Source organism: Shinella fusca, assembly GCF_014203155.1.
Classification (GTDB): domain Bacteria; phylum Pseudomonadota; class Alphaproteobacteria; order Rhizobiales; family Rhizobiaceae; genus Shinella; species Shinella fusca.
Window position 1 is genome coordinate 1 of the sequence record NZ_JACHIK010000009.1, and the last position, 111973, is coordinate 111973.

A 111973-nucleotide genomic window follows, 5' to 3' on the forward strand; every position below is an offset into this window, starting at 1 on the left:
TATCAGCGCCTGCGCGGCAGGGGAAAACCATTCAAGCTCGCAATGGTCGCAACCATTCGAAAACTCATGACAATCCTCAATGCAATCGCCCGATCACAGGCAGCCCTCTCTCAATGACTCCACGGTTGCTTGACCCGAGGATCCACCGCCTCACCCGCGGCATGGATGGTCGGGTCAAGCCCGACCATGACGAAAGAGAGGCATGAGGCAGGGCGCGCCTGTCGAGCCCAACCCCAAAAAACACAGAAGGCCCGCTGGTCTTGCGACCGGCGGGCCTTTTTATTCGGGGGAATTCTCTTTCCGCGTCAGGCGCGCGGCAGGTCGGCGGGGTTGATGCCGAGGGTCTTCAGGTCGCGGTCCTTCGGGCGGCGATGCCCTTCGACAGCCGCGGCGGCTGCGTTGGCAGCGCTCAGTACGGCGAAGGCCCGGCCGAAGAAGCCCTGAGCGAAGGAGTTGCGGAGGGAGGTCATTGGATTGCTCGCTTTCTGTTTTAGCTTACGAGCGGAAGATGATGCTTTCGCCGCCGAAGTACAACGGACGGAATCTCAGCCCAGCCATGCAATGCATGCAGGCCGGGAACGGGGTTCCCGGCCTGCATTTGTTTTCTCAATGACGAAAGGTCTCAGTCCTCGTTCGCCGCAAGCTGCGAAAGGACTTCGCCCTTGCCGCGCGCCCGAAGGATCAGCGGCACGATGATCGCAAGCAGGGCAAGGACGAACAGCAGGGCCGCGATGGGCGACATGACGAGCGCCGTCACGTCGCCCTGGCTGATCGCCAGCGCGCGGCGCAATTGCTGCTCGGCCATCGGCCCGAGGATGAGGCCGACGACCACCGGCGCGATCGGATAGCCGAAGATGCGCATGGCAAAGCCGAGGAGGCCGAAGGCGAGCAGCATGCCGAGCTCGAAGACCGACGGATTGGCGCCGATGGTGCCGAGCGTCGCGAAGACGAGGATGCCGGCATAGAGCCACGGCTTGGGGATGCTCAGCAGCCGCACCCACAGGCCGATCAGCGGCAGGTTCAGTACCAGCAGCATGAAGTTGGCGATGAGGAGGCTGGCGATGAGGCCCCAGACGAGCTGCGGGTTGGAGGCGAACAGCAGCGGGCCGGGCTGGAGGCCGTACTGCTGGAAGCCGGCCAGCATGATCGCCGCCGTCGCCGAGGTCGGAAGGCCGAGCGTCAGCAGCGGCACGAGCGTGCCGGCGGCGGACGCGTTGTTGGCCGCTTCCGGGCCTGCGACCCCCTCGATGGCCCCGTTGCCGAACTCTTCCGGATGCTTCGTCAGGCGCTTTTCCGCGGCATAGGAGAGGAAGGTGCCGATCTCCGCCCCGCCGGCCGGCATCGCGCCGATGGGAAAGCCGATGACGGTGCCGCGAAGCCAGGGCTTCCACGAGCGCGCCCAGTCGGCGGCGTTCATCCAGACGGACCCCTTGACGGCCTCGATCTTGTCCGGCTCGCTATCGCCCTTGGAAGCGATGTAGAGCGACTCGCCGATGGCGAACATGGCGACCGCCAGCGTCGTCACTTCCACGCCGTCGAGCAGATCGGGAATGCCGAAGGAAAGGCGCGTCTGGCCGCTCAGCTGGTCGATGCCGATGATCGCCAGCGTCAGGCCGACGAAGAGCGAGGTGAGGCCGCGCAGCGTCGAATCGCCGAAGGCCGAGGAGACCGTCACGAAGGCAAGCACCATCAGCGCGAAATATTCACGCGGCCCGAAGACGAGCGCGAGCTTGACGATGAAGGGCGCGATGAAGGCCAGCGCGAGCGTGGCGATGAGGCCGGCGACGAACGAGCCGATGGCCGCCGTCGCAAGCGCCGGCCCGCCGCGCCCGGCCCGCGCCATCTTGTTGCCCTCGAGCGCGGTGACGATCGAGGCGCTCTCGCCGGGCGTGTTGAGCAGGATGGAGGCGGTGGAACCGCCGTACATGCCGCCGTAGTAGATGCCGGCGAACATGATGAGCGAGCCCGCCGGATCGAGCTTGTAGGTGACCGGCAGCAGGAGGGCGACCGTCAGGGCCGGGCCGATGCCGGGAAGGACCCCGACCGCCGTGCCGAGCGTCACGCCGATGAGCGCGTAGAGCAGGTTCATCGGCTGGGCCGCGACGGAAAGGCCCTGCAGGAAGAATTCGAATGTGCTCATGATCTGCCGCTCCCTTCAGAAGAACAGGTGTTCGAGCGGTCCGGCGGGCAATGAAAGCTGCAGCAGCTTGGCAAAGATCACCCAGACAATGAAGGAAAGGACGATGCCCACGGGGATCGTCGCCCAGAGCTTGCGCCGGCCGAAGCCGCATGCGGTGAGGGCGAAGAGCATGCCCGTCGCGACGGAGAAGCCGGCCGGCCTCAGGAGCAGCATCTGCGCGGCAAGCCCGGCGACGAGCCAGACGACGGGGCCGATGGCGACGGCCTCGCGCTTGGGGAAATCGCCGCGCCAGGCCTCGAAGCCCGACCAGACGCCGAGGATGACCAGGCCGATGGCAACCCAGTGCGGCACCGTCGCCGGACCGATGGGGGCATAGGTGCTGGTGGTAGCGAGGCGGGCGACATCCCACCAGATCACGGCGGCGGCCGCGATCAGCGCCGGGGCGATGATGAACGCCGCCCTGTCGGGGCGGCGCGTTTTCCTGGAGGACGGGACCTCGCTCATTTGACGAGCCCGATGTCCTTGAGGACGCTTTCCGTCGAGGCGACGTCCTTGTCGAGCTGTTCCTTGAAGGCATCGCCGGCAAGGTAGGTGTTCGTCCAGCCCTTGGTCTTCAGGATGTCCTTCCAGGCGTCGGAATTCGCGGCCTTCTCGATATCGGCGTTGATGGCCGCGACCTGCTCGTCCGTAAGGCCGGGCGCTGCGGCGACCATGCGCCAGTTCTCGACGACGACGTCGAGGCCGCCTTCCTTGATGGTCGGGGCGTCGATGCCCTCGATGCGCTCGGGGCTGGAGAGCGCGATCAGGCGCAGCGTGCCGGCCTTCACCTGGCCTTCGAATTCGCCGTAACCGGAGATGCCGGCCGTCACCTGGTTGCCGAGGATCGCGGCAAGCGCCTCACCGCCGCCCGAATAGGCGACATAGTTGATCTTGGTCGGGTCGACGCCGGCTGCCTTGGCGATGAGACCTACGGCGATGTGGTCGACGCCGCCGGCCGAACCGCCGGCCCAGGAGACGGCGCCCGGATCGGCCTTCAGGGCCTTGACGAGGTCGTCCATATTCTGGATGGGGGAAGCGGCCGGAACGACGATCGCCTCATATTCGCCGGTCAGGCGCGCGATCGGCGTGACGTCCTTGAGCGTCACGGGCGACTGATTGGTGAGGATCGCGCCGACCATGACATAGCCGCCGACGATGAGCGCGTTCGGATTGCCCTTGTTCTGGCTGGCGAACTGCGCAAGACCGATGGTGCCGCCGGCGCCCGGAACGTTCACCACCTGCACGCTGCTGGAGATCTTCTCGTCCTGCAGGACAGTCTGCAGCGAGCGGGCCGTCTGGTCCCAGCCGCCGCCCGGGCCGGCCGGTGCCATGATGGAATAATCGGCAGCGAAGGCCGGAAGCGCCATCGCGCCGGCGATAAGGGATGCCAGGAAGAAATGTTTCAAGTGTCTGTCCTCCGTCAGGCGCGGCTTGTGCGCGCGCATCGTTGCTTATGGCGGGAGGACGGCAGCCGGCTGCGACGCGGATCGCGGGCATGGCGGCGGCTGGATTTCCTCCCGGTCTTTCGTCCGCCTCCACGGACGAGAAGAGCCCTAAGCCAGCACAAGAAGCTGACATCTACCTGACATGGTAGCGCATGGACCGGCGATGTCGAGCGGCCAGGCGCCTATTGCGTGCGCAGGACCTCGTTCCAGCGGGCGATCAGCCGGGCGCGCTTGACCTGGTCGAGATAGACCATGAGGCCCGGGCTCACGGGCACGGGCTTCAGCTGCGCGCCGAGCAGCGCGCTCATCGTGCGCGCCGTGTTGGAGCCGGAGACGTCCGGACTGACGGCGGCGATCTGCAATTCGCGCGAAAGGATCTCCTGCCCCTCCTTCGACATGAAGAAGGCGAGGTAGCGCCGGCCGAGTTCCGGCGAGGCCGCCGCCTGCGGCACGAGGCCGATGCGCGACATGACGACGGTATAGTCCTTCGGCAGGACGATGCCGACATCGGGATGGCGCGAGGCCCAGTCGGCCGCATAGGAGCCGAGGATGTTGTAGCCGAGCACGAAGCGCCCGTCGGCAACGCGCTCGAGGATCGCCGAGCTCGTCGAGTAGAGCTTGACCCCGGCCGCCCCCATCGCCTGGATCACCGTCCAGATGTCGCCGAACTGCTCCTGGTCGCGCGCCATGAAGAGGAAGCCGACGCCGGAGCGCTCGATGTCGTAGGTGCCGATGCGGCCATAGACCTTCTCGCCCTCCTTCTTCAGGTAATCGACGAATTCGGCCCGCGAAGCGGGCGGCTTGCCGCCCTTGAAGCTCGGCTTGTGGTAGACGAAGACGGCCGGCTCGAAGGTCAGCGCATAGGCCGTGTTGCGCCAGTTGGCCCAGGCCGGCCAGCGCTCGCTCATCGGCAGGTCGCTGCGCTGGGCATAGCCGTCGTTGCTGAGCTTGACCTGGAGGTCCATCGCCGAGGAGAAGGCGAAGTCGGCGGTCTTTTCGCCGGCGTCCGTCTCGCGCACGATGCGGTCGTAGACTTCGCCGGTCAGCATTTCGTCGTAGCGCAGCGCGATATCGGGATTGGCCGCCTGGAACCCCCTGATCATCGGCCGGGCGAGCGGCTCGTCGAGCGAGGAATAGACGACGAGCACCGGCGCGTCCCTGTTGCCGTCCAGCGCGGGGAAGAAGGCCGGCTCGGCCTGCGCGGAAAGGGCCGGGGCGAGGAATGCAAGAAGGGTGAGGACAAGACGCATGGCGCGACCTTGCCAAAGCGCGCGCCCGTTCACAAGTGCGCCGGCCGCCGCTAGACTTGTCCGCGGGAGGACGAAACGTGCGCATTCTACTGGTGGAGGACAACGAAGCCCTGGCGGACGGCCTCTCGGCCATCCTGAAAGGCACCGGCCATGCGGTGGACGTGGTGCGCGACGGCGCCTCCGCCGATGCCGCCATCGCATCGGAGAACTTCGACCTCGTCATCCTCGACCTGACGCTGCCGGAAATGGACGGGCTCGACGTGCTGCGCGCCATGCGCGGGCGCGCCTGCAAGGCCGCCGTGCTTATCCTGACGGCGCGCGGGGCGCCGGAAGAGCGCGTGCGCGGCCTCGATCTCGGCGCCGACGACTACATGATCAAGCCCTTCGACATCTCCGAATTCGAGGCGCGCGTGCGCATGCTGCTGCGCCGGCAGGCGGGCCTTCGCTCCTCCGCCGTCACCTTCGGCGGCATCGCGCTCGACCTCAATTCGCGCACCTTTTCCGCCGAGGGCGCGCCGCTCGACATTCCCGCCCGCGAGCTCGGCCTTCTCGAGATCCTCTTCATGCGCGCGGGCAAGGTGGTCGCCAAGGAGGCGATCATGCAATCGCTCGCCGCCTTCGACGACGACCTTTCCGCCAATGCTATCGAGCAATATGTGAGTCGGCTAAGGAAACGGCTCGCGCCGCACGGCCTCACCGTGCGCACCGCCCGCGGCATCGGCTACTATCTCGACAAGGCGAGCGCGGCTTGACCTTCCTCCCGGCCTCATCGCTCCGCCGGCGCCTGCTGCTCTGGCTGCTCGTCTCGACGGCGGTGATCGGCGTCATCGCCCTTGCCGATACCTACCGCGAGGCGGTGAAGACGGCGAACGCGGTCTCCGACCGCGTGCTCGCCGGCTCGGCGCTCGCCATCGCCGAGCGCGTCGTGGTGACGGAGAACGGCGTGCTGGAGGTCGACATTCCCTATGTCGCCCTCGAAATGCTGACCTCGGCGGCGCAGGATCGCGTCTTCTACCGCGTCGACGGGCCGCCCGGCCGCTTCATCACCGGCTACCAGACGCTGCCCACCATCGCCGACATGGGCGGCCGCGCCGTCGGCTTTGCCGATGCGAACTTCCGCGGCGAGCCGATCCGCATCGCCGTCCTGCAGCGCTCGGCCTCCACCGGCATCAACTCCGTCCCCTTCGCGGTGACGGTCGCCGAAACCACCATCGCCCGCCGCCAGTTGACCGAGACCATCCTGCTGCACTCGGCGCTGCGCCTTGCCATGATGATTGCCGGCGCGGCGGCCATCGTGTGGATCGCCGTCACCGTCTCTTTGCGCCCGCTCTACCGCCTCGGCGATGCGATCGCCGAGCGCAACCCGGACGACCTGCACCCGATCGACCAGCATGCGCCGAGCGAAGTGCAGGGCCTCGTCGACACAGTCAATTCCTTCATGGTGCGCCTGCAATCGGCGCTCGACGCGCTGCGCCATTTCTCCGGCAATGCCAGCCACCAGTTGCGCACGCCCCTTGCCATCATCCGCACGCAGCTTGCCCTTGCAAGCCGCGCCGGAACGCTCGAAGAGGCGCAGGAAGCCGCCCGCAAGGGCGATGCCGCCGTCGCCCATGCCGAGCGCATCCTCGCCCAGCTCCTCCTGATGGCGAAGATCGACGCGGCCGGCTCCAGCGAGCCGCAGAAGCCGGCCTCCATCGACATCGCCGCCCTTGCCCAGCAGCTTACCGCCGACCGCGTGCCCGCCGCCGCCGAGGCGGGCATCGACCTCGGCTATGCGGGCGACGGCCCGGCTTTCGCGCGCGCCGAGCCGCTGCTCTTCGGCGAACTGCTGCGCAACCTCGTGGAGAACGCCATCGCCTATGCCGGCCGCGGCGCGGAGGTGACGGTGAGCGTGCGGGAGGCGGCCGGCGCCACCCTCCTCACCGTGGAGGACAACGGCCCCGGCATTCCGCCCGAGCGCCGGAACCTCGTGCGCCAGCGCTTTTCGCGCGGCGAGCATCGCAATGCCCCCGGCATGGGCCTCGGCCTGCCCATCGTCGAGGAGATCGCCGCGCTGTTCGACGCGACGATGACGCTGGCGGACGGTGCGAACGGGCGCGGCCTTGCCGTGACGATCCGCTTTCCGGCCGGATAGCTACGATTTGCGCCAGCCAAAAAGGCCCGGCGCGGCATGCCAGACGGCCTGCACGGCAAACCCCATGAAGAGGAGGCCCGAAGCGCGCACGATGGCAAGCTCGTGGCGGCGGTAGAAGCGGCGCACGAGACCGGCGCCGATGATCGAGACCAGGATGACGTCGGCGATGAGGAAGCCGCAGAAGGAGGCGCCGAGCAGCGTCGGCAGCGCCTTGAACTCCAGCGCGTTCGACGAGCTGGCGAGCAGCGCCGTGAAGGTGGCGAGGGCCACCGGATAGCCCTTGGGATTGGTGAGGCCGAAGATCAGGCCGCGCCGCAGCGGCCGCTCCACCGTCACCATCGCCTCGCCTTCCGTGCGCCGGCGCGCCGTCAGGGCCGACCAGCCGATCCAGGCGAGATAGACGCCGCAGAAGAGGCCGAGGACATCGAAGACCAGCGTGCCGATGGTCTTGGCCCCGACGATCGCCACCAGCGCCAGCGTCGACCAGACGAGGTCGCCGGCAAGGTGGCCGCCGAGGAAGAGGGCGCCGGCCTTGCCCCCCTGTCCCGCGCCGATGCCGAGAAGGGCGAGGAAGGCCGGGCCGGGGATGAGCACATAGAGAAGGGCCGCCAGGAAGGCGCCGAAGAGCATGGAAGCGGTCATGGAAATCCCCGTGGAACGTGGCGGCATTCCAGTCCCGCCCGCAGCGTTCGTCAAGGGGATGGCGAGGGGAATCTGCCGTTTCGCAGGGCAGCCATGCAGAGCCGCCTCGGCTCGGCCGTTGCCCCTGCCGGCAGCGCATAGTAAGGTCCGCTTACGATAAGCCGAAAGCAATCATGTCCCCACGCCCCGATCCCGACGCCCTCGGTTTCGTCCTCACCGACGTTGCCCGAATGTTGCGCGGCGCCTTCGAGCGCCGCATCGCCAATGCCGGCCTCGGCCTGACGCCGGGCGAGGCGCGCACGCTCGTGCGCATCGCCACGCTGGAGGGCGGCCGCCAGCTCGATATCGCCCAGCGCCTCGGCATCGAGCCGATGACGCTCTCCACCTATCTCGACCGCCTGCAGAGCCTCGGCTATGTCGAGCGCCGCCCGGACCCGGCCGACCGCCGCGCCAAGCTGATCTTCACCACGCCCGCCGCCGGCGCGATGATCGCCGGCATCCGCACCGAGCAGGTCGAACTGATGCGGCAGGTGACGAGCGGGATCGCAGAGGAGGACGTGGACCTCATCCGCGACCGGCTGCGGCAGCTCCGCGCCAATCTTTCCGCGCTGGAGGAAGACAGTTCCGCCCTCGCACCTGCCCGGGGAACGGGCCGCTGAAACGAGAAAGGCCCGCTGCCGTTTCGGGCAGCGGGCCTTTCTTTCGTTGGCCCGGTCAGCCGCGCTTGTTGCGGGCGGCGAGCGTGCGCAGGCGCAGCGCGTTCAGCTTGATGAAGCCGGCGGCGTCCTTCTGGTCGTAGGCGCCCTGGTCGTCCTCGAACGTGACGAGCTTGTCGGAATAGAGCGACTTTGCAGATTCGCGGCCGGTGACCATGACGTTGCCCTTGTAGAGCTTCAGCGTCACTTCGCCTTCGACATGCTCCTGGCTCCGGTCGATCGCGGCCTGCAGCATCTCGCGCTCCGGCGAGAACCAGAAGCCGTAATAGATCAGCTCCGCATAGCGCGGCATCAGCTCGTCTTTCAGGTGCGCGGCGCCGCGGTCGAGGGTGATGCTCTCGATGGCGCGGTGCGCGGCGAGCAGGATCGTGCCGCCGGGCGTCTCGTAGACGCCGCGCGACTTCATGCCGACGAAGCGGTTCTCCACGAGATCGAGGCGGCCGATGCCGTTGTCGCGGCCGTAAGTGTTGAGGGTGGCGAGCAGCGTCGCCGGCGACATGCGCACGCCGTTGATGGAGACGGCGTCGCCCCGCTCGAAGCCGACCTTGATGACGGTCGCCTTGTCCGGCGCCGTCTCCGGCGAGATGGTGCGCATATGCACGTATTCGGGCGCCTCGACGGCCGGGTCTTCCAGAACCTTGCCCTCGGAGGAGGAGTGCAGCAGGTTCGCGTCGACCGAGAAGGGCGCCTCGCCCTTCTTGTCCTTGGCGACCGGGATCTGGTGCTGCTCGGCGAATTCGAGCAGGTGCGTGCGGCTCTTGAACGACCAGTCGCGCCAAGGCGCGATGATCTTGATGTCCGGGTTCAGCGCATAGGCCGAAAGCTCGAAGCGGACCTGGTCGTTGCCCTTGCCGGTCGCGCCGTGCGCGATGGCGTCGGCGCCGGTCTTGGCGGCGATCTCGATCAGGTGCTTGGAGATCAGCGGGCGGGCGATGGAGGTGCCGAGCAGGTAGACGCCCTCATAAACCGCATTGGCACGGAACATCGGGAAGACGAAATCGCGCACGAATTCCTCGCGCACGTCCTCGATGAAGATCTCCTTGATGCCGAGCATCTCGGCCTTCTTGCGCGCCGGCTCCAGCTCTTCGCCCTGGCCGAGGTCGGCCGTGAAGGTCACGACTTCCGCGTTAAGTTCGGTCTGCAGCCATTTCAGGATGATCGAGGTGTCGAGGCCGCCCGAATAGGCCAGCACGACTTTCTTCACGTCTTTATGTGATGCCATGATGATGAGGTCCGTTGCATGAAGGGATGCGGCAAGCCCGCGAAAGCCCGGTGTCGCGGCACTTTTAGCGAGATTGGCGCGCGACGCAAGGGCAAGGCCCGCCGCTTGCCGGCGCGGGCGGGGTTTGACCCGGGCCTTGAAGTCCCCATATTCCGCCCGGTAGACCATTGAAGGGGCGATCCCATGACGAAGATTTCGGATATCATCAAGCCGGCCAACGTCGCCGTCATCACGGGCGGCGCCTCCGGCATCGGCCTTGCCGCCGCGAGGCGCTTCGCGGAGGCCGGCATGTGTGTCGCGCTTGCCGACCGCGATGCCGACCGGCTCGGCGAGGCCCGCGCGGAAATCGAGGCCATTTCGGGCGAGGCCAACGTCATGGCGGTGGAAACCGACGTTGCCCACCGCCACGAGCTGGAAGCGCTGCAACGCGCCGTGCTGCAGCGCTTCGGCCGCGTGCATGTGCTGATGAACAATGCCGGCATCCAGCCGGATACCTCCATCTTCAGCGCCGAAGCGAACTGGGACCATATCCTTTCCGTCAACCTGATGGGCGTCATCCACGGCACGCAGGTCTTCGGCCCCGACATGCTGGCCCATGGCGAACCGGGCCTCATCATCAACACCGGCTCCAAGCAGGGCATCACCACGCCGCCCGGCAACCCGGCCTACAACGTCTCCAAGGCCGGCGTGAAGGTCTTCACCGAGGCGCTGGAGCACGAGCTGCGCAACACCGAAGGCGCGAAGGTCTCCGCCCATCTCCTCATCCCCGGCTTCGTCTTCACGGCGCTCACGAGGGGCGAGCGCACCGAAAAGCCGCATGCCGCCTGGACGCCGGCCCAGACCGTCGAATTCATGATGGAGAGCCTGGAGCGCGGCGATTTCTACATCCTCTGCCCCGACAACGACGTACCCCGCGCCCTCGACGAGCGCCGCATGGCCTGGGCGATGGGCGACATCATCGGGAACCGCCCGCCGCTCTCGCGCTGGCACAAGGACTATGCGGAGAAATTCAGGGCCTTCGTGGAGGAGGGCTGACCCATCTCCATCACGGTAACAGCCCATCATAGACTTTGATTGGTAATCTTCCGAAAGCCGGATTAGACGTCTTCCATCTTCTCCGACTTCCGGAAACCGTCGCCATGGACTTCCTGCCCACGCTTGCAACGCTCCTTGCCTTCACGGCCGCCAGCCTGCTGCTGGCCATGACGCCGGGTCCCGACATGACGCTCTCGATCAGCCGGGCGCTGTCGCAGGGCCGCGGGCCGGCGCTCTTTGTGGTGATCGGCACCAGCCTCGGCATCGTCGTCCACACGATGCTCGTCGCCTTCGGCATCTCGGCGCTGATCACCGCCTCGCCGACGGCCTTCCTGATCCTGAAGACGGGCGGGGCCGCCTACCTGCTGTGGCTTGCCGTGCAGGCGATCCGCTACGGTTCGAATTTCACGGTGAAGGCGGCGGCCGGCCCGCGCGGCACCGTACTTGTCAATATCTCGTCCGGCTTCTGGGTGAACCTGCTCAATCCCAAGGTCATCATCTTCTTCATGACCTTCCTGCCGCAGTTCATCTCGGCCGGCGACCCGAACGTCACCGGCAAGCTGATCTTCCTCGGCCTGTTCTTCATCGTCGTCGGCATTCCGGTGAACGTGATCGTCATCCTTGCCGCCGACCGGCTGGCAAGCTGGCTCCAGCAGAACCCGAAGGTGCTGCGCGGCATCGATTATACCTTCGCCGGCGTGTTCTCGGTCTTCGCGATGAAGATCTTCCTCACCCAGTCCCGCTGACCGGCCTCAGCCGATCAGCAAGGCGTCGTCGTCCAGCGTCTGGCCGCGCATCTTGCGGAACATGGCGATGAGGTCTTCGACCTGCAAATTCCTGCGGTTGTCGCCGGCGACGTCCAGCACGATCTCCCCGCCGTGCAGCATGACGGTGCGGTGGCCGTAGTCGAGCGCCTGACGCATCGAGTGCGTCACCATCAGCGTCGTCAGCTTGCGCTCGGAGACGATCTTCTGCGTGAGGGTCATGATGAACTCGGCCATGCCCGGGTCGAGCGCGGCCGTGTGCTCATCGAGCAGCAGCACGTCGGAGCCGGCAAGCGTCGCCATGACGAGCGAGACGGCCTGCCGCTGGCCGCCGGACAGAAGATCCATCCGGTCGCGCATGCGGTTTTCCAGGCCAAGGTTCAACTCGGCGATGCGCTCGCGGAAATGCGCGCGGCGCTGCGGCCCGAGCGCCGCGGCAAGGCCGCGCCGTTCGCCGCGCCTTGCGGCAAGCGCAAGGTTCTCCTCGATGGAGAGCGCGCCGCAGCTTCCCGTCAGCGGATCCTGGAAGACGCGGGCGACGCGGCCGGCGCGGGCGGCGGTGCCCTGGCGCGTCACGTCGGCGGTGCCGATCTTCACCTGGCCTTCGGTCGCGATGACGTCGCCGGCGAGGACGCCGAGCAGCGTCGACTTGCCCGCACCGTTCGAGCCGATGACGGTGACGAACTGGCCTTCCTCGATGGTGAGGCTGACGCCGTTCAGCGCCTGCTTCTGCAGCGGCGTACCCTTGCCGAAGACGACCTTGATATCGGAAACGGAGATCATCAAGCGGCTCCCCCGCGGCGAAGGCGCGGCAGCACGAGCGCCACGGTGACGAGCACCGCCGTCACGAAATTGAGGTCGGAGGCCTGCAGGCCCAGGACGTCGGACGACAGGGCGAGCTGGATGGCGATGCGGTAGAGGATCGAACCGACGACGCAGCCGATCAGCGCGGCGAGGATGCCGCGCGCGCCGAACAGCGTCTCGCCGATGATGACGGCGGCAAGGCCGACGACGATGGTGCCGACGCCCGAGGTGACGTCGGCAAAGCCGTTCGTCTGGGCGAAGAGCGCGCCGCCGAGGGCGACCAGCGCATTGGAAAGCGCGATGCCGAGATAGATCTGCCGGTTGGTGTCGACGCCCTGCGCGCGGGCCATGCGGGCATTCGCCCCGGTCGCACGCATCGAAAGGCCGGCATCGCTCTCAAGGAAGCGCCAGACGACGATGACCGCGACGACGACGAGGACGCCGACGAAGAGCGGACGGACGTAGAAATCCCTGAGGCCGTGGCCGAAGAAGGGGCTGATCATCGTCTCGGCATTGATCAGCGCGACGTTCGGCTTGCCCATGACGCGCAGGTTCACCGAGAAGAGCGCGATCATCGTCAGGATCGAGGCGAGGAGGTTGAGGATGCGGAAACGCACGTTCAGCATCGCCGTGACGAGGCCGGCAAGGGCGCCCGCCACCATGGCGACGGCCGATGCGAGCCAGGGATTGAGCCCCGCGATGATCAGCACGGCCGCGACGGCGGCACCGAGCGGAAAGGATCCGTCCACGGTCAGGTCCGGAAAATCCAGCACGCGGAAGGCAAGGTAAACGCCGATCGAAACGAAGGCGAAGACCAGCCCCAGTTCGACGGCACCCCAGAAGGCAATCAGGCTCACGGCTCTCGGCTTTCTCTTGGCACTACCCGTTCCGCGTTCCCGCGGGATGGGCCTTCTTAACAGATCAACCGCCGCCGGGCGATCCGGCAGCGGTTGATTCCGATTTCGGTTGTCCGGGAGCCCGGATTATTCGATCACGCGGGTCGCGCGGCCGATGACGGCTTCCGGCAGGGTGACGCCCATCTTGGCGGCGGCGGACTTGTTGACGACGAGGTCCGTGCCGGCCGCGACCTTCACGGCGATGTCGCCGGGATTCTCACCCTTGAGGATGCGCACGACGACTTCACCCGTCTGCTTGCCGACGTCATGGTAATTGAAGCCGAGGGCCGCGATGGCGCCGCGCGAGACGGAATCCGTGTCGGCGGTGAAGAGCGGGAGTTTGGCTTCCTCGGCAACGGCGACCGCGCCTTCCAGCGCCGAGATGATCGTGTTGTCCGTCGGGATGTAGATCGCATCGGCGCGGCCGACCAGCGCGCGGGCGGCGCCCTGCACCTCGGCCGACTTGGTGGCGGCGGATTCGACGACCGTGAGGCCCGCCTTCTCGGCTTCCGCCTTCAGGACGGCGAGCAGCGAGACGGAGTTGGCTTCACCCGAATTGTAGAGGAAGCCGATCGTCTTGGCGTTGGGCAGGATTTCCTTGATCAGTGCCAGATGCTCGGCGACCGGCGACATGTCGGAAAGGCCGGTGACGTTGCCGCCGGGCTTGTCCATGTTCGTGACGAGCTGCGCACCGACCGGATCGGAGACGGCCGTGAAGACGACCGGGATATCCTTCGTGGCGGAAACGACGGCCTGGGCGGACGGCGTGGAGATCGGCACGATGACGTTCGGGCCTTCGCCGACGAACTGGCGGGCGATCTGCGCGGCCGTCGCGGGGTTGCCCTGCGCCGATTCGTAGATGAACTTCAGGTTCTCGCCTTCCTTGTAGCCGGCCGCTTCCAGCGCTTCCTTGACGCCGTCGCGGGCGGCATCGAGCGCCGGATGTTCGACGATGGCGGTCACGGCGACCGTGACGTCTTCGGCCTGTGCGGGCAGCGTGATCGCGAGCGTTGCCGCGAAGGCGAGCAGGATATGGCGCATGGATGGGTCTCCCTGAATGATTTTAGGCCGTTTCTAGGCAAAACGGCCGGTCAAATCAATTCTCGCGACCCGCTCGGTCGATCATATTTTCTGATGGGACGTGGGAGCGCAGCCTGCTCCTCAGTCGTCCTCGCCGTGCCCGGCGATCATCATCGCCTCGAAGGCCATGCGCTCGACCTTGCGCATGCGCTCGGATTCCGACTTGAGCTGGCCGCAGGCGGCGAGGATGTCGCGGCCGCGCGGGGTGCGGATCGGCGAGGCGTAGCCGGCCTGGTTGATGAAATCCGCGAAGCGCTCGATCTGCTCCCAGTCCGAACACTGGTAGTTCGTGCCCGGCCAGGGATTGAACGGGATGAGGTTGATCTTCGCCGGAATGCCCTTCAGGAGCTGCACCAGCAGCTTGGCATCCTCCAGGCTGTCGTTAACATCCTTCAGCATCACATATTCGAAGGTGATGCGCCGCGCGTTCGACAGGCTCGGATAGGCCCGGCAGGCCTCCAGCAGGTCCTTCAGCGGATATTTCTTATTGATCGGCACCAGCATGTCGCGCAGCTCGTCGCGCACGGCATGGAGCGAGATCGCCAGCATGACGCCGATCTCCGAGCCGGTGCGGTAGATTTCCGGCACGATGCCGGAGGTCGACAGCGTCACCCGGCGCTTGGAGAGCGAAAGCCCGTCGCCGTCCGTGGCGATCAGCAGCGCCGTCTTCACGCTCTCGAAATTGTAGAGCGGCTCGCCCATGCCCATCATGACGATGTTGGAGACCTTGCGGCCCTCGGCGGGAACGATGGCGCCGGCCGGCGTGTCGCGGTCGGGGAAGTCGCCGAGCCGGTCGCGGGCGAGCAGGAGCTGGGAAAGGATTTCCTCCGCCGTCAGGTTGCGCACCAGCTTCTGCGTGCCGGTATGACAGAAGGAGCAGGTGAGCGTGCAGCCGACCTGGCTGGAGATGCAGAGCGTGCCGCGGCCCTCTTCCGGAATGTAGACGGTCTCGATCTCGACCGGACGACCGGCGCCGCGCGGGGGAAAGCGCAACAGCCACTTGCGCGTGCCGTCGCTCGACACCTGCTCCTCGACGATCTCCGGCCGCGCGACGGTGAAATGCGTCTTCAGCATCTCGCGCATGTCCTTGGAGACGTTCGTCATGTCGTCGAAATCGGAGACGCCGCGCACATAGAGCCAGTGCCAGAGCTGGCTGACGCGCATCTTCACCTGCCGCTCCGGCACGCCCTTTTCGGCCAGCGCGCGGCCCATGTCCTCGCGCGAAAGGCCGATCAGCGACGGCTTTTCGGCGGCCGGGAGATTGCGGACGACCGGCGCCTTGACGGGTTCGGCCGTATTGAGAAAGTCCATGCTTGCCATCGGGTCATTCCTCGGAACGCAGAGAGCGGCGCAGGCTTTTGCGCCGCAAGCGGTCCATGCTCGACTGAAGTTCATCGTGGACCCGAAAGCGCCGGTCATTGCGGCACACGGTCCGGTTGGCGGCCCTTTAGCATTGTTCCGGCGGAAAGTCACCTGCCTTGCCCGCAGCCGGCCCGGGCCAAACGAAAAGGGCCGGCGCAAGGCCGGCCCCCTCGTCGAATGCCGATCAAAAATCAGCGGCAGCTTTCGATCTGCTTCAGCGCGGCCGAGATGCCGGAGAGCGAATAGGAATAGGAGGTCGCCGTGCCGCGGCGCGATTTCGCCTGGACCTGCATGTCCTTGCCGCCCTTCATGGCCGCGACCAGCGCCGGCTCCTCGGCGGCGTTCTCCACCCAGGCCGAGTTGCCCTTGGTGAACATGACGAAGGTGCGGCCGTCGACGACGACGTTGACCTTGGAACTTTCCTGCAGCGGATAGCCCATCATCGCCTGCGGCTCGTAGGAGATGTTCTGGCCGGGGCGCTGCGAGACGAGGAAGAAGACGTCGCCGTGGTCGACGCCGGCCGGGTTCTTTTCCTTCGGCACCGAGAGCACGTAGCAGACCTTGCCGCCGTTCGACTGGTAGGAATAGGCACCCCAGGCATTGAACTGCTGAATGCGCGTCGGCGTCTGTGCCGAGGCAACGCCTGCGGTCGTCAGAACGAGGGCGAGTGCGGTTGCGAGCTTTCTTACGAACATGTTTTCCTGCCGGTTGTCTTGCCAGTGTTTGCCCGGCCGAAGGCGATGCCTTCCACGCCGGTGTCGGCCATGCATGATAACGATTTGGTTCATTTTGACTTAATTCAGGTTACCAAACCGTCAACAGACGCCCATTTTACGAAGGTCTTCCGCGCCGCACCGGGACAAATCTGCGTCGATGTCCGCCACGCCTTTTGCAGGAAAGGCGGGCGTGCCCAGTCCCCAGTTGGTGAGATGAAACCCGTCGATGCCCTTAAAGGCACAAGGAATAGGGCAAGAATTTGACCCGAATCCGGCAGGGCCCGCTCAACCGGCGGGTTGCATGTCCGCTTCGTCCGCAAGCGCCTTGTCGGCGGAGGCGTAATGGTCCTCGCGGATATGGCCGCGGATCGCCGCGAAGGCCGCCGTCAGCACGGCGATATCGTCGGAAAAGCCGACGATCGCGAAGAAATCCGGAATACCGTCGAGCGGCAGCACGAAATAGGCGAGCGCCGCAAGCAGGATGCCGCGCACCTTGGTCGGCGTGCGCGGATCGAGCGCGCAATAGTAGGATGCCACGAGATCGCGGGAGAACGGCACCTGCCGCATCGCGCGCTTGAGAACCGGCCAGAACCGCTTCTTCACGCGCCGGCTCTGGCGCTCCTGTTCGTCCTCGTCCCCCGGCAGAAGGATCTCGCCGATCTTCACGTCATCCATGCATGGCCTCCTTCAGGTGGCGATGCCGGCATAGCCCGGCGGATCATCATATGGGAATGCGCCCATGCGCCTTCAACTCTTCGTGCGCAGGGCCGCGGCCTTGTCCATGGCGGCCGCCAGCTTGAAGTCGAGCTCGGTAAGGCCGCCCGCATCGTGGTTGGTCAGCCGCACGTCGACGCGGTTGTAGACGTTGAACCATTCGGGATGGTGGTTGAACTTCTCTGCGGCCAGCGCCGCCTCCGTCATGAAGCCGAAGGCTTCGCGGAAGGACTTGAACCTGTAGCTCTTCTCGATGGCGACGCCGTCGCCCGACCGCGTCCAGCCGTCGAGGCCGACCAGCGCCTCGCCGATCGCCTCTTCGCCCAGCTTTTCCTGTTTCATGGCCTCTCCTTGTCTCCGAATGAAAACGGCGCCCGAAGGCGCCGTGTTCCGTTTTCCCGGCCAGCCTCAGACGAAGAACTGGCCGCCATTCGCCGAGATGGTCGAGCCGGTGATGAAGCCGGCGTCGTCCGAGGCGAGGAAGACGACGATGCGGGCGATCTCGTCCGGCTCGCCGAGGCGTCCGACCGGGATCAGCGGGATGATCCGCTCGTTCAGCACCTTTTCCGGGATGGCGCGCACCATTTCCGTGCCGATATAGCCGGGGCAGATGGCGTTGACCGTGATGCCCTTGGCCGCGCCCTCCTGGGCGAGCGCCTTGGTGAAGCCGAGGTCGCCGGCCTTGGCGGCGGAATAGTTCGCCTGGCCCATCTGGCCCTTCTGGCCGTTGATCGACGAGATGTTGATGACGCGGCCGAAGCTGCGGTCGCGCATGCCCGACCAGACCGGATGCGTCATGTTGAAGAGGCCGGTGAGGTTAGTGTTGATCACCGCGCCCCACTGGTCAGGCGTCATCTTGTGGAACATCGCGTCGCGGGTGATGCCCGCATTGTTGACGAGGATGTCCACCGGCCCGAGATCGGCTTCCACCCGGCCGATCCCCTCGACGCAGGATTCGTAGCTCGACACGTCCCACTTGTAGACCGGAATGCCGGTCTCCGCCTTGAAGGCGTTCGCGGCATCGTCGTTGCCGGCATAGTTCGCAGCTACCTTGTATCCGGCGGCCTCCAGCGCAACCGAAATGGCTGCGCCGATGCCCCGCGATCCCCCCGTTACCAGTGCTACTCTGCTCATGTGGCTCACTCCCCTCGATATTGTTTTCGTGGTGACCCGTCGCCCTGCCGGCGGCAGGTCCTGGCAAAGCAGTCCGTGAAAGGATGCCTACATGCGCTCGACGCACATGGCGACGCCCATGCCGCCGCCGATGCAGAGCGTGGCAAGGCCCTTCGAGACGCCGCGGCGCTTCATCTCGAAGAGCAGCGTGTTGAGGACGCGCGCACCGGAGGCGCCGATCGGATGGCCGATGGCGATGGCGCCGCCGTTGACGTTGACGATGGCGGGATCCCAGCCGAGGTCCTTGTTGACCGCGCAGGCCTGGGCGGCGAAGGCCTCGTTGGCCTCGACGAGGTCGAGATCGCCGATCTTCCAGCCGGCCTTTTCCAGCGCCTTGCGGGAGGCGGGGATCGGGCCGGTGCCCATGATCTTCGGGTCGACGCCGGCCGTCGCCCAGGAGACGATGCGGGCAAGCGGCTGGATGCCGCGGCGCGAGGCCTCGGCCTCGCTCATCAGGAGGGTCGCGGCCGCCCCGTCGTTGAGGCCGGAGGCATTGGCCGCCGTCACCGTGCCTTCCTTGTCGAAGGCCGGCTTCAGCTTGGCCATGGCGTCGAGGGTGGCGCCGTGGCGGATATATTCGTCGGCATCGACGGTGATGTCGCCCTTGCGGGTCTTGACGATAAAGGGAACGATCTCGTCCTTGAAGCGGCCCTCCTTCTGGGCGGCCTCGGCCTTGTTCTGCGAGGCGACGGCGAAGGTGTCCTGCTCCTCGCGGGAGAGCTGCCACTGCTTGGCGACGTTCTCGGCGGTGATGCCCATATGGTAGCCGTAGAAGGCGTCCGTCAGGCCGTCCTTGATCATGGTGTCGATCATCTTGAAGTCGCCCATCTTCACGCCGCCGCGCAGATGCGCGCAGTGCGGCGCCATCGACATGGATTCCATGCCGCCGGCGACGATGATGCCGGCATCGCCCGTGGCGATCTGCTGCATGCCGAGCGCGACGGCGCGAAGGCCCGAGCCGCAGAGCTGGTTCATGCCCCAGGCGGTCGCCTCCTGCCGGAGCCCCGCCTTGATCGCGGCCTGGCGGGCCGGGTTCTGGCCCTCGCCGGCCTGGAGGACCTGGCCGAGGATCACCTCGTCCACCTCTTCGGCCGCCACGCCCGCGCGCTCCAGAACCGCCGAGATCACGGCCGCGCCCAGTTCGTGGGCGGGCGTGTTGGCGAAGGCTCCGTTGAAGGACCCGACCGCGGTGCGGCCGGCACTGGCGATGACGATGGACGGGGTGCTCATGATGTGCTTCCTCAGTTCTGACGGCCTTTCGGCCGGCCTTGGAACCGGGCCCGGCGCACGAACGGCGCAAGCCCGGCGGTTCTCCCGGAACCAAAACTGGCAAAGCGGGCAGGGAGAGTCAAACGGGATATCCGATGCCGCTAAAATTTCATCGGGGCGACGCGCAGCATGAATTTCCATGTTGCGCAGCATTCCTCGCCGCATCGCACAATTCGATTGTCAGCCGCCGTCTTTTTGCCGATACTCCCCGCAACCAAAAAGCACATGGGAATACGGGGATGAGGAGACCCTAATGGCCAGGAACGACGGTCAGATCGTCATCAAGAAATACGCCAACCGCCGCCTCTACAACACGGGCACCAGCACCTATGTGACGCTCGACGACCTCGCGGTCATGGTCAAGAAGGGCGAGGATTTCACCGTGCAGGACGCCAAGTCCGGCGAGGACATCACCCATTCGGTGCTGACGCAGATCATCTTCGAGCAGGAATCCAAGACCGGCAACACGCTGCTGCCCATCTCCTTCCTGCGCCAGCTGATCTCCTATTACGGCGACCAGATGCAGATGGTCGTGCCGAGCTATCTCGAGCACTCCATGCAGGCTTTCACCGAGCAGCAGTCGCAGATGCGCGAGCAGATCAACAAGACCTTCGGCGACACCCCGCTCGGCAAGAACCTCCAGGTGCCGATGCAGCTCATCGAGGAGACGACCCGGCGCAATACCGAACTGTTCCAGCAGGCGATGAAGATGTTCTCCCCCTTCGCCAGCGCCGCCCCGCAAAAGGAAACGCGCAAGGCCGAGGCGAAGGACCTCGACGAGCTGAAGGAACAGCTTCGCGCGCTGCAGACGAAGCTCGACAAGCTGAGCTGAGAAAGGCGGCGCAGGCCGGCAGAACCCGCATCCAATCTCCCCGTCGTCATGGTCGGGCCTGACCCGACCATCCATGCCAAGCGCAGACGCGGCATTGGCGGGGCGAAGGCCTACTGAAAAACCGCGGCCCGGTTCCTCTCTCGTCAGAGCCCTATCGAGACATCCCGCCCCGCCGTGCGGATCGATACGGAGAAGCCTGCGATCACGTCGATGAACGAGATCGTCATCAGGATGAAGAAGATCTGCGTCGCCGCGCCCTGCACCAGCAGGAACTCGACGAGGAAGGCGACGAACAGCACCATCGACAGCATGTGGTCGAAGAGGGCGCGCGAGCCGGGGCGCGTCGCCTTCAGGATCTCCACGAAGAGCAGCACCAGCGCGATGAAGATGAGGAGGTCGCCGAAGGCCATGGTCCAGGTCGTGCCGGAGAGCATGTTGACCGCCATCACCTCGCTGTCGAGCACGGCAACGCCCCCGTCGCCGAAAAGCCCCGTCATGGCGAGGTTGTAGAGGACGAACGGAATGATCAGCAGCGGTATGGCCAAAAGCATGTGCGACGCTCCCTTGGGTTGTTCTCGGGACAACCTTTCCGCCGTCTTAGCCGAAGATTCGGCACAAGAAAATGTCGCGCGCCCGGAAAGAATAAGGAGCAAAAGAAAAGGGCCGGTCGAGCCGGCCCTTTGAACTTGGCTTATGCCGAAACGCTTATGCGTTTTCCTTCGGCGTCAGGACCTGGCGGCCACGATACATGCCGGTCTTCAGGTCGATGTGGTGCGGACGGCGCAGTTCGCCCGAGTTCTTGTCTTCGATATAGGTCGGAGCCTTCAGGGCGTCTGCGGAACGGCGCATACCGCGCTTGGACGGGCTCACTTTTCTTTTCGGAACGGCCATTTCATAAACTCCACTTATCGGGCAAACACATCCTCAGGCCACCGGATGGCTGACAGGGACGTGCCGTTATCTCGGAAATTGGCCGGGCTTATACATGGCAAAACCCCGCTTGACCAGTCCCCGGCCGGATTTTTTCGTCACGCTTCATCCTCGGGGACGATCCAGGGCTCGGCGAGCGCCGCCGCCTGCCATTTCTGCCAGGCCGGATGCGCCTTCACGCGCGCCATGTAGGCAAGCACCGTCTCGTCCTTCGTCAGGCGGTAGATCTCGAAGCGGTTGACGACCGGCGCATACATGGCGTCCGCGGCGGAGAAGGCGCCGAACAGGAACGGCCCGCCCGAGCGGGCAAGCGCCGCCTTCCAGATGGCCTCGATGCGGGCGACGTCGTCGCTCACGCCTTCCGGCAGGTCGATCTCGCCCGGCGCGCGGCGGATGTTCATCGGGCAGGCGCCCCGCAAGGCCCGGAAGCCCGAGAGCATCTCCATGGAGATCGCCCGCGCCTCGGCGCGCGCCGCCCGGTCATTCGGCCAGATGCCGGCCTCGGGGAAAAGCTCGGCGACATATTCGATGATGGCGAGCGATTCCCACACCCGAACATCGCCGTGATGCAGTACCGGCACCCGGCCGGTCGGCGAGATCTTGCGGAATTCGGGATTGCCGGCGGCGAAATCGAAGGGGATCACCACGTCCTTGAAGGGCACGCCCGCCGCTTCCATGGCGATCCACGGCCGGAAGGACCAGGAGGAATAGTTCTTGTTGCCGACATAGAGGGTGAGGTCTGACATTCGCGGGGCTCCTTGGGATGCGTCGGACCCTATGCGCTCAGGCGCGCGCACGCCAATGAAAAGCCCTGAACTCACTCATAAAGGCACTTGATATATTCGCCCGACCGGCTCGCCCGCCGCTCGATCAGCCGCGCGAGGCGCTGCAATCCCCGCCCCGGCTTGCCGGCGTTGCGCTCGAAGGGATTGGGCAGCGAGACGGCGAGCAGCGCGGCCTGCCGGCGCGTGAGCTTCGCCGCCGGGACGTTGAAATGGTGCCGCGCGGCCGCCTCGATGCCGTAGATACCGGGGCCCCATTCGGCGATGTTGAGATAGATCTCCATCAGCCGCCGCTTGCTCCAGACGAAATCGGCGGCGACGGCCAGCGGCAGTTCCATCGCCTTGCGCACGAAGGAGCGGCCGTTCCACAGGAAGAGGTTCTTGGCCGTCTGCATGGGGATGGTGCTCGCCCCGCGCGTCTGCTCGCCGGCGAGCGCCTCGTTGACCACGGCGCGCATCTGGCCCCAGTCGACGCCGGCATGAAAGCAATATTGCCCGTCCTCCGACATCATCACGGCCTGCACGAGATTGGGCGAGATGTCGTCGAAGGACACCCATTGCCGGTCGTAGCCGCGCAGGAGCACGAGATCGCGCAGCATCAGCGTCGAGACCGGGCGGACGAACTCGACGGCATAGAGGAGGATCAGCACATAGGGCAGCGCCGCGAGGGCGACGAAGGCAAGGACGACGCAGCGCCATTGCCGGCGAAGTCGGGTCATCCAGCCGTCCCCCTCACCGGATCGAACCTCCGTCTCTGCCCGTGTTTCCGGTACGATGTCCAAGAGCCGGTGCCCCTCCTCCCGTCGCTCGGCCTTCATACCGTCACGGCCTGGCAAAAACCAGTCTGCGGCGCGAATCTTTGAGACCCGCGCGGGCATTGCCGTTGCGTCCCCCGAAAGCCCATGTCAAAGAGCGGCCATGAGCGAACGTCACCAGCAGTTCCAGACTTTTCTGAAAAGCAATGCCGAGGCGGTGGAGGCGCTGCTCGCCACCCTGCTCTCCGGCGGCCTGCAGACGGACGAGATCGCCCGCCCCGAGCGCCTGCTTTGCGCCATGCGCCATGGGGTTCTCAACGGCGGCAAGCGCCTGCGGCCCTTCCTCGTCATCGAATCCGCCGCGCTCTTCGGCGACGCGGCAAGGGAGAGCGCGCTGCGCATCGGCGCCGCGCTCGAATGCATCCACTGCTATTCGCTCGTCCACGACGACCTGCCGGCGATGGACGACGATGACCTGCGTCGCGGCCAGCCGACCGTGCATATCGCCTTCGACGAGGCCGCCGCCATCCTTGCCGGCGACAGCCTGCTGACGCTCGCCTTCGACATCGTCGCCGCGCCCGAAACGCGCCTGCCGGACGCCGCCAAGACGGCGCTGGTGCTGGCGCTTTCCCGCGCCGCCGGCCTCGGCGGCATGGCGGGCGGCCAGGCGCTCGACCTTGCGGCGGAGAAGGTGGCGCCCGACGAGGACGGCATCGTCACCCTGCAGGCGATGAAGACCGGCGCACTGCTGCGCTTTGCCTGCGAGGCCGGCGCCATCGTCGCCGGCGCCTCCGCCGAGGACCGGCGGACGCTGCGCCGCTACGGCGAGACCATCGGCCTTGCCTTCCAGATTGCCGACGACCTGCTCGACCTTACCGCCGACGCCGCCACCATGGGCAAGGCGACCGGCAAGGACGCCGGGCGCGGCAAGGCGACATTGGTTTCCCGCAGGGGCCAGGCCTGGGCGGAAAACCGGCTCAAGGAACTCGTTGCGGAGGCCGAGGCGCTGCTTGCGCCGTTCAGCCATCGGGCCGGCATCCTGATCGAAGCCGCCCATTTCATCGCAAATCGCAGGAATTGACGCCATGAGCAAATTCTGGTCGCCGATCGTCGCCACGCTCAAGCCCTATATCGCCGGCGAGCAGCCGCGCATCCAAAACCTCACCAAGCTCAACACCAACGAGAACCCCTACGGCCCCTCGCCGAAGGCGATCGCCGCCATGCAGGCCGCAGTAACGGGCAGCCTCAAGCTCTATCCCGATCCGTCCGCGCTGGCGCTGCGCCAGTCCATCGCCCGCTTCCACGGCGTCGAAGCGGACGAGGTCTTCGTCGGCAACGGCTCGGACGAGGTGCTGGCGCACGCTTTCGTCGCGCTCCTCAAGCATGAGAAGCCGCTCCTCTACCCGGACATCACCTACAGCTTCTACCCGACCTATTGCCGCCTCTTCGGCATCGAGTCGGTGGAGATCCCGCTGAAGGACGATTTCACCGTCGACCTTGCCGATTACGCCCGCCCGGCCGGCGCGATCATCCTGCCGAACCCGAATGCGCCGACCGGCATCGGCCTGCCGCTTGCTGCAATCGAAAAGCTCGTCGCCGAGCATCCCGACCTGCCGGTGGTGATCGACGAGGCCTATATCGATTTCGGCGGCGAGAGCGCGATCCCGCTGACGAGGAAATATGACAACCTGCTCGTCATCCACACGCTCTCCAAGTCCCGCTCGCTGGCGGGCCTGCGTGTCGGCTATGCCGTGGGCCAGCGCCCGCTGATCGATGCGCTGGAGCGCGTGAAGGACAGCTTCAACTCCTACCCGCTCGACCGCGTCGCGCAGGCCGGCGCTGCCGCCGCCATCGACGACCGGGAATGGTTCGACCTAACGCGCGGCAAGGTGATCGAGCAGCGCGAGCGCGTCACCGGGGCGCTGCGCCAGCGCGGCTTCGAGGTGCTGCCCTCGCAGGCGAACTTCGTCTTCGCCCGCCACCCGGATCACGGCGGCGAGGCGCTGGCAAAGGGCCTTCGCGAACGCGCCGTCCTCGTGCGCCACTTCGCCAAGCCCCGCATCTCGGATTTCCTGCGCATCACCATCGGCACGGCCGAGGAATGCGACCGGCTGGTCGCCGCGCTCGAGGAGATCGTCTGAGGAAGGGCAGCCTCGGCACGCCCACCGCTTCATCGCCCTCCGCTTCGCTCGATGGCCTGCCTTCCCCCACCCACCGACGTCATCCTCGGCCTTGAGCCGAGGATCCATATACCGCAACGGTGATGGATGCTCGGGTCAAGCCCGAGCATGACGGAGGAGAGGTTTGCGGAATGCGGGATACAGGATGCGGCCGGAACTGCACTTTCACACGCCGGCAGACTGCCAGCCTTACTCGGCGGCCGCCTGACCCGTACCGTAGCGCTTCTCGATATAGTCGTTGACCAGCGCCTCGAACTCGCCCGCGATATTGGTGCCGCGCAGCGTCATCGCCTTCTTGCCGTCGACATAGACCGGAGCGATGGGGAGCTCCCCGGTGCCGGGCAGCGAGATGCCGATATCGGCGTGCTTGCTCTCGCCCGGCCCGTTGACGATGCAGCCCATGACGGCGACCTTGAGGCCTTCGACGCCCGGATATTTCTCCCGCCAGACCGGCATGTTCTTGCGGATGTCGTCCTGAATCTTCTGCGCGAGTTCCTGGAACACCGTCGAGGTGGTGCGCCCGCACCCCGGACAGGCGGCGACGACGGGGATGAACTGGCGGAAGCCCATGACTTGCAGGAGTTCCTGCGCCACCTGCACCTCGCGGGTGCGGTCGCCGCCGGGCTCCGGCGTCAGCGAGATGCGGATCGTGTCGCCGATGCCCTGCTGGAGGAGGATGCCGAGCGAGGCGGAGGAGGCGACGACGCCCTTGGTGCCCATGCCGGCCTCCGTCAGGCCGAGATGCAGCGCATGGTCGGAGCGCGCCGACAGCATGGCGTAGACGGCAATGAGGTCCTGCACGTTGGAGACCTTGGCCGACAGGATGATGTGGTCGCGCGCAAGGCCGATCTCCTCGGCAAGCTCGGCCGAAAGCAGCGCCGACTGGCAGATCGCCTCGCGCATCACCTCCTGCGCCGTCAGGGGCGAGCCCGCCGCCTGGTTCTCGTCCATCAGCCGGGTCAGGAGCTCCTGGTCGAGCGAGCCCCAGTTGACGCCGATGCGCACCGGCTTGTCGTGGCGGATCGCCGTCTCGACGATGGCGGCGAACTGCCGGTCCTTCTTGTCCTTGAAGCCGACATTGCCGGGATTGATGCGGTATTTCGCAAGCGCCTCCGCGCAGGCCGGATGGTCGGCGAGCAGCTTGTGGCCGATATAGTGGAAGTCGCCGACGAGCGGCACGTCCATGCCGAGGCGCAAGAGCCGCTCGCGGATCTTCGGCACCGCCGCCGCGCTCTCGTCGCGGTCGACGGTGATGCGCACGATCTCGGACCCGGCGCGGAAGAGCGCGGCCACCTGCGCCACCGTCCCGTCGATATCCGCCGTATCCGTGTTCGTCATCGACTGGACGACGACCGGCGCGCCGCCGCCGACCAGCACGCCGCCGACATCGACGCCGACGGACCGGCGCCGCGGCTTCGGTTCAAAGTCGAAGGAAAAGGACATTTTGGAGCCTCTTGCTCGAAAAGCGGCCGCGCATGGCCTCGGGCGCGGCCTTTGCCCTCAGGTGGATCAGGAAATGTGGCTTGTCAACCGCAAGCGCCGGCAGGCGCGACGATTTGATCGCCGCGCGCCGCACCGGTCGTCAATGGCGCTCGCGCACGTCGGCATGCACCGCATGGTGCGAGAGCAGCAGCACGACGATGAACAGCACCGGCAGCAGGGTGAAGACGAGCGCAAAGCCGATATGCTCGGCGACGAAGCCGATGACGGAGGGCGCAAAGAGCGCGCCCGAATAGCCCATCACCGTCGTCACGGAGAGCGCCACGCCCTGCGCGAAGCCGGGCAGGTTGCCGGCCGCGGAAAAGGCGATGGGCACCATGTTGGAAATGCCGACCCCGCAGAGCGCGAAGCCCGCCATCGCCACATAGGCATCCGGCGCCGTGCCGGCGATCACCATGCCGGCAATGGCCATGACGGTGCAGAAGCGCAGCGTCTTCACCGCGCCGAAACGGTCGCGCACATGGTCGCCGGCAAAGCGCATGACGGCCATGGTGAAGGAGAAGGTGCCGAAGGCGAAGCCCGAAAGGGCCACGGAGGCGCCGAGCTCGTTGCGCATGTAGAGCGCGCCCCAGTCGAGGATCGCGCCTTCCGGCACCATGCAGAAGAGCGCCATGAGGCCGATCAGCCAGGGCAGCGGCGTCATCGGCAGGCGCGCCTTCTGGCGCTCCTCGCTCGGATGCGGCGCATCGTGCAGCACGAAGGGCCAGGCGAACGCGAGGGCCGCGGCACCGGCGACGGTGAGCAGGACAGCATGGCCCGTCACGCCCAGCGCCTCGATGAGGAAGCCGCCGGTCGTGGCGCCGATGAAGGCGCCGAGGCTCCAGAAGGCGTGGCAGGACGACATGATCGCCCGCTTCATGGATTTTTCGACCTCCACGGCATTGCCGTTCATCGCCACGTCCATCGCGCCGAGCAGGCCGCCGAAGAGGAAGATGGCGACGACGCCGAGCGGCACGGTCGGCGCGAGCGACAGCCACAGCATGGTCGAAAGGAACAGCGCCGCCGCGCCCTTCAGCGTGCGCGTCGTGCCGAAGCGGGCAATCATCACGCCGGCGATCGGCATCAGGACGAGCGAGCCGATGCCGAAGCACATGATCATCAGGCCGAGGCCGAATTCGGAAAGCCCGAGGCGGCTGGCAAATTCCGGGATCCTCGGCGCCCAGGCGCCCGCGAAGGTGCCGTTGAGCAGGAAGAGGCCGGAGACGGCGAGCCGCGCGGGCGGGAAATAGGTCCGGGCAAGGGAATTGCCGGCAAGGGCGTTTTCAGGCGTCGTCATGGGAGGTCCGTTCCGGGAGGTCATGCCGGCACCTTGTCGGCGCGCAGCGTTTCGATGCCGGCCGCCGTCAGTGCGGCGGCCTCGGTTTCGTCCGCATCCCCTTCGATGACGGCCTGCGCCAGACGGGCGAGCGGCACGACCGAATAGGGGGCGGCGGTGGATAGCTTGTCATTGGTCACGACGACCATGACGGCGCGGCTGCGCGAGGCGACGAAGCGCTTGAACTCCGCTTCCTCGAAGCTCTCGGCGGTCACGCCCGCCTCCGGGTCGATGCCGCAGACGCCGAGGACAAGGAGGTCCGGCCTGAGCGCCTCGGCATCGCGCATTGCCTTGGCGCCGATCGCCGCGCCCGCGCGCGGATCGATCAGCCCGCCGAGCTGGATCGTCGCAAGGTCGCGTTCGAGGAGGGCGGCGGCGATGGCGGGTGCATTGGTCGCGACCGTCAGGCCGTGCCCCGCCGGCAGCGCCCGGGCAAGCGCGAGGTTCGTGCTGCCGGCATCGAGGAAGACGGTGGCGCCGGGCGGGATGAGCCCCGCCGCACGGCGCGCGAGCGCGGCCTTGCGCGCGCCGCCGACCGCCATGCGCTCGTTCATGCTGGTCGAGGCGGCGGCGATGCGCAGTGCCCCGCCATAGACCCGGCGGCAGAGGCCGGAGGCGGCCATCTCGCGAAGATCCCGGCGGATCGTGTCCTCCGACACGCCGAGCTCCTGCGCCAGCGCCGCCGCGATCACCCGCCCCGAAAGGTCGAGGCGTGCGCGGATGAGCGCCTGCCGCTCGCCGAGAAGAAGATCCTGTCCGGACACCGATTTCACCAGATCATGCACGATTGCGCGATAATGCGCACAAATCGGCATCAACGTCAATGAACGGGCGCATCACGTTTGGTTGCGGCCCAAACAAAAACCCCGCCGTCTCCGGCGGGGTCTTCGAACTCAGCCATCCGGCTGCGTGCCTCAGTCGCGGTTGCCCATGAAGCGCAGCAGGAACAGGAAGAGGTTGACGAAGTCGAGGTAGAGCGTCAGCGCACCCATGATGGCCTTGCGGCCGGCCACAGCGACGTCGTCGGCTTCGAAGTACATTTCCTTGATCTTCTGCGTATCCCAGGCGGTGAGGCCGGCGAAGACCAGGACGCCGATCGCGGAGATCGCGAAGTCGAGCGCCGAGGAGTGCAGGAACAGGTTGACGAGCGAGGCGATGATCAGGCCGAAGAGGCCCATCACCAGGAACGAACCCATTGCCGACAGGTCCCGCTTCGTCGTGTAGCCGAACAGCGACAGCGCGCCGAAGGCGGCGGCGGAGACGAAGAAGGTCTGCGTGATGCTCGCGCCCGTATAGACGAGGAAGATCGAGGACAGCGACAGGCCCATCAGCCCGGCATAGACCCAGAAGGTCGCCTGCGCGGCGCCGACGCTCATCGCGTGGATGCGGAAGCTCAGGAAGAACACCAGCGCGAGCGGCGCCAGCATCACGACCCAGCGCAGCGGGCTCAGGTAGATCGCCTGGCCGAAGGCGGTGAGCTGCCCGTCGGCGATGGCGGCCTGCGAGGCGAAATAGGCCACGAAGCCGGTAATGGCGAGGCCGAGGGCCATCAGGTTGTAGACCCGGAGCATGTAGGCGCGAAGGCCCTGGTCGATGACGGCGCCGGCCTGCGTGCCGGCATTGGCCGTTCGGGTCTGGTAATTGCGAAGATCAGCCATGTTTTCCTCTCGTAAGCCCCCTGGAAGAGACGGTGTCGGGCTCCCGCCCGTCCGCTTCGGGAAACGAAGCGCTCGCGGGATCCAGGCAGCCGCTGCGGGGCTCCAGCTTGCCTGATGTAAATATGCGCATGAATTGTGTTCCGTACAAGACCCGCAACCTTCCGGCAGGCCGGGAACGGCCGATTTTAAAGCTCGCGGAGCACCGGCGCGGCCTTCTGTCCCAGGATGCGCCATGTGCCGGCAAGGCCGATGCCGACCGTCAGCACCAGCGCGATCAGCACGGTCGTCACCGCCACGTCCGGCAGGAAGGCTGACGGCAGCTTCATGATGCGGCTCACCACGAACCATGCCGCCGCCCCGCCGGCAACGAGCGCGAACACCGCCGTCGCCAGCCCCAGCATGAGGTATTCGTAGCTGAAGGCGCGGATCAGCGTGGAGCGCGTCGCGCCCAGCGTCTTCAGGACGACCGCATCGTGCACCCGCGCCCGGTTGCCGGCGGCGAGCGCCCCGGCAAGCACGAGGATCGAGGCGATGAGCGCGACGGCCGCCGCCGCGCGGATCGCCGTCGCAAGCTGGCCGACCAGCTCGTCGATGACGTCGAGCGCATCCTTGACGCGCACGCTCGTGACGGTCGGATAGGCGTTCGTCACAGCCTTCAGCGTGGCGGCCTCCTCGGCCGCCGTTGCCCCGGGGTCGATCACCGTGGCGAGCCAGGCGTGCGGCGCGCCGGCAAACGTGTTCGGCGAGAAGACCATGACGAAGTTGATCGACAGCGATTCCCATTCGACGGTGCGGAAATTGGCGATGCGCGCGGTGATGTTGCGCCCGAGCACGTTGACCGTCACGGTATCGCCGAGCTTGAGGCCGAGTTCCTTGCCTTCCTCCGCCGAGAAGGAGACGAGCGGCTCGCCGGAATAGTCGGCCGGCCACCACGCCCCCTCGGAAAGCGTCGAATTCTCCGGCAGATTTTTGGCATAGGTGATGCCGCGGTCGCCGCGCAGCACCCATTGGCCTTCCGGCGGCACCGTGACCCTGGCGACGTCGACGCCGTTGAGCTCCATGACGCGGCCGCGCAGCATCGGCACCTCGACGACCTTGCCTTCCGGCAGGTTCGCCTTCAGCACGGAGCGGAACCCGTCCAGCTCGCTGCCCTGGATGTCGACGAAGAAGAAGTTCGGCGCGCGCTCCGGCAGGCTGCCGGTGAGCTCGCGGCGCAGGTTCCCGTCGATCAGCGTCAGCGTGACGAGAAGCGCAAGGCCGAGCCCGAGCGAGAGCACGACGGAGGAGGTCAGCGCGCCCGGCCGGTGAATATTGCCGACCGCAAGCCTGAGGGCCGGCGAGTTCACCCGCGGGCTGCGCCGGGCGAGCACGGTGATCAGCCAGGCGACGGCGCGCAGCACGACGAAGGAGAAGGCAATCGCCCCGAGGAAGACGAGGGCGATCCTGCGGTCATAGGCGGTGAGGACGGCAAGCCCCGCCAGCGCCGCCAGCAGCAGCCCCGCACCCAGAAGGTATGGCCAGCCCGGCAGGCCGCGCGCTTCAAAACCCTGCTCGCGGAAGAGTGCGGTGGCCGGCACCGCGCGGGCATGGCCAAGCGGCAGGACGGCGAAGGCGAGCGCGGTCAGGAGGCCGAAGACGGCGGCAAGCACAAGGGCGGAGGGATAGAGCGCCGCCTCGGCCGGCACCGGCAGGATGCCATCGAGGAAGCGCATCGCCACCATCGGCATCAGCGCGCCGGCGACAAGGCCGATGAGGATGCCGGCCGCCGCGATCAGCGCGATCTGCGCGAGATAGACGAGCGCCACCAGCGAGGCAGGCGCCCCGAGGCACTTGAAGGTGGCGATCACCGAGCGCTTGGAATCGAGATAGGCCCGCACGGCATTGGCGACGCCCACGCCCCCGACGATCAGCGCCGTCAGGCCGACGAGCGTGAGGAATTGCGAGAAGCGGGTGATGTTGGCGGTCAATGACGGCGCGGCGGCGTCCGCGGTACGGATCGACCAGCCGGCCGACGGGAAGGCCTTGCCCGCCGCCGCGCGGATGCCGGCAAGCGGCAGGGCGGGATCGGCAAGGCGGATGCGGTAGGCGTTCTTGACGAGGCTGCCGGTCTGCACAAGCCCGGTCGCCCGAAGCGCCTCCTCGGAGAGGAGAAGGCGCGGGGCGAAGCCGAAGCCTTCCGAGACGGCGTCCGGCTCGCGCACCAGCGTCGCCGTCACCTTCAGCCGCGCCGTGCCGAGCAGGATCTCGTCGCCGACGGCAAGGCCGAGCCGGTCGAGCAGGAGCGGCGCGACGACCGCGCCATAGGCCTCGCCGGTTTTGGCGAAGAGCTCGGCGGCCGGCTTCTCAGGCGCGGTTTCCAGCGTTCCGTAGAGGGGGTAGAGCCCGTCGACGCCACGCGCCTCGACCAGCGCCTGGTCGGACCCGTCCGCAAGCCGCGCCATCGAGCGCAGGCCCGTCGAGAGCGAGACGTCGCCGAGGCTCTCGAAATACGCCATCTCCTCGGGCGTCGCAAAGCGGTTGGTCAGCTCGAAGCGCACGTCGCCGGCAAGCAGCGTCTGGCCCTGCGTGCCGATCGCCTGCGTGATGGCGGCGGAAACGGAGTTGACCCCGGCAATGGCCGCCGTGCCGAGCGCGATGCAGGCGAGGAAGATGTAGAAGCCCCTGAGGCCGCCGCGCATCTCGCGCAGCGCGAGCCGAAGGGCGAGCGGCAATTGCCGGACGATCCCGCCCCGCCTCACGCCGGCACCGCCTCGCCGGCGGCGGCCGGGAGCGGCGCCGCGTCCGAGACGATCTCGCCGGAGCGCATGGCGACCTGCCGGCTGCAGCGGGCGGCAAGCGCCGGGTCGTGCGTCACCAGCACCAGCGTCGTACCGCGCTCGGCCTGCTTGGCAAAGAGAAGGTCGGCGATCTGCCGTCCCGTCTCGGTATCGAGATTGCCGGTCGGCTCGTCGGCGATCAGGAGCTTCGGCGACGGCGCGAGCGCCCGGGCGATGGCGACGCGCTGCTGCTCGCCGCCGGAAAGCTGGCCCGGATAGTGCGACAGACGCTCGCCGAGCCCGACGGCGACGAGCTCGCGCCTGGCGATCTCGAAGGCGTCCTTCACATTGGCAAGCTCCAGCGGCACCGCGACGTTCTCCAGCGCCGTCATGTTGGGAATGAGGTGGAAGGACTGGAAGACAATGCCGATGTTCCGGCCGCGGAAATCGGCCACCTCGTCCTCGCTCATGGCGTGCAGGCCCGCGCCGTCGATGTGGATCTCGCCGCTGTCCAGCCGTTCGAGGCCGGCGAGCACCATGAGCAGCGTCGACTTGCCCGAGCCGGACGGGCCGACGATGCCGACCGATTCGCCCGCATCGATCGCAAGGTCGATCCCCTTCAGCACATGGACGGAGGCGGCGGCCTGCCCGAGGGTGAGATCGGCCTTCCTGAGATCGATGATGCTTTTGGCCAAGAAATTTCACCCTATATGTAACGGAACAACTGGAATGCCAGCAATCTAGGAACAGCCTCATGTCGTTTAAAGCGGCGCTCGGATTTTTCGCCTCCCTTGCGATCACAGCTTTGTTATCCGCCGGTCCCGTCCGGGCCGAACCGCTGAAGCTCGTCGGCTTCGGCGACAGCCTGATGGCCGGCTACCAGCTTCCCGCCACCGACGCCTTCCCGGCAAAGCTCGAAAAGGCGTTGCGCGACAAGGGCCACGCCGTCGAGATCGCCAATGCGGGCGTTTCGGGCGATACGACCTCGGGCGGACTTGCCCGGCTCGACTGGTCGATCCCGGACGGGACGGACGGCGTCATCCTGGAACTCGGCGCCAACGACGCGCTGCGCGGCATCGCGCCGGAGGAGACGGAAAAGAACCTCGACGCCATGCTGGCGCGCCTCAAGGAACGCGGCATTCCCGTCCTCCTCGCCGGCATGCTGGCCCCGCCGAACATGGGCGCGGACTATGCTGCCCGCTTCAACGGCATCTATGCCCGCCTTGCGCAAAAGCACGGCGTCCCGCTCTATCCCTTCTTCCTCGACGGCGTCGCCGCCCATGCCGACCTGCAGCTCGACGACGGCATGCATCCGAACGCCAAGGGGGTCGATGCCATGGTGGCGGCGATGCTCCAGCCTGTGGAAACATTCATCACGTCGATACAGGCGAAGGAGTAGTTCTCGCGGGTGCGAAATAAGGGTTGCTTAAAAGGCCGTCGCGTGATTCGCTGACGGTACATTCCAGCAGGGAGAAGGCGCCATGCCGAGACTTTTCGTCGCCCTCGAAGTGCCGCGGAACGCGGCGATGAGCCTCTCGCTCTTGAGAGGCGGCCTTCCCGGAGCCCGCTGGATCGACGTCGAGAACTTCCACATCACGCTACGCTTCATCGGCGATATCGACGGGCGCACCGCCGACGAGGTGGTCGACAGGCTCGACCGCATCGAACGCCCCGAATTCCAGATCGCCCTGTCCGGCATGGGCTCCTTCGGCTCGAAGAAGCCGCACGCGGTCTTCGCCGGCGTCACGCCCGCCCCGGAATTGTACGCGCTCCAGGCGGAAATCGAGCGTATCTGCCAGCGCCTCGGCCTTCCCGCCGACCCGCGCAAGTTCACCCCCCACGTCACCCTCGCGCGCCTGCGCAACGCCCGTACCGAGGATGTCGCTCACTACCTTTCCGGCCGCGGCAACTTCCACACCGCGCCCTTCACCGTGAACCGCTTCGTGCTGATGTCCTCCAAGGAATCCGTCGGCGGCGGCCCCTACCTCACCGAAGAGGTCTTCCCGCTCTATGAAGGCGGCGGCGCCTCGGACGCGGCAAGCCTGCACGATCATCTTGCCTGATCCCGCCGTCCGGCGTATGGATTGACCGTCGCGAAAAGCGACCGCTTCCCTTGAGCCGCCCGTTGGCGGAGTAAACAGGTGGACGAATGGTCGTCCAGGTGGTCGAGCACACGCCGTCCATGCGCCTTGCCGCAGGGACCGGCCAGCACTCCCCGTAAACCGCCGCCTGATCTCCATCAGGCCATGACGCGCATCCGGCGCCGCGTGGCGTCCGCATGCCCGCGTCCAATGGAACGCGCCATGAACAGATCCCTCATCGTCATCTTCACCGCCATCCTTCTCGATGCCGTCGGCATCGGCCTCATCTTTCCGATCCTCCCCGCCCTGCTGCGCGAGGTCGCCCATACCGAGGACGTCGCGCCCTATATCGGCGCGATGACCGCGCTCTACGCGGTCATGCAGTTCCTCTTCGCGCCCGTGCTCGGCGCCCTCAGCGACCGGCTGGGCCGCCGGCCGGTCCTGCTGCTCTCGCTTGCCGGCGCGGCCGTCAACTATGTGTTCCTCGCCTTCGCGCCCAGTCTCTGGCTGCTGCTGCTCGGCCGGGCCATCGCCGGACTGACGAGCGCGAACATCTCCGTGGCGACGGCCTATATCACCGACATCTCCCCGGAAGACGCCCGCGCCCGCCGCTTCGGCCTGCTCAACGCCATGTTCGGCGCGGGCTTCATCGTGGGGCCAGTGCTCGGCGGCGTCCTCGGCGACCACTGGCTGCGGCTGCCCTTCATGGCGGCCGCCGTGCTGAATGCCGGCAACCTCCTGCTCGCCCTCTTCATCCTGCCGGAATCGCGAACGCCGGACAGGGGGAGGATCGACCTTGCCGCCCTCAACCCGCTGCGGCCACTGCGCTGGGCCTTCTCGATGAAGAGCGTGCTGCCCGTCATCGCCGTCTTCCTCCTGTTCAGCGCGACGGGCGAGGCCTACGGCACCTGCTGGGCGCTCTGGGGAGGCGATGCCTTCCACTGGAACGGGTTTTCGATCGGCCTGTCGCTCGGCGCGTTCGGCATCTGCCAGACGCTCGCCCAGGCCTTCCTGCCCGGTCCCGCCGTCAGGCTGCTCGGCGAACGCGGCGCCATCCTGACGGGCGTTGCCGGCGTCAGCGCCGCGCTCCTCGTCATGGCCTTCGCCACGCAAGGCTGGATGGTCTTCGCCATCATGCCGGTCTTCGCCCTCGGCGGCATCGGCGTGCCGGCCCTGCAATCGCTGGCCACCCGGCAGGTCGACGCGAACCGGCAGGGCCAGTTCCAGGGCGTGCTGGCGTCCGTGATCAGCCTCGCGTCCATCGTCGCCCCGCTCGGCTTTTCCAGTGTCTATTTCGTCGTCCGCGACGCGTGGCCGGGCGCCATATGGCTGACGGTCGCCGCGCTTTACCTCACGAGCGTGCCGCTGGTCCTCGGGTTGCGGCTGGCAAAGCCGCAGGCAAGCCCCGCGCCGGCAGGCTGACGCGCCGGCCGGGACAAAAGCCCTCGGAAAAACATCCGATGCGGCCTTGCCCCTTGCCATTCCCCATCCCGATGGGCATCTGTGAGCCGGAAGTTGAAACCTGCCGGGGCGTGACTTGTCGCAAGCACCCATGATCCTGAGCGGCCGCGGGGTCACCGCGGTCCTCGGGCCTACCAATACGGGCAAGACCCACTACGCGATCGAGCGCATGGTGGCGCATGAGACGGGCATCATCGGCCTGCCTCTGCGCCTTCTGGCGCGCGAGGTCTATACGCGCCTCGTCGAGAAGGTCGGCCAGCACAATGTCGCGCTCGTCACCGGCGAGGAGAAGATCACGCCGCATATGGCGCGCTTTTCCGTCTGCACGGTGGAGGCCATGCCGCGCGAGACACGTGCCGCCTTCGTCGCCATCGACGAGGTGCAGCTTGCCGGCGACCTCGAGCGCGGCCACATCTTCACCGACCGGGTATTGCACCTGCGCGGACGCGACGAGACGCTACTGCTGGGCGCGGCCACCATGAAGCCGATCCTCGAACAGCTGCTGCCGGGCATCCATGTCATCGAGCGGCCGCGCCTTTCCCAGCTCTTCTATTCCGGTTCGAAGAAGATCACCCGCCTGCCGCAGCGTACCGCCATTGTCGCCTTCTCGGCCGACGAGGTCTACGCCATCGCCGAGCTCATCCGCCGCCAGCGCGGCGGGGCGGCGGTCGTGCTCGGCGCGCTCTCGCCCCGCACCCGCAACGCGCAGGTCGCGCTCTACCAGGAAGGCGACGTCGAATATCTGGTGGCCACCGACGCCATCGGCATGGGCCTCAATCTCGATGTCGATCATGTCGCCTTCGCGCAGGATCGCAAGTTCGACGGCTACCAGTTCCGCAACCTCAATCCGGCCGAGCTCGCCCAGATCGCCGGACGCGCGGGCCGGCACCTGCGCGACGGCACCTTCGGGGTTACGGGCCGCGTCGATCCCTTCGACGACGAGCTGGTCAAGCGCATCGAGACCCACCAGTTCGACCCGGTCAAGGTGCTGCAATGGCGCACGACCCGCTTCGACTATTCCTCGCTGCAGTCGCTGCGCCAGTCGCTCGACGCTCCGCCGCCCATCGGCGGGCTGACGCGCGCGCTGCCGGCCGTCGACCAGCAGGCGCTGGAGCATCTTTCGCGCTATCCCGACGTCAGGGACCTCGCCACCACGCCCGAGCGCGTCGAAAAGCTCTGGGAGGCCTGCGCGCTGCCCGACTACCGCCGCATCACGCCTGCCCAGCACGCCGACCTCATATCGACGCTCTATGCCGACCTCGTGAAGCGCGGCACGGTCAACGAGGACTTCCTTGCCGACCAGGTCCGCCGCGCCGATCGCACGGATGGCGAGATCGACACGCTTTCGGCACGAATCGCACAGATAAGGACCTGGACCTATGTGTCGAATCGGCCCGGATGGCTTGCCGATCCGACACACTGGCAGGAAAAGACGCGGGAAATCGAAGACCGATTGTCCGATGCGCTACATGAACGGTTGACGAAACGCTTTGTTGATCGCAGGACATCTGTGCTCATGAAGCGCCTGAGAGAGAATGCGATGCTGGAAGCTGAAATCAGTGTGAATGGCGATGTCTTCGTAGAAGGACATCATGTCGGGCAGTTGGCCGGGTTCCGGTTCACGCTGGCCTCCGGCACGGAAGGACCCGATGCGAAGGCCGTGCAGGCGGCTGCGCAGAAGGCGCTTGCGCTGGAGTTCGAAGCCCGTGCCGCGCGCCTGCATGCGAGCGGCAATGCCGACCTCGCGCTCGGCTCCGACGGCACCGTGCGCTGGCTCGGCGATCCCGTCGCCCGCCTTGCCGCCTCCGACCATGTCATGCGTCCGCGCGTCATCCTGCTCGCCGACGAGCAGTTGACCGGCAATGCGCGCGACCACGTCGCCGCCCGCGTCGAGCGTTTCGTGAACCACCATATCGCGACGGTCCTCAAGCCCCTCGACGATCTTTCGCGCGCGGAAGACCTGCAGGGCCTTGCCAAGGGCCTCGCCTTCCAGCTCGTCGAAAGCCTCGGCGTGCTCTTCCGCCGCGACGTCGCCGACGACGTGAAGGCGCTCGATCAGGATGCCCGCGCCTCCATGCGCAAGCACGGCATCCGCTTCGGCGCCTACCACATCTTCATGCCGGCGCTTCTCAAGCCGGCACCGGCCGAACTCATCACGCTGCTCTGGGCCCTGAAGAACGACGGCCTCGACAAGCCGGGCTACGGCGACCTCATTCCGGTGCTTGCCGCCGGCCGCACCTCGGTCGTCACCGATCCCGCCTTCGAGCGCGCCTTCTACAAGCTCGCCGGCTTCCGCTTCCTCGGCAAGCGCGCCGTGCGCATCGACATCCTGGAACGCCTCGCCGACCTCATCCGCCCGCTCCTCCAGTGGAAGCCCGGCACGCCGCGCCCGGAGGGCGCCTATGACGGCCGCCGCTTCATGGCGACGACCGCCATGCTCTCCATCCTCGGCGCGACGCCGGACGACATGGAAGAGATCCTGAAGGGCCTCGGCTATCGCGCCGACGCCGTGAAGGCCGAGGAGGTCGCAGCCTTCCTCGCCGCGCAGGCCCCGGCCGAGGCAGCAGCCGAGACGCCCGCGGAAGCAGGCGCCGAAGCCTCCGACGAGCACGATGCCGACGCATCGGAGACGGAGAGCGAAGCCCCGGCCGAAAAGCCGGAGGCCCCCGCAACCGAGACTGCCGAAGCGCCCGCTGCCGAAGCTCCGGCCGAGACGGAAGCAGCAGCAGCCACCGAAGGCGAACCGGCCGAGGTCAAGCCTGTTCTGCTGTGGCGTCCCGGCTCGCGGCACGACAACCAGCGTCAGGGCGGCCAGCGTCAGGGCGACCGCCAGGGCCAGGGCGAACGGCGCGGCGGCGAACGCCACCGCAACCAGCCGGCCGGCGAACGCGGCGAGCGCCGTGAAGGCGGCCGCGGCGGCCGTCCGGATCAGGCGAAGGGCCGCGACGGCAAGCCGCAGGGCGGCAACCGCCCCGACCGCGGAGAACGCAACGAGCGCGGCGGCAAGCCGCAGCAGGCGAAATTCGAGGCCCGGCCGCCCCGCAAGGAAAAGCCGATCGACCCGGATTCGCCCTTCGCCAAACTCGCGGCGCTCAAGGAGCAGATGAAGAAGTAGGCGATGACGCGCAACGAGGAACAGCCGGCAGGTCAGGCGCGACAGCGCATCGACAAATGGCTGTTCTTCGCGCGGCTGCGCAAGTCCCGCTCCCTTGCGGCCAGATCGGTCGAGGCGGGCGATGTCAGCGTCAACGGCGCGAGCGTCCGCCAGCCTTCGCACATGGTGCGCCCCGGCGACGTGATCGTGCTCTCGCTCGACCGCCACGACATGGTGGTGAAGGTGCTCCTGCCCGGCGAACGCCGCGGCCCTTACGAAGAAGCAAGGCTCCTCTACAGCGACATGACGCCGCCCCCGCCGCCACGGGAGGAGCGCAGCCTCTTCGCCCAGGCGACGCGCGAACGCGGCGCCGGCCGGCCGACGAAGCGGGAACGCCGGGAAACCGACCGGCTGCAGGACTTTTCCGGAGACGGCGAGGATTAGAATTCTATACCTCGTCCGGCTCCCGCAGCGCATCTATTACGCTTGCAAAGCGCCCGCAAAGCCTTTACCTCAGCCTCCGGAAAGCCCCGAGCCTGCGTCCCACGCGGCCTCCTTCCTCCGGCCAGCCGATCGCGCGACGGGCTCTTCGGTGACGACGGCCTTGCCGCCGCCCGGTTTGAGACGTTTCTGGAGTGAATCATGACGTATGTCGTGACCGACAACTGCATCCGCTGCAAATACACGGACTGCGTGGAAGTCTGCCCCGTCGACTGCTTCTACGAAGGCGAGAACTTCCTTGCCATCCATCCGGACGAGTGCATCGACTGCGGCGTCTGCGAGCCGGAATGTCCCGCCGAGGCGATCAAGCCGGACACCGAGCCGGGCCTCGACAAGTGGCTGAAGATCAACGCGGAATATGCCGCGATCTGGCCGAACATCACCGTCAAGCGGGATGCGATGCCGGAAGCCAAGGAAATGGACGGCGTCGAGGGCAAGTACGAGCAGTACTTCTCGCCCGAACCCGGCAAGGGCGACTGAAGCCCGTCCGAAGCGGCGGCCGAACCTGGGGAAAAACGTCTGCTCCCGTCGAAAGGCGATGGGACAGGCTTGATGACCCATGCGAAGCAAATTATTGATTTCGGCACTTTTTTGTGGTAGGGTCGCAATACTGATCCACATCGCGGCATTTTTGCGTGCCCGAACACCACCACGAAAGCAAACGATCCCTCAACGTCGCTCACCTCCCATAGGCAACTTCGGTTGCTCAAACGTGATCGCGTCGCCGGGGACCTTTTTGCGCATGGCGGACGGACCAGCGCGGTGACACCTCAAGGTGCCCCCCGTCTTTCCCGGGTCCCCGGACCCACCCGGCCTGTCGCCGGGGAGCGTAACAGGGAGTATTTGAACAGAATGACGACCCAGCAGAAGAAATCCTCCACGCGCCAGGGCTTCAAGACCGGCGAGTCGATCGTCTATCCCGCCCACGGTGTAGGCCAGATCGTCGCCATCGAGGAGCAGGAAGTCGCCGGCATGAAGCTTGAGCTTTTTGTCATCGACTTCGAGAAGGACAAGATGCGTCTCAAGGTGCCGGTTGCCAAGGCCGTTTCCATCGGCATGCGCAAACTGTCGGAGACCGATTTCGTCGAGCGTGCGCTGAAGGTTGTCCAGGGCAAGGCCCGCGTGAAGCGCACCATGTGGTCGCGCCGCGCGCAGGAATACGATGCCAAGATCAATTCCGGCGACCTCATCTCGATCGCCGAAGTGGTCCGTGACCTTTACCGCGCCGAGAACCAGCCGGAGCAGTCCTATTCCGAGCGCCAGCTTTACGAAGCTGCCCTCGACCGCATGGCCCGCGAAATCGCCGCCGTCAACAAGATGTCGGAAACCGAAGCCGTCCGTCTCGTCGAGACGAACCTCGCCAAGGGTCCGAAGCGCGGCAAGGCCATCGACGAGGACGACTCCCAGGACGAAGCGGCCTGATCTAGGGCACTTCTCCGGAATTTAAAGCCCGGCCGTCAGCGGCCGGGTTTTTTTATGGAACTTTTTTGCGGTTGCGCAGTTTTGCGCCCGAGGACGACCCGCTTCGGGCGGCCGCGTGCGGGGCAACCCTTGTTTCTCGAAAATCGATTTCGGGCGATCCGCCGGTCCATCTGAAACGTCATCGTCAAGCAGGGCGCAAGGCCCCTCCTTGCGCCGGTTCGGTTCACGTGGAGAAACCCGCCATGGCTACGACGACCGCAGACCGCCGCATGATCAAGCTCGCAATGTCCGCACCCTACCTCGAACGGGAAGAGGAACAGGCCCTCGCCCAGGCCTGGAAGGACAACAAGGATCAGGAGGCGCGCAACCGTATCGCCATGGCCCATATGCGGCTCGTCGTCTCGATGGCGGGCCGGTTCCGCAACTTCGGCCTGCCCCTCGGCGATCTCGTGCAGGAGGGCTATATCGGCCTTCTGGAGGCCGCCGCCCGTTTCGAGCCGGAACGGCAGGTGCGCTTTTCCACCTATGCAAGCTGGTGGATCCGCGCATCCATTCAGGATTACGTGCTGCGCAACTGGTCGATCGTGCGCGGCGGCACCAGTTCGGCGCAGAAGGCCCTTTTCTTCAACCTCCGGCGCCTGCGCGCCCGGCTCGCCCGCGGCGACGCGCACCTGACGAGCGAAGCGATGCACCAGGAGATCGCCGCCGCGCTCGGCGTCAGCACCGCCGACGTGCGCACCATGGACGCCCGCCTCTCCTCTTCCGATATCTCCCTTCAGGCGCCGATCTCCTCGGCGGAAGGCGAAAGCGGCGGGAGCCGCCTCGAATTCCTCACCAGCGATGCGCCCCTTCCCGACGAGCAGGCGGTGGACAGCATCGACGGCGAGCGGCGGCGTCACTGGCTGCACTCGGCCCTCGGCCAGCTCAACGAGCGCGAGATGAAGATCATCCGCGCCCGGCGGCTCACCGAGAACGGCGCGACGCTCGAAGAGCTCGGCATCCTCCTTGGCATCTCCAAGGAGCGCGTGCGCCAGATCGAGAACCGCGCGCTGGAAAAGCTGAAGGCCGCCCTCGTCAGCAAGACGACGGATTTCGCCTACGCCTGAGGCAAGGCGCCGCTTACGGCGCCGAGCCTTCTTCCGGCGGCTCGACCGAGTAGCGCATCACCAGCGGCATCTGCGCCAGCGTGAAGAGGATGGTGATGGGCATGGTGCCCCAGACCTTGAAGGCCACCCAGAAGTCCGTCGAGAAATTGCGCCAGACCACTTCGTTCATCACGGCGAGCACGAGGAAGAACAGGCCCCAGCGCAGCGTGAGCTTGCGCCAGCCTTCCTCGGTGAGCTTGAAGGCGGCGTGGAAGACGTAGCCCAGCAGGGATTTCCCGAAGAAGAGGCCGCCGAGCAGGATCGCGCCGAACAGCGTGTTGACGATGGTCGGCTTCATCTTGATGAAGGTATCGTTCTGCAGCCAGAGCGTCAGCGCGCCGAAGACGAAGACGACGATGCCGGAAATCAGCGGCATCATCGGCAGCGTGCGCGTCATCACCCAGGAAACGACGAGCGCGATGGCGGTCGCGGCCATGAAGAGGCCGGTCGCGATGAAGATCGGCCCGCCCATCTCGGCAAGCACCGGGAAATGCGAGGCCAGCCATTCGCCGCGCGAATTGGCGAAGAAGAAGACGACGAGCGGCCCGAGTTCCAGCACCAGCTTGAGGAGGGGACTGACCTTCTCCTCCGTCGTGGCGGGTTCCTCCAGCGTTGCCTTGCTCATGCTCCAACTCCTGCGATCGCTTCCGCGAAATCCTTGGCCTCGAAGGGTTCGAGATCGTCGATCCCTTCGCCGACACCGATGAAATAGACCGGCAGCTTGTGCTTGGCCGCAATGCCGACAAGGATGCCGCCGCGGGCCGTACCGTCCAATTTTGTCATGATCAGGCCCGTAACCCCCGCGACGTTGCGGAAAATCTCCACCTGGTTCATCGCGTTCTGGCCGGTCGTGGCGTCGAGCGTCTGGAGAACGGTGTGCGGCGCGTCCGGATCGAGCTTGCCAAGCACGCGCACGATCTTCTCCAGTTCCGCCATCAGCTCGGCCTTGTTCTGCAGGCGCCCGGCGGTATCGACGATCAGGACGTCGCTCTTCTGCAGCTTCGCCTGCTCATAGGCCTCGTAGGCAAGGCCCGCGGCGTCCGCGCCGAGCTTCGAGGACACGATCTGCGAGCCGGTGCGCTCCGCCCAGATATTCAACTGCTCGATGGCCGCCGCGCGAAAGGTGTCGCCGGCCGCCAGCATCACCTTGAGGCCCGCACCGGAGAGTTTCGCGGCGAGCTTGCCGATGGTCGTCGTCTTGCCGGTGCCGTTGACGCCGACGACGAGGATGACGTGCGGCTTGTGGCTGAGGTCGAGTTCCAGCGGCTTTGCCACCGGCGAGAGCACTTTGGTGATCTCGCTTGCCATGATGCGCGAGACATCGGCGCCCGTCACGTCCTTGCCGTAACGCTCGGCCGCGAGCGTATCGGTGATGCGCAGCGCCGTCTCCACGCCGAGGTCGGCCTGGATCAAGAGGTCCTCCAGGTCCTGCAGCGTGTCGTCGTCCAGCTTGCGCTTGGTGAAGAGGCTGGTGATCTGGCCGGAGAGCTGCGAGGAGGTGCGCGCCAGCCCCTCGCGCAGGCGCTGGAACCAGCTTCGCTTCGGCTGAACGGCCTCCGGCACCGCCGCTTCCACCGGCGCATCGGACGTGGCGGCAAAGCCCTTTGGCAGCGCGGGTTCGGCACGGACCGCCTCTTCGAGAACCGGATCCTCGGCTTCGGCCGGCGGCTCATCATCGATGGCTTCCGCTACTTCTTCGACGGGTGCCTCCGGCTCCTCGGCAGCGATCTCTGCCTCCGGTTCGACAGCCTCGGGTTCCGGTTCCGCCACGGTCTCCGCTTCGGCGGCCGGCAGGTGCGGATCGTGCGGCAGGGGATAGATCTCCGGCTCCACGTCCTCGGGAATGTGGTAGTCGGCCTCCGGATTGGCGGCTTCCGCCTCGTCCAGCAGCGCGTCGCGGTCGTCCGAAAGCGTGGCTGCCGGCGTTTCGGCGGGGGCGGCCGGCTCGGCGACCGGCGCCCCGGCAGCTTGTGCTTCCGCCTCCGGCTTCGGTTCGGCCGCCGTGTCTTTTCCGAATGTAAAAATCTTCTTGATGAAGCCGAGGGCCATGAAAGCTATCCGCTGGTTGCGAAGGAGGCGGCGGCCGCGATAAGGGGCCGCATCGTCAGGTGTTTTCCATTGTGGCCGGTGATCGTCACCGGCACAAGATCGCGGGGCTTCAGGCCGGCGGCATCGACGAGCGTGAAGTTTTCCGTATGCGCAAGGCCGTTGTTCTCGACGAGGACCGTCTCCTCCCTCCCGATCATGGAATCGAGATGGGACTCGGCGAGCCGTTTTCCAGTCTCGCGCAGGTGTCCGGCGCGCTCCTTGACGAGCGCGCGGTCGAGCTGCGGCATGCGCGCGGCCGGCGTTCCGGGACGCGGGCTGTAGGGAAAGACGTGGAGATGGGCGATGCCGCAGTCTTCCGCAAGCCGCACGGCATTTGCGAACATCGCCTCCGTCTCCGTCGGAAAGCCGGCGATCATATCCGCCCCGAAGCTGATCTCCGGCCTGAGGCCCCGCACCCGCGCGCAGAAGGCGCGGGCATCAGCGCTCGAATGGCGGCGCTTCATGCGCTTGAGGATCAGGTCGTCGCCGTGCTGCAGCGAAAGGTGCAGGTGCGGCATGAAGCGCGGCTCGTCGGCGATGAGATCCCAGAGATGGTCGTCGGCCTCGATGCTGTCGATGGAGGAAAGGCGAAGGCGCCGGATGTCCGGCACCTGCCGCAGCAGCACCTTGGCGAGATATCCAAGGCTTGGGCTACCCGGCAGGTCGGCGCCGTAGCTGGTCGCGTCCACCCCGGTCAGCACGATTTCCGAGTAGCCGCTCTCGACGAGCTTTCGCGCCTGGTCGACGACCGCGCCCATCGGCACGGAGCGGGAATTGCCCCGGCCGTAGGGAATGATGCAGAAGGTGCAGCGATGGTCGCAGCCGTTCTGCACCTGCACGAAGGCGCGCACATGGCCGTCGATCAGCCGCACCATCTGCGGCGCGGTCTCGCGCACGCTCATGATGTCGTTGACGAGGAGCTTCTCCTCCGCCGAGACGCCGAAATCCGGCAGCGCACGATAGGAGGCGCTCTTCAGCTTCTCCTCGTTGCCGAGCACGGCGTCGACCTCCGGCATGCCGGCAAAGGTCTCCTTCTCGGTCTGCGCGGCGCAGCCGGTGACGACGATGCGGGCATGGGGATTGTCGCGCCGGGCGCGGCGGATCGCCTGGCGGGCCTGGCGCACGGCCTCGCCCGTGACGGCGCAGGTATTGACCAGCACGGCATTGTTCAGCCCCGCCTTCTCGGCCTCGGTGCGCATCACTTCCGATTCGTAGGTGTTGAGCCGACAGCCGAAGGTTATGACGGTGACGCCGCTCAACGGGCGGCCGCCGCGGTCTCGTCCCGGCGGAAGGCGCCGGTCGAGGGATCGAGCGTGCCGGACCACTCCCATTCGGCCGGCCCGGTCATGACGACATGGTCGTCCCCGCGCCATTCGATGGTGAGCGTGCCCCGGTTCGGGCTGCTGGCGACGGTGACGGCGACCGTGCGGCCGGTGCGGCCCGTGCGCGCGCCGCTGACGGCGGCCGCGCAGGCGGCCGAGCCGCAGGCGAGCGTCAGGCCCGCGCCACGCTCCCAGGTGCGCGTCGTCATGGCGGAGGGGGATGTCACCTGCGCCAGCGTGATGTTCGCCTTTTCCGGAAACATCGGATGGTTTTCGAGAAGCGGGCCGAAACGGTCGAGGTCGAAGCTCATCGGGTCGCGGTCGACCCAGAAGACCGCGTGCGGATTGCCCATGGACATCGCCGCCGGCGAATGCAGCACCGGCGCATCGATCGGCCCGATCTGGAGCTCGATGCGGCTGGTGTCGTAGAATTCCTCGGCCAGCGGAATGCGGTTCCAGTCGAAGACCGGCGCGCCCATGTCGACGGAGATCGTGCCGTCCTCGTGCTCGACGGCATTGAGGATGCCGGCGACCGTCTGGAAGGTGAAGACCTTCCTGCCCGTCTCGGCCGCGAGCGCCTGCACGACGCAGCGCGTGCCGTTGCCGCAGGCCTGCGCCTTCGTGCCGTCGCAGTTGAGGATGTCGATGAAGGCGTCGGTGCCGTCGACCTTCGGATCGTGGATCGCCATGATCTGGTCGAAGCGCGTGGCGGGGTCGGCATTGAGCGCGACGGCGGCAGCCGGCGTCACGGCATCGCCGCGCCCGCGCATGTCCACGACGAGGATCATGTTCCCGAGCCCGTTCATGCGGGCGAATTGCGCTTCAGCAGCCATGGCGGATCTTCCGTTCGGGACGCCGTCGCGGGCGTCCTCCGTCCTTGCGCGTATATGGCGCAAACGGGGCGGAATTACCAGACGCAGTCTGCACCGCAAGCGCCGGCGGATCGCGCGAAAATATTTCCCTTGTCCGCGCTTGCCGCTATCCTCGCCGCACATGTTCGCCTTCCTCCGAAAGATCCTCCGGCAAACGGCCCCCGATAACGCGGCTCAACAGAGACGGACGCGCCTCGCCCTCGATCCGGCCCGCGCGCCGGTCTATGCGATCGGCGACATCCACGGCTGTTACGCGGCGCTGGTCGCGCTGGAAGACAGGATCCGGCAGGATATCGCCCGAACCGGCGCAGGCCGCCCCCTCATCGTCTATCTCGGCGACTATATCGACCGCGGCCCCGATTCCCGCCGTGTGGTGGAGCACCTTTCCGGCGGGAGCCCAGCCGACGGCATCGAGCGCATCGCGCTCTGCGGCAACCACGACGACACCTTCCTGAGGTTTCTCCGCGATCCCGCCGGAAATGCCGCCTGGCTGGATTTCGGCGGCGACGCGACCCTCCGCTCCTACGGCCTCGGCCATCTTGCGCATCTGCGCCGGCCGAAGGAACTGGCCCGGGCGGCGGATGCGATCCGGGCCGCGGTGCCGCGCGAACACGTCGCCTTCCTCGAAAGCCTGCCTGCAATGCTCGTCCAGGGCGGCCGCGTCTTCGTGCATGCCGGCATCCGCCCCGGCCTTCCGCTCGATGCCCAGTCCGACGCGGACCTCCTCTGGATCCGCGAGCCCTTCCTTGCCGAGGGGCCGGGCCTGCCGATCACCGTCATCCACGGCCATACGCCAGGCGAAGAGCCGGTCTTCGGACCCGGCCGGATCGGCATCGACACGGGCTGCTTTGCCACCGGCCGCCTGACGGCGCTGAAGCTCACGGAGACGGGCGCCATCCTTCTTTAGCAGGCGATCCTTGACTTTCCGGGCATCTTCCTGTTTAAGCCCCGCGTCTGCGACAAGTAAGAACGCTTGAAGCCACCGACCGGGACCCGTGAAGGTATAAAGAGATCCCGGAGGTCAACACCCGACAGCGCGATGCGCCCTCGGGTGCTTTTTGGCTTTGCGTCTTGTTTTCGGCGCCGATAGCACCGACGTTTCCGCCACCAGTGGAAACAAGAAGGAAGACGTGATGTTTGAAACACTCCAGGACCGCCTTGGCTCCATTCTGAATGGACTGACAGGCCGTGGCGCGCTTTCCGAGGCGGATGTCGCCGCGGCGCTGCGCGAGGTCCGCCGTGCGCTGCTCGAAGCGGACGTGGCGCTGGAAGTGGTGCGCTCCTTCACCGATGCGGTGCGCGAAAAGGCCGTCGGCGCGGAAATCCTTAAAAGCATCAAGCCCGGCCAGATGGTCGTCAAGCTCGTCCATGACGAGCTCATCGCCATGCTCGGCTCCGAGGGCGTCCCGATCGACCTCAACGCCGCCGCGCCCGTCGTCATCATGATGGTGGGCCTGCAGGGCTCGGGCAAGACCACGACCTCCGGCAAGATCGCCAACCGGCTGAAGACGCGCGACAAGAAGAAGGTCCTGATGGCCTCGCTCGACACGCGCCGCCCGGCCGCGCAGGAGCAGCTTCGCCAGTTGGGCGTCCAGACCGGCATCGACACGCTGCCGATCATCGCCGGCCAGTCGCCGACCGACATCGCCGCGCGCGCCGTGCAGGCCGCAAGGCTCGGCGGCCATGACGTCGTCATCCTCGACACCGCCGGCCGCACGCATATCGACGAGCCGCTGATGATCGAGATGGCGGAGATCAAGCGGAAGTCCAACCCGCACGAGATCCTCCTCGTCGCCGACGCGCTGACCGGCCAGGACGCCGTCAACCTCGCCCGCAACTTCGACGACCGCGTCGGCATCACCGGCCTCGTCTTGACCCGCATGGACGGCGACGGCCGCGGCGGCGCTGCCCTTTCCATGCGCGCCGTCACCGGCAAGCCGATCAAGCTGATCGGCGTCGGCGAGAAGATGAGCGAGCTGGAGGAGTTCCATCCCCGGCGCGTCGCCGACCGCATCCTCGGCATGGGCGACATCGTCTCGCTCGTCGAGAAGGCGGCCGAGAACATCGACGCCGAGAAGGCGGCCGCCATGGCCGCCAAGATGGCCAAGGGCAAGTTCGACCTCAACGACCTCGCCGACCAGCTTCGCCAGATGCAGAAGATGGGCGGCATGGGCGGCATCATGGGGCTGATGCCCGGCATGGCCGGCATGAAGGACAAGATGTCCGCCGCCGGCCTCGACGACAAGCTGTTCGGCCGCCAGATCGCCATCATCAACTCGATGACCAAGGCCGAGCGCGCCAATCCCGATATCCTCAAGCACTCGCGCAAGAAGCGCATCGCGGCCGGCTCCGGCACCGATGCCGCCGACATCAACAAGCTTCTGAAGATGCACCGCCAGATGGCGGACATGATGAAGATGATGGGCGGCAAGAAGGGCGGCGGCCTGATGAAGCAGATGATGGGCGGCCTCGCCGGCAAGATGGGCCTCGGCGGCGGCATGCCGGACCTGTCGAAGATGGACCCGAAGCAGCTCGAGGCCCTCGCCAAGCAGGCGGAAGCGGCCGGCATCAAGCCCGGCAGCATGCCGGGCCTTGGCGGCGGCGGTCTTCCGGGCCTCGGTGGCGGGCGCCTGCCCGGCCTCGGCGGCCTGCCGGGCCTTCCCGGCCTGCCGAAGAAGAAGTGAGGGAACGACTATGACGATCGATCCGAAGGTCAAGCATCAATTGGGGGAATACCGGCAGTCGATCGACAATATCGACGCCGCCCTCGTGCATATGCTCGCCGAACGCTTCCGCTGCACCAAGGCGGTCGGCGTTCTCAAGGCGACGCATGAACTGCCGCCGGCGGACCCGGCGCGCGAGGAATACCAGATCGAGCGCCTTCGCCGCCTGGCGAAGGAAGCCAATCTGGATCCGGATTTCGCGGAGAAGTTCCTGAACTTCATCATCCGCGAGGTGATCCGGCACCATGAAGCCATTGCCGCCGAACACAGCGGCGCAAACCACACCGCTTGAGAAAAGCGGCCTACCATCCAAGGAGAAATGACATGGCACTGAAAATTCGTCTCGCCCGCGGCGGCTCCAAGAAGCGTCCGTACTACCAGATCGTCGTCGCCGACGCCCGTTCGCCGCGCGACGGCCGCTTCCTCGAAAAGCTCGGTTCCTGGAACCCGATGCTCGGCAAGGACGACGCGAACCGCGTCCAGATCGACGCCGACCGCGCCAAGGAATGGCTCGCCAAGGGCGCCCAGCCGACCGACCGCATCGCCCGCTTCCTCGACGAAGCCGGCGTCCTGAAGCGCGAGACCCGCAGCAACCCGGAAAAGGCAAAGCCGGGCAAGAAGGCTCTCGAGCGCATCGCCGAGAAGAAGCAGAAGGAAGAAGACGCCGCTGCCGCCGCCGCCGGCGAATAAGCGATCTTCCCATCATTTCGAGACGGGCGGCGTGCTTCATGCCGCCCGTTTTCGTTTGTCGCCCCGGCGGCAAACGTCGTAAAAGGCTTCGAGAAAACACACGGAACCGAACCATGGCGAAACTGGAAAATCCCGTCCTCATGGGCACCGTCGGCGCGGCACAGGGCCTGCGCGGCGAGGTCCGTGTGAAATCCTACACCATCGACCCCACCGCCATCGGCGACTACGGCCACCTGCACAGCGAGGACGGCCGGTCCTTCGAGGTGCTGGAGGTGCGCGAGGCGAAGAACGTGGTCGTCGTGCGCTTCCGCGGCGTCAACGACCGCAACGCCGCCGAGGCGCTGAACGGTATCGACCTTTATATCGAGCGCGACAACCTGCCGGACGAGGAGCTGGACGAGGACGAGTTCTTCTATGCCGACCTCGAAGGGCTGGAGGCGGTCGACACGACCGGCCGCATCCACGGCAAGGTGACCGGCATCTTCGATTTCGGCGCCGGCGACCTCCTTGAGCTCAAGGGGCCCGGCAAGCGGCCGGTGCTCATCCCCTTCTCCGAAGCCGCCGTGCTGGAAATCGACCTCGAAGGCGGGCGCCTGCTGATCGATGCCGTCGCCGCAGGCCTCGAGGACGAGGGCAACGACGGCCCCGGCAGCCGGCGCCGCCGCCCGCCGCAGGGCGAGGGAGAGTGACGTGGCTTTCCGCGCCACCATCCTGACGCTCTATCCGGAGATGTTCCCGGGCTTCCTCGGCCAGTCGCTCTCCGGCAAGGCGCTCTCGCGCGGCGACTGGTCGCTCGATTGCGTGCAGATCCGCGATTTCACCACCGACCGCCACCGCACCGTGGACGACACGCCCGCCGGCGGCGGCGCCGGCATGGTGCTGAAGCCGGACGTGCTGGCGAAGGCCATCGACCACGCCTCGGAGGGCGACGACCGCCCGCGCCTCCTGATGAGCCCGCGCGGCAAGCCGCTGACGCAGAAGCGCGTGCGGGAACTGGCCGCCGGCGAGGGCGTCATCATCGTCTGCGGCCGGTTCGAGGGCGTCGACCAGCGCGTCATCGACGGGCGGCAGCTCGAGGAGGTCTCCATCGGCGACTACATCCTGTCGGGCGGCGAGCCGGCGGCGATGATCCTCATCGATGCCGTCGTGCGCATCCTGCCGGGCGTCATGGGCAACGCGCTCTCCGGCGAAAACGAGAGTTTCGAGGGCGGGCTGCTGGAGCATCCGCACTATACCCGCCCGCAGGTCTGGGAGGGGCTGGAAATCCCCGGCGTGCTGACCTCCGGCAACCACGCCGCCATCGACAGATGGCGCCGCGAGGAGGCCGAGAAGCTGACGCGCGAGCGCCGGCCGGACCTTCTCTCCGATCAGCCCGTCACGAAATAATAGACCGTCAGCGCAAGGCCGACCGCGACCACCAGGGCGCGGATCACCGGCTGCGGCACGCGCCGCGCCGCCCATACACCGGCATAGCCGCCGACCGCGCCCGCCGGCACCATGACGGCGGCCTGCGGCCAGCCGACCACCTTGCCGCTGGCGAAGACGACGATGGCCATGGCCGCGATCACCATGGCGAGGAAGTTCTTGAGCGCGTTCAGCCGGTGATAGTCGCCGCCCTTGGTGAGGCCGAGCACGGCGAGCGTCATGATGCCCATGCCCGCGCCGAAGAAGCCGCCATAGATGGAGGTGACGAACTGGCCGGCAAGGCCGAGCGGCGAGACCGGCTTTTCCGGGCTCAGCGTCTTCGGCTTGAGATAGGGACCGGCCGCGAAGATGGCGGTCGCGGCCAGCAGCAGCCAGGGCACGAGTGCGCGGAAGGACGGGTTGGAAAGCGACAGCAGCAGCAGCGCGCCCAAAAGCCCGCCGACGAGCGAGAGGCCGCCGAGGATCAGGGCTTCCTTCCAGTCGGTGCGGATTTCCTTCGCATAGGCGAGCGTCGAGGTGACATAGCCGGGGAACTGGGTGATGGAGGAGGTGGCGTTGGCGACGATCGGCGGCAGGCCGGTCAGCGTCATGGCGCCGAAGGTCAGGAACGTGCCGCCGCCGGCAATGGCATTCACCACGCCGGAGAGAAAACCGGCGACGAACAGCAGGATGGCATCGGCAAGCGTCATGATATTCCCCCGGGCGGCGGCTGCACGCCGCTCGCTCCCCCTTGCCGGGTGATATCGTGCCGCCGCCGGAGCGGCAAGGCCGGTTCGCGCACCGCCTGCATCCGATTCTTTCGGCGCGGGGGATGACAAGCCGGCGCGATTGGTGTATTGGCCCGCACGGATTTGGGATTAGTCCCGCCGACCTGCAAGCAAAGAATGGCGAATCCGCTCCGTCCGGCAACGGACTAACCGCAAGAGGCACGACCTCGAAGGTGACCGTCGAGCGCTCTGGCTGTTTCAGAAGAACCGAAGGTTAGACCGATGAACATCATCCAGCAGCTCGAAGCCGAACAGGCCGCGAAGATCGAAGCCAAGCGCACCCTCCCGGAATTCTCCCCGGGCGACACCGTCCGCGTCAACGTGCGCGTTACGGAAGGCACGCGTACCCGCGTCCAGGCCTATGAAGGCGTCTGCATCGCCCGTTCCGGCGGCGGCATCAACGAGAGCTTCACCGTCCGCAAGATCTCCTACGGCGAAGGCGTCGAGCGCGTATTCCCCGTTTACTCGCCGCTCGTCGAAAGCGTCGAAGTCGTCCGCCGCGGCAAGGTCCGCCGCGCCAAGCTCTACTACCTGCGCGATCGTCGCGGCAAGTCGGCTCGTATCGTCGAGAACACCGGCACGCGCGCCCGCAAACTGAACGACGCCGAGCGCCAGGCCATTGCCGAGGAAAAGGCACGTCTGGAAGCCGAGAAGGTCGCAGCCGCCCAGGCGCTCGCCGCCGAGAAGGCCGCAGCCGAAGCTGCTGAAGCCGCTGCAAAGGCCGAAGCCGCCGCCGAATAAATTGCGGCAGCCGCATCCATCACGAAAGCCGTCGGCCCTGGCCGGCGGCTTTTTGTTTTACGGAAAAGCCTTCGCATGCAAGCGTCGTGCTTGCCTCGCTCCCTGCACCTGTGACAGTGTTTCGCCGCCACAATTCAGGAGCATATTTCGATGTTTTCCCGCCGCACCGTCCTTGCAGGTCTTGCCGCCGGCCTGCTCATGCCTGCCATTGCCCTTTCGGCCGACCTTCCCGATCTCGGCGGCAAGACCGTCGTGGTCGTCACGGAAAACGCCTATCCGCCGCTGCAGTTCGTCGATCCCAAGTCCGGCGAGCAGATCGGCTGGGAATATGACGCGATGAACGAGATCGCCAAGCGCCTGAACTTCAAGGTCGAGTACCAGAACACGAGCTGGGACGCGATGATCCAGGCCGTCTCCGACAACCAGTACAACATCGGCATGACCGGTATCACCATCAAGGACGACCGCAAGGAGAAGGTCGATTTCTCCGATCCCTACATGCGCTCGCAGCAGTTCATGCTGGTGCGCGCCGACGAGAACCGCTTCACGGACGCCAAGTCCTTCGCCGCGCTCAAGGACGGCCTGATCGCCGCCCAGCCCGGCACTTCGCCTTTCTATACCGCCGTCTACGAGATCCTCGACGGCAACGAGCAGAACCCGCGCATCAAGCTGTTCGAGACCTTCGGCGCGACCGTGCAGGCGCTGCAGGCCGGCGACGTCGACCTCGTGCTTACCGACAGCGTGGCGGCCAAGGGCTATGTCGACGCCTCGGGCGGCAAGCTGAAGGTCGTCGGCGAGCCGCTCGGCACGGAAGACTTCGGCTTCATCTTCCCGAAGGGCTCCGACCTCGTCGCGCCCGTCAATGCGGCCATCGCCTCGCTCAAGGCCGACGGCACGCTGGATGCGCTCAACAAGAAGTGGTTCCTCGACTACAAGATGGGTGAGTGACGGGCGGCCATGGCTCCCGTTCCTCCTGACGCGGTGAAGGGCGACCGGCCCTGGTGGCTGGTCGCCCTCGTCGCGATCGCGCTGGCGCTCGCCGGCGTCATCGTCGCCAACGATCTCTACAGCCAGGTCTTCGGCGTCGTGGTGAAGGGGCTCTGGGTCACGGTCTTCGTGACCCTCATCGCCTTCCTGCTCGCGACCGCCCTCGGCCTCTGCATCGCGCTGATGGCGCTCTCCGAGAGCAAGGCGCTGCGCCAGGTCGCACGCTTCTACACGGAGGTGATCCGTGGCGTGCCGATCCTCGTCCTGCTCTTCTACATCGCCTTCGTCGGCGCGCCGGCGCTGGTGGCGGTCGTCAATGTCGTGATCGGCCCGCTCGTGGCCACCGGCTATGTCGAGCCGATGCAGGTGCGCGACGTCTCCCTGATGTGGCGGGCGATCATCGCGCTGATGATCGGCTATTCCGCCTTCATCGGCGAGGTCTTTCGCGCAGGCATCCAGTCCGTCGACCGGGGGCAGGTGGAGGCCGCCAAGGCGCTTGGCCTCTCGCGCTTCCAGCGCTTCCGCCTCGTCGTCTTCCCGCAGGCGATCCGCGTCATCCTTCCCCCGCTCGGCAACGACTTCGTGGCGATGGTCAAGGACTCGTCCCTCGTCTCCGTCCTCGGCGTTGCCGACATCACCCAGATGGGCAAGGTCTACGCCTCCGGCTCCTTCCGCTTCTTCGAAACCTACTCCATCGTCGCCTACGTCTACCTCATCCTCACCATCGGCCTCTCGCTGGCGCTGCGGGCGATGGAAAGGCGGCTCAGGCGCGGCGTCGCCCACTGACTCTTCGCAATTGCCGAAACCCGCGAAAATCGCTATATGCCTTCCATGGAATCCAAATTCGGATGCACGGAAACGCATGTCGTCGTGCTGCAGGACCACAAGCGCCTGCCGGCACGCTTCTTTGCGCGCGTCTTCGGGGCGCTTACCGGCCGCCTATCCCGATCGCCTGCCTGACCCGCACGATCCCGCCACAGCCACGGCTGCGGATTTCCAGAACCCCAAACATGCCAGCGGATGAAGAGCCATGAGCGCACCCCGTACACTTTACGACAAGATCTTCGACGACCACATCGTCAGCCAGCAGGAAGACGGCACCTGTCTTCTCTACATCGACCGTCACCTCGTTCATGAGGTGACGAGCCCGCAGGCCTTCGAGGGCCTGCGCATGACCGGCCGCAAGGTCCGCGCCCCGCAGAAGACGCTCGCCGTGGTCGACCACAACGTTCCGACCTCCCCGGATCGCCACCAGGGCATCAAGAACGAGGAAAGCCGCATCCAGGTCGAGGCGCTGGCGAAGAACGCCGCCGACTTCGGCGTCGAATACTATTCGGAAAAGGACGTGCGCCAGGGCATCGTGCACATCGTCGGTCCGGAGCAGGGCTTCACGCTCCCCGGCATGACCATCGTGTGCGGTGACAGCCACACCTCCACGCACGGCGCCTTCGGCGCGCTGGCGCACGGCATCGGCACCTCGGAGGTCGAGCACGTCCTCGCCACCCAGACGCTGATCCAGAAGAAGGCGAAGAACATGCTGGTGCGCGTCGACGGGAAGCTTCCCGAAGGCGTCACGGCCAAGGACATCATCCTCGCCATCATCGGCGAGATCGGCACGGCCGGCGGCACCGGCCACGTCATCGAGTTCGCGGGCGAAGCCATCCGCTCGCTGTCGATGGAAGGCCGCATGACGATCTGCAACATGACGATCGAAGGCGGCGCGCGCGCCGGCCTCATCGCGCCGGACGAGACGACCTTCGAATACATCAAGGACAAGCCGCGCGCCCCGAAGGGCAAGGCGCTGGAAATGGCCCTCGACTACTGGAAGACGCTCTACACCGAGGAAGGCGCGCATTTCGACCGCGTCGTCGTGCTCGATGCCGCGAACCTGCCGCCGATCGTCTCCTGGGGCTCCTCGCCGGAAGACGTCGTCTCCGTCCAGGGCATCGTGCCGAACCCGGACGATATCGAGGACGAGACCAAGCGCTCCTCCAAGTGGCGCGCGCTCGACTATATGGGCCTGAAGCCCGGCACGAAGATCACCGACATCGCCATCGACCGCGTCTTCATCGGCTCGTGCACCAACGGCCGCATCGAGGACCTGCGCGCCGTCGCCAAGGTCGTCGAGGGCAAAAAGGTCGCCTCCACCGTCGACGCCATGATCGTTCCGGGCTCCGGCCTCGTGAAGGAGCAGGCCGAGCGCGAAGGCCTCGACAAGATCTTCAAGGAAGCCGGCTTCGACTGGCGCGAGCCGGGCTGCTCCATGTGCCTTGCCATGAACGACGACCGGCTGAAGCCGGGCGAGCGCTGCGCTTCCACCTCGAACCGCAACTTCGAAGGCCGCCAGGGCTTCAAGGGCCGCACGCATCTCGTTTCCCCGGCCATGGCCGCGGCTGCGGCGATTGCCGGCCACTTCGTCGACATCCGCGAATGGAACTGATTGCGGCATTCCTGCCGTTATGAGCAAAAGGCCGGGAACCTCTAAGGTTCCCGGCCTTTTTCGTCAGAACGCTGCCGTCATCGGGTCCGGCCCGATGCGCTTGCCGCCCTTCTCGAGGTCGGCAAAAGTCGCCATGTCCTCAGCGTCGAGCCTGAAATCGAAGACCTTGAAGTTCTCCTCGATGCGCGAGGGCGTCACCGATTTCGGGATGACGACGAGCCCGTTGTCGATATGCCAGCGGATGATGACCTGCGCCGGCGTGCGGCCGTGCTTTGCCGCGACCTTCGCAACGACCGGGTTTTCCAGCAGCGTGCCCTGCCCGAGCGGGCTCCAGGATTCCGTCACGATGCGGTGCTTCTCGTGGTAAGCGCGGTTTTCCTTCTGCGGGAAGTCGGGGTGCAGCTCGATCTGGTTGATGACGGGCGTGACGCCGGTCTCGTCGATCAGGCGCTGCAGGTGCTCGGGTTGGAAGTTCGAGACGCCGATGGAGCGGGCGCGGCCTTCCTTCTGGAGCTGGATGAAGGCCTTCCAGGTATCGACATACTGGTCGCGCTTCGGCGCCGGCCAGTGGATGAGGTAGAGGTCGACATAGTCCGTGCCGAGCCGCTTCAGGCTGGCGTCGAAGGCCTTGAGGGTGGAATCGTATCCCTGGTCGGCATTCCAGAGCTTGGTCGTGAGGAAGATTTCCGAGCGCGCGATGCCCGAGGCGCGGATGCCTTCGCCCACCCCGTCCTCGTTCTCATAGACCGCGGCGGTGTCGACATGGCGATAGCCGGCCGAAAGCGCGGCCTGCACGGCGGTCACGGCGGTGTCGTTGGGGGTCCGCCAGACGCCGAGGCCGACCTGCGGGATGCTGTTGCTGTCATGAAACAGGATTGTGGATTGATCGCTCATCAGAATGTCTCCGTGAAAAAGGGAAGGAAGGCGAAGGGGGTGAGGCTGATATAGGTTCGCCTCCCGCCGTTTCAAAGGACGCGCACGCGCATGCCGCGCCGCATATGCGGCAGGATGCGCAGCATGTCGCGCCGCCCAACCGCGATGCAGCCGGCGGTCGGCTCGTAGCCGGGCCGGATGAGGTGGAAGAAGATCGCCGAGCCGGCGTGGCGGCGGCGTGACGTCACGTTCCAGTCGAGCACGAGGCAGATGTCGTAGAGCCCGTCGGCGCGGCTCATCTCCTCGTGGCTCGGGAGGAAGGGCGCGTGGACGAGACGGTTGTAGCTCGGATGCTTCGGCTCGTCGCACCAGAGCATGGCGGGCCGGATACGCCGGAGCGGCAGGGCCGTCTTCGGCCGGCAGAGCCGGTCGCCGCGCAGGAAGCCGCCGAGGAGCGGCATGGCGGCGATGGGCGTTGCCCCGTCGCCCTCGCGCTTGCGGCTGGTGCGCCCCGTTCGGCCGATGGCGGCGGGAATGCGCAAGGGGCCGAGCTGAACGATGGCGCGGCTTTTCCGGCCCGGCGCGGGGCGCACGAGGATCGTCTTCACGCGCTGTTCATGGGATGTGATCGACTTCATTGCGTCCTGCCATAATCGCGCCTTGCGGCCGCCCGACTGGCTGGGTCAAGGGCGGGCTTGCCAAAAGCATCAGTTCCCTTACTTTCCAGAGGAATGCCGAGAGGTAAAGCATGACATCCCGAACGATTCTCCTTGTCGACGACGACAACGACCTGCGCGAGACCCTCGTCGAGCAGCTTTCGCTCTACGAGGAATTCTCCACGCTGGAAGAAACGACGGCCGGCAAGGGCATCCAGACGGCGCGCGCGAACCAGATCGACCTCCTCATCATGGATGTCGGTCTGCCGGACATGGACGGGCGCGAGGCGGTGAAGCTCCTGCGCAAGGGCGGCTTCAAGGCGCCGATCATCATGCTGACCGGGCACGACACCGATTCGGACACGATCCTCGGCCTCGAAGCGGGCGCCAACGACTATGTGACGAAGCCCTTCCGCTTCGCGGTGCTGCTCGCGCGCATCCGCGCACAGCTCCGCCAGCACGAGAGCAGCGAGGACGCCACCTTCACCGTCGGCCCGTACACGTTCAAGCCCGGCCAGAAGCTGCTGACCATGGAGAACGGCCAGAAGATCCGCCTCACCGAGAAGGAGGCGGCGATCATCCGCTACCTCTACCGCGCCGACCAGAAGGTGGTGACGCGCGACGTGCTGCTGGAAGAGGTCTGGGGCTACAATTCGGGCGTCACGACCCACACGCTGGAGACCCATGTCTACCGTCTGCGGCAGAAGATCGAGCGGGACCCTTCCAATGCGGAGATTCTCGTGACAGAGAACGGGGGCTATAAAATAGTCCCGTAATGCAATGAGGAGCGCCCGACGTGGCTCTCAGCGACGACATCGCCCTTCTTTCCAAGGTGCCGCTTTTCGCGGGGCTTTCCGACGACAAGCTGCGCCTGATGGCCTTCGGCGCCGAACGGCGCCGGCTGGTCGAGGGCCAGACGCTGTTCCGCGAGGGCACGTCGGCCGATTGCGGCTTCGTCGTCGCCGAAGGCGCCTTCCAGCTCGCCTCGACGCGGCGCGACGGGTCGACCCGCGACGAGGGTGTCGCCGGCGAGGGCACGCTGCTTTCGGAGCTGGCGATGATCTCCGCCGTCGAGCGCAAGTATACGGCAATCGCGCTGGAGGACAGCGAGGTCATCCGCATCAACCGCCCGCTCTTCCGGCGCATGCTGGAGGAATATCCGGACGTCGCCATCCTGGTCGACGCGCGCATCCGCGAGAACCTCGCCGCGATGATCGGCGAGATGAAGGGCCTTGCCGGGCGGTTCGCCTGAACCGGCCCCTCACCCTAACCCTCTCCCCGCAAGCGGGGAGAGGGGACTTGCCCACGCAATGTTCGAGATTCAGGAAAACAGCGCGGCATATTTCCTTCTCCCCGCTTGCGGGGAGAAGGTGGCCGGCAGGCCGGATGAGGGGCCGCCTTCGCAGCCGATCATCCTTCCTTCAATTCGCCGACAGGACCGAAAACGCCCTCAGAAATCGAATTCCGCGATCACCGGCACATGGTCGGACGGCCGTTCCCAGCCGCGCGCCTCGCGGATGACGGAGATGTTGGCAAGGTGCGGCTCAAGGTCGGCGGAGGACCAGATATGGTCGAGGCGGCGGCCCTTGTCGGCGGCCTGCCAGTCGGCCGAGCGGTAGCTCCACCACGTATAGAGCTTTTCATTCGCCGGCACCTTGCGGCGCATGAGGTCGACCCAGGCGCCCTTCGTCATCACGTCGATCAGGCCTTCCGTCTCGATGGGCGTGTGGCTGACGATCCTGAGGAGCTGCTTGTGCGACCAGACGTCGTGCTCCAGCGGCGCGATGTTGAGGTCGCCGACGAGGATGGAGGAGATGCCGGCCTCGGCCTCCGCATGCAGCAGCTTCATCTCCTCGATGAAATCGAGCTTGTGGCCGAATTTCGGGTTGATCGTGCGGTCCGGCTCGTCACCGCCGGCCGGCACATAGAAATTGTGCAGGCGGATCGACTTGCCCCGATGGTTCAGGACGACCGAGACATGGCGCGCATCGCCGACGCCGCAATAGTCGCGCCGCTCGACGAGCTCGGTCAGCGGCAGGCGCGAGACGGTGGCGACGCCGTGGTAGCCTTTCTGGCCGTGCATGACGATGTGCTCGTAGCCGAGCGCCTTCAGCGGCTTCGACGGGAACTGGTCGTTCGGGCACTTGGTTTCCTGAAGGCACAGCACGTCCGGCGCGAAGGTCTTCAGGAAATGCTCGACGAGCGGCATGCGTAGCCGCACGGAGTTGATGTTCCACGTCGCGATCGAAAATGCCATGCCTGCCCCCGGAAAGTCTCCGGGGGTCTTAACGCATGGAGGGCGAAACGGAAACGGCTTTCTCAGTTGGCGCCGCGGTTGCGGATCTCGTCATAGGGGATGGCGAAGACCTTGTCGTCGAGGGAGACGCCCGTCTTGACGTTGAAGATCATCACGGAGGTGTCCTTGCCCTGCGCGTCGGTGATCGTCCACTGGCGCAGGTCGTAGGTCTTCGGGTCGAACATCATGGTGATGGTCGAATCGCCGAACATGCCCTTGTCGCCGAGCACGATGGTCGTCAGGTCCGCCTCTTCCTTCACGTTGCGCACCATCTTGCCGGAAAGGTCGATCTTGTTGCCGAGCAGAAGGTTGAGCGGCGTCTTGGAGAGCGGGTAGATGTCCCAGGTCTTGAGCTTGCGGTTGCCGATGACGACGGATTTGCCGTCGGCGATCACGCGCATCGGCGAGGGATCCTCGTAGTTGAAGCGGATGCGGCCGGGCCGGTCGATGTAGAACTTGCCGCCGGTCTGTTCGCCGCGCGGGCCGAACTGCACGAATTCGCCCATCATGGTCTTCACCGAGGCGAAGTGGTCGGCGATCTTCTGCGCCGTGCCGCTCGCCTGGGCAAAAGCCTCGACCGGCGAGAGAACGGAAAGGCCGGCCGCGAACGTGAACGCCAGAAGGCAGGAAAAGCCGCGGCGGGTGAACGAGGCGGTCGCGCGGCCCTTTTCGGATCGGTTCATGTCAGTCTCCTTCATATGCGTTTCATGCGGGCCAAAGGCGGCGCCATGATGGCATCGCCCCGGCGCGGCGCTCGACGGCAAAAACGCCATGGGAAGGCGCTGCGTTCCCGGTCATCGCCCGATGATGTCTTCTTCCGTCGGCACGAGGATCTCGCGCTTTCCGGCGTGGTTGGCGGGGCCGATCAGCCCCTCCTTCTCCATGCGCTCGATCAGCGAGGCGGCGCGGTTGTAGCCGATGCCGAGGCGGCGCTGGATGTAAGACGTGGAGGCCTTGCCGTCGCGCAGCACCACGGCGACGGCCTGGTCGTAGGGATCGTCCGAATCGTCGAGATTGGCGGTGCCTGCCGGGCCATGGCCGCCTTCGCCGTCCTCGTCGTCGTCCTCGGTGATCGCGTCGAGATATTGCGGCGCGCCTTGCGTCTTCAGATGCGCGACGACCGCCTCCACCTCGTGGTCGGAAACGAACGGGCCATGCACGCGCTGGATGCGCCCGCCGCCGGCCATGTAGAGCATGTCGCCCATGCCGAGGAGCTGTTCGGCGCCCTGCTCGCCAAGGATGGTGCGGCTGTCGATCTTCGACGTCACCTGGAAGGAGATGCGCGTAGGGAAATTCGCCTTGATCGTGCCGGTGATGACGTCGACGGACGGACGCTGCGTCGCCATGATGACGTGGATACCCGCCGCGCGCGCCATCTGGGCGAGCCGCTGCACGGCGCCCTCGATGTCCTTGCCTGCGACCATCATCAGGTCGGCCATCTCGTCGATGATGACGACGATATAGGGCATAGGCTGGAGGTCGAATTCCTCCGTCTCGTAGATCGCCTCGCCCGTCTGGCGGTCGAAGCCGGTCTGCACGGTGCGGGTGATCTGCTCGCCCTTGGCGAGCGCCTGCTCGACGCGGCTGTTGAAGCCGTCGATGTTGCGCACGCCGATCTTCGACATCTTCTTGTAGCGCTCCTCCATCTCGCGCACCGTCCACTTGAGGGCGACGACGGCCTTCTTGGGATCGGTGACGACGGGGGAGAGGAGATGCGGGATGCCGTCATAGACGGAAAGCTCCAGCATCTTCGGGTCGATCATGATCAGGCGGCACTGTTCCGGCTTGAGGCGGTAGAGCAGCGACAGGATCATGGTGTTGATGGCGACGGACTTGCCCGAGCCGGTCGTGCCGGCGACGAGCAGGTGCGGCATCTTGGCGATGTCGGAAATGACCGGCTCCCCGCCGATCGTCTTGCCGAGCGCCATGGCAAGGCGCGCCTTGGAGGTCTCGAAATCGCGGGATGCCAGGAGCTCGCGCAGATAGACGGTCTCGCGCGTCGCGTTCGGCAGCTCGATGCCGATGGCGTTGCGGCCCGGCACGACGGCGACGCGGGCGGCAATCGCGCTCATCGAGCGGGCGATATCGTCGGCAAGGCCGATGACGCGGGAGGACTTGATGCCGGGGGCGGGCTCCAGTTCGTAGAGCGTGACGACCGGACCGGGGCGGACATGGATAATCTCGCCCTTGACGCCGAAGTCCTCCAGCACGCCTTCCAGCATACGGGCATTCTGCTCCAGCGCATCGGCCGAAAGGGTCGCATCGCGCACCTGTCCCTTCGGCTCGGCGAGGAGGTGGAGCGAGGGAAGCTGGAAGCCGTCGGGACCGACGAAGGAGGTCTGCGCCTCGCGGTCGACACGCTGGCCGGGCTTCGGTCGGGCAGCGGGCGCGACGACGCGGGCACCGGCGGCCGGCGCGGGCTGGCGGGCCGGGGCGCGGCGCGGCGCCCAGTCGGCGGCAACATCGTCCTCGTCGTCGTCCGGCAGGATGCCGCTCGGGCGGGCGATCGGCTCATCCATGTCGAAGGGCAGGTCGTCGTCGAGCTCGATGGAGGGGACGGAGACGGTCCGGCGGCCTTCCATGGAGGGCTCGACGCGCTCGGAGGACCGCACGGAGGCGCGGGCGCGCACCGGCTCGTTGAGGGTGCCGAACTCGTCCTCGTTGAAATCGTAGGGCTGCTCGATGCCCCGCGCCCTGCGGCGCTGGCCGGAAAGGCCGAAGAGGCGGCGCACGCGCGCCTGGCCGGTGAACCAGGCATGGGTCATGGCCCCGGCAAACAGCGTGAGCGGGCCTTCCCGCTCCTCGTCGTCGTCGTCGGCTTCCGCAACGGGGCGGGCGCGGCTCTGCACCGGCACCGGCGCGAAATCCTCCTCGTCGTCGACGGCGGGGGCGCCGATGAGGCCGGCGCTGAACACCATCATCCAGGCGGCCGGCACGGCGATGATGCAGCCGAGGACGGTGGCGAAGACGCCCGTCGGATAGGCGCCCGTGAAGAGGGCGGGAAAGCGCAGGATCATGTCGCCGAAGACGCCGCCGAGCCCCGTCGGCAGCGGCCAGGTGACGGGGCCGGGAATGCAGGCGAGCGCCGCCGAGGCGAGGATCGCCCCGCCGAACCAGGCGGCGGCGCGTTGCGGCACGCGGCTGAAGCGCCGGCCGCTGACCATGGCGAGCCCCCAGGCGACGACCGGCAGCAGCGCGATGACGCTGGCAAGGCCGAAGAACTGCATGAAGAGATCGGCGAAGACCGCACCCGGATAGCCGAGGATGTTCTTCGGCTCGCCGCTGGAGGCATAGGAAAGGCTGGGGTCGGAGACGTTCCAGGTGGAGAGCGCGGCAATGGCGAGCGCAAGGCCGAAGAAGATGGCAAGCCCGAGGAGCGCCTGTACCTGCCGCCAGACGAATGCCGACAGAACGAAGCGGTCGTGACGGTTGTCCAGTCCTGCCGAAATGCTTCTGCTCATGGTTACAGCCTGTGCCTACAAAAAATCGCGGCAACCCGGCGTGATTCGCGGGCGTGCCTGACTGCGAACCCTACGAAGGAAGGCTTAATGGCGTGTTAACCATGCCCGCCCCGACATGGTTTACACCCCACAAACGGCAAAGGCCCGGACCAGGGGTCCGGGCCGGAAGCGGGCGGCAGGCCTCTTACGAGTGGTAGGCCGCTTCGCCGTGGGACGAGAGGTCGAGGCCCTCGCGCTCGGCTTCGACGCTCACCCGGAGGCCCACCACCATGTCGACGATCTTGTAGAGGATCGCCGAGACGACGGCGCACCAGACGATGGTGATGACGACGGCGGTGAGCTGCGTCATGAACTGCGAGGCGATGGAGAAATCGGCCCCGCCCGTGCCGCCGAGCGAGGGCGCGGTGAAGATGCCGGTGCCGAGCGCGCCGATGAGGCCGCCGACGCCATGGACGCCGAAGACGTCCGCCGTGTCGTCGTAGCCGAACTTGTTCTTCACGACGGCGACGAAGAAGTAGCAGATCGGCGAGGCGATGAGGCCGAGCACGATGGCACCGAACGGGCCGACCGAACCGGCTGCCGGCGTGACGACGACGAGGCCGGCGATCATGCCGGAGGCGGCGCCGAGCAGCGAAGCCTTGCCGCGGGTGAAGGTCTCGACCACCGACCAGGCGAGGATCGCGGCGGCCGTCGCGACGAAGGTGTTGACGGTGGCGAGCACCGCGCCGCCCGAGGCTTCGAGGTTGGAGCCGGCGTTGAAGCCGAACCAGCCGAACCACAGCATGGCGGCACCGACGAGGGTGAGCGTCATGGAGTGGGGGGCCATCATGTCCTTGCCGAAGCCCGTACGCTTGCCGACCATGATCGCGCCGATGAGGCCCGCGACGCCCGCATTGATGTGCACGACGGTGCCGCCGGCGAAATCGAGCGCGCCCATGTTGAAGATGAGGCCGTTACCGTCCCAGACCATGTGGGCGATCGGGAAGTAGACGAAGGTGGCCCAGAGGATCGTGAAGAGCAGGACCGCCGAGAACTTGATGCGCTCGGCGAAGGCGCCGACGATGAGGGCCGGCGTGAGCGCCGCGAAGGTCATCTGGAACAGCATGAAGATGTATTCCGGGATGACGACGCCTTCGGAGAAGGTCGCCGCCGTGCTGTCGACGGTGACGCCCGTCAGGAACAGCTTGGCGAAGCCGCCGAAATAGGGGCTCGTCGAGCCGCCGAAGGCGAAGGAGTAACCGTAGACGACCCACACCATCATCATCATGGCGCCGATGACGGTGCACTGCATGAGGACGGAGAGCATGTTCTTCGTGCGCACCAGGCCGCCGTAGAAGAGGGCAAGGCCCGGGATCAGCATGAAGAAGACGAGCAGCGTGGCGACGAACATGAAGACGGTGTCCGCCTTGTCCGGGACGGGCGCGGCCGGGGCGGCCTCCTGCGCGAAGGCGGCGACCGGCGCGAGCACGCCTGCCGTGGCGACGGCCACGCGGGAGAGGATATGGGGAAGTTTGAACGACATGTTGAATAGGCTCCCTGATAGGCCGTTTGCTTAGAGCGCTTCGGAATCGGTTTCGCCCGTGCGGATGCGCACGGCATGGTCGATGGCGTAGACGAAGATCTTTCCGTCGCCGATCTGGCCGGTTTTGGCGGCGGCGGCGATCGCTTCGACCGCCCTGTCGGCAAGGTCGCTGGCAACGGCGATCTCGATCTTCAGTTTCGGCAGGAAGCTGACGGCATATTCGGTGCCGCGGTAGATTTCCGTATGCCCCTTCTGGCGCCCGTAACCCTTCACTTCGGTCACGGTCAGGCCCTGGATGCCGACAGCGGTGAGGGCCTCACGCACCTCGTCGAGTTTGAACGGCTTGATAATGGCCATTACGATTTTCATCTGGTTTCCCATCCTTCGTGCTTGTCCCCAGCCGGGGCCATCTCTCCGAGTTGCCGGGACAGGCTGTCCGCGGCGACCGAAGCTACACATTCAAGGGGCGTGCCAGATTCGAATGACTTCTCTAAATTATTGAAACTAAAATATTAAAAATAAGAAACGCGCGGCGGCGCAAAAATTCGCCACCGCGAATGGTCAAAAAATGAGCGCTATTGGGATAGTGGGCAGAATTTAATCAGTTGCCCTTTTCCGAATCAGCCCCTCCTGGGCGACCGAGGCGATGAGCGTGCCGTCGCGGGTGAAGATCGCGCCGCGCGTCATGCCGCGCGCGCCGGAAGCCGAAGGGCTGTCCTGGCTGTAGAGCAGCCAGTCGTCGAGCACCGGCGGGCGATGGAACCACATGGCATGGTCGAGGCTGGCGACCTGCAGCGAGCGGTCGAGCACGGAGGTGCCGTGCGCGAAGAGGGACGTATCGAGCAGCGTCATGTCGGAGAGATAGGCGAGCACCGCCATCTGCAGGCGGCGGTCGTGCGGCACCGGCCCCGTCGTTCGCATCCAGATGTTCTGGTGCGGATCGAGCTTTTCCGAGGAGATATAGTGGGCAAGGGAGACCGGGCGCAATTCGATCGGCCGCGGCCGCTCCCAATAGGCGCGGATATGCGCCGGCGCGCCGGCCATGAACTGCGCCTTCAGCTCCGCCTCGCCGAGGAGCTTTTCAGGCGGCGGCACGTCCGGCATCGCCGTCTGGTGCTCGAAGCCGTCTTCGTCGTCCTGGAAGGAGGCTGTCATGAAAAAGATCGGCTTGCCGTGCTGGATGGCGATCACCCGGCGCGTGGCGAAGGAGCCGCCGTCGCGTACGTTCTCGACGTCGTAGATGATCGGCACGGCGGGATCGCCCGGCCGCACGAAATAGGCGTGCAGCGAATGGGCGAAGCGGTTCTCCTCCTCCACCGTCCGCGTCGCCGCGACGAGCGCCTGGCCGATCACCTGCCCGCCGAACACCCGCTGCCAGCCGACCTGCGGGCTCTTGCCGCGGAAGAGGCGCACCTCCAGCCGCTCCAGGTCGAGCGTTTCGAGAAGAATATCCATGGCGGGATTTTCGGCGGGTCGACGCGACATTTGGGCATGGCCTCCACGGTAGGAAACTGCGTCCTCCTCCTCTATATAGACGCAAACGAGACCTCAAGCGGCCAAGGAGACTGCCATGACCGATGCCCCGATGCTCGACGTCCTTGTCGCCGGCGGCGGCTATGTCGGCCTGTCGCTGGCGGTCGCCGTCAAGAAGGCCGCGCCGCACCTTGCCGTCGAGGTGGTGGACGGCGCGCCGGAACATGTCTGGCAGAAGGACGAGCGCGCCTCGGCCATCGTCGCGGCCGCGCGCAACCTCCTCGACGTCCTCGGCGTGTGGAACGAGATCGCCCCCGAGGCCGAGCCGATCCGCCGCATGGTCATCACCGATTCGCGCACGGCCGATCCCGTGCGCCCCGTCTTCCTCACCTTCGAGGGCACCGGCTCGACCGACGACGGCCAGCCCTTCGCCCATATGGTGCCGAACCGCGCGATGACCGGCAGCCTGCTGCGCCAGGCCGAAAGCCTCGGCGTCCCCGTACGCTGGTCGACCTTGGCGGAAGGCTTCTCGACGGGCCAGCACGAGACGACCGTCCGCCTCTCCGACGGCACGGAACGCGTCACACGCCTGCTCGTCGCCTGCGACGGCGTGCGCTCGAAGCTGCGCGACATGGCGGGCATCAAGACCGTGCGCTTCGACTACGGCCAGTCCGGCATCGTCACCACGGTCGAGCACGAGCGCCCGCATGACGGCACGGCGGAAGAGCATTTCCTGCCCGCCGGCCCCTTCGCCACGCTGCCGCTCACCGGCAACCGCTCCTCGCTCGTGTGGACCGAGCGCACGGAGGACGCCCGCCGCCTCGTCGAGAGCGACGACCTCGTCTTCGAGGAGGAGCTGGAGCGCCGCTTCGGCCACAAGCTGGGCGCGCTGAAGGTCGTCGGCGGCCGCCGCGCCTTCCCGCTCGGCCTGACGCTCGCCCGCGCCTTCGTCGCCCCGCGCTTCGCGCTGGCGGGCGATGCCGCCCACGGCATCCATCCGATTTCCGGCCAGGGCCTCAATCTCGGCTTCAAGGACGTGGCGGCGCTTGCCGAGACCATCGTCGAGGCCGACCGCCTCGGCCTCGATATCGGCGCCCTTTCCGCGCTGGAGCGCTACGAGACCTGGCGCCGCTTCGACACAGTGCGCATGGGCATCACCACCGACGTCCTGAACCGCCTCTTCTCCAACGACGCGACGCCCCTGCGCGTGCTGCGCGACGTCGGCCTCGGCATGGTCGACCGCCTGCCGGGCCTCAAATCCTTCTTCATCCGCCAGGCCGAAGGCACCGCCGGCAGCGGCCACCCCCGCCTGCTGGTGGGACAGCGCATCTGACTGAAAGCCACCCGCCACTCCGCCCCCCCCCGCCGTCATCCTCGGGCTTGACCCGAGGATCCACGCGACACCCGCGGCTGTGGATGCCCGGGCATGGACGAAGGAGAGCGTGGCACCATCGCGCACTGGCCCGCGAACCGCGAGCTCAGTCCTTGATTTCCCGCGCTTCCGAAATGAGCATGATGGGAATCCCGTCGCGGATCGGATAGGCGAGCCTGGCCTTTTCCGAGATCAGCTCGCGCGCCTCGGCATCGTAGGTCAGCCGGCCCTTGGTCAGCGGGCAGACGAGGAGTTCGAGCAGTTTCGGGTCGACGCGGCTGGCGCTGGTATCCATAAGCCCACCTATTGCAGCCGCGTGTCGACGTCGCCGTAGCCGCGCGCCAGCACGATCTCGGTGATGGCGATCAGGGTCTCGGCGCGGGTCTTGAGGTCCGGCGCTTCGAGGAGGGCCTGCTTTTCCGCCGGCCCGTAGGGCGACATCATCGCCATGGAATTGACGAGCGTGGCGTTGCTGGCCCGCTCCACGCTCTCCCAGTCCGCCTCCAGCTTGTTGGCGTCGAGATAGGCCTTGAAGGCGGCGAGCAGCGCCTCCCGGTCGACGCTCTTCTCCTCGTCGCCCGCCGAAAGGTCGGCGATGAAGGGCGCGATATGGAAGCTGCGATAGGACCTGTCGCCGCGCAACTCGTCCAGCAGCCGGTAGCGGCACACACCGGTCAGCGAGACGATGTAGCGCCCGTCGCCCGTCTCGGCGAAGGAGGTGATGCGGCCGATGCAGCCGACCTGGCAGAGCGCCGGCGCCTCGGTCTCGGCCTCCTGCATGCGCTCGCCGCCGAAGACCGGCTGCACCATGCCGATTAGCCGGTGCGTGGAAAGCGCGTCGTCGATCATGGAAAGATAGCGCGGCTCGAAGATGTTCAGCGGCAATTGCCCGCCGGGCAGAAGCAGCGCGCCCGTCAGCGGAAATACCGGAATGGCCTCGGGCAGGTCCTCCGGTTTCAGGTAACGCGCGTTTCCCACATGCATGGCATTGCCTTCCCGTTCCGCGGCGCGGCGTTTCCCCGCCCCTCGTCATCGCGCCCTTTCGGAATGTGGGGTGGACGCGGCATTTCTCAAGAGACGCCGCCCCTCACCTTCCGTAAAAACCTTACGAAAACAGGATCGACGACAGCTTGCGGCGGGCGGCGATCGTCGCCGGATCCTTCGGTCCCCAGACGTCGAAGAACTGCAGCAGCTCGCGGCGCGCGCCGTCGTCCTCGAAGGCGCGGTCGCGCTTCATGATGTGGAGCAGATGATCGGCCGCCGCCTGGCGGTCGCCTTCCACGTTGCGGATCTTCGCGAGCTTCAGCCGCGCGGCGTGGTCGTCCGGGTCCTGCGCCAGCGCCTGTTCGAGCGCGGCCGGATCGCCGAGCTTGCGCGCCTCGTCGATCTGGTCGAGCTTCTTGACGACCGCCGCGACGGCCGGGTCGGCCGCAACCGCTTCCGACACGTTCGTCAGCATCTGGCGGGCGTTCTCCGGCTGGCCGGCGGCGATCATGCATTCGGCAATGCCGGCAAGCGCGGCCGCGTTCTCCGGATCGGTCTGCAGCAGCGCGCCGTAGAGGTCGGCCGCCCCGCCGAGGTCGCCGGCGTCGAAAAGCGTCTTCGCCTCGGCCAGCAGCGCCTCGATCTCGGCCTTCTCGTCCGCGCCGGCGGGACCGGCGATCTTGTCGATGAACTGGCGGATCTGGCTTTCCGGCACGGCGCCCATGAAGCCGTCCACCGGCCGGCCGGCCACGAAGGCGACGACGGCGGGAATGGACTGGATGCCGAGCTGGCCGGGAATGGAGGGATGGTCGTCGATGTTGAGCTTGACGAGCTTCACCCGGCCCGCGCTCTCGCGCACGACCTTCTCGATGATCGGCTGGAGCTGCTTGCAGGGGCCGCACCAGGGCGCCCAGAAGTCGACGAGGACGGGCTGCTGGCGCGAAGCCTCCAGCACGTCGCGCGAGAAATTCACCGTCGTCGTGTCGGCGACCAGATCGTCTGCCGGTGCCGCGCCGCCATAGCTCGCCGAAACGTTCATCTGCCCGCCGTAGGACGATGCGTAGGGGTTGTCGCCTGCACTCATGGGTCTCTCCTGTGGCGCGGAAGCGCCTTCTCTGCTTGCGCGTCTGAGATCGTATGTCAGGCCGTGACTTTCAAGACAAGCGGCTCGTGCCCCGTCGCCGCGATGAAGCGCAGGAGATCCTTCGAGCCGATCGAGGTCGTCGCGTCGTTGCGCAGCGGATGGCAGTTGATCGTATCATATTCCATGAGATCGGCATCGATGATGATCTTCACCTTGCCGTCCGTGTCGTTGATGACCCCGAAGGCGGTGACCGCGCCGGGGATGACGCCGAGATATTCCATCAGCTTTTCCGGCCGGCCGAAGGAAACGCGGCTTGCCGCGCCGATGACGGTATGGATGGTCTTCAGGTCCACCGCCGCATGCTCCTCGACGGTCATCAGGAAATAGTTGTCCTTCTTGTCCTTCACGAAGAGGTTCTTCGTGTGGCCGCCGGGAATCTCGTCGCGCAGCGCCACCGATTCGGCGACGGTGAAGACCGGCGCATGCTCCTTCGTGGCATGGGCGATGCCCAGCCCGTCGAGAAACTGGAAAAGGTCCTTGTCGGTCTTCGGCTGCGTCTCGCTCATGTCATGGTTCCCGGCAGATTGCTCCTGCCCGCTGATAGGACGTCCCCCGCCCGCGCGCAACCGCCCGGAAATCCGGGACCTGCAATGCGGTCGCATTTTTTTTCTCCCAAATCCGGCATTTCCCTGTTGCATTTGAAAAATCCTTGGGCCATATAGCGCCCGTCGCCGCAACGCAGCGACCTTCGGCCAAGCGAACTACCCCGGGCCGATGACGATGAGCGGGTGTAGCTCAGGGGTAGAGCACAACCTTGCCAAGGTTGGGGTCGAGCGTTCGAATCGCTTCACCCGCTCCATTCTTTCCAAAGTTTTCGAAGCCTCGGTTCGCCGGGGCTTTTGTGTTTTTCGGCGCGGTTGAAATCGCAGAGCGCAGGAGCGGTGGAAGAGGGCGCGGTTACCGCAGGGTTACATATGCGCGCACTCACAACTGCGCCTGACTCGCTCAGTCGTCCCGGCTATATATCAGTGGGTAATGCCTCGAGATAAATATCCAATTCAATGAATCAGCGTTATGCTTACTTCAGGTAGGATTGCGCATATGATCACAAGCATCAATTTAACGAGGTTTAAGCGTTTCAATAACGCTACCATTAGCCTTTACCCAAAAGGGCTTTCATTCCTAGCGGGCGGAAACAACTCGGGAAAATCTACCCTGCTACAAGCTATAGCAGTATGGGAGTTCTGCCGCTTCGTTTTAGAGATGGAAAAAGGGCGCGCTAGCCTGCTGCCGAACTTCCCTGGACAGGGTTTAGGTCTCTCAGACGACGAATTCTCTCCAATTGCAGTCGCAAGTTTAAAGCATTTATGGACTAACCTGAAAACGCAAATAGCAGGCGAAGAAGGTTATTCCTTAGCGATAGAGTGCAAATGGAGCGATGATCAAAGCAATGAAAAATATTTAAAGATATCTCTTGCTCTAACTAACGATAGATTATTCATAAAAACAGCAAGAACCAACCTTACCGAAGATGACAAACTTCCTACGGTTGCGTATCTACCTCCCTTTGCTGGAATTGTGAGCCGTGAGAATCAAATGTCTGGCGCAGAACGCCGGAGCATGATCGGTCGTGGTTTGGCAGGAGGCGTTATAAGAAACCTCATCTTGGATATGTATAAGGCGAATCAGGCCGAGAGAGTAAGACTCAAGGAAGGAAAGACGAAAATCAAAAATTCCGATCTAGCAAAATTGCGAAGAGAGGATCCTTGGGAAATACTCCAATCTACAATGTCTAAGCTCTTCGGAGTTCAGTTGGATGTCGATCCATTCAATGAACTATACCATAGTTATATTAGAGTAAAATGCATAAAGGTGCATTGGGACGGAAGAAAATTTACAAGAATTCCTAACTATCAACCTCGTGATTTAATGGCTGAAGGTAGCGGATTTCTACAATGGCTTAGTGTTTACACGCTGGCATTGAGCCCGAACGTTAATACATTGCTTTTGGACGAGCCGGACGCTCACCTGCATCCTTCACTTCAGCAGCAACTTGTTGATGCCCTGGAGGAGATAGTCGAGGTGTCTGGAAAGCAGGTATTAATGGCTACACATAGCACAGAGATTTTGCGCTGGGCTGATCATAGCAAAATACTTGCATTTAAAGGAAATGGAGCGAAGTATCTTCGCCAAGATGATCAAAAAATTAGCCTTTTCATCGGCCTTGGAAGTGATTATGCGCCGAAACTAGATCCCCTCCGAAAATCGAAATGCATGCTCATTGTGGAAAACGACAGCGATGCTAGGATTCTAAAAGCTTTTGCAAGCACCCTAGAAATCGATTGGCCAAAGGGATTGGTAATTTGGCCATGGACTGGAGGCGCTATAGAGAGAAAGAAACTCTTTCTTCAGTTAAAAGATGAAGTTCCAGGGCTAAAAGCTCTCAGTCTTCGAGACCGTGACGATACGGAACTTGAACAAGTAGATAAGCAGAATCTTCGCGACAAGTCCGTTAACAATACAGAAGGAAATCTTTATCTTCGCGTTTGGCGACGTCGACACATTGAAAATTATCTTCTCTGGCCTCAAGCAGTCGCGAGAGCGGCAAATAAGCCAGTTGAAGAGGTTAATGAGCTTATGGCCGAGCATGCTCTTGTCGTTCCGCAAGACTTTCCCTCGCGTGACGTTGCGCAGGCAATGATTGACGCTCGTGGTAAGGAGCTAACGCAGAAAGGTGACCGCTCTATCAAAAGTGTTTTTGGTGTGACGCCAATTTCGATCGCCAAAAGTATGCAAGAAAACGAAATCGCTGATGACATTAAAACTTTTCTTCAACAACTTAGCGAAATGTGCATGCCCGTGGCTGATGAACAGCTCAATGAGGCTGCAGAATAGCTCTAGTGAGCAAATCACGGCCGATCAGGAAATTCCGCTGCGTCGATTAGATCGTGTGGATTCACACCGATTGCTCGGCAAACGACGACGAACTCGGCGATATCGAGACGTCTTTCGCCAAGCTCATATTTAGAAACGAATGTCTGGCGCTGTTTCAGGCGTACGCCTACTTCCGCTTGGGTAAGCCCGGCGTCCTTTCGAGCGGCAATCAGCAACTCGATCATATTGCGATAAAGGTCGGAACGAATCGAAGACAAGGGGCGCGCCAGTTCAAAGACCAGCACTTCAATAAGACCCGATTTTGGAGTACCCCAAATTAGGGTATTCTAGGATACTGCACGCGCAACACGATTCGGAGGGGCGCGTGAAGGACCAGTACGTCGGTGACATCAACGATTATCGGAAGTACGCGCTGCTGCGAGCGCTGTCGTCGGGCGGCGCGAACCGCATCGGCGTATGCTGGATGCTGACGCCGTCAGACGGTCGAACGGACGGCGGTAAGCTGGCCTATCTCCAGCAGCCCGAGCGTTATCGCCACGTCGATCCGGAACTCTTTGACATATTGGCCCACACGGCCGCCGAACCAGATCGCCGCCGTTTGGCGACCATAGAGGACAGCGGCGCTATTCCCGGCGCAACCTATCATAACGAACTGCTGCCCGATGAACTGGCTGGCCGGCATTCCTTCATGGGGCGCTGTGCCTACGATTTCCGTGACGTCGATCTGATCTTCTTCGACCCGGACAATGGCCTGGAGGTGTCGTCACTATCAAAGGGGCGTCGGAACTCCTCCAAATACCTCTACCTTGACGAGGTGGCGGCGTTCTACGCCTCCGGCAAATCGCTGCTCATCTACCAGCACTTTCCGAGGGTCGAACGGGCCATGTTCCTGGCCCGCTGCGCCGACCGGCTGCGTGTCGCTGCGCCCGGCGCAGCGCTATGGGCATTCACCACCGCTCACGTGGTCTTCCTGCTGCTGCTACACCCCTCCAGCCCTGTCCACCTGCATTCCGCCACAGACGCCGCCTGCTCGTGCTGGGCACCAGAGTTCATATCCGGCCAGTTCTTAGGGATCGAACCCACGACCCCATAATTGACGGCGGCTTTCCCGCATGTTTCCGTTTTCGCTTTTTTCTCAGTTGGTTGGAGATTCCATGACCAAGAAACTGCTCATCCTCGCGGCATTGCCGCTTTCTCTGGTGCTGGCAGCCTGCGCGCCTGTCGAGACAAAGACGACGCTGACGACGCCCAATGCCGGCAAGGTGCGCACGGCAGGCCCCGGCGATACGGTCATGTCGTTCCAATCGAAGCGTGCAATGCCCAACGCCTTCGGTCGCGCCGATCTGTTCGGCCGCACGACGAACGCAGGCAGGACCACGGTTCGCTACATTGGCAGCAGGGGTTCCAAGGCCATCTTTGAGCGGTCGGACATCATTGTCGATAGCAACGCCACGACGATGAGCGAGACGCCACTGATCATTCCGCACACCGCGAATACCAATATCGAAGGCTCAATCGGGAACGTTCCGGTGTCCGGCACGGCAACCTCGACCTCCTATCAGGTCATCGGGCCGCGCGGCTCGTCGCAGTATGCGTCAGCGCAACGGCCTATCCAGATCACCGTTGGCAGCGGCCAAAGCGTGACGGTGGAAGGCAAGACGTTGCGGGTTCTGCGCGTCGCACCGTCCTCGGTGAGCTACGTCATCGAATAGGGCTACGTGTATTCACGTTGGCGGAAGATACTCGCGGCGACGAGTGGGTCCTCCAACTACAATCCCCGTATTTTGCAAAAAGGGGGGAGGTTGAACATTTTTCCCCGGAGACCGAGATACTAAATGAGGCGGGCGTCGGCATAACCGACGCCCTTGCTGTATCAGAACGATGGATCGCCGCCGCCCCTATTCCGGGTCGAGTGCGATAAAGTCCTCGACCTCGCATTCCCCGAACTCCTCCAAGGCGGCATCGATGTCGTCGGCTTCCATTCCCATCAGCACCGCCGCCCGTTCAATCGGAATCCAGTCCTCGGCCCCGGTGCGCTTGTCCCTCACCAGAATGTGCATGGTGTTCTCCTTTGCCCAACAGGACAGGAAATCACGACGAGAATCGGCGCACAATTCTTGGCGAAAAGGGAAGAAGGTGGCTGTTATCAGGGGCATACACCTGCCCCTGCCACGGGGAGGCACCACGGACGCGCGCTGTGGCGCGGCCGGGCCTGCGGGCCGGCCCTGTGGCCAGCACGCACGGACGTACGGTCGGCGCGGCGCGGCGTGCCTATGCCGTGCCCTGCTATGGACTACCGGGCGTAGGCTCGATCCAGCGCCTCGATGGCGGCGCTTCCGTCGCGCACGGCCTGCGTATAGTGGCCAAGCGTCACGGTCGGATTCGCGTGGCCAGCGATCTGTGCGACCAGCCCCACCTCGATCCCCTGCGCCTGCAAGGTCGAGATAAAGGAATGCCGGGCGCTATGCGGCGTAACATACGGAATGCCGAGCCCCTTAAAGGCCGGAGCCCAATAGCGCTTGCGGAAGTTTTGATAGAGGAGCGGCCCACCGCCACCGAGACGGGGTAGCGGCCATTCCTGAAGCCGGCCGGGACCGGGGAAAACGCGATGAAGCTCCTTGCCCTTCCTCGGGCAACGGATGCGCCATGCCAGCAGCATCTCGCGCAGCGTCGCACCCATGGGAATGTCGCGCGTGCCTGCTTCCGTCTTCGTCATCTCCGTCAGCGTGCCGTCACGCTCCTGAATGCGGCAAACGCGGATGACATTCTTGTCGAAATCGACCTCGTTCCAGAGCAGGCCGAGCTGTTCGGACGGACGGGTTCCGGCGAGGAAGGGGAAGGCATAGTAGATGCCATGCTCGGGATCGTCCTTAGCGGCGGTGATCAGCTTGGCAATATGCTCCGGCGTCAGGATCGCCTTCTTCTGCTTGTTGCGGATGCGGGGAAGCCCCGTCGGCATCGAGGGCGCGCGGATGCCGAAGTCCTCCTCTGCCAAGGCGAGAATGGATTTGAGATGCGACTTCGCACGGTTGGCGGTATAGTTGCCACATTGTTCGATGACCGTCTTGTGCCAGACGCGGATCATCGCCGTGGTCAGGTCGGTCAGCTTCACGTCGCCGAGCATCTTGAGGAAGCGAGCGCCCTTCGGAGCAACGCCGGTTTCCGTGTAGTCAGCTCGTTCCTGCTTGGTGCCGATCAGCAACGGGCCACGGATCGCACCATTGACCACGACCTTGTAGCCTTTGAGGGTCGAAGCCTTAACGCCACCCTCCTTGGTGCCGAGCCAATGGTCGAGGGCCTTGCTGACGGTAGGCGCAGTGCGTTCATCGACATAGTTGCCCTCAGCCACCTTGAGCAGCAAAGCGTTACGGAAGGCTTCGGCATCCTTTTTGCGATTGAAGGCGCGGCGGCGTCGCTTACCCGTGGGGGGATCGCGATACTCGCAATAGTACTGCGGATAGGAGGCAATCGTGCCGCTGCTCAGCTTGCGGCGGCGCGTTGTGCTGGTGATGGAGACGTTGAAATCAGTCATCGGGTTTCCTGTGTCAGATGAAAAAATGGCGAGGAAAACACGGCGGCTGTAACCGGCACAATGAATCGTCAATTGTGCCTCGAAGCCCGCTCTGCGGCCCGGATTTGTAACCAGCCGCGTAACCTTGCCATGTGTTGGGAGGCAGAGGCCCCGACGGAACGGGGCCTCGAAATGGTGCGGATTCCGCGACCGCCGAGGTTGAAATCGCAGGCAAGAGGCGTTCGGCGGGACCCGGCGATACGAGGAAGCTGCCGAACCGAGAATGCGCCGAAGCGCCGCAACAACATTCCGGCATTCCCGCTGACTGAACCGACGTCCCTGCCAGCCCATGGTAGGGCTGCGGCGAGGCAGGGAAGGCGCAGGGCAGCCGTCCGGGTGGCGCGGTGGCAGCAGTGGCATGCCGCCCGTGCGGTGGCCGTGCAGCAGCGCGGCTGGCCGCAGCTATGGCAGACCACCCGCTGTACACCGGGAGTCCCTACGGTACCTGCCACCGCCGCCACCGCCACCACCCTAAAAGCTTACGTGGGAGCCGATGGGGGACTTGTCGTCAACGTGCCCATCGGGTTTCGGCTTCCGGAAACCGCGCAATGTCTTGTCGGCCACCTTGAATTTGGCGGGCTCCCAGCCGAGCTCGCGCATCAACGCCGTGACCCGCTTCGTCATGCCGTTGTGCTGACGCTCGACAGGAATTCCCAGCACCTCAACCAGCAGATCGGCGGTAAGCGCGCGCACCTCTTCGCCGAACGCCTTGCCTCGAACCATGGCCAACTTCTCTTGCCACGGGTCGTCTTCGAGGCGTTCCTCCTGTTCGGCAGCGGCAACCGCCCACAGTTCTTGCGGAAGCACGATGGTCTCGTCCTGAGCTTCCAGCATCGCCGCCTCGGCCCAGAGCTGATCACGGTCGCGCGCAAGGGCCTCAAGGTCGATGACACCGGTCTTCACGGGCAGGAAGCGGCGATTGCCGGTACGGTCCTTCAGATACTTGTGCTCGTTCGTGGTGCCGATGAATATGGTCTGGCGACCTCGGGCCTCCGAGAAGCGCGCATAGGACATTCGGGCGCGGTCCACGTCACGCGACGCGAACGCTTTCATGCGTTCCACTTCGCTTTTGTTGAGCCCCGACATCTCGCTCAGTTCATATATCCAGACGCCCTCCATCGCCTCCATCTGGGCTTTGGTATCGAGCGTTAGCAGCTCGTTGTCGGAATGGTTGCCCGGCCCGGCAAGGATACGCAGTGCCGTGGACTTGCCCGTGCCCTGTTTACCCTCAAGGATCGGAATGGTGTCGAACTTGACGCCGGGCTCACGGACGCGCCTTACCGCAGCAACGAGCGTGATACGACCAATCGCCCGGTTCAGCGGCGTGTCATCGGCCCCCATGTATTCTACGAGCCAATCGCCTACGCGGGGAACCCCATCCCATACCAGCGCATCGAGCATCTGCCGGATCGGGTGGAAGGTATGCTCCAGGCAAAGCTGCGTTACCGCATCGCGGACATTTTCGGCTTTCGGGTCGAACCCAAAAGAATCGATGATGAACTTGCGCAGCATGGCACAGGCATCGTCGCTGATCTCGCCCACATGGTCGTCCAGCATTGAGCCGTTGACGACCTTACGGTGGCGGAACAGGTCATGGGAGAAGTTGAACTCCAGCCGTTGCAATGCCAGCACGGTGTTACGCATCGTCGACCGAGGAGCCCCATACTTGTCGCAGTCCGGCCAACCGTTCGACACCGCAGCGAGAGCGGAGCGAGCCTGCCTCAGGGCATACTGAATGGGCCGCTTCTTCTCTAGGATGGAGCGCGCAATGCCGAAAGCCGGGTTGATGAGCACGCCAGCGATCATCGCTTCGGAGCAATCTGAACGGCCGAGGTCGCAGGCGACGCGGAATACCACCTCGCTGCGCGAGCGGAAACGAGCGTCCGGCCTGTCACGGGGCCGCTCCGGGTCGTCTCCAAGCTGGATCAACGCTCGCGTGAACGCCGGTACGGAGAACGGTAGCGCGTCCAGATCGACCGGCACGATGGGCGGGTCTTGCGAGACCACACCCTTCGGACCTGCCGGCTCCGGACCCTCGCCTTGCGGGAAGTCGTCCAGCGAATAGGTCAGCGACCAATCCGCCTTCACAATGCGGGCGAGCGCGGGTTTACGGCCGTTTGCCAGTTTCTTAGCGTTCGGAATGTTCACCGTTCCCGGCAGACGCATGATGCGGTCGATGTTGTGACATTTGTCACCACCGAGTGCCGTCGCCATCGCCATATTGATTGCTTCGATACGGACGAGATCGTCAGTCGGTTCTTTCAGCTTCCAGTAGACGTGATACCCCCCACCAGAAAACGCGATGACGGTCGGGGGCGGCGTGTAGCCGAGAACGCGTTCCTCGGCATTGGCATCATCAATATCGACATGCACGAACAAGGCGGAGGACACCTCGTCCTTCGTCGCCTTCTTGTTTGCGACACCGGGGCGCAGGCCGTTTACATGGAAGTATAGATTGGCCTCACCCTGCCGGGCCTCAATCCAAGCACGCATCTCATCGTCTTCGTGCGCAAGAAAAGTACTGGCTTCAAGCCTTCCCTTCAGCGGCATGGCAACCAGATGGCGGGGCTGACCGGGGTACATGCGGTCGATAAACTCGACCGCTTCATCGGAATCGCCTTCGGGGAAGGTCAGGTTGAGCGGTCTCATTCGACACCTCCCTGACGGCAGGAGTCGATGTAGGCGACCACCTCTGACAGCTTGACCAGAGGGCGCGAGTTATAGGGATAGTACAGCGGGATACGGCCAGCCCGTGCAAGGCGCTGAATTTGCCAATACTTAGCGCCGACTACTTCGGCGGCTTTCGCAAGGCTGATCAGCGTTTCCGGCGCGGGCGGATTACCAAGATGGATGTTGTCCATAGTACTCTCCAGACTGGGGGCGGAGAGCACAGAGCTATAAAAGCGCTACACAGTGCATCTCCACCCCGTTTAACTTCGGGGTTAAAGGTGCCTGGTAACGCTCTGCAGAACTTTTCAACCTTGCGATACGGCCTTGAACCAGCTTACGCGTTGGCTGCTACGTCTGAAGCATCACATCATGGGGCAGTTTCTGGCTGCGCGCGAGCATTTCCCATCAGTGCGGCTTTCATTATAGCGATGCTTTGCGCGGCGTCCATATCGTATTTAGGTCGGAGCCGTTCATGGAATGTGGCGCTAAGCTGCCACCACTATGCGCCGCGCACGTAGCTGCGTCACTGGCGACCGCTGCCATACAGGGGAACGGTACCGCACGCGGGGCACCGCGTACCGACGCACCCGAGAGTTTTGAAGCAAGAGCTTCAATATGCGCCGTTAGATGTGATCGCGCGCCCGCGTAGCTGCGCTACCACAGAAGACTGAATATAGGAGGGGGTGAGATCGAGTTGACGGCCCGCTCCTACCGTCATTTCACTCGATAACCAATTGATATGGTTATGGAGAAGGCGCTTGTGTGTGGGCTGCCAACAGCCATTGAGGTCAGAGCGGAGCGCCGCAATCAGTATACCTCGCGGCTACGCTTCGCGTCCAGTTCTTTAGTAAGATCAAACTTGTCCCCCCATGCAGTGAACCAGTGGTCGTTGACGGACTGCACCTCGGCCAGCTGTGCTGCGTCTAGTCCGAAAATTGCTCCTGCTGACAGCTGGGCTGCTGGGTCAACATAAGGACAAACGATGAAGTCCAAGAACAGCATTAACGCCTCAGCGTCATTCGGACAGTGGATTTTTACAAACTCAAGCTTCGCCAGCACTTGGCTCTCAATGAAAGTCCGCAGTTTATCGTAGCGTACTTTACGCTTGATATACGAGAGGAGCACTGTGATGGAGAAATGGTTTAGGAACTCTTCTCGGCGATAAGCTCCCGCTTGCGCATCCCAAGCTATCAGAAAGTGCTTGGCGATGGTCTCCTCCGGCAACCGATATTCGCGCCCTATCCGCGACAAAACGATGAGCAAGTAAAGGCTTTCTACCTCGCGGTGTGCGCTCATCTTGTTCTTCGCGAGCATCTCAAGGACATTGTCATGCACGAACTTGAAGAGCAGGTGCTTCAATTCATGTGAGAACCCCTTCTCCACGAGAAAGTCTACTGAAGTGGCGATCATACGGCACATCCGAATAGTGTGATTAACTTTCGGGCTCGCCGAGTAGGCGAAGAAAGTAAACTCCAGCAAAGACATTACTGCTTTTACCATTCGGCGGCGATCAGCGTCAACTGCATCGCTAGACAGATAAGACTTAATTATTAAATCAATCTTATTCTCGGAGATCGCAAAAGTGTAGTTAAGAAGGTCCCCATATTCTACATTTGATTCTTTGATGATCGTTTTGTAACGTACGATGAGTCGGTTCGAGTTTAGATCGCACCGAAATTGCTTTACGATATCAGAGCCAGCACCGTTGCCGGCTTTCTCCTCTATGCCGGGCTCGATCTGAGAATTCATCAACGTAGAAATACGTTCCTTGGCGATCGTAATCTCAGTGATAATTGGCTTCGGATATGATTTGACCTTTGCAGAGTTGATCGAGAGCTTTTTCGATTTCAGGATATCCTGGAGTTCCTCAATGATTCGCAATTCGGTGGATTGTTCGTTGTAAAATACAAAGTAATCGTCGACGTAACGGAATATCTCGTAGTCCACTTTGTGCTTCAGCTTGGCACGCTGGGCCAAGGCACGCTCCAGTTCCATGTCGGCGGACTGGAGAATGATCTCTGCAAATATGCGCGAAAACTCAGGCCCGATTACGATTCCGTTGGTCTCGTTCTGGTTGAGCTGTTGCATGACAGCATCGAAACGACCACCAAAGGTCGTTTTCGATGCTTCTAGGTTAAACTTAGTCTGGCTTTTTCCCATAACCGCCCAAGGCAGCGAATGCGTATAGATGCTGTCGAAGCACTTGCTGACGTCAATCTGGACCATCGCGTCATATTTCTTCTCGCAGCGATGATACTTATAGGATTCAAAGAAGCGGTGGATGTTCCGATATTTTCGATACACGAAATACGAGCCGATCTGCTCATATTCGCGATCCTCCTCCTCCACGCCCATGGGCACAGTCTCAAGATTTTGGGCGTGGAGCTTGTCTTTGAAAAATGCGAAGCGGGAAACCGATACAGGGTGGCGGATGGAGAAGGTACTCCGCGACGCGTAGTAGGTAATCATCGAGCTATGCTTCGCGTAGAAGTCGGCCACTCGAAACTGATTGCGAGGATGAACTACGCTTAGCGTCCGTCCCTCAAGTCGATGAGCCACGCGGAAATTAAATGGCATTGTCTCCATGCGACATGCCTTTAACGGCACCGAGCACCGAGTCACGGTCGCACCCCACTCTTTCCGTGTATCTGCTGTAATCGGTATCGCCTTCTTCACTCCGAATATGAGCCGGATCGTCCTCTCAAGTCCAGGTTCACCATTCTTCCAGCGGAGTTGGCCGGCTTCGATTTCGATGCGGTTATCACGTAGGAACGCAAAGAAACCCCGATTCGTGAACGTCGGCGGCACCTCGAAGGGCAGCATGTCCGTTAGGATTGAACGTTGCCTGCGATGCGTGAGAGCGACCCTCCGCTTAGACATTGTTCCACGCTTTCACTATAGTCTGCAGTTCGCGCGAGCTGAAGTTGTGAAAACGCCGCTCCTCAAAGCCGGATTTGAACCGGTATTTGTTAAGTGAAAACCGGAGTTTCGGCCGCTTTATTTGCTGAATTTTCTTCTTTAATAGCGTATCGAGCGGCTCATACTTCTTTAAATTTGTAATCAATGGATTGTTGTAATAGATTCCGGTTGTCGCGCTCGACTTGCTATTCTTAAGTCGCGCATTGCCCGTAAGGAATTTTACTCGGGCCAGAATTTCGCGAAATGCCTGCCGCTGTCGCGTCGGAACGGCTCGCCAATATTCAAGAAAGGTAGATTCGAGGCGCTGCCTGAGCTTATCGATCTTAGCGTCGGTCGGTTCGATTTCGAGAGTTCTAAGTGTGGCAGTGAAACTATATCCTAGATAGTCGAATTTCTTAGGACCGCCCTTGTCGCCCAAGTCGAATTCAGCGGTCTTTCCGGCATTGTGGACCAAGCCGTTGTTGCTCAATATCGCAAGAATTCGGCCCTTGTAGCTTCCTAATGCCTCCCCGGATGGAGGACGTGCGAAAACAGCGAAAATGTCGTCTACGTAGCGGCAATATAGCACTGCTCCTGCCAGCTCGCTGATCGCGTGATCAACGGGTCGAAGGAACAACTCTGCCAGATAAGCGCTAATTCCGACACCGCGTGGAATACCCTTCTTGTTGCCGCTTAGCGTTTCGTAAGAGGTGAAAATCTGACGAATGAAGCGCTTAGAAGAGGAACTAAGTAGCTGATCGCTGTCCAGCTTGCGATAAAGTGCGTCGCGATCGATGCTTTCGTAGAAGTCGGAGACGTCCGTCCGAACGAACTCGAACGGAAATCCTGTCCCGATAGTGTCCCGAACGCGGCAGGCCAGATCCTGACGGTTGGACTGCTTCACCTTGTAGATTCGGTAAATGTTCCACTGAAGCTGTTTCACGACGAAGAAAGTCGCGGGTGACCCATCGATACAGTAGACCGGCTTTCCCTTCGGGCCGGTCTTTTGAGAGAGTTCCAATTTGAAATCAGACTTGGCCACGTCTGCGCTAAGCTTTTCCATCTCGACGTCGATTGCTTCGGACTTCTCGGCCTTTAATTCGGTAAGCTCAGCCTTTAGCTTAGCCTCTCCAGACTCGAATGCCGTCACTGAGAGGGAAGCGTTATCTTTTCGCCACTTGCGGAGTTCGGCGACTTTGTCGCGGATCGCATGCGTCATAGGGTCTAGATGTGGGAAATATAATCCAGCCACATCAAGCCCCTTGCGGTTTTCTGAATCGAAAATCCGCCGAAAGTTTTCAGCGGTAAACATTTGGTCGAGCAACTTTCCCCCACCCACAACTGCTCGGCACTCTGCTGTATTTTAGAATCGGTTGTGCCTAGTTTACTCTGACACGCCAACGGGGTGGATGCCAAGCATTTCCTACAATCATTCGCTGTGTCTCTTGTGCTGGATCAACTGCGTTTACTGTTGTCCCGGTCACTGCGAGGTCACCATCTCACTACACCGCACTATTGCTCTCTAATTCACAGGGGTGCTGCCCAGTTCGATGTGCGCCGACATCGCAAAGCCCGCCGATACGGGCACTCTTGCGCACACCAATGAACTGTGCAATATAGACACGCAACGCGCGAACAATGAAATTTATTGCTTGCCAAGGTTGGGGTCGAGCGTTCGAATCGCTTCACCCGCTCCAATTCTCTCAGAAAATACAGTTATTTAGAGCGAGCAATCGTAGGGAGACGTTGCCGTCCCGGTTTCGTGTCGCCACCATATCGCCACCGGACCATTTTTCGCGTCCCCTTCGACAGCCAATTGAGCGTTGCATCGCCTGACACCATGATTGGCCACCCGGCTGGTTCCTTGCATGCGAGCGGCGGCACTCTCCGACAGGAGGTGCCTTATGAAACAAAGCAAGAAAGAACGGAACGCCGCTCAACGACAACGCCAGCAAGCCTTGCGGGATCAGGCAAGGCGGGAAAGCAAGCCATCACGCGACGATATTGCCCGCGCCCTTCTGCATTGGTCCATCATCGGATCAGCCGCGAAAGGACAGATGGAAACCCTGCTCCGGGTAGAGGATGAGATTGTCGCCCGGCTCGTTGGACAAGGGTTCGATGAAGGCAAAGCCTACGAGGTCTTTGACGATTTGATCGAGCGCTACACCAAACGGCGTTGGGAATTTCGGCGCAAGGTACACCTCACTCCCCCCGTTACTTCGTAAAACGGCGTTTGACGAGGAATCGCATGAGCGCGTGATCCGCCGTCGCTCAATGCATTCCTATTTACGCCTATCATCCTGGGAGGGCTTTAGGTCCTTGTCATCAATTATGTAAGGACCTCTGCGCAATGCGTCACGCTGCAGAACATGGGTTGCAGCGTCTCTCATTATTTCGAGAAGTTGACTTTGGCGCGACATACTGGAAACGTTTGATTGTTCTAACGCAGCGACTACAGCCATGGATAGCTCCCGTCCAGGGTTGAGTTCGAATCGAACCATACACCGCAAAAAACAGAATTCATACGACAATCGCGCAACTGGATTAAGGTTCCATTAAGGCATCCACAGATGGAAACAAGCAATGAAACCGTTGACAATCCCGAACTCGTAATCGGGCTTGTCGGTCCTATTGGCGTGGACATGGATGCCGTCATAGGCAACCTTGAACGCGCATTGGTAGCGGTCCATTATCACACTGAAACAATCCATTTGACGAAGGTCATGGAGGACGTACTGCCGCGGTACACACCTGACAAGACGTCGTATCAAAACAGATATTTGTCATTGATTAAGCATGCAGACGACCTTCGAAAGCAGGTCGATAATCAAGCCGCCCTGGCATGCATTGCGATCAGCGAAATTATTCGAATACGGCAAAACAAGAATCAAACCACCGAACCTGCTCTTGAAGCGAAAAAGGCAAGAAGCAGCCCGGCACTCGGCACAGCTTACATCGTTCGCCAATTCAAACGCGAGGAAGAAATCACTCTTCTCCGGCAGGTGTACGGCCGGAAATTCATTCAGGTCTCGGTCTATCTGGACAAGGAAGAAAGAAAGAAGCAACTCGTCAAAAAAATAAAGGAATTCGGAACAGGGATTATCGATGACGATAAAGCTGAAAAGGATGCCATAGATCTCATTGCTATTGATAATAACGAGGTTGGCAATGATTTTGGCCAACGTGTTTCAGACGTCTTCCATCTAGGAGACGTATTCGTTCGCGGTGAGGCGACGAAAGATGCTGCTGCTATCGTGGACCGATTTATTCAAGCATTTTTCGGGCACAACGGCCTTTCTCCGACGAGAGCAGAATATGGCATGTATGCTGCTGCCGGCGCGGCGCTTCGTTCCCTTGATCTCTCACGCCAGGTAGGGGCAGCGGTATTTTCTCAACAAGGCGAAGTTATCACTTTGGGCTGCAATGAAGTCCCAAAGGCATTTGGCGGCACATATTGGGCGGACGATGCCACGCAACACCGTGACTTCGAGGAGGGTTCTGACGGCAACCATCAAAGGAAACTGCGGGTCGTTCATGACCTCTTGGAAAGAATGGGAAATCTGGGCTTCCTCTCTGAAAAACTGACGGCCGAAGGCGACACCACCCAGCAAGTAAGAAAGCTCCTATCGGAATCCAGTACCGCCGATTCTCGGATCATGGACATTATAGAATTCGGGCGGATCATTCATGCAGAGATGTCAGCCATCACGGATGCTGCTCGGCTAGGAAAGCCGCTAGCGGGCAGCGTTCTATTCTGCACCACCTTTCCCTGCCACATGTGCGCGAAGCACATTGTCTCATCAGGCATTCGCCGCGTGACCTTCTTGGAACCTTATCCCAAAAGCCATGCCAAGGACTTGCACGGAGATTCCATCACATTCTCCGCTGCAGAGGCGGAAAATAAAGTGCTATTCGAACCATTTATTGGCATTTCGCCTCGTCGATATCGCGACATTTTCGAGAAGAAAAAGCGAAAAGACAAAGATGGCAAAGCAATGATTTGGTCAAAGGGGAAGCCCGTCCCGAGGATTGAGGACATGAGCAGTGCCTACATCGAAAATGAAGAGCCGGCCGTGTCCCTCATCTGGTCAAGGCTTGAGGAACTTACCGGCAACGGTGGTGGCGCTGCCGGCGAGATACAGCCCAAAGAGTAAAGGCCCCGAGAGGGAGCCTTTGAAGGTTGGCTCTGCGCCATAGCTCATTCGGATAAGATCATCTCCGGTGCATTCCCCGAAAATCATAAATTACGGGCGGGTTCGGCATGCCGGCAAACTCACCCGCATGCTGCGATGCGGCTGGAGAAGCGCGGATCATGGGGTGAGCCTGCGCCATCCCATCACCCGACCAATGGCAAGTTAGCAGCTCCTCGGCATAGCCCGAAAAGTCTGCTTCATCGCCGTTCGCCTCGGTATCGCCTCCGTCTTCAAGGTCGGAATCTCCATCAAGCATATCGAGGAGCGCAATCATCTCCTCGATGTGGCGCTCAAGTTCGGCGCGAGGGAACCGTTGGATGGTGCGACTGCTCATGGCCGCGCTACCTCGCCGCTCAACATCGACCTGAGAAACGGCAGGAGGCAATATTCCTCTGCCCCGTTGACCGTACGATAGCAGTTCATCAGCGTGTCCGTGAGACTTTCGTCTGACAGCACAAACGCTGCCTTGATACGAATTTCGTCCATCGAAGCACACGGATAATTCAGGATAGCATCACCAGCATCCTCGTAGGCGCTCCATTCTACGCTGTCGCCGGCTTTGTCTTCGTCTTCACACCACTGCGTCTCCCATATCCACTTCGCTTCCGCGTATGTTGCGATGAGTTGAACAAGCATGGATGGCCTTGCCTGCACCGGGCAGTTCTCTTGGGCAATCAACCTTACACGCCGCTCGAACTCCTTCGAGAAATCGCTGTCCGTATCGTCCGTATCGACAAGGAACTGGATCGCCACGTCCCGCGGCATCTGCGGCGCGGCGGCGATGATGCGCGCCTGCAAGCTGGCATACTGCTGATAGACCGCGTCTGCTTCTTCCTCCGCCATGCCGATGACGTTATGGTTGCGAACGGCAAGCCATTCCTCGTACATTTCGGGGATCGTCGGTGATGCGGTCGCAACCGTCTGGCCAGTCGAAGCGCGGCCGCCCGGCACACGTTTACCCCCTTCAAGATAGCCGAGAGCGGCGCGCACCATGCATTCGGCGGCATCCGTTCCATACACACCATCATCCTCTCCCAAGGCGGCACGAAGAGCCTCTATAGCGCTCTCGCGGGTGCGGGCGGGCTCGGTCCAGTTATCGAGCTTCTCCTGCCACGGCTCGTAGGTCATGGCCCCATATTCGGACCAGCGTACATCGTCGTCGTCTTCTGCCGCGAGACGGTTGAACTCGATGAGGCCCGCCCGATAGGCTTTAATCGCTTCAAGCAGCGGGTCGGGAACAGGATCAACGAGTCCGGCCGGTCCGGGGATCAGCGTCTTGAGGAAATCACGAAAGTGGAACGGTTCGTCACCGAAGCCAATTTCGGCGGTCTCCTCCAGCCAGCCATTTTCCAGTATCGCCATCACCTTGCGGCGAACGTCCTCCTCCGTCCGGCACTGGTATCGGATCAGTTTTTTGCACGACGCCCACGACTGTTCATATTCTGGGCCATCCGCGACAAGATCACCGTCTTCGTCGGCCATCGCGCTCCACGCATCCTTATTGGCATAGAAATCGCGAATAAGCGTATCAATTTCCGTCGCAGGAGCCCCAGCGTCATCAACTTGACGGCATCTAGCCGCGTTCGCCACAGTGCCAGAATTCACGGTGGCTATGTCCTTCGCGATCCTGGCGACCGACATGGCATATTCATTCACGGCGGCCATGAAGCCGATCACAAGCCCCTTTGCAGGGCGCTTGGCAATCATATCCAGCACAATGCAGCCGAGGAGAGTCCGACTTCCGTTGGTCGGGTGCTCGCCCAGATACTTTAGGTATTCCTCGGCAAGGGCGCGGCCCATCTCGCAATCTGCCGCATAGTCCGACGTTCGGTAGCCGCCATCAGATGCGACAGTCCAATAATCAATTCCTCCTCCTTCTTTGCGGGTCTTCAGACGCATGAAGGAAAGATCGAGCGCCGGATGCGGTGATTCCAACATATAGTTCTCATCCTCTTTTCCAGATGTAGCTTCTACCGCGTCGGGCTTAACCGCCTCGGCCTGAACCTTCGCCAATACGGCGAGGCTTGTGGCAACCTGCACATCGTTCGGCTCGACGGTGATGCTGGGATTCTTGGCGTTCATTTTGTCCTCCTGAAACTGGGCCGATCTATTCGGGCGGATCGGCGAGCCCGACAACTTTGAGTTTGAAACGTCGTAACAGCGCCGTTGATTTCCACAGGTGGCTGTGCCGCGACGGCAAAGCCGAGTAGACGTTCGGCTTATGCAGCCTCCCCCATGTCAGCTTGCGCTAGAGCTTCAATTTCGGTGATGATGGCGAAGGAGTTGCCAGCGAAATGGTGAGCGCGGGCCTTGATGAGAAGGCCGGCGAAGCAGGTGGGGCGGATCGGCGCGATTTCCTGCGCCAAATCCTCCAGCTTCTCATAAAGCTCATTGACGTGATGGACGGTGCAGCCGGTCACGGCGACCCGGCATGCGGCACGGGAGGCATGCTCGCTGAAGCGCAACGATACATGCGCGATCATCACAAGGATGCGAAGCTCTACGTCTACGGCCAGGACTACAACAAGCGCGCTTTTGCGACGGCCGCGTCCGACATGCTGATGAAGCAGGTCGACCACAACGGTGGAGGCGAAAACGTCCAGTTCGGCGACAGCTTCACCGATGATAAGTTTGAGGGCCAGACCTTCGACTATTTCATCGCTAATCCGCCCTTTGGCGTGGACTGGAAGAGGCAGCAGAAGGAAATCGTCCGGCGGCATGAGAAGGCCCCGCAGGGAAGCCCATGGAGCGCAGGCCTGCCGCGTGTGAACGACGGCTCGTTGCTCTTCCTTCAGCACATGATCTCGAAGTTTGAGGACGTCGACCCCAAAGCGCAGAAGTATGGCTCGCGGGCGGCCATCGTGTTTTCGGGCTCCCCCCTGTTCACCGGCGGGGCGGGCGGCGGCGAAAGCAACATCCGCAAGTGGATCATCGAGCGCGACATGCTCGAGGCTATCGTCGCCCTGCCGGAGCAGATGTTCTACAACACCGGGATCGGCACCTACATCTGGGTCGTCACCAACAACAAGCCCTCACATCGCAAGGGCGCCATCCAGCTTGTCGACGCGCGCGACATCTACATGCCGATGGGCCGCAGTCAGGGTGACAAGCGCCGCAAGATCGGCGCGGGCAACGCGCCCGAGGGCGACGACCGGCCGGACGAGCCCGATCAGATCGGCGAGATCGTGCGCCTGTATGGGGCGTTCGCTCCGAACGCGAAGACCAAGATCTTCGACAATGCCGACTTCGGTTACACCCGCGTCACCATTGAACGTCCCCTTCGGCTACGCTACCGGATGACGGTCGAGGATAAGGCCCGCTTCCTCGACGCGGCGCCACATCTGCTCGATGACATGCAGGCGATCGACAAGGCTCTCGGACGTGAAATGGAACTGGACTGGAACAAGGTCTGGGGCAACATCGAGAAGCTTTTGAAGAAGCGAGAGTCCCGCTGGCGCGCGCCCGAGGTCAAGCTGTTCCGCAACGTGTTCACCGTGAAGGACGCCGAGGCCGAGCGGGTGAAGTTTGGAAAGGGCTTCGAGGCGGACCCCGATCTGCGCGATTTCGAGAATATCCCGTTAAAAGAGGACGTCGACGCCTATTTCGCGCGTGAGGTTCTGCCGCACGTGCCCGATGCCTGGATGGACCGGAGCAAGGATAAGGTCGGCTACCCGTCTTCGCGCAGGAAGTGAAGCGCTACTCCAAGGGCGTCTGGTCCTCCCGCCTACGGCTTTATCCCGAAGGCTTCTTCGAAACCTGGTGGCCCGTCCCGCCGCTTGATGAACAGCAAGATATTGTCGAGCGTATCAGTGCCGAAACAACCAAGATCGACCGCCTGCGGGCTGCAACCGAGAACTCCATCGCCCTGCTGAAAGAGCGCCGCGCAGCCCTGATCGCAGCGGCCGTGACCGGCCAGATTGAAATTTCGGAGGCCACATGAAGATTAGACGGCTCAGCGTTTCCGGCCTTCGCGGCTTGAGTATTATCGCCTGCAGAAGATCAGCGAAGGCTCGATCAGCCTGAGCAATGGCCAGGCCAACCGGCTCGATGGTCCCTCAGAGCTCGGAACCGGTGTGCTGCACGAGGAAGCGGTTCCACTTTCGCGTCTCATCGATGTCGTCAACGACCGGTTCGGGACCGACTTCAATCAGGCAGATCAGCTGTTCTTCGATCAGATCGTGGAAGCGGCCATCTCAGACACAGCATTGAAACAGGCCGCAGCCGTCAATCCTGGAGAGAAGTTCGAACTCGTCTTCAGGAACCTGCTTGAGGCGCTGTTTGTCGAACGTATGGACCAGAACGAAGAAATTTTCGCGCGATTCATGAACGATAAGTCCTTCCAAAAGGTGGTGGTAGGTTGGCTTTCATCCGAAGCCTATCGAAGGCTACGACTTTCTGACTTCAGTCGTATCGAGGATAGCAATTGCGCCGTATTTCATGGGATTGTCACGCCGTGCAAATTTCGCTGGAATCGTTGAACCCGACGAAACGCGCACTCTTGTGCATTCCAATGAACTGCGCGACACGGACACGCATCGCGCGAACGATGCAATTTTATGCTCGCCAAGGTTGGGGTCGAGCGTTCGAATCGCTTCACCCGCTCCATTCTCTCCAAAGTTTTTGAAGCCTCGGTTCTGCCCGAGGCTTTTGTGTTTTCCGGCTTCGGAATGAGCGGATGCCGTTTCCGCCTTGCCTCAAGCGAAAACGGGCGGCGACCGTTTCTTGGGTCGCCGCCCGTTTCTGGTTCGAGCCGGAGGCGGCTTATGCGGCGCGGCGGTGTCCCTGGGCCGCGGCGCGGGGTTCGGCGATGTGGAACTGCGACAGGGCGGTCTGGAGCTGGGCGGCTTCGCCGGCGAGCATCTGGCTGGCGGCCGTGGTTTCCTCCACCATCGCGGCGTTCTGCTGGGTCATCTGGTCCATCTGGTTGACGGCCGTGTTGATCTCGCCGAGGGCGGCGGACTGTTCCTGCGCGGCACGGGTGATCGAGACGACGTGGTCGTTGACGCGGTTGACGAGGTCCTTGATCTCGGAGAGCACGTCGCCCGTCGACAGCACCAGCGAGACGCCGCCCTTCACCTCGCCGGCAGAGGCGTTGATCAGGGTCTTGATCTCCTTGGCGGCATTGGCCGAGCGCTGGGCAAGCTCGCGCACTTCCTGCGCGACGACCGCAAAGCCGCGCCCCGCCTCGCCCGCACGCGCCGCCTCGACGCCGGCATTGAGGGCCAGCAGGTTCGTCTGGAAGGCGATCTCGTCGATCACGGAGATGATCTGGCTGATCTTCTGCGAGGACTGCTCGATGCGGCCCATGGCGTCGATGGCGCTCTGGACGATCTCGCCGGACTTGTCGGCGCTGTCCTTGGCCTCGCGCACGATCTCCGACGCCTCGATGGCGCGGGTCGTGGAGGTCTTCACCGTGGTGGTGATCTCTTCCAGCGCGGCGGCGGTCTCCTCGAGCGAGGCGGCCTGCTGCTCCGTGCGGTGGGCGAGCTGGTCGGCAGCCGCCGAAAGCTCGCGGGAATTGCCGGTGATCGTGCCGGCGGTGGTGAGGATGCCGGCCATGGTGCTGCGCAGCGTCAGCATGGCGCCGTTGACGTTGGCCTGGAGCTCGGCGAAATCGCCCTGGAAATGGCCGGCCATTTCCTGCGTGAGGTCGGCATGGGAGAGCGAGGCGATGACGCGGCGCACTTCGCTGACGCCCCGGTCGACGTTCTCGACGAGCTCGTTGACGCTGGTTGCGAAGCGGCTGAGATCCTCGTCCTCGTACACCTTGGTGATGCGGCGGGAGAAGTCGCCGGCGGCAGCGGCGGCGACGATGGTGCTGATGTTCGACTGCAGGTCCTTGCTCTGCGCCTGGAGGGCGGCTTCCTGCGCCTCCATCTCGCGCATCTGCATCTCGTTGGCGCGGAAGACGTCGAGCGTGCGGGCCATGGCGCCGATCTCGTCCTTGCGCTCGGTACCGGGGATCTCGTCGTCGAGCTTGCCGGCGGCAAGGTTCGACATCACGCCGGTAAGGCGCTGGATCGGCCGCACGATGCCGTTGCGGGCCAGCAGCATGCTCGCCAGCATGCCGGCGACGATGCAGACGAAGGCGGTGACGAGCAGGAGGGCCTGCGTGGTCGTCGAGCGCGAGATCGCGGCGGCGCGCGCGGTCGAGAGCGTCTCGGCGGAATAGGTCGTGTATTCCTTGAGCGCGACGGTGACGGCCTTCTGGCCTTCCAGCGCCTTGTCGAGCGCGGCGAGGACGGCGGCCCGATCTCGGCCCTTGTCGGAGCCGGCAATGGCCACCATGGCGCGGATGTCGTCGAAATAGGGCATCAGCGTGCCGCGGATGCCCTCGAGCAGCTTCTCCTCGTTGGCGTCGGCGGTCGAGGCGATCTTCGGCAGGCGGTCCAGCATTTCCTTGGCGCGCTTTTCCGTCTCGGCGGCGAAATCGGCCGCCTTTTCCGGCGCCATGGCGAGCTGGTAGGTCATGCGGCTGATGGCGATGACGTCGATGCGCAGGTCCATGGCCTCGCGGGCGACCTCCTCGCGCGCGCCGGTATCCTCCAGCGCCGAACCGAGCGAGGTAAGGCCCCGGCTGCCGACGGCGGCGATGGTGCCGGCGGCAATGCCCATCAGCAGAACGAGAAGCCCGACTTTCCGGGAAATGGAGAGATCCGAGAGTTTCATGGGAGACAGATCCTGTCAGGGCGACCGGCGCTGTCCTGGCGCGTTCAATCCCGCACAACCCGGCATCATTCCAGGTCCTTGCCTCGGGTTTTCCGTCAGAAAGGTTTCGATTTTGTTGCCTTGCAGCAAACCCGTGCCGGAAGGCTCAGGCCTTGCGGAACACGTAGTCCGTTTCCTGCCGCAACGCCTTGCCGGGGCGCAGCACCGCATCGGGGAAATTGCCGTGGTTGACGGCATCCGGCCAGACCTGCGTTTCAAGGCAGAAGCCGGCGAAAGGCCCGTAGTGCCGGCCGCCGAGACCGGGAACGGGAGAATCCACATAGGCGCCGGTATAGAGCTGCACGCCGGGCTCGGTGGTCGAGACCGACAGCGACACGCCGGAAAGCGGGCTGCGCACCTCGGCGACGGGGCGCTTTTCCTGCCGCGCGGCGGAAAGGCAGAAATTGTGGTCGAAGGCGATGCCGCCCTCCTCCGTCTGGCGGCGGAGCGGCGTCCAGTCGCGAAGGTCGAAGGGCGTGCCGGCGACGGGGCGGACCTCGCCGGTCGGGATGAGGTTCTCGTCGACGGGCAGGTAATGCTCGGCCGCAAGGCGGATCTCGTGGCCGAACGCATCGGCGCCGCCGTCGAGGATGAAATAGCTGTGCTGGCAGAGATTGGCCGGCGTCGGCGCATCCGTGGTCGCCTCATAGGCGACGGAAAGCGTGCCGCCGCCGGAAAGGCGATAAGTGCAGGCAACGGCGCAATTGCCGGGATAGCCGGCGCGGCCCGCGGGATCGGTGACCGTCAGGGTGACGAAATCCGCCCCCTGTGCCGCAATGCGCCAGTTCTGCCGCCCCGTGCCGTCGCTGCCGCCGTGCAGGTGCGTGACGCCGCGTTCGTTGCATTCGAGCTGGTAGGCCGTGCCGTCGATGGAGAAGCGCCCGCCGGCGATGCGGTTGGCGCAGCGTCCCGGCGTCGCGCCGAAATAGGGGGAATGGTCGAGATAGGAGGCAAGATCCTCGAAACCGAGCACGAGAGGCGCATCGTGGCCTTCGAGGCGAAGGTCCTGGATGACCGCGCCCCAGGTCAGCACATGGGCCGTGAGGCCGCCGCCCGCGATCGTGATGCGCTCGACCGCCTCGCCGGAGGCAAGGCGCCCGAAGATCTCATTTCCTGCACTCACGCCTGTCTCCCCCGTCCGGTCATCCGCGCGGCAACCTGCTGCAATTTTCTCCGGTTCGCAATCGGAAAAGTCATACTTTTTAGAATCCGCCTCAGAAATTCTTCTGGTAGACGATGAAGGGCGTCTTGTCGGCGATGCGGTCGTAGAGGTTTCGCGCGGTGGCGTTGAACTCCTGCGTCATCCAGTAGACCTCCGGCGCGCCGGCCTCCGCGGCCTTGGTGTAGACGCCCTCGATGAGCGCGCGGCCGATACCGGTGCCGCGCACGTCAGGATCGGCAAAGAGGTCCTGCAGGTAGCAGATATTGCCGAGCGTCCAGCAGGAACGGTGGAAGAGGTAGTGCGCAAGGCCGACGGGCCGGCCGTCGAGCGTAGCGAGAAGGCCACGATACTCGCCCTGCGCATTCTCGCCCGTCAGCCGGGCGAAGGTGCTGGCATAGACCTCTTCCGGCAGCACCGTTTCGTAGAAGGCGAGATAGGCGGTCCACAGGCGCCGCCATTCGCCTTCGTCATGCGTGTGCAGCGGGCGGATGACGACGCGGCTCATGGATATCAGGCTCCCGTTCCGATTTTCTGAAGGTCGTAGGGCGTCGTCTGGTAGATCTCGTTGATCCAGTTGCCGAAGAGCAGGTGCGCATGGCCGCGCCAGCGGTTCTGCGGCGTCAGCGACGGGTCGTTGTGCGGGAAATAGTTCTTCGGCAGCTTGATCGGCACGCCGGCCGAGACGTCGCGGAAATATTCGTCGGCGAGCGAGGTGGAATCGTATTCCACATGGTTGAAGATGTAGAGCCGGTTGCCCGCCTTCTCCTCGACCAGGCACACGCCCGTCTCGTCCGAATCGAGCAGAATCTCGAGCGCCGGCACCTTGCGGATGTCCTCGGTGCGGATTTCCGTCCAGCGCGAGACGGGCACCTCGAAATCGTCGGAGAAGCCGTTGAGATAGACCGAGGAGGGCTTGCGGTTGTGGTGGCGGTAGACGCCGAAGGCCTTCTCGTCCAGCGTGCGCTTGGGCACGCCGTGGAAGTGGTAGATCGCCGCCATCGCACCCCAGCAGACATTCAGCGTGGAATGCACGTTGGTCTCTGTCCAGTCGAGGATCTGCTTCATCTCGTCCCAATAGGTGACGTCCTCGTAGTCGAGGGTCTCCACCGGCGCGCCGGTGATGATGAAGCCGTCGAACTTGCGGTGCTTTACCTCCTCCCACGTATCGTAGAAGGAGAGCAGGTGCTCTTCCGAGGTGTTCTTGGCGCGGTGGCCGCCGACGCGCACCAGCGACAGCTCCACCTGCAGGGGCGAGGCGCCGACGAGGCGCGCCATCTGCACTTCCGTCTTGATCTTGTTCGGCATGAGGTTGAGCAGCCCGATCTGCAGCGGGCGGATATCCTGCCGGATCGCCACCGTTTCGGTCATCACCCTGACGCCCTCGTTCACGAGGGTTTCGAAGGCGGGGAGCGTATCGGGAATCTTGATGGGCATCTTTCACTCGATCGAAAACAAAAACCGGCCGCAACGATGTCACAGCCGGTCCACGGAAGGTTTTCCTCGCGCGGCCCTTTAGCGACTTGTTTAACGTGGCTGCAAGCCGGCCGGCCAAATCACCACGGTCTCCTTGATAGCGCTACTTCAAACGCGAATCAATCGGCGCAGCAAGGCCCGGATGCGGGCGGCATCCGGGCCTTGCGCTCGTCCGAGGCGAAAGGGCTCAGTAATAGCCGTAGTGCTTGTTCTTGATGATGATCTTCACGCCGTGGTAGCCGCCGTAGTGCTTCCGGTGCGGATGGTAGCTGTAGCCGTGATGCTTGTAGCCGTAGCCATAGCTCTTGTAGCCGTAGGAGCCGGCCTGCGAGGGGGCGGCGAAGGAAACGGCGGCGATGACGGCGACGACGACGGCGACGACGACGGAAACGATGACCTTGCGCATGAGACTCTCCTGATCTCCCGGTTGCAGGATGAGTTCCCCTCATCCAGTGATCAGACTTTCCCATAGGAGCGAGGCCGGCGCTGTTCCGGCGGGAACAGGGTGCCTTAACATACCCTCTTCGTCGTCATCCTGGGGCTTGTGTGGAGAAGAAGTGGTGGGCCGGTGGCTGGCGAACGTCGCCCGGTCCAGTGCCACCCTACCGCCGGATCCGCGTCGACAGGATGATCGACGATAGCGTGCGCTCGACGCCGTCGATGGCGCCGATGCGGTCTATGAGGTGGTCGAGCTCGGCGATGGAGGCCGCTTCGACGACGGCGATGAGGTCGAAGCTGCCGCTGACCGAATGGAGCGTGCGCACGGCCGAGATGGCGTGCAGTTCCGTGGTGATGCGCGCCAGCGTCTTCGGGGCGATGGTGATGAGGACATGGGCCTTCACCATGCCGCTCTCGTAGGCGTCGGAAAGTTTCACGCCGTAGCCGGCGATCACGCCGTCCCGCTCCAGCCGATCGATCTTCGCCTGCACGGTCGTGCGGGAAAGGCCGAGCCTGCGGGCGATGGTCGCGGTCTGCTCGCGGGCGTTCTCGCTGAGGATGGCAAGCAGCTCCCGATCCTTGGCGCCTAGCGTCGAAATGCTCATTTTCACCGTCGTTCTGCCGATATTGATAACGCATTATGGCAGATGCGGCGCTTTAAATCGACAGGCCCCGCCGTCAAAATAAGCGCATCAATTCATGCCGGAGGGAAATCACATGAAGGACATCGTCGTCATCGGCGCAGGCAAGATCGGCTCGACCATCGCGCGCATGCTGGCCCATAGCGGGGACTACCGCGTCACCGTCGCGGACCGTTCGGAAGACCAGCTTGCCGCCATCGAGCGCCACGCCGCCGTTTCCACCGCCGTCGTCGACATCGCCGATGCCGCCGCCATGAAGGCGCTGCTCACCGGCAAGTTCGCCGTTCTCTCGGCTGCGCCCTATCACCTGACGGTCGCCATCGCGGAAGCCGCCGCCGCTGCGGGCGTCCACTATCTCGACCTTACGGAAGACGTCGAATCCACCCGCCAGGTCAAGCGCATCGCCGAAAACGCCACGACGGCCTTCATTCCCCAGTGCGGCCTTGCGCCGGGCTTCATCTCTATCGTCGCCAACGACCTTGCCAGCCGCTTCGACACGCTCGACAGCGTGCGCATGCGCGTCGGCGCCCTGCCGCAGTACCCCTCCAACGCGCTCAACTACAACCTGACCTGGAGCACGGACGGCGTCATCAACGAATATATCGAGCCCTGCGAAGCCATCGTCGAAAGCGCTCTGATCGAGGTCCCGGCGCTGGAAGAGCGCGAGGAGTTCTCGCTCGACGGCGTGACCTACGAGGCCTTCAACACCTCGGGCGGCCTCGGCACGCTCTGCGAGACGCTGAAGGGCAAGGTGCGCACGCTGAACTACAAGACGATCCGCTATCCGGGCCATGCCGCCATCATGAAGGCGCTGCTCAACGACCTCGGCCTGCGCCATCGCCGCGAAGTCCTGAAAGACATCTTCGAGAACGCGCTTCCGACCACCACGCAGGACGTCGTCATCATCTTCGTGACCGTTTCGGGCCGCAAGAACGGCCGCCTGATCCAGGAAACCTACGCCAACAAGGTCTACAGCGCCCCGGTCGCCGGCAGCCTGCATTCGGCGATCCAGATCACGACGGCCGGCTCGATCTGCGCCGTGCTCGACATGCTCGCCGACGGCTCGCTGCGCGCGAAGGGCTTCGTCCGCCAGGAAGAAATCGCCCTCGACGCCTTCCTCGCCAACCGCTTCGGCCACTACTACGCCCAGGAGCATCACGGCGCCCGCGCCGCCTGATTTCCCACACTCTTCAAACGCCCCGGACCGGCCGGGGCGTTTTCGTTCGTGGCCCGGCCGCGGGGAAGCAAAGAACGCCGCAAAGGCGCGGAGCAATAAAAATGGGGCCTCTCGCGAGGCCCCTTTTCTTTTGCCGGCTTGCTTTGCGGTGGCTCAGGAAAGCCGCACGCAGGCCTCGGCGATGCGGGTCAGCGCCTCCCTCAGTTCCGCTTCCGACGTGGCGTAGGAGATGCGGAAATAGGGCGAGAGACCGAAGGCGGAGCCGGGGACGACGGCGACATTCGCGTCTTCGAGGAGATAGTCCGTGAAGTCGCTGTCGGCCTCGATGCGCTTGCCCTTGGGTGTCGTCTTGCCGATGACGCCGGCACAGCCGGAGAAGGTGTAGAAGGCGCCTTCCGGCGTGCGGCAGGCGAGGCCGGGAATGGCGTTCAGCGCCGCAACGACGAGGTCACGGCGGTGCTGGAAGCTCGCCTGGCGTTCCTTCAAAAAGTCCTGCGGGCCGGTGAGCGCCTCGACCGAGGCGGCCTGGCTGACGGAAGAGGGGCAGGAGGTCGCCTGACTCTGGATCACGGCCATGGCCTTGATCAGCGCCTTCGGGCCGCCGGCATAGCCGATGCGCCAGCCGGTCATGGCATAGGCCTTGGAGACGCCGTTGATCGTCAGCGTCCGGCTTTTCAGGCGCGGCTCGATGGCGACGGGGGTGACGAACCTGAATCCATCGTAGACGATGTGCTCGTACATGTCGTCGACCATCAGCCAGACATGCGGATGGCGCAGCAGCACCTCCAGCAGCGGACGGTAGTCTTCCTCGCCATAGGCCGCGCCCGAGGGGTTGGACGGCGAATTGAGGAGCACCCAGCGGGTCTTCGGCGTGATCGCCTTTTCGAGCTGTTCCGCTTTAAGGCGGAAGCCGGCTTCGGCGTCGCAGGGGATCAGCACCGGCACGCCGCCGCAGATCTCCACGATGTCGGAATAGGAGGTCCAGTAGGGCGTCGGGATGATCACCTCGTCGCCCGGATTGACGCTCGCCATGAAGGCGTTGAAGAGAATCTGCTTGGCGCCCGTTGCGACGGTGACCTCGTCGATTGCATAGTCGACATTGTTCTCGCGCCGAAACTTCTCCGAAATCGCCTTCTTCAGTGCCGGCGTGCCGTCGAGCGCGGTATATTTCGTCTCGCCGCGGTCGATGGCCGCCTTGGCGGCGGCCTTGACGTTGTCGGGCGTGTCGAAATCGGGCTCGCCGGCGCCGAGGATGATGACCGGCAGGCCGTCCTTCTTCATGGCATTCGCGCGCGCGCCGATCTGCAGGATCTTCGAAACGCCGATGGCGGCGATGCGCGAGGCGGGCGTGAAGCCCGCCTCCTCGATTTTGCCTTGTGCGTTCATGGCCGCTTACTCGATATCGAAGGAGACGCCCTGGGCGAGCGGCAGGGCCTTCGAATAGTTCACCGTGTTGGTGGAGCGGCGCATATAGGCCTTCCAGGCGTCGGAGCCGGATTCGCGTCCGCCGCCGGTTTCCTTCTCGCCGCCGAACGCGCCGCCGATCTCGGCGCCCGAGGTGCCGATGTTGACGTTGGCGATGCCGCAATCCGAGCCGTCGGCCGACAGGAAGCGCTCGGCTTCCTGCACGTTGAGCGTGAAGATGGAGGAGGAGAGGCCGGCCGAGACGGCGTTGTGGTCGTCCAGAACGGCGTCGAAGTCGGAATATTTCATGACGTAGAGGATCGGCGCGAAGGTCTCTTCGAGAACGGGGCCGGCCTGCTTGGGCATTTCGACGATGGCGGGCTTGACGTAGTAGGCCGTGTCCTTGCCGGCCTCAGCAACGCGCTCGCCGCCGGTGACGGTGCCGCCCTCGGCCCTGGCCGCTGCCAGCGCCTTCTGCATGTTGTCGAAGGCCTGCTTGTCGACGAGCGGGCCGACGAGGGCGGAGGTCTCCAGCGGGTTGCCGACGGAAACGCTCGTATAGGCCTTCTTCAGGCGCGGCACGAGCTGGTCGTAGACGCTGTCATGCACGAAGAGGCGGCGCAGCGTCGTGCAGCGCTGGCCGGCGGTGCCCATGGCGCCGAAGGCGATGGCGCGCAGCGCCATGTCGAGGTCGGCGGACGGGCAGACGATGCCGGCATTGTTGCCGCCGAGCTCGAGGATCGAGCGGGCGAAACGCTTTGCGAGGCGCGGGCCGACTTCCTTGCCCATGCGGGTGGAGCCGGTGGCCGAGACGAGGGCGACCTTGGAATTGTCGACAAGGGCTTCGCCGATGGCGCGGTCGCCGATGAGGACCTGGCTGAGGTTCGCCGGGGCATCGCCGAAGCGGGCAAGGGCGCGCTCGAAGATCGCCTGGCAGGCGAGCGCCGTCAGCGGGGTCTTTTCGGACGGCTTCCAGACGATGGAATTGCCGGCGACGAGCGCGAGCGCGGCGTTCCACGACCAGACGGCGACCGGGAAGTTGAAGGCCGAGATGATGCCGACGACGCCGAGCGGGTGCCAGGTCTCCATCATGCGGTGGCCGGGGCGCTCGGTGGCGATGGTGAGGCCGTAGAGCTGGCGGGAAAGGCCGACGGCGAAATCGCAGATGTCGATCATTTCCTGCACTTCGCCGAGGCCTTCGGAGGTGATCTTGCCGGCCTCGATGGAGACGAGGCGGCCGAGATCGGCCTTGGACGCGCGCAGTTCCTCGCCGAGCAGGCGCACGAGCTCGCCGCGCTTGGGGGCGGGCACGAGGCGCCAGGCCTTGAAGGCTTCGTGGGCGGCGTCGATCGCCTTGTCGGTCCCGGCGGCGGAAACCGTCTTCAGCTTGCCGATTTCCTCGCCGCTGACCGGGCTGTAGGAGGCCATACCGCCACCCTGCCAGGCGGAGCGGGCGACGCCCAGCTTGTCGAGAAGGGCTTCGGTTTCCTTTTTCACGTCGACTTTCGTCATCGGGTATCTCCCTGTTGTCTCTCAGAAGGTCATGGTGCCGAGCGGGCCCGGCGAGGTGATGGTTTTGAGCCCGGCCGCAAGCGCGCGGATTTTTTCCGGGGTGTATTGGTCGTAGAAAACCTGGTTCTTGCGGCCGATGCCGTGTTCTGCCGAAAAGCTGCCGCCGAAACCCTCGACCGCGACGGTGAAGACCCACGCGCGCAGGTCCGCCTCGAAATCGGGATCGGCAAGGCGCGGGTCGTCTTTCGCGACGACGAGGTTGAAGTGGACGCCGCCGTCGCCGATATGGCCGAAGTCGCAGATCGTCACGTCCTCGAAGTGGTCCGGCATTTCCGCCTTCATATGGGCGAGGAAGGGCATGATGTCACCCCGGCGGAAGGACAGATCGAAGGCGATCAATCGCCCGCTATGCTTCACACCTTCGGAGAGTGCATGGCGCAGCGCCCAGATCTCGTGTGGCGGGCCGACGAAGGCGTCCGTAAGCGGCGCGCCCTCCTGTTCCCAGATCGCGGCCAGAACCTCTTCCAGCACGGCGTCGAGCGGCTGTTCGCCTTCGCGCGGCGAGGTGGAGCGGGAGATTTCCGCGAGGATGACGAAATCCGGCACCACGCCGCCCTGGAAGGGATTGCGCAGCGAGGGCACATGGTCGAGCGCGGCGCGAACGGCATTGCCGGACATGCCCTCGAAGGCGGAAAGGTAGCTGCCGAGCGCGTCTTCCATGGCGACGAGCAGCGTTGCGACCGCTTCGGGCGAGGCCGGCACGAGCAGGGCGGTCGCGGACTGTTTTGGCGCAGGCTCCAGATTGAGGACGCATTCGGTGATGATGCCGAAGGCGCCCGTGGTGCCGATGAAGAGCTGCTTCCAGTCGATGCCGGTATTGTTCTTGCGCAGGTCCGAGGAAAGGTCGAGCACGGTGCCGGCCTCGTCGGCGAGGACGACGGTGAGGCCGAGCGTGTTGCGGCGCACGTCCCCGTAGCGCAGGAACCGCGAGCCGCCGGTGTTCGTGGCGATCATGCCGCCGAGGCGGGGATCGGCGCCGAGGTCGATGGGGAAGAACAGGCCGCTCTCCTCCAGCCGGCCGTTGAGGTCGGAAAGGCGCAGGCCTGCACCGGCCTTCACCGAGCGGTTCACGAGGTCGAGTGCGAAGGGCGCGGTCAGGCGGTCGAGGCTGAGAATGCCCTGAAGGCCGCTGTCGTCGGGCGTCGAGCCGGAGACGAGGCCGGTATTGCCGGACTGCGGCACCAGCGCGATGCCGTTCCTCACGCAATAGGAAACGACGGCGGAGGTTTCCGCTGTCGAGGCCGGGCGGGCGACGAAGGCGGCGCGGCCCTTGTCATAGCGCGCGCCGGTCTCGTAGGCCGCCATGTCGGATCCGGTGAGAAGGCCCTTCTCGCCGGTGATACCCTTCAGCGCTTCGATATGGCGTGCCTCGATCATGCTTTCGTCCGTCACTCCGCGGCGGCAGCCATGTTGACGATGCCGAGGCACATTTCAAGCGAGGCGCGCTCGATGCCGGCATAATGGGCGAATTCGTCCAGCACGCTTGCGCCGAGGTCGCGCTCGAACATCACCTGGTTGGGGCTGGCGACGAAATCCTGCGTCGCGTCGTCGCCGAGGTTCGACTGGAAGATGCCGGCCGCGCTGACCGGCAGGAAGTCCTCGTAGACGATCGGATCGAACTGGATGAGGCCGGCTTCGATGGCGGTTTCGAGGTCGGCATTGCGGCCGGTGACGGCCTTGCCCTTTTCCGTCAGCGAATAGCGGAAGTAGCCGAGGCGCGCCTTGCGGATGCCGTCCCAATCGTCCGGGAAGGCCTTGAAGACGTCGGCGAGCGCGGCTTCGTATTCGGCGGCATTCGAGCCGTCGGCGGCCGGGCGCACGTGGGCGCGGGTCTCGGCAAGCAGCCGGTCGTAGAGCGCGCGGCCCTTCGGCGTCAGCGCGATGCCGCGCTGCTCGATCTCGCCGAAGCGGGCCGTGTGCGAGCCCTTCTGCCAGCTTCCGTCCTCGCCGATGAAGGAGACGGCCTCCTCCAGCGCCTTGAACGAGGTCTGACGCAGGAGGATCGGGCACTTGCGGGTCGGCGGGCCTTCGACGACGGCCTTGGGGGCGATGCCTTCCTGCGGCATCCGCGCCTGCACCTTGTCGATGTCGAGCGTGCGCGGCGTCAGGTGGTTGATGTGCGGGCCCTTGAAGGAGACGACGTCGGCGATCAGGCGGTGCGCGTCGTGCAGGCGCCGGTACAGGTCGGCGCTGACGATGGCGCGGTCGTGCCAGCGGAAGGTTTCGAGCGCTTCCGTGACGAAACGGGCGGCGTCGGTCTCGTTCAGGCCGCCGTCGCGCTCGGCCTTTTCCACGAGCCGGACGGCCTCGTCCGTGAAGATCCTGCGGGCCGCCAGAACCGCGGCGGCTTCTTCGCGCAGCGCCTCGTCCGCGATGAGGTCGAGGCGCAGCAGCGAGGTGAAGACGCGGAACGGATTGCGGCTGAGGCTTTCCGCGCCGACCGGCCGGAAGGCGGTGGAGTGGACGGGAACGCCGGCCGTCGAAAGGTCGTAGTAGCCGACCGGGGCCATGCCCATGACGGCGAAGACGCGGCGCATCATGGAAAGCTCTTCCGGCGTGCCGAGGCGGATGGCGCCGTGGCGCTCCTCGGAGATGCGGTCGAGGGAATCGGTGGCTTCGAGCCGCGCCTTCATCTGCGGGTCGGCGGCGAGCGTCTTGTCGTTGACATCGGCGACCAGCGCCATCAGCGTGCCGTAGGCCGGAACCTCGTCCCGGTACATGGCGGACATGGCGGCAGAGAAACCGGAGCGGATCTCGTCCGCGCGAACATACGAATTTGCTTTCATGGGAAGCGGTCTCATCTTACAAGGGTGGAAGGCCCTGATCATTCTCAAAACGGATCATACCGGATCGTTTCCCCTAGCGATTGCGACCGTTCTGACTATGTTGATGCGAGGAATGAATGAAGCTCAGTCGAAGGCTCATCCCGGACGTCACCACGCTGCAGGCGTTCGAATGCGCCGCGCGCCACGGCTCCTTCACGCAGGCCGCGCATGAACTGAACCTCACCCAGAGCGCCGTCAGCCGGCAGATCAAGGACCTTGAGGAACAGCTCGGCGTCCTGCTCTTCGAGCGCGTGCGCCAGCGCGTCGTGCTCTCCGACGATGGCCGCCGGTTCCTTCCCGAAGTGAGGAAGCTCCTGCACCAGACGGAAGAGACCATGCTGCGCGCCATGGCCTCGGCCTCCTCCGAGCATAGCCTGTCCATCGCGACGCTGCCGACCTTCGGCAGCCGCTGGCTGACGCCGCGCATTCCGGGCTTCCTTGCCGAACATCCCGGCACGATCATCAACATCGCCTCGCGCTCCGCGCCGTTCGATTTCGACGAGGAGAATTTCGACCTCGCGATCCATTACGGCCAGCCCGTCTGGGCGCGCGCTGCCTGCTCCTATCTGTGCAGCGAGGAGATCCTGCCCGCGGCGAGCCCCGAGCTCCTGAAAGCCTGGAGCCCCTCCGAGCCGAAGGACCTGGAGGCGGCGCCGCTCCTTCATCTCGCCACGCGCCCCAAGCTCTGGGCGCAATGGTTCGACCTGAACGGCGGCTCGGCGGACACGGCTTATCGCGGCCACCGCTTCGACCAGTTCTCCATGGTGATCGAGTCCGCCGTCGCCGGCCTCGGCTTCGCGCTGCTGCCGAAATATCTCATCGAGCAGGAGCTTGCGCACGGGCGCCTTGCCGTCGTCTTCGACCGGCCGATGGAGACGGAAAATAGCTATTATCTCGTCGTGCCCGAGGGCAAGCTGGAGAACCCGCTGAGCCAGGCCTTCCGGGCGTGGATCGCCAGGCAGGTTCCCTGACGCCTTCATGCGGCGGGGGCATGACCCGGTTCTGATTTTTTGCTTTAGTCGTGGTGCCGCTTCGCCGATGGTGCGAGGATAATCCTCCTTCCGAAAAGACAGACCACCATGCTCAACGACCCGCGCTCCCATGGCCTCTGGGAGATGACCGCTCCGGCTGCTCCTGAAACCGCATCCCTTTCCGGCACGGCGGAGGCGGATGTCGTCATCGTCGGCGGCGGCTTCACCGGCTTTTCCGCCGCGTTGCACCTTGCCGAGCGCGGCACGCGGGTGGTTCTTCTGGAAGGCGCGGAGATCGGCTACGGCGGCTCGGGCCGTAATGTCGGCCTCGTCAATGCCGGCATGTGGGTGATGCCCGACGAACTGCCGGGCGTCCTCGGCGATCTCTACGGCAGCCGGCTTCTCGAACTCCTCGGCAATGCGCCGCGCCTCGTCTTCGACCTCGTCGAAAAACATGCGATCGACTGCGAGATCAACCCGGCCGGCACGCTGCACTGCGCGGTCGGCCAATCCGGCCTCGACGAACTGAAGCAGCGCGCCGAACAATGGGCGCGGCGCGGCGCGCCGGTGCGCCTGCTCGATGCCGCCGAGACGGCCGCGAAGGTGGGTACGGAGGCCTATGCAGGCTCGCTCCTCGACATGCGCGCCGGCACGATCCAGCCGCTCGCCTATGTGCGCGGCCTTGCCCGCGCGGCGATGGCGGCCGGGGCAGAAGTCTTCACCGGCAGCCCGGTGACGGGCGCCGAGCGGACCGGCAAGCGCTGGAGCGTGAAGACGGCGCACGGGTCCGTCACGGCGGACTGGGTGGTCGTCGCCACCAATGCCTATACCGTTTCGCCGTGGAACGAGGTGCGGGCCGAGCTCGTGCACCTTCCCTATTTCAACTTCGCCACCGTGCCGCTTTCCGCCGAGATGCAGGCGAGAATCCTGCCGGAAAGGCAGGGCGTGTGGGACACGAAGGAGGTGCTCTCTTCCTTCCGTTTCGACAAGCGCGGCCGGCTGGTCTTCGGCAGCGTCGGGGCGCTGCGCGGTTCGGGCACAGCCGTCCACAAGGCCTGGGCGCGGCGGGCGCTGAAGAAGCTCTTCCCCGCCATCGGCGACGTCGCCTTCGAGGCGGAATGGTACGGCAAGATCGGCATGACGACCGACAACCTGCCGCGTTTCCACCGCCTTGCCGAGAACGTCGTCGGCTTTTCCGGCTATAACGGCCGGGGCATCGCGCCCGGCACGGTCTTCGGTCGCACGCTCGCCGAGCTCGTTTCGGGCGCGATTACGGAAATGGACCTGCCGCTGCCGGTCACCGATGCCGAAGCCCAGTCGTTCCGGACGCTGCGCGAGGGTTATTACGAGCTCGGGGCGCAGGTCGCCCATTTCGCGGGCGCGCGCCTCTAGGTTCCTGCCGTACGGCCGCCAAAATCTTTCCCTTTCCGCCCGACATGCGCTAAGGGCATCGGCCATGACCATGCCGGACCAGACCGAAAAATTCGTCGTCCTCCTCGGCGGCGCCCTCACGGCGACGCCGCGGCTTGCCGCGGACGTCGCCGGCGCCCGCTTCATCGCGGCGGACGGCGGCATGCGGCACGCCGCAAGCCTCGGCGTCACGCCGGATGTCTGGGTCGGCGATTTCGATTCCACGCCGCCCGCGCTTCTCGCCGCATGGCCGCATGTCGAGCGCCAGCCCTATCCGACCGCCAAGAACGAGACGGACGGGGCGATCGCCGTTTCCGCCGCGGCCGAACGCGGCGCGAAGAGCATCGTCCTTGCCGGCGCGCTCGGCGGCGAACGCAGCGACCATGCGCTGATGCACCTCCTCCAAGCCGTCTCGCTGGCGGAGGAGGGATTTGCCATCAAGCTCACCTCCGGCGAGGAGGAGGCCTGGCCGCTCCTGCCCGGCACCCGCGAGATCGACCTGCCGAAGGACAGCCTCTTCTCCGTCCTCGGCCTTTCGCCGCTCGCCGGCCTCTTCCTTTCGAATGTGCGCTATCCGCTCACCGATTTCTCGTTGCCCTTCGGCTCGTCGCGCACCATCTCCAATGTCGCGGAGGGCCCGATCCGCCTTTCGCTCGCCTCCGGCCGCGCCGTCCTCATCGCGCGGCCCTATGACCTTTCAGGAGCCTGACCCTTGGCACCGCCCATCCTCAAACTCGACGATATCTTCCTCAGCTTCGGCGGCACGCCGCTGCTTGCCGGCGCGAGCCTGCAGGTGGAGCCCGGCGACCGCATCTCACTCGTCGGGCGCAACGGCTCAGGCAAGTCGACGCTGATGAAGATCGCCGCCGGCCTTGCCGAGGCGCAGTCCGGTGAGGTCTTCCGCCATCCGTCCGCGACGATCCGCTACCTGCACCAAGCGCCGGATTTCGAGGGCTACGACACGGTCGCCGCCTATGCGGAGGCGGGCCTCGGCCCCTCCGACGATCCCTACCGCGTCACCTACCTGCTCGAGCATCTCGGCCTTACCGGCAGCGAGGACCCGAAATCGCTCTCGGGCGGCGAGGCGCGGCGGGCGGCGCTCGCCCGCGTCATGGCGCCGGAACCGGATATCCTGCTTCTCGACGAGCCGACCAACCATCTCGACCTTCCGACCATCGAGTGGCTGGAAGGCGAGCTGCAATCGACCCGCTCGGCCCTCGTCGTCATCTCGCACGACCGGCGCTTCCTCGAAAAGGTCTCCAACGCCACCGTCTGGCTCGACCGCGGCCAGTCGCGCCGGCTCAACCGAGGTTTCGGCCATTTCGAGGCCTGGCGCGACGAGGTGCTGGAGGCCGAGGAGCTGGAGCAGCACAAGCTCGGCAAGGCCATCGAGCGCGAGGAGCACTGGCTACGCTACGGCGTGACGGCGCGGCGCAAGCGCAACATGCGCCGGCTCGGCGCGCTGCACGACCTGCGCGCCCGCTACCGCGGCCACAAGGGGCCGCAGGGCAGCGTACAGGCGAGCGCCTCCGATGCGCAGGAATCCGGCAAGCTCGTCATCGAGGCGGAGAAGATCACGAAGGCCTATGGCGCGCGCACCATCGTCGCGCCCTTCTCGATCCGCGTGCACCGGGGCGACTGCATCGGCCTCGTCGGCCCGAACGGCGCAGGCAAGACGACGCTACTGAAGATGCTGACCGGCCAGCTTGCGCCCGACAGCGGCACGGTGAAGCTCGGCACGAACCTGGAGATCGCCACGCTCGACCAGCGCCGCGAGGACCTGAACCTCGACGACACGCTCGCGCACTATCTCACCGACGGGCGCGGCGAGACGCTGCTGGTGAACGGCGAGCAGCGCCATGTGACGGGCTACATGAAGGAATTCCTCTTCCAGCCCGAGCAGGCCCGCACGCCGATCCGCAACCTTTCCGGCGGCGAACGCGCCCGGCTGATGCTGGCGCGCATCCTCTCGCGGCCGACGAACCTGCTCATCCTCGACGAGCCGACCAACGACCTCGACATCGAGACGCTGGACCTCCTCCAGGAGATCGTCGCGGGCTTTGCCGGCACGGTGCTGCTGGTCAGCCACGACCGCGACTTCCTCGACCGCACCGTCACCTCGACCATCGCGCCCGCCGACCCGGAAAATCCGGACGGCCGCTGGATCGAATATGCCGGCGGCTATTCCGACATGATGGCCCAGCGCCGCGGCGCCATCGAGGAGAAGCGCAGGGCGGAGAAGGCCGAGAAGGCGAAGGCCTCCGATGCCGCGCCCGCCGCGGCCCCGGCGGACAAGGCGAAGGCAAAGCTCTCCTACAAGCAGAAATTCGCCCTCGAAAACCTGCCGAAGGAGATGGAGAAGGTGGAAAAGGACATCGCCGCCCGCGAGGCGAAGATGGCCGACCCGACCCTCTTCACCAAGGACCCCGCCGCCTTCAACAAGCTCGCCGCGGACCTGGAAAAGCTGCGCGCCTCGCTGACGAAGATGGAAGAGGAATGGCTGGAGCTGGAAATGCTGCGGGAGGAGCTGGAGGGCTGAGGACATCAGCATCGCCCGCAAGCCTCTCCATCGTCGGGCTCGGTTCGACTCGAGCATCAATGCACCCCAATACGCGACATTACGCGATGAACCGCTCCGGCCGGTAGGGACCGATATTGATTGCCGTGCGCTCGCCCAGCATCTTCTCCGCCAGCACGCGGCCGGTGATCGGGCCGAGGGTCATGCCGTGGTGGGCGTGGCCGAAGGCGAACCAGAGGCCGGCGTGGCGCGGGGCCTTGCCGATGATCGGCATCATGTCCGGCGTGCAGGGACGGGCGCCCATCCACGGCTCCTCGTCGCGCCGCTCGGCGAGCGGGAAGAATTCGCGCGCCACCTTTTCCGCCCGGCGAAGCTGCACCGGGGTCTTGCGCGTGTCGCGCCTTGCGAATTCCGCGCCGGTCGTCAGGCGGATGCCGCGCAGCATGGGCGCGAGGAAATAGCCGCGCTCGGCATCGAGCACCCAGTTGTTGAGTTTTGCGCCCTCTTCCGCGCCGTAATGCATGTGGTAGCCGCGCTTGACGGCGAGCGGGAAATGATAGCCGAGCTTGCGCGTCACGGTATCGGCCCAGGGGCCGAGCGCGACGACGACATCCTTCGCCTCGAGCGGGCCTTCGGGCGTGGCGATGCGCCAGCCCTCGCCCTCCAGCACATGCTCGATGGTGGCCGCATCGCCCGATTTCAGCTCGCCGCCGAGCGACTGGAAATAGGCGAGATAGCGCTTCAGGAGGCTTTGCGGATCGAGGATCGACCACGGGTCGGTCCAGCGCAGGCCGCCCGTGAGCTCGGCGCGGATATCCGGCTCGGCGGCGGCCAGCTCCGCCGGCGTCAGCTTCTGGTGGTTGACGCCGAAATTGGCCGAGAGCTTTTCGGCTTCCGCATAGGCCGCGTCGCGCGCCTTCTCCGTGCGAAAAACCTTCATCCAGCCGTCCTTGCGGATGAGATCCTCGGCGCCGGAGGCGGCGATGAGGTCGGCATGCTCGCTGATCGAATGCTCGATGAGCGGCGCATAGAGATGGGCGATGCTCTGGTGCTGGCGGAAGCCGGAATGCCACCAGTAGCGCGCCAGGAACGGGATGATGCCGGGGATCGCGGACGGATGGTAATGCGCGTCGATGGTGTTGTTCAGCGCGTAGCGGAAGAGCGCGCCGAAATCGTGCGGGAAACCGTAGGGGTAGACGCCCTCGCGCTGGATGAGGCCGGCATTGCCGTAGGAGGTTTCCTCCGCCGCCCCGCGCCGGTCGATCAGCACGACCTGCTTGCCGCGCCGCGCCAGGTGGATCGCCGTCGAAATGCCGACCACGCCCGCGCCGAGAACAATCACATCCGTCTTCATCTGCCTGCCCCAAGGAAAGTCACATCGGCTCATCAATGCATGCGGCCCGCGGCAAGGCAACACCTGCGACCGGACGCCTATTGCCCCGCAAGCCGCAGCAGGTTTTCTATCGCCGCGCGCTCGAAGCCGCCGATGCCCTCGGAGATGTCGGCCTTGATCGCCGCTGCCACGGCATTCTCGTCGCGCTTGCGCAGGGCCGCGATCGCCTCATGGTGGCGGTCGACGAAATAGAGCTGGGCGACATGCTCCATGGCGATGCCGAGAAAGGGGCCGAGCTGGAGCCAGACGCTCTCCACCATCGGCATGATCACCTGTTCGGGATTGGCCGTGTAGAGCGTGCGGTGGAATTCCTGGTTGAGGAGCAGCGCGGTCGCATTGTCCTTGCGGGCGATGGCCTCGTCCTGCGCCCTGTCGATCTCCTCCAGCCGGTCGATGCGCCGCTCGGTGATATGCGGCACGGCGCGGCGGGCGGCATGCTGCTCCAGCACGGCGCGCAGCGAGACGAGCTCGCTGAAGCGATCGGCCGTCATGCGCGGCACCATGATGCGGCGGTTGTCGAGGACGCGCAGCGCCCCTTCCGAGGATAGGCGCCGCAAGGCCTCGCGCACCGGCGTCGGGCTCGATTCCATGGCTTCCGCGATCCCCCGGATCGTCAGCGATTCCCCGGGCCGGATGGAGCCCACCATGATCGCCTGGCGCAGGCGCCGATGCGCATATTCATGCGTCGTCATGCCTTCCGGCCGGTCCAGCGGCTCAAGCGCCAAGTTGCCCAATCCATTCCTCCTGCGAAAGGCCGCCGGGTGCTATCCTGCCCGTCGGACAGGTTCTAGCAGCTTGACCCACGACAAGAAAGTGTGCATATCCTGAAAATGTGATCACAAAAATAATTATGTGATATGGAAGGGGATCATGGTGCTGGACGAGGATTCCAACTGGCTCATCAATGCCGACGGCGTGGAGAGCATCCAGGCGGTCATCTGCGACCTGAACGGCATCCTGCGCGGCAAGCGCGTGCCCGTCGGGCAGGCCGAGAAGGTGCTGAAGGGCGGCATCCGCATGCCGCTGTCCATCGCGGGCGTCGACGTGTGGGGCGAGGACATCGTCGGTTCCAGCCATGTGTTCGCCAGCGGCGACATGGACGGCATCTGCAGCCCGACCGGCCGCGGGGCGCTGCCCGTCAACTGGACCCTGAAACCCTCCGCCGTCGTGCCGCTCTGGCTGTTCAAGGAATCGGGCGAGCCCTTCCTTGCCGATCCGCGCCAGGCGCTCGCCCATATCGTGCGGCAGTACCATGAACTCGGCCTTCGCCCGGTCGTCGCCTCGGAGATGGAATTCTACCTGATCGACGCCGAGCCGGACCATGCCGAGCCGCCGATCTCGCCCTATACCGGCAAGCGCCTCGATTCCGACGCCATCCTCTCGATCGACGAACTGGACGATTTCGGCCAGTTCTTCTCCGACGTCTATGCCGAATGCGAGCGGCAGAACGTGCCGGCGGATTCGGCCGTGGCGGAAAACGGCATCGGCCAGTTCGAGATCAACCTCATCCATTCCGACGACCCGCTGAAGGCCGCCGACGACGCGCTGTTCTTCAAGCGCATCATCAAGGGCGTCGCGCGCAAGCACGGCTTTGCCGCCACCTTCATGGCCAAGCCCTACGGCATGCGCTCGGGCAGCGGCATGCACATGCATTTCTCCGTGATCGACGAGGACGGCAACAACGTCTTCGACGACGGCACGCCGGAAGGCTCGGCCATCATGAAGCACGCCGTCGCGGGCCTGACGCGTGGCATGGCCGAATCCACCCTGCTCTTCGCCCCGCACTACAATTCCTACCGGCGCCTTCGTCCCGACACGCATGCCCCGACCTCGATCTCCTGGGGCTACGAGAACCGCACGGCGGCAATCCGCATTCCCGGCGGCAACAACAAGGCGCGGCGCATCGAGCACCGCGTCGCCGGCGCCGATGCCAATCCCTATCTCGTCATGGCCGGCATCCTCGGCGCCGCCCTCGTCGGCATCCGCAACAAGTGGGAGCCGCCGGCGCCCGTCTCGGGCCGGGCCTATCTCTCGCAGCTGCCGCGCATCCCTTCGGAATGGGGCTCCGCCGTCACCGCCTTCGAGAACGGCTCCATCGTCTCGGAGATCTTCGACGCGGACCTGCGCTCCATGCTGATCGCCTGCAAGCGGCAGGAGATCGCCGGCTTCGCCGAGCAGGTGACCGACTTCGAATTCAGCGCCTATCTGGAAATCGTCTGATGGCCCAAAACCAGTCCTATGCCGGCAACGGCGCCTATCCCGACAGCTACTACGCTGCCTCCCGCAACATCGTCCGCACGCCGAAGGTGCTGGAAGGGGCGGTCACGGCCGACGTCGCCGTGCTCGGCGCCGGTTATTCCGGCCTTTCCACCGCCATCCACCTTGCCGAACTCGGCTACAAGGTGGTGATGGTCGAAGGCGCCGGTATCGGCTGGGGCGCGTCCGGGCGCAACGGCGGCCAGCTC

At 64.5% G+C, this 111973-nt stretch carries 108 protein-coding genes, 1 tRNA gene, 1 pseudogene and 1 riboswitch (1 of these 111 cut by a window edge); of the genes and pseudogenes, 46 read left to right on the plus strand and 64 right to left on the minus strand.

From position 1 onward, the window contains the following. Positions 1-117 (plus strand): annotated as a pseudogene (locus HNQ66_RS13855) (IS110-like element ISAli16 family transposase); the annotation flags it as partial. A 188-nt stretch (positions 118-305) separates the two neighbouring features. Here the strand turns inward: HNQ66_RS13855 and HNQ66_RS13860 are convergent. The 5 genes from HNQ66_RS13860 to HNQ66_RS13880 form a co-directional block, all read right to left on the minus strand. Beyond that, positions 306-470, minus strand: a complete 165-nt coding sequence (locus HNQ66_RS13860) for a hypothetical protein (protein ID WP_184144757.1) — start codon at positions 468-470, stop codon at positions 306-308. A 152-nt stretch (positions 471-622) separates the two neighbouring features. Next, positions 623-2140 carry a tripartite tricarboxylate transporter permease gene (locus HNQ66_RS13865; RefSeq protein WP_184144758.1) on the minus strand — a complete coding sequence of 506 codons (1518 nt, stop codon included), beginning with the start codon at positions 2138-2140 and terminating at the stop codon, positions 623-625. Positions 2141-2155: 15 nt separating this feature from the next. Then, the gene (locus tag HNQ66_RS13870) at positions 2156-2644 is read right to left on the minus strand and encodes a tripartite tricarboxylate transporter TctB family protein (RefSeq protein WP_184144759.1); all 489 of its coding nucleotides are present in this window, start codon (positions 2642-2644) and stop codon (positions 2156-2158) included. Continuing rightward, positions 2641-3585, minus strand: coding sequence for a Bug family tripartite tricarboxylate transporter substrate binding protein (locus HNQ66_RS13875; RefSeq protein WP_184144760.1), 945 nt, complete (start codon positions 3583-3585; stop codon positions 2641-2643). Before HNQ66_RS13875 ends, HNQ66_RS13870 begins: the two co-directional genes overlap by 4 nt. 221 nt (positions 3586-3806) lie before the next feature. Next, entirely contained in the window at positions 3807-4874 is a 1068-nt protein-coding gene (locus HNQ66_RS13880; RefSeq protein ID WP_184144761.1) for an ABC transporter substrate-binding protein, read from the minus strand. 77 nt (positions 4875-4951) lie between these two features. On the opposite strand from HNQ66_RS13880, the gene HNQ66_RS13885 reads away from it, so the two are divergent. Next, complete coding sequence (locus tag HNQ66_RS13885; RefSeq protein WP_184144762.1) at positions 4952-5626, plus strand: response regulator; 675 nt, start codon at positions 4952-4954, stop codon at positions 5624-5626. Further along, the gene (locus tag HNQ66_RS13890) at positions 5623-7008 is read left to right on the plus strand and encodes a sensor histidine kinase (RefSeq protein ID WP_184144763.1); all 1386 of its coding nucleotides are present in this window, start codon (positions 5623-5625) and stop codon (positions 7006-7008) included. The genes HNQ66_RS13885 and HNQ66_RS13890 overlap by 4 nt, the downstream gene beginning before the upstream one ends. On the opposite strand, the gene HNQ66_RS13895 is transcribed toward HNQ66_RS13890, so the two are convergent. Continuing rightward, positions 7009-7650 carry a LysE family translocator gene (locus tag HNQ66_RS13895; protein WP_184144764.1) on the minus strand — a complete coding sequence of 214 codons (642 nt, stop codon included), beginning with the start codon at positions 7648-7650 and terminating at the stop codon, positions 7009-7011. 173 nt (positions 7651-7823) lie between these two features. Here HNQ66_RS13895 and HNQ66_RS13900 point away from each other — a divergent pair, with 173 nt between their 5' ends. Further along, positions 7824-8309 carry a MarR family winged helix-turn-helix transcriptional regulator gene (locus HNQ66_RS13900; protein WP_184144765.1) on the plus strand — a complete coding sequence of 162 codons (486 nt, stop codon included), beginning with the start codon at positions 7824-7826 and terminating at the stop codon, positions 8307-8309. 55 nt (positions 8310-8364) lie between these two features. Here the strand turns inward: HNQ66_RS13900 and HNQ66_RS13905 are convergent, their stop codons facing one another. Further along, positions 8365-9588: an argininosuccinate synthase gene (locus HNQ66_RS13905; RefSeq protein ID WP_184144766.1), complete on the minus strand. Its 1224-nt coding sequence runs from the start codon at positions 9586-9588 to the stop codon at positions 8365-8367. 183 nt (positions 9589-9771) lie between these two features. On the opposite strand from HNQ66_RS13905, the gene HNQ66_RS13910 reads away from it, so the two are divergent. After that, positions 9772-10623: an SDR family NAD(P)-dependent oxidoreductase gene (locus HNQ66_RS13910; protein ID WP_184144767.1), complete on the plus strand. Its 852-nt coding sequence runs from the start codon at positions 9772-9774 to the stop codon at positions 10621-10623. Between the two features lie 104 nt (positions 10624-10727). Then, positions 10728-11369 carry a LysE family translocator gene (locus tag HNQ66_RS13915; RefSeq protein ID WP_184144768.1) on the plus strand — a complete coding sequence of 214 codons (642 nt, stop codon included), beginning with the start codon at positions 10728-10730 and terminating at the stop codon, positions 11367-11369. 6 nt (positions 11370-11375) lie between these two features. On the opposite strand, the gene HNQ66_RS13920 is transcribed toward HNQ66_RS13915, so the two are convergent. The 9 genes from HNQ66_RS13920 to HNQ66_RS13960 form a co-directional block, all read right to left on the minus strand. Next, positions 11376-12170: an ABC transporter ATP-binding protein gene (locus HNQ66_RS13920; RefSeq protein ID WP_184144769.1), complete on the minus strand. Its 795-nt coding sequence runs from the start codon at positions 12168-12170 to the stop codon at positions 11376-11378. Continuing rightward, positions 12170-13048 carry an ABC transporter permease subunit gene (locus HNQ66_RS13925; protein ID WP_184144770.1) on the minus strand — a complete coding sequence of 293 codons (879 nt, stop codon included), beginning with the start codon at positions 13046-13048 and terminating at the stop codon, positions 12170-12172. Before HNQ66_RS13925 ends, HNQ66_RS13920 begins: the two co-directional genes overlap by 1 nt. A gap of 126 nt (positions 13049-13174) precedes the next feature. Continuing rightward, entirely contained in the window at positions 13175-14128 is a 954-nt protein-coding gene (locus HNQ66_RS13930; protein WP_184144771.1) for an ABC transporter substrate-binding protein, read from the minus strand. A gap of 120 nt (positions 14129-14248) precedes the next feature. Further along, positions 14249-15478 (minus strand): dual-specificity RNA methyltransferase RlmN, encoded by a 1230-nt coding sequence (gene rlmN, locus HNQ66_RS13935; protein WP_484592965.1) that lies wholly within the window; start codon positions 15476-15478, stop codon positions 14249-14251. A 242-nt stretch (positions 15479-15720) separates the two neighbouring features. Beyond that, positions 15721-16224, minus strand: coding sequence for an invasion associated locus B family protein (locus tag HNQ66_RS13940; RefSeq protein ID WP_184144773.1), 504 nt, complete (start codon positions 16222-16224; stop codon positions 15721-15723). A gap of 306 nt (positions 16225-16530) precedes the next feature. After that, positions 16531-16920 carry a YkvA family protein gene (locus HNQ66_RS13945; RefSeq protein ID WP_184144774.1) on the minus strand — a complete coding sequence of 130 codons (390 nt, stop codon included), beginning with the start codon at positions 16918-16920 and terminating at the stop codon, positions 16531-16533. Positions 16921-16992: 72 nt separating this feature from the next. After that, entirely contained in the window at positions 16993-17301 is a 309-nt protein-coding gene (locus HNQ66_RS13950; protein WP_184144775.1) for a 4a-hydroxytetrahydrobiopterin dehydratase, read from the minus strand. A gap of 66 nt (positions 17302-17367) precedes the next feature. Next, positions 17368-18093: a beta-ketoacyl-ACP reductase gene (gene phbB / locus HNQ66_RS13955; protein ID WP_184144776.1), complete on the minus strand. Its 726-nt coding sequence runs from the start codon at positions 18091-18093 to the stop codon at positions 17368-17370. 87 nt (positions 18094-18180) lie between these two features. Next, the gene (locus tag HNQ66_RS13960) at positions 18181-19362 is read right to left on the minus strand and encodes an acetyl-CoA C-acetyltransferase (protein WP_184144777.1); all 1182 of its coding nucleotides are present in this window, start codon (positions 19360-19362) and stop codon (positions 18181-18183) included. A gap of 292 nt (positions 19363-19654) precedes the next feature. Between HNQ66_RS13960 and phaR the strand changes: the two genes are divergently transcribed. Beyond that, the gene (gene phaR, locus HNQ66_RS13965) at positions 19655-20233 is read left to right on the plus strand and encodes a polyhydroxyalkanoate synthesis repressor PhaR (protein WP_184144778.1); all 579 of its coding nucleotides are present in this window, start codon (positions 19655-19657) and stop codon (positions 20231-20233) included. A gap of 143 nt (positions 20234-20376) precedes the next feature. Here phaR and HNQ66_RS13970 read toward each other — a convergent pair whose 3' ends face one another. From HNQ66_RS13970 to mtgA, 4 genes are all read right to left on the minus strand, one after another. Next, positions 20377-20784 (minus strand): hypothetical protein, encoded by a 408-nt coding sequence (locus HNQ66_RS13970; protein WP_184144779.1) that lies wholly within the window; start codon positions 20782-20784, stop codon positions 20377-20379. A 154-nt stretch (positions 20785-20938) separates the two neighbouring features. Beyond that, a complete protein-coding gene (rpmF, locus tag HNQ66_RS13975; RefSeq protein ID WP_184144780.1) occupies positions 20939-21124 on the minus strand; it encodes a 50S ribosomal protein L32 in 186 nt (61 codons plus the stop codon). A 137-nt stretch (positions 21125-21261) separates the two neighbouring features. Beyond that, positions 21262-21909, minus strand: coding sequence for a glutathione S-transferase family protein (locus tag HNQ66_RS13980; RefSeq protein WP_184144781.1), 648 nt, complete (start codon positions 21907-21909; stop codon positions 21262-21264). A gap of 71 nt (positions 21910-21980) precedes the next feature. Then, positions 21981-22664, minus strand: coding sequence for a monofunctional biosynthetic peptidoglycan transglycosylase (gene mtgA / locus HNQ66_RS13985; protein ID WP_246434306.1), 684 nt, complete (start codon positions 22662-22664; stop codon positions 21981-21983). 199 nt (positions 22665-22863) lie between these two features. Between mtgA and HNQ66_RS13990 the strand changes: the two genes are divergently transcribed. Then, complete coding sequence (locus HNQ66_RS13990; protein WP_184144783.1) at positions 22864-23781, plus strand: polyprenyl synthetase family protein; 918 nt, start codon at positions 22864-22866, stop codon at positions 23779-23781. Positions 23782-23785: 4 nt separating this feature from the next. Beyond that, positions 23786-24841: a histidinol-phosphate transaminase gene (gene hisC, locus HNQ66_RS13995; protein WP_184144784.1), complete on the plus strand. Its 1056-nt coding sequence runs from the start codon at positions 23786-23788 to the stop codon at positions 24839-24841. Between the two features lie 228 nt (positions 24842-25069). Here the strand turns inward: hisC and ispG are convergent, their stop codons facing one another. The 6 genes from ispG to HNQ66_RS14025 all read right to left on the minus strand — a co-directional run bounded on the left by ispG (position 25070) and on the right by HNQ66_RS14025 (position 32804). Next, positions 25070-26323: a flavodoxin-dependent (E)-4-hydroxy-3-methylbut-2-enyl-diphosphate synthase gene (gene ispG, locus HNQ66_RS14000; RefSeq protein ID WP_184144785.1), complete on the minus strand. Its 1254-nt coding sequence runs from the start codon at positions 26321-26323 to the stop codon at positions 25070-25072. Positions 26324-26462: 139 nt separating this feature from the next. Continuing rightward, positions 26463-27656, minus strand: a complete 1194-nt coding sequence (locus HNQ66_RS14005; RefSeq protein WP_184144786.1) for an MFS transporter — start codon at positions 27654-27656, stop codon at positions 26463-26465. Between the two features lie 20 nt (positions 27657-27676). Next, positions 27677-28510 carry a DeoR/GlpR family DNA-binding transcription regulator gene (locus HNQ66_RS14010; protein WP_184144787.1) on the minus strand — a complete coding sequence of 278 codons (834 nt, stop codon included), beginning with the start codon at positions 28508-28510 and terminating at the stop codon, positions 27677-27679. Between the two features lie 99 nt (positions 28511-28609). After that, positions 28610-29353: a Bax inhibitor-1/YccA family protein gene (locus HNQ66_RS14015; protein ID WP_184144788.1), complete on the minus strand. Its 744-nt coding sequence runs from the start codon at positions 29351-29353 to the stop codon at positions 28610-28612. 185 nt (positions 29354-29538) lie between these two features. Then, positions 29539-32031 carry an ABC transporter permease gene (locus HNQ66_RS14020; RefSeq protein WP_184144926.1) on the minus strand — a complete coding sequence of 831 codons (2493 nt, stop codon included), beginning with the start codon at positions 32029-32031 and terminating at the stop codon, positions 29539-29541. Positions 32032-32087: 56 nt separating this feature from the next. Continuing rightward, positions 32088-32804, minus strand: a complete 717-nt coding sequence (locus tag HNQ66_RS14025; RefSeq protein WP_184144789.1) for an ABC transporter ATP-binding protein — start codon at positions 32802-32804, stop codon at positions 32088-32090. Positions 32805-32863: 59 nt separating this feature from the next. Here HNQ66_RS14025 and HNQ66_RS14030 point away from each other — a divergent pair, with 59 nt between their 5' ends. The 8 genes from HNQ66_RS14030 (at position 32864) to HNQ66_RS14065 (ending at position 41774) form a co-directional block, all read left to right on the plus strand. Further along, the gene (locus tag HNQ66_RS14030) at positions 32864-33508 is read left to right on the plus strand and encodes an arylesterase (protein ID WP_184144790.1); all 645 of its coding nucleotides are present in this window, start codon (positions 32864-32866) and stop codon (positions 33506-33508) included. An 82-nt stretch (positions 33509-33590) separates the two neighbouring features. Then, positions 33591-34172 (plus strand): RNA 2',3'-cyclic phosphodiesterase, encoded by a 582-nt coding sequence (gene thpR / locus HNQ66_RS14035; RefSeq protein WP_184144791.1) that lies wholly within the window; start codon positions 33591-33593, stop codon positions 34170-34172. 240 nt (positions 34173-34412) lie between these two features. Continuing rightward, positions 34413-35612, plus strand: a complete 1200-nt coding sequence (locus HNQ66_RS14040) for a TCR/Tet family MFS transporter (RefSeq protein ID WP_184144792.1) — start codon at positions 34413-34415, stop codon at positions 35610-35612. A 130-nt stretch (positions 35613-35742) separates the two neighbouring features. Next, the gene (locus HNQ66_RS14045; protein WP_184144793.1) at positions 35743-38766 is read left to right on the plus strand and encodes a helicase-related protein; all 3024 of its coding nucleotides are present in this window, start codon (positions 35743-35745) and stop codon (positions 38764-38766) included. 3 nt (positions 38767-38769) lie between these two features. Then, on the plus strand, positions 38770-39189 hold the full coding sequence (locus HNQ66_RS14050) for an RNA-binding S4 domain-containing protein (RefSeq protein WP_184144794.1): 420 nt from the start codon (positions 38770-38772) through the stop codon (positions 39187-39189). Positions 39190-39387: 198 nt separating this feature from the next. After that, positions 39388-39726 carry a ferredoxin FdxA gene (gene fdxA / locus HNQ66_RS14055; protein ID WP_184144795.1) on the plus strand — a complete coding sequence of 113 codons (339 nt, stop codon included), beginning with the start codon at positions 39388-39390 and terminating at the stop codon, positions 39724-39726. A 372-nt stretch (positions 39727-40098) separates the two neighbouring features. Further along, positions 40099-40668: a CarD family transcriptional regulator gene (locus HNQ66_RS14060; protein ID WP_184144796.1), complete on the plus strand. Its 570-nt coding sequence runs from the start codon at positions 40099-40101 to the stop codon at positions 40666-40668. A 242-nt stretch (positions 40669-40910) separates the two neighbouring features. Beyond that, positions 40911-41774, plus strand: a complete 864-nt coding sequence (locus tag HNQ66_RS14065) for an RNA polymerase factor sigma-32 (RefSeq protein ID WP_184144797.1) — start codon at positions 40911-40913, stop codon at positions 41772-41774. A gap of 13 nt (positions 41775-41787) precedes the next feature. Here the strand turns inward: HNQ66_RS14065 and HNQ66_RS14070 are convergent, their stop codons facing one another. Genes HNQ66_RS14070 through dapF form a run of 4 tightly spaced genes read right to left on the minus strand, consistent with a single transcriptional unit; the run spans position 41788 to position 46056 of the window. Beyond that, positions 41788-42438 (minus strand): septation protein A, encoded by a 651-nt coding sequence (locus HNQ66_RS14070; protein ID WP_184144798.1) that lies wholly within the window; start codon positions 42436-42438, stop codon positions 41788-41790. Further along, positions 42435-43862: a signal recognition particle-docking protein FtsY gene (ftsY, locus tag HNQ66_RS14075; RefSeq protein ID WP_184144799.1), complete on the minus strand. Its 1428-nt coding sequence runs from the start codon at positions 43860-43862 to the stop codon at positions 42435-42437. Before ftsY ends, HNQ66_RS14070 begins: the two co-directional genes overlap by 4 nt. 5 nt (positions 43863-43867) lie before the next feature. Then, entirely contained in the window at positions 43868-45160 is a 1293-nt protein-coding gene (gene mtaB / locus HNQ66_RS14080) for a tRNA (N(6)-L-threonylcarbamoyladenosine(37)-C(2))-methylthiotransferase MtaB (protein WP_184144800.1), read from the minus strand. Further along, positions 45157-46056: a diaminopimelate epimerase gene (gene dapF / locus HNQ66_RS14085; protein ID WP_184144801.1), complete on the minus strand. Its 900-nt coding sequence runs from the start codon at positions 46054-46056 to the stop codon at positions 45157-45159. Before dapF ends, mtaB begins: the two co-directional genes overlap by 4 nt. Before the next feature lie 160 nt (positions 46057-46216). Between dapF and HNQ66_RS14090 the strand changes: the two genes are divergently transcribed. The 6 genes from HNQ66_RS14090 (at position 46217) to trmD (ending at position 50894) form a co-directional block, all read left to right on the plus strand. Continuing rightward, entirely contained in the window at positions 46217-47002 is a 786-nt protein-coding gene (locus HNQ66_RS14090; RefSeq protein ID WP_184144802.1) for a metallophosphoesterase, read from the plus strand. 226 nt (positions 47003-47228) lie between these two features. Further along, positions 47229-48779 (plus strand): signal recognition particle protein, encoded by a 1551-nt coding sequence (gene ffh, locus HNQ66_RS14095; RefSeq protein WP_184144803.1) that lies wholly within the window; start codon positions 47229-47231, stop codon positions 48777-48779. 10 nt (positions 48780-48789) lie between these two features. After that, the gene (locus HNQ66_RS14100) at positions 48790-49110 is read left to right on the plus strand and encodes a chorismate mutase (protein ID WP_184144804.1); all 321 of its coding nucleotides are present in this window, start codon (positions 48790-48792) and stop codon (positions 49108-49110) included. A gap of 32 nt (positions 49111-49142) precedes the next feature. Continuing rightward, positions 49143-49508: a 30S ribosomal protein S16 gene (rpsP, locus tag HNQ66_RS14105; RefSeq protein ID WP_184144805.1), complete on the plus strand. Its 366-nt coding sequence runs from the start codon at positions 49143-49145 to the stop codon at positions 49506-49508. A 38-nt stretch (positions 49509-49546) separates the two neighbouring features. Then, positions 49547-50197, plus strand: a complete 651-nt coding sequence (gene rimM, locus HNQ66_RS14110) for a ribosome maturation factor RimM (protein ID WP_380779498.1) — start codon at positions 49547-49549, stop codon at positions 50195-50197. 1 nt (position 50198) lies between these two features. Then, positions 50199-50894 carry a tRNA (guanosine(37)-N1)-methyltransferase TrmD gene (gene trmD, locus HNQ66_RS14115; RefSeq protein ID WP_184144807.1) on the plus strand — a complete coding sequence of 232 codons (696 nt, stop codon included), beginning with the start codon at positions 50199-50201 and terminating at the stop codon, positions 50892-50894. Here trmD and HNQ66_RS14120 read toward each other — a convergent pair. Continuing rightward, complete coding sequence (locus tag HNQ66_RS14120) at positions 50876-51622, minus strand: sulfite exporter TauE/SafE family protein (protein ID WP_184144808.1); 747 nt, start codon at positions 51620-51622, stop codon at positions 50876-50878. The two genes, trmD and HNQ66_RS14120, sit on opposite strands and share 19 nt — an antisense overlap. A 300-nt stretch (positions 51623-51922) precedes the next feature. On the opposite strand from HNQ66_RS14120, the gene rplS reads away from it, so the two are divergent. From rplS to leuC, 4 genes are all read left to right on the plus strand, one after another. Continuing rightward, positions 51923-52441, plus strand: a complete 519-nt coding sequence (rplS, locus tag HNQ66_RS14125; RefSeq protein WP_184144809.1) for a 50S ribosomal protein L19 — start codon at positions 51923-51925, stop codon at positions 52439-52441. A 150-nt stretch (positions 52442-52591) separates the two neighbouring features. Beyond that, on the plus strand, positions 52592-53389 hold the full coding sequence (locus tag HNQ66_RS14130; protein ID WP_184144810.1) for a basic amino acid ABC transporter substrate-binding protein: 798 nt from the start codon (positions 52592-52594) through the stop codon (positions 53387-53389). Positions 53390-53398: 9 nt separating this feature from the next. After that, positions 53399-54214, plus strand: coding sequence for an amino acid ABC transporter permease (locus HNQ66_RS14135; RefSeq protein WP_184144811.1), 816 nt, complete (start codon positions 53399-53401; stop codon positions 54212-54214). Positions 54215-54458: 244 nt separating this feature from the next. After that, positions 54459-55868 (plus strand): 3-isopropylmalate dehydratase large subunit, encoded by a 1410-nt coding sequence (gene leuC / locus HNQ66_RS14140; protein ID WP_184144812.1) that lies wholly within the window; start codon positions 54459-54461, stop codon positions 55866-55868. A gap of 63 nt (positions 55869-55931) precedes the next feature. Here the strand turns inward: leuC and HNQ66_RS14145 are convergent, their stop codons facing one another. Then, positions 55932-56762: an aldo/keto reductase gene (locus HNQ66_RS14145; RefSeq protein WP_184144813.1), complete on the minus strand. Its 831-nt coding sequence runs from the start codon at positions 56760-56762 to the stop codon at positions 55932-55934. Positions 56763-56833: 71 nt separating this feature from the next. Continuing rightward, positions 56834-57379 (minus strand): L,D-transpeptidase family protein, encoded by a 546-nt coding sequence (locus HNQ66_RS14150; protein WP_184144814.1) that lies wholly within the window; start codon positions 57377-57379, stop codon positions 56834-56836. Positions 57380-57489: 110 nt separating this feature from the next. On the opposite strand from HNQ66_RS14150, the gene HNQ66_RS14155 reads away from it, so the two are divergent. Together HNQ66_RS14155 and HNQ66_RS14160 are read left to right on the plus strand one after the other, a co-directional pair. Further along, complete coding sequence (locus HNQ66_RS14155; protein WP_184144815.1) at positions 57490-58173, plus strand: response regulator transcription factor; 684 nt, start codon at positions 57490-57492, stop codon at positions 58171-58173. Between the two features lie 20 nt (positions 58174-58193). Further along, the gene (locus HNQ66_RS14160; protein ID WP_184144816.1) at positions 58194-58649 is read left to right on the plus strand and encodes a cyclic nucleotide-binding domain-containing protein; all 456 of its coding nucleotides are present in this window, start codon (positions 58194-58196) and stop codon (positions 58647-58649) included. Positions 58650-58847: 198 nt separating this feature from the next. Here the strand turns inward: HNQ66_RS14160 and HNQ66_RS14165 are convergent, their stop codons facing one another. The 6 genes from HNQ66_RS14165 to tesB form a co-directional block, all read right to left on the minus strand. After that, positions 58848-59654 (minus strand): exodeoxyribonuclease III, encoded by an 807-nt coding sequence (locus tag HNQ66_RS14165; protein ID WP_184144817.1) that lies wholly within the window; start codon positions 59652-59654, stop codon positions 58848-58850. A 62-nt stretch (positions 59655-59716) separates the two neighbouring features. Then, positions 59717-60391, minus strand: a complete 675-nt coding sequence (locus tag HNQ66_RS14170) for an outer membrane lipoprotein carrier protein LolA (protein ID WP_184144818.1) — start codon at positions 60389-60391, stop codon at positions 59717-59719. Between the two features lie 96 nt (positions 60392-60487). Continuing rightward, the gene (locus tag HNQ66_RS14175; protein WP_184144819.1) at positions 60488-63154 is read right to left on the minus strand and encodes a DNA translocase FtsK; all 2667 of its coding nucleotides are present in this window, start codon (positions 63152-63154) and stop codon (positions 60488-60490) included. A gap of 184 nt (positions 63155-63338) precedes the next feature. Continuing rightward, positions 63339-64676 (minus strand): ammonium transporter, encoded by a 1338-nt coding sequence (locus tag HNQ66_RS14180; RefSeq protein WP_184144820.1) that lies wholly within the window; start codon positions 64674-64676, stop codon positions 63339-63341. Between the two features lie 30 nt (positions 64677-64706). Next, positions 64707-65057 carry a P-II family nitrogen regulator gene (locus HNQ66_RS14185; protein WP_281396985.1) on the minus strand — a complete coding sequence of 117 codons (351 nt, stop codon included), beginning with the start codon at positions 65055-65057 and terminating at the stop codon, positions 64707-64709. A 216-nt stretch (positions 65058-65273) separates the two neighbouring features. Further along, positions 65274-66161 (minus strand): acyl-CoA thioesterase II, encoded by an 888-nt coding sequence (gene tesB, locus HNQ66_RS14190; protein ID WP_184144822.1) that lies wholly within the window; start codon positions 66159-66161, stop codon positions 65274-65276. A gap of 100 nt (positions 66162-66261) precedes the next feature. On the opposite strand from tesB, the gene HNQ66_RS14195 reads away from it, so the two are divergent. Further along, positions 66262-67482, plus strand: coding sequence for a ubiquinone biosynthesis hydroxylase (locus HNQ66_RS14195; RefSeq protein WP_246434314.1), 1221 nt, complete (start codon positions 66262-66264; stop codon positions 67480-67482). A 145-nt stretch (positions 67483-67627) separates the two neighbouring features. Here HNQ66_RS14195 and HNQ66_RS14200 read toward each other — a convergent pair whose 3' ends face one another. From HNQ66_RS14200 to HNQ66_RS14215, 4 genes are all read right to left on the minus strand, one after another. Next, positions 67628-67816, minus strand: a complete 189-nt coding sequence (locus HNQ66_RS14200) for a Trm112 family protein (RefSeq protein WP_184144824.1) — start codon at positions 67814-67816, stop codon at positions 67628-67630. Between the two features lie 8 nt (positions 67817-67824). Beyond that, positions 67825-68505, minus strand: a complete 681-nt coding sequence (locus HNQ66_RS14205; RefSeq protein WP_184144825.1) for an LON peptidase substrate-binding domain-containing protein — start codon at positions 68503-68505, stop codon at positions 67825-67827. Between the two features lie 121 nt (positions 68506-68626). Then, positions 68627-69589, minus strand: a complete 963-nt coding sequence (gene trxA / locus HNQ66_RS14210; protein ID WP_184144826.1) for a thioredoxin — start codon at positions 69587-69589, stop codon at positions 68627-68629. Between the two features lie 56 nt (positions 69590-69645). After that, the gene (locus HNQ66_RS14215; RefSeq protein ID WP_184144827.1) at positions 69646-70155 is read right to left on the minus strand and encodes a prolyl-tRNA synthetase associated domain-containing protein; all 510 of its coding nucleotides are present in this window, start codon (positions 70153-70155) and stop codon (positions 69646-69648) included. Between the two features lie 218 nt (positions 70156-70373). On the opposite strand from HNQ66_RS14215, the gene HNQ66_RS14220 reads away from it, so the two are divergent. Next, a tRNA-Gly gene (locus tag HNQ66_RS14220) sits at positions 70374-70448 on the plus strand. A 242-nt stretch (positions 70449-70690) separates the two neighbouring features. After that, complete coding sequence (locus tag HNQ66_RS14225) at positions 70691-72484, plus strand: ATP-dependent nuclease (RefSeq protein ID WP_184144828.1); 1794 nt, start codon at positions 70691-70693, stop codon at positions 72482-72484. 14 nt (positions 72485-72498) lie between these two features. Here HNQ66_RS14225 and HNQ66_RS14230 read toward each other — a convergent pair whose 3' ends face one another. After that, a complete protein-coding gene (locus HNQ66_RS14230; protein WP_343059508.1) occupies positions 72499-72768 on the minus strand; it encodes a helix-turn-helix domain-containing protein in 270 nt (89 codons plus the stop codon). An 80-nt stretch (positions 72769-72848) separates the two neighbouring features. Between HNQ66_RS14230 and HNQ66_RS14235 the strand changes: the two genes are divergently transcribed. After that, positions 72849-73577, plus strand: a complete 729-nt coding sequence (locus HNQ66_RS14235) for a hypothetical protein (RefSeq protein ID WP_184144829.1) — start codon at positions 72849-72851, stop codon at positions 73575-73577. Positions 73578-73638: 61 nt separating this feature from the next. Continuing rightward, complete coding sequence (locus HNQ66_RS14240) at positions 73639-74196, plus strand: hypothetical protein (RefSeq protein ID WP_184144830.1); 558 nt, start codon at positions 73639-73641, stop codon at positions 74194-74196. Positions 74197-74382: 186 nt separating this feature from the next. Here the strand turns inward: HNQ66_RS14240 and HNQ66_RS14245 are convergent, their stop codons facing one another. The 6 genes from HNQ66_RS14245 to drt3a all read right to left on the minus strand — a co-directional run bounded on the left by HNQ66_RS14245 (position 74383) and on the right by drt3a (position 82935). After that, positions 74383-74544 carry a hypothetical protein gene (locus HNQ66_RS14245; RefSeq protein ID WP_184144831.1) on the minus strand — a complete coding sequence of 54 codons (162 nt, stop codon included), beginning with the start codon at positions 74542-74544 and terminating at the stop codon, positions 74383-74385. Between the two features lie 233 nt (positions 74545-74777). Then, on the minus strand, positions 74778-76016 hold the full coding sequence (locus tag HNQ66_RS14250) for a tyrosine-type recombinase/integrase (protein WP_184144832.1): 1239 nt from the start codon (positions 76014-76016) through the stop codon (positions 74778-74780). A gap of 510 nt (positions 76017-76526) precedes the next feature. Beyond that, entirely contained in the window at positions 76527-78704 is a 2178-nt protein-coding gene (locus HNQ66_RS14255) for a VapE domain-containing protein (RefSeq protein WP_184144833.1), read from the minus strand. Continuing rightward, positions 78701-78916, minus strand: a complete 216-nt coding sequence (locus tag HNQ66_RS14260) for a hypothetical protein (RefSeq protein ID WP_184144834.1) — start codon at positions 78914-78916, stop codon at positions 78701-78703. Before HNQ66_RS14260 ends, HNQ66_RS14255 begins: the two co-directional genes overlap by 4 nt. A gap of 616 nt (positions 78917-79532) precedes the next feature. Continuing rightward, the gene (drt3b, locus tag HNQ66_RS14265; RefSeq protein WP_343059510.1) at positions 79533-81605 is read right to left on the minus strand and encodes an antiviral reverse transcriptase Drt3b; all 2073 of its coding nucleotides are present in this window, start codon (positions 81603-81605) and stop codon (positions 79533-79535) included. Then, on the minus strand, positions 81598-82935 hold the full coding sequence (gene drt3a / locus HNQ66_RS14270; protein WP_210308766.1) for an antiviral reverse transcriptase Drt3a: 1338 nt from the start codon (positions 82933-82935) through the stop codon (positions 81598-81600). The genes drt3b and drt3a overlap by 8 nt, the downstream gene beginning before the upstream one ends. Before the next feature lie 592 nt (positions 82936-83527). Here drt3a and HNQ66_RS14275 point away from each other — a divergent pair. Together HNQ66_RS14275 and HNQ66_RS14280 are read left to right on the plus strand one after the other, a co-directional pair. Then, positions 83528-83848, plus strand: a complete 321-nt coding sequence (locus HNQ66_RS14275) for a hypothetical protein (RefSeq protein ID WP_184144837.1) — start codon at positions 83528-83530, stop codon at positions 83846-83848. Positions 83849-84193: 345 nt separating this feature from the next. Next, on the plus strand, positions 84194-85777 hold the full coding sequence (locus HNQ66_RS14280; RefSeq protein WP_184144838.1) for an anti-phage dCTP deaminase: 1584 nt from the start codon (positions 84194-84196) through the stop codon (positions 85775-85777). Between the two features lie 58 nt (positions 85778-85835). Here the strand turns inward: HNQ66_RS14280 and HNQ66_RS14285 are convergent, their stop codons facing one another. Both HNQ66_RS14285 and HNQ66_RS14290 read right to left on the minus strand, forming a co-directional pair. Further along, positions 85836-86150: a hypothetical protein gene (locus HNQ66_RS14285; RefSeq protein ID WP_184144935.1), complete on the minus strand. Its 315-nt coding sequence runs from the start codon at positions 86148-86150 to the stop codon at positions 85836-85838. Continuing rightward, on the minus strand, positions 86147-87898 hold the full coding sequence (locus HNQ66_RS14290; protein ID WP_184144839.1) for a hypothetical protein: 1752 nt from the start codon (positions 87896-87898) through the stop codon (positions 86147-86149). The genes HNQ66_RS14285 and HNQ66_RS14290 overlap by 4 nt, the downstream gene beginning before the upstream one ends. Before the next feature lie 212 nt (positions 87899-88110). Here HNQ66_RS14290 and HNQ66_RS14295 point away from each other — a divergent pair, with 212 nt between their 5' ends. From HNQ66_RS14295 to HNQ66_RS14305, 3 genes are all read left to right on the plus strand, one after another. After that, positions 88111-89508 (plus strand): HsdM family class I SAM-dependent methyltransferase, encoded by a 1398-nt coding sequence (locus tag HNQ66_RS14295; RefSeq protein WP_246434308.1) that lies wholly within the window; start codon positions 88111-88113, stop codon positions 89506-89508. Next, positions 89505-89756, plus strand: coding sequence for a restriction endonuclease subunit S domain-containing protein (locus tag HNQ66_RS14300; RefSeq protein WP_210308767.1), 252 nt, complete (start codon positions 89505-89507; stop codon positions 89754-89756). The genes HNQ66_RS14295 and HNQ66_RS14300 overlap by 4 nt, the downstream gene beginning before the upstream one ends. A gap of 133 nt (positions 89757-89889) precedes the next feature. Beyond that, complete coding sequence (locus HNQ66_RS14305; protein WP_210308768.1) at positions 89890-90294, plus strand: hypothetical protein; 405 nt, start codon at positions 89890-89892, stop codon at positions 90292-90294. Positions 90295-90577: 283 nt separating this feature from the next. Here HNQ66_RS14305 and HNQ66_RS14310 read toward each other — a convergent pair whose 3' ends face one another. The 6 genes from HNQ66_RS14310 to HNQ66_RS14335 form a co-directional block, all read right to left on the minus strand. Further along, positions 90578-92485 (minus strand): methyl-accepting chemotaxis protein, encoded by a 1908-nt coding sequence (locus HNQ66_RS14310; RefSeq protein WP_184144840.1) that lies wholly within the window; start codon positions 92483-92485, stop codon positions 90578-90580. A 145-nt stretch (positions 92486-92630) separates the two neighbouring features. Then, complete coding sequence (locus tag HNQ66_RS14315) at positions 92631-93647, minus strand: aldose epimerase family protein (protein WP_184144841.1); 1017 nt, start codon at positions 93645-93647, stop codon at positions 92631-92633. 91 nt (positions 93648-93738) lie between these two features. Beyond that, positions 93739-94191: a GNAT family N-acetyltransferase gene (locus tag HNQ66_RS14320; protein ID WP_184144842.1), complete on the minus strand. Its 453-nt coding sequence runs from the start codon at positions 94189-94191 to the stop codon at positions 93739-93741. Positions 94192-94196: 5 nt separating this feature from the next. Next, positions 94197-95120 carry a homoserine O-acetyltransferase MetA gene (gene metA, locus HNQ66_RS14325; RefSeq protein ID WP_184144843.1) on the minus strand — a complete coding sequence of 308 codons (924 nt, stop codon included), beginning with the start codon at positions 95118-95120 and terminating at the stop codon, positions 94197-94199. A 58-nt stretch (positions 95121-95178) separates the two neighbouring features. Further along, positions 95179-95256: riboswitch (SAM riboswitch) on the minus strand. 90 nt (positions 95257-95346) lie between these two features. Next, complete coding sequence (locus HNQ66_RS14330; protein WP_184144844.1) at positions 95347-95565, minus strand: hypothetical protein; 219 nt, start codon at positions 95563-95565, stop codon at positions 95347-95349. Positions 95566-95761: 196 nt separating this feature from the next. Further along, positions 95762-96202: an Lrp/AsnC family transcriptional regulator gene (locus tag HNQ66_RS14335; protein ID WP_184144845.1), complete on the minus strand. Its 441-nt coding sequence runs from the start codon at positions 96200-96202 to the stop codon at positions 95762-95764. 112 nt (positions 96203-96314) lie between these two features. Between HNQ66_RS14335 and HNQ66_RS14340 the strand changes: the two genes are divergently transcribed. Then, positions 96315-97415 carry a saccharopine dehydrogenase family protein gene (locus HNQ66_RS14340; protein ID WP_184144846.1) on the plus strand — a complete coding sequence of 367 codons (1101 nt, stop codon included), beginning with the start codon at positions 96315-96317 and terminating at the stop codon, positions 97413-97415. A 153-nt stretch (positions 97416-97568) separates the two neighbouring features. Here HNQ66_RS14340 and HNQ66_RS14345 read toward each other — a convergent pair whose 3' ends face one another. From HNQ66_RS14345 to hglS, 4 genes are read right to left on the minus strand one after another with little or no spacing between them, the layout of a single operon-like run. Further along, complete coding sequence (locus HNQ66_RS14345; protein WP_184144847.1) at positions 97569-98801, minus strand: pyridoxal phosphate-dependent aminotransferase; 1233 nt, start codon at positions 98799-98801, stop codon at positions 97569-97571. Positions 98802-98807: 6 nt separating this feature from the next. Further along, positions 98808-100331 (minus strand): L-piperidine-6-carboxylate dehydrogenase, encoded by a 1524-nt coding sequence (gene amaB / locus HNQ66_RS14350; RefSeq protein ID WP_184144848.1) that lies wholly within the window; start codon positions 100329-100331, stop codon positions 98808-98810. Between the two features lie 21 nt (positions 100332-100352). Then, positions 100353-101768 carry an FAD-binding oxidoreductase gene (locus tag HNQ66_RS14355; RefSeq protein ID WP_184144849.1) on the minus strand — a complete coding sequence of 472 codons (1416 nt, stop codon included), beginning with the start codon at positions 101766-101768 and terminating at the stop codon, positions 100353-100355. A gap of 11 nt (positions 101769-101779) precedes the next feature. After that, positions 101780-103177: a 2-oxoadipate dioxygenase/decarboxylase HglS gene (gene hglS / locus HNQ66_RS14360; RefSeq protein ID WP_184144850.1), complete on the minus strand. Its 1398-nt coding sequence runs from the start codon at positions 103175-103177 to the stop codon at positions 101780-101782. 116 nt (positions 103178-103293) lie between these two features. Here hglS and HNQ66_RS14365 point away from each other — a divergent pair, with 116 nt between their 5' ends. From HNQ66_RS14365 to HNQ66_RS14380, 4 genes are all read left to right on the plus strand, one after another. Further along, entirely contained in the window at positions 103294-104187 is an 894-nt protein-coding gene (locus HNQ66_RS14365) for a LysR substrate-binding domain-containing protein (protein WP_184144851.1), read from the plus strand. A 108-nt stretch (positions 104188-104295) separates the two neighbouring features. Beyond that, a complete protein-coding gene (locus HNQ66_RS14370; RefSeq protein ID WP_184144852.1) occupies positions 104296-105579 on the plus strand; it encodes an NAD(P)/FAD-dependent oxidoreductase in 1284 nt (427 codons plus the stop codon). Between the two features lie 70 nt (positions 105580-105649). Beyond that, a complete protein-coding gene (locus HNQ66_RS14375; RefSeq protein WP_184144928.1) occupies positions 105650-106306 on the plus strand; it encodes a thiamine diphosphokinase in 657 nt (218 codons plus the stop codon). Positions 106307-106309: 3 nt separating this feature from the next. Next, positions 106310-108136, plus strand: coding sequence for an ABC-F family ATP-binding cassette domain-containing protein (locus tag HNQ66_RS14380; RefSeq protein ID WP_184144853.1), 1827 nt, complete (start codon positions 106310-106312; stop codon positions 108134-108136). 79 nt (positions 108137-108215) lie between these two features. Here HNQ66_RS14380 and HNQ66_RS14385 read toward each other — a convergent pair whose 3' ends face one another. Both HNQ66_RS14385 and HNQ66_RS14390 read right to left on the minus strand, forming a co-directional pair. Beyond that, positions 108216-109469, minus strand: a complete 1254-nt coding sequence (locus tag HNQ66_RS14385) for an NAD(P)/FAD-dependent oxidoreductase (protein WP_184144854.1) — start codon at positions 109467-109469, stop codon at positions 108216-108218. A gap of 77 nt (positions 109470-109546) precedes the next feature. After that, positions 109547-110200 carry a GntR family transcriptional regulator gene (locus tag HNQ66_RS14390; RefSeq protein ID WP_184144929.1) on the minus strand — a complete coding sequence of 218 codons (654 nt, stop codon included), beginning with the start codon at positions 110198-110200 and terminating at the stop codon, positions 109547-109549. 178 nt (positions 110201-110378) lie between these two features. Between HNQ66_RS14390 and HNQ66_RS14395 the strand changes: the two genes are divergently transcribed. Continuing rightward, on the plus strand, positions 110379-111728 hold the full coding sequence (locus HNQ66_RS14395) for a glutamine synthetase family protein (RefSeq protein ID WP_184144855.1): 1350 nt from the start codon (positions 110379-110381) through the stop codon (positions 111726-111728). Continuing rightward, positions 111728-111973 carry the beginning of an NAD(P)/FAD-dependent oxidoreductase gene (locus HNQ66_RS14400; protein ID WP_184144856.1) on the plus strand. It continues 1062 nt past the right edge of the window, so 246 of the gene's 1308 nt are visible here — the first part of the coding sequence; the start codon lies at positions 111728-111730; the stop codon falls past the right edge of the window. Before HNQ66_RS14395 ends, HNQ66_RS14400 begins: the two co-directional genes overlap by 1 nt.

Excerpts from the sequence above, each read along its gene's own strand:
- HNQ66_RS14310 (WP_184144840.1), bottom strand. The coding sequence starts at position 92,485 with ATGAAACTCTCGGATCTCTCCATTTCCCGGAAAGTCGGGCTTCTCGTT.
- HNQ66_RS14040 (WP_184144792.1), top strand. The coding sequence starts at position 34,413 with ATGAACAGATCCCTCATCGTCATCTTCACCGCCATCCTTCTCGATGCC.
- HNQ66_RS14165 (WP_184144817.1), bottom strand. The coding sequence starts at position 59,654 with ATGGCATTTTCGATCGCGACGTGGAACATCAACTCCGTGCGGCTACGC.
- HNQ66_RS14065 (WP_184144797.1), top strand. The coding sequence starts at position 40,911 with ATGGCTACGACGACCGCAGACCGCCGCATGATCAAGCTCGCAATGTCC.
- HNQ66_RS13990 (WP_184144783.1), top strand. The coding sequence starts at position 22,864 with ATGAGCGAACGTCACCAGCAGTTCCAGACTTTTCTGAAAAGCAATGCC.
- trxA (WP_184144826.1), bottom strand. The coding sequence starts at position 69,589 with ATGAGTGCAGGCGACAACCCCTACGCATCGTCCTACGGCGGGCAGATG.
- HNQ66_RS14240 (WP_184144830.1), top strand. The coding sequence starts at position 73,639 with ATGACCAAGAAACTGCTCATCCTCGCGGCATTGCCGCTTTCTCTGGTG.
- tesB (WP_184144822.1), bottom strand. The coding sequence starts at position 66,161 with ATGTCGCGTCGACCCGCCGAAAATCCCGCCATGGATATTCTTCTCGAA.
- leuC (WP_184144812.1), top strand. The coding sequence starts at position 54,459 with ATGAGCGCACCCCGTACACTTTACGACAAGATCTTCGACGACCACATC.
- HNQ66_RS14250 (WP_184144832.1), bottom strand. The coding sequence starts at position 76,016 with ATGACTGATTTCAACGTCTCCATCACCAGCACAACGCGCCGCCGCAAG.
- HNQ66_RS13930 (WP_184144771.1), bottom strand. The coding sequence starts at position 14,128 with ATGCGCCATATCCTGCTCGCCTTCGCGGCAACGCTCGCGATCACGCTG.
- HNQ66_RS14260 (WP_184144834.1), bottom strand. The coding sequence starts at position 78,916 with ATGGACAACATCCATCTTGGTAATCCGCCCGCGCCGGAAACGCTGATC.
- HNQ66_RS14255 (WP_184144833.1), bottom strand. The coding sequence starts at position 78,704 with ATGAGACCGCTCAACCTGACCTTCCCCGAAGGCGATTCCGATGAAGCG.
- HNQ66_RS13980 (WP_184144781.1), bottom strand. The coding sequence starts at position 21,909 with ATGTCAGACCTCACCCTCTATGTCGGCAACAAGAACTATTCCTCCTGG.
- HNQ66_RS14345 (WP_184144847.1), bottom strand. The coding sequence starts at position 98,801 with ATGAACGCACAAGGCAAAATCGAGGAGGCGGGCTTCACGCCCGCCTCG.
- HNQ66_RS14010 (WP_184144787.1), bottom strand. The coding sequence starts at position 28,510 with ATGCCGATTTGTGCGCATTATCGCGCAATCGTGCATGATCTGGTGAAA.
- HNQ66_RS14245 (WP_184144831.1), bottom strand. The coding sequence starts at position 74,544 with ATGCACATTCTGGTGAGGGACAAGCGCACCGGGGCCGAGGACTGGATT.
- HNQ66_RS14170 (WP_184144818.1), bottom strand. The coding sequence starts at position 60,391 with ATGAAGGAGACTGACATGAACCGATCCGAAAAGGGCCGCGCGACCGCC.
- rpsP (WP_184144805.1), top strand. The coding sequence starts at position 49,143 with ATGGCACTGAAAATTCGTCTCGCCCGCGGCGGCTCCAAGAAGCGTCCG.
- HNQ66_RS13870 (WP_184144759.1), bottom strand. The coding sequence starts at position 2,644 with ATGAGCGAGGTCCCGTCCTCCAGGAAAACGCGCCGCCCCGACAGGGCG.
- mtgA (WP_246434306.1), bottom strand. The coding sequence starts at position 22,664 with ATGACCCGACTTCGCCGGCAATGGCGCTGCGTCGTCCTTGCCTTCGTC.
- ispG (WP_184144785.1), bottom strand. The coding sequence starts at position 26,323 with ATGTCCTTTTCCTTCGACTTTGAACCGAAGCCGCGGCGCCGGTCCGTC.
- HNQ66_RS13920 (WP_184144769.1), bottom strand. The coding sequence starts at position 12,170 with ATGATCTCCGTTTCCGATATCAAGGTCGTCTTCGGCAAGGGTACGCCG.
- drt3a (WP_210308766.1), bottom strand. The coding sequence starts at position 82,935 with ATGTTTACCGCTGAAAACTTTCGGCGGATTTTCGATTCAGAAAACCGC.
- HNQ66_RS14020 (WP_184144926.1), bottom strand. The coding sequence starts at position 32,031 with ATGCGCGGCGGCCTCAGGGGCTTCTACATCTTCCTCGCCTGCATCGCG.
- HNQ66_RS14015 (WP_184144788.1), bottom strand. The coding sequence starts at position 29,353 with ATGGCTGATCTTCGCAATTACCAGACCCGAACGGCCAATGCCGGCACG.
- HNQ66_RS14320 (WP_184144842.1), bottom strand. The coding sequence starts at position 94,191 with ATGAGCCGCGTCGTCATCCGCCCGCTGCACACGCATGACGAAGGCGAA.
- HNQ66_RS14155 (WP_184144815.1), top strand. The coding sequence starts at position 57,490 with ATGACATCCCGAACGATTCTCCTTGTCGACGACGACAACGACCTGCGC.
- dapF (WP_184144801.1), bottom strand. The coding sequence starts at position 46,056 with ATGGCTGCTGAAGCGCAATTCGCCCGCATGAACGGGCTCGGGAACATG.
- HNQ66_RS14150 (WP_184144814.1), bottom strand. The coding sequence starts at position 57,379 with ATGAAGTCGATCACATCCCATGAACAGCGCGTGAAGACGATCCTCGTG.
- HNQ66_RS14340 (WP_184144846.1), top strand. The coding sequence starts at position 96,315 with ATGAAGGACATCGTCGTCATCGGCGCAGGCAAGATCGGCTCGACCATC.
- phbB (WP_184144776.1), bottom strand. The coding sequence starts at position 18,093 with ATGAGCAGAGTAGCACTGGTAACGGGGGGATCGCGGGGCATCGGCGCA.
- HNQ66_RS14045 (WP_184144793.1), top strand. The coding sequence starts at position 35,743 with ATGATCCTGAGCGGCCGCGGGGTCACCGCGGTCCTCGGGCCTACCAAT.
- HNQ66_RS14185 (WP_281396985.1), bottom strand. The coding sequence starts at position 65,057 with ATGGGAAACCAGATGAAAATCGTAATGGCCATTATCAAGCCGTTCAAA.
- HNQ66_RS13960 (WP_184144777.1), bottom strand. The coding sequence starts at position 19,362 with ATGAGCACCCCGTCCATCGTCATCGCCAGTGCCGGCCGCACCGCGGTC.
- HNQ66_RS14385 (WP_184144854.1), bottom strand. The coding sequence starts at position 109,469 with ATGAAGACGGATGTGATTGTTCTCGGCGCGGGCGTGGTCGGCATTTCG.
- HNQ66_RS14120 (WP_184144808.1), bottom strand. The coding sequence starts at position 51,622 with ATGACGCTTGCCGATGCCATCCTGCTGTTCGTCGCCGGTTTTCTCTCC.
- amaB (WP_184144848.1), bottom strand. The coding sequence starts at position 100,331 with ATGACGAAAGTCGACGTGAAAAAGGAAACCGAAGCCCTTCTCGACAAG.
- ftsY (WP_184144799.1), bottom strand. The coding sequence starts at position 43,862 with ATGGCCCTCGGCTTCATCAAGAAGATTTTTACATTCGGAAAAGACACG.
- HNQ66_RS13910 (WP_184144767.1), top strand. The coding sequence starts at position 9,772 with ATGACGAAGATTTCGGATATCATCAAGCCGGCCAACGTCGCCGTCATC.
- HNQ66_RS13950 (WP_184144775.1), bottom strand. The coding sequence starts at position 17,301 with ATGAAACAGGAAAAGCTGGGCGAAGAGGCGATCGGCGAGGCGCTGGTC.
- rlmN (WP_484592965.1), bottom strand. The coding sequence starts at position 15,478 with ATGGACTTTCTCAATACGGCCGAACCCGTCAAGGCGCCGGTCGTCCGC.
- HNQ66_RS14290 (WP_184144839.1), bottom strand. The coding sequence starts at position 87,898 with ATGAACGCCAAGAATCCCAGCATCACCGTCGAGCCGAACGATGTGCAG.
- HNQ66_RS14050 (WP_184144794.1), top strand. The coding sequence starts at position 38,770 with ATGACGCGCAACGAGGAACAGCCGGCAGGTCAGGCGCGACAGCGCATC.
- fdxA (WP_184144795.1), top strand. The coding sequence starts at position 39,388 with ATGACGTATGTCGTGACCGACAACTGCATCCGCTGCAAATACACGGAC.
- HNQ66_RS13880 (WP_184144761.1), bottom strand. The coding sequence starts at position 4,874 with ATGCGTCTTGTCCTCACCCTTCTTGCATTCCTCGCCCCGGCCCTTTCC.
- rimM (WP_380779498.1), top strand. The coding sequence starts at position 49,547 with ATGCCGCCCGTTTTCGTTTGTCGCCCCGGCGGCAAACGTCGTAAAAGG.
- HNQ66_RS13905 (WP_184144766.1), bottom strand. The coding sequence starts at position 9,588 with ATGGCATCACATAAAGACGTGAAGAAAGTCGTGCTGGCCTATTCGGGC.
- HNQ66_RS14200 (WP_184144824.1), bottom strand. The coding sequence starts at position 67,816 with ATGGATACCAGCGCCAGCCGCGTCGACCCGAAACTGCTCGAACTCCTC.
- HNQ66_RS14070 (WP_184144798.1), bottom strand. The coding sequence starts at position 42,438 with ATGAGCAAGGCAACGCTGGAGGAACCCGCCACGACGGAGGAGAAGGTC.
- metA (WP_184144843.1), bottom strand. The coding sequence starts at position 95,120 with ATGCCCATCAAGATTCCCGATACGCTCCCCGCCTTCGAAACCCTCGTG.
- HNQ66_RS13895 (WP_184144764.1), bottom strand. The coding sequence starts at position 7,650 with ATGACCGCTTCCATGCTCTTCGGCGCCTTCCTGGCGGCCCTTCTCTAT.
- HNQ66_RS14060 (WP_184144796.1), top strand. The coding sequence starts at position 40,099 with ATGACGACCCAGCAGAAGAAATCCTCCACGCGCCAGGGCTTCAAGACC.
- HNQ66_RS14375 (WP_184144928.1), top strand. The coding sequence starts at position 105,650 with ATGCCGGACCAGACCGAAAAATTCGTCGTCCTCCTCGGCGGCGCCCTC.
- HNQ66_RS13970 (WP_184144779.1), bottom strand. The coding sequence starts at position 20,784 with ATGCTTTTGGCCATACCGCTGCTGATCATTCCGTTCGTCCTCTACAAC.
- HNQ66_RS14175 (WP_184144819.1), bottom strand. The coding sequence starts at position 63,154 with ATGAGCAGAAGCATTTCGGCAGGACTGGACAACCGTCACGACCGCTTC.
- HNQ66_RS14130 (WP_184144810.1), top strand. The coding sequence starts at position 52,592 with ATGTTTTCCCGCCGCACCGTCCTTGCAGGTCTTGCCGCCGGCCTGCTC.
- HNQ66_RS14225 (WP_184144828.1), top strand. The coding sequence starts at position 70,691 with ATGATCACAAGCATCAATTTAACGAGGTTTAAGCGTTTCAATAACGCT.
- HNQ66_RS14335 (WP_184144845.1), bottom strand. The coding sequence starts at position 96,202 with ATGAGCATTTCGACGCTAGGCGCCAAGGATCGGGAGCTGCTTGCCATC.
- HNQ66_RS14090 (WP_184144802.1), top strand. The coding sequence starts at position 46,217 with ATGTTCGCCTTCCTCCGAAAGATCCTCCGGCAAACGGCCCCCGATAAC.
- rpmF (WP_184144780.1), bottom strand. The coding sequence starts at position 21,124 with ATGGCCGTTCCGAAAAGAAAAGTGAGCCCGTCCAAGCGCGGTATGCGC.
- HNQ66_RS14135 (WP_184144811.1), top strand. The coding sequence starts at position 53,399 with ATGGCTCCCGTTCCTCCTGACGCGGTGAAGGGCGACCGGCCCTGGTGG.
- hisC (WP_184144784.1), top strand. The coding sequence starts at position 23,786 with ATGAGCAAATTCTGGTCGCCGATCGTCGCCACGCTCAAGCCCTATATC.
- HNQ66_RS14370 (WP_184144852.1), top strand. The coding sequence starts at position 104,296 with ATGCTCAACGACCCGCGCTCCCATGGCCTCTGGGAGATGACCGCTCCG.
- HNQ66_RS14100 (WP_184144804.1), top strand. The coding sequence starts at position 48,790 with ATGACGATCGATCCGAAGGTCAAGCATCAATTGGGGGAATACCGGCAG.
- HNQ66_RS14005 (WP_184144786.1), bottom strand. The coding sequence starts at position 27,656 with ATGACGACGCCTGAAAACGCCCTTGCCGGCAATTCCCTTGCCCGGACC.
- HNQ66_RS14180 (WP_184144820.1), bottom strand. The coding sequence starts at position 64,676 with ATGTCGTTCAAACTTCCCCATATCCTCTCCCGCGTGGCCGTCGCCACG.
- HNQ66_RS14280 (WP_184144838.1), top strand. The coding sequence starts at position 84,194 with ATGGAAACAAGCAATGAAACCGTTGACAATCCCGAACTCGTAATCGGG.
- HNQ66_RS13945 (WP_184144774.1), bottom strand. The coding sequence starts at position 16,920 with ATGGATGACGTGAAGATCGGCGAGATCCTTCTGCCGGGGGACGAGGAC.
- HNQ66_RS13860 (WP_184144757.1), bottom strand. The coding sequence starts at position 470 with ATGACCTCCCTCCGCAACTCCTTCGCTCAGGGCTTCTTCGGCCGGGCC.
- phaR (WP_184144778.1), top strand. The coding sequence starts at position 19,655 with ATGGCCAGGAACGACGGTCAGATCGTCATCAAGAAATACGCCAACCGC.
- rplS (WP_184144809.1), top strand. The coding sequence starts at position 51,923 with ATGAACATCATCCAGCAGCTCGAAGCCGAACAGGCCGCGAAGATCGAA.
- HNQ66_RS14145 (WP_184144813.1), bottom strand. The coding sequence starts at position 56,762 with ATGAGCGATCAATCCACAATCCTGTTTCATGACAGCAACAGCATCCCG.
- HNQ66_RS14390 (WP_184144929.1), bottom strand. The coding sequence starts at position 110,200 with ATGACGACGCATGAATATGCGCATCGGCGCCTGCGCCAGGCGATCATG.
- ffh (WP_184144803.1), top strand. The coding sequence starts at position 47,229 with ATGTTTGAAACACTCCAGGACCGCCTTGGCTCCATTCTGAATGGACTG.
- thpR (WP_184144791.1), top strand. The coding sequence starts at position 33,591 with ATGCCGAGACTTTTCGTCGCCCTCGAAGTGCCGCGGAACGCGGCGATG.
- HNQ66_RS14395 (WP_184144855.1), top strand. The coding sequence starts at position 110,379 with ATGGTGCTGGACGAGGATTCCAACTGGCTCATCAATGCCGACGGCGTG.
- HNQ66_RS14295 (WP_246434308.1), top strand. The coding sequence starts at position 88,111 with ATGGTGAGCGCGGGCCTTGATGAGAAGGCCGGCGAAGCAGGTGGGGCG.
- HNQ66_RS13865 (WP_184144758.1), bottom strand. The coding sequence starts at position 2,140 with ATGAGCACATTCGAATTCTTCCTGCAGGGCCTTTCCGTCGCGGCCCAG.
- HNQ66_RS14215 (WP_184144827.1), bottom strand. The coding sequence starts at position 70,155 with ATGAGCGAGACGCAGCCGAAGACCGACAAGGACCTTTTCCAGTTTCTC.
- HNQ66_RS14285 (WP_184144935.1), bottom strand. The coding sequence starts at position 86,150 with ATGAGCAGTCGCACCATCCAACGGTTCCCTCGCGCCGAACTTGAGCGC.
- HNQ66_RS14330 (WP_184144844.1), bottom strand. The coding sequence starts at position 95,565 with ATGCGCAAGGTCATCGTTTCCGTCGTCGTCGCCGTCGTCGTCGCCGTC.
- drt3b (WP_343059510.1), bottom strand. The coding sequence starts at position 81,605 with ATGTCTAAGCGGAGGGTCGCTCTCACGCATCGCAGGCAACGTTCAATC.
- HNQ66_RS13915 (WP_184144768.1), top strand. The coding sequence starts at position 10,728 with ATGGACTTCCTGCCCACGCTTGCAACGCTCCTTGCCTTCACGGCCGCC.
- HNQ66_RS13900 (WP_184144765.1), top strand. The coding sequence starts at position 7,824 with ATGTCCCCACGCCCCGATCCCGACGCCCTCGGTTTCGTCCTCACCGAC.
- HNQ66_RS14195 (WP_246434314.1), top strand. The coding sequence starts at position 66,262 with ATGCTCGACGTCCTTGTCGCCGGCGGCGGCTATGTCGGCCTGTCGCTG.
- HNQ66_RS14365 (WP_184144851.1), top strand. The coding sequence starts at position 103,294 with ATGAAGCTCAGTCGAAGGCTCATCCCGGACGTCACCACGCTGCAGGCG.
- HNQ66_RS14355 (WP_184144849.1), bottom strand. The coding sequence starts at position 101,768 with ATGATCGAGGCACGCCATATCGAAGCGCTGAAGGGTATCACCGGCGAG.
- HNQ66_RS14275 (WP_184144837.1), top strand. The coding sequence starts at position 83,528 with ATGAAACAAAGCAAGAAAGAACGGAACGCCGCTCAACGACAACGCCAG.
- HNQ66_RS14205 (WP_184144825.1), bottom strand. The coding sequence starts at position 68,505 with ATGCATGTGGGAAACGCGCGTTACCTGAAACCGGAGGACCTGCCCGAG.
- HNQ66_RS14030 (WP_184144790.1), top strand. The coding sequence starts at position 32,864 with ATGTCGTTTAAAGCGGCGCTCGGATTTTTCGCCTCCCTTGCGATCACA.
- HNQ66_RS13940 (WP_184144773.1), bottom strand. The coding sequence starts at position 16,224 with ATGTTCGTAAGAAAGCTCGCAACCGCACTCGCCCTCGTTCTGACGACC.
- hglS (WP_184144850.1), bottom strand. The coding sequence starts at position 103,177 with ATGAAAGCAAATTCGTATGTTCGCGCGGACGAGATCCGCTCCGGTTTC.